At 72.4% G+C, this 114,184-nt stretch carries 99 protein-coding genes and 1 pseudogene (1 of these 100 cut by a window edge); 52 read left to right on the top strand and 48 right to left on the bottom strand.

The window, feature by feature from the left end:
• The 4 genes from AC3EQ1_RS11390 to AC3EQ1_RS11375 form a co-directional block, all read right to left on the bottom strand.
• Positions 1-237, bottom strand: the 5' end (the start) of a protein-coding gene (locus AC3EQ1_RS11390; protein ID WP_432094206.1) for a SpoIIE family protein phosphatase. The gene continues 2,103 nt to the left of window position 1, outside the view; 237 of the gene's 2,340 nt are visible here — the first part of the coding sequence; its start codon is at positions 235-237; its stop codon lies off the left edge, out of view.
• 45 nt (positions 238-282) lie between these two features.
• Positions 283-960, bottom strand: a complete 678-nt coding sequence (locus tag AC3EQ1_RS11385; RefSeq protein WP_432094205.1) for a class I SAM-dependent DNA methyltransferase — start codon at positions 958-960, stop codon at positions 283-285.
• Positions 961-1,123: 163 nt separating this feature from the next.
• On the bottom strand, positions 1,124-1,819 hold the full coding sequence (gene fomD, locus AC3EQ1_RS11380; RefSeq protein ID WP_432094204.1) for a cytidylyl-2-hydroxypropylphosphonate hydrolase: 696 nt from the start codon (positions 1,817-1,819) through the stop codon (positions 1,124-1,126).
• A gap of 178 nt (positions 1,820-1,997) precedes the next feature.
• Positions 1,998-3,431: a class II fumarate hydratase gene (locus AC3EQ1_RS11375; protein WP_432094203.1), complete on the bottom strand. Its 1,434-nt coding sequence runs from the start codon at positions 3,429-3,431 to the stop codon at positions 1,998-2,000.
• Positions 3,432-3,540: 109 nt separating this feature from the next.
• Here AC3EQ1_RS11375 and AC3EQ1_RS11370 point away from each other — a divergent pair, with 109 nt between their 5' ends.
• The gene (locus AC3EQ1_RS11370; protein WP_432094202.1) at positions 3,541-5,064 is read left to right on the top strand and encodes a ricin-type beta-trefoil lectin domain protein; all 1,524 of its coding nucleotides are present in this window, start codon (positions 3,541-3,543) and stop codon (positions 5,062-5,064) included.
• A gap of 225 nt (positions 5,065-5,289) precedes the next feature.
• Here AC3EQ1_RS11370 and AC3EQ1_RS11365 read toward each other — a convergent pair whose 3' ends face one another.
• Together AC3EQ1_RS11365 and AC3EQ1_RS11360 are read right to left on the bottom strand one after the other, a co-directional pair.
• On the bottom strand, positions 5,290-7,518 hold the full coding sequence (locus tag AC3EQ1_RS11365) for a bifunctional polysaccharide deacetylase/glycosyltransferase family 2 protein (RefSeq protein WP_488187153.1): 2,229 nt from the start codon (positions 7,516-7,518) through the stop codon (positions 5,290-5,292).
• Positions 7,515-7,880, bottom strand: coding sequence for a hypothetical protein (locus AC3EQ1_RS11360; protein ID WP_432094201.1), 366 nt, complete (start codon positions 7,878-7,880; stop codon positions 7,515-7,517). The genes AC3EQ1_RS11365 and AC3EQ1_RS11360 overlap by 4 nt, the downstream gene beginning before the upstream one ends.
• Before the next feature lie 220 nt (positions 7,881-8,100).
• Here AC3EQ1_RS11360 and AC3EQ1_RS11355 point away from each other — a divergent pair, with 220 nt between their 5' ends.
• Positions 8,101-9,123: a chitinase gene (locus AC3EQ1_RS11355; protein WP_432094200.1), complete on the top strand. Its 1,023-nt coding sequence runs from the start codon at positions 8,101-8,103 to the stop codon at positions 9,121-9,123.
• A 313-nt stretch (positions 9,124-9,436) separates the two neighbouring features.
• Here AC3EQ1_RS11355 and AC3EQ1_RS11350 read toward each other — a convergent pair whose 3' ends face one another.
• The 4 genes from AC3EQ1_RS11350 to AC3EQ1_RS11335 all read right to left on the bottom strand — a co-directional run bounded on the left by AC3EQ1_RS11350 (position 9,437) and on the right by AC3EQ1_RS11335 (position 14,660).
• Positions 9,437-11,899: an excinuclease ABC subunit UvrA gene (locus tag AC3EQ1_RS11350; RefSeq protein WP_432094199.1), complete on the bottom strand. Its 2,463-nt coding sequence runs from the start codon at positions 11,897-11,899 to the stop codon at positions 9,437-9,439.
• Positions 11,900-12,023: 124 nt separating this feature from the next.
• Positions 12,024-12,440: a VOC family protein gene (locus AC3EQ1_RS11345; RefSeq protein WP_432094198.1), complete on the bottom strand. Its 417-nt coding sequence runs from the start codon at positions 12,438-12,440 to the stop codon at positions 12,024-12,026.
• A 10-nt stretch (positions 12,441-12,450) separates the two neighbouring features.
• Positions 12,451-12,870 (bottom strand): helix-turn-helix transcriptional regulator, encoded by a 420-nt coding sequence (locus AC3EQ1_RS11340; RefSeq protein WP_432094197.1) that lies wholly within the window; start codon positions 12,868-12,870, stop codon positions 12,451-12,453.
• Between the two features lie 116 nt (positions 12,871-12,986).
• Positions 12,987-14,660 (bottom strand): fumarate hydratase, encoded by a 1,674-nt coding sequence (locus tag AC3EQ1_RS11335; RefSeq protein WP_432094196.1) that lies wholly within the window; start codon positions 14,658-14,660, stop codon positions 12,987-12,989.
• Between the two features lie 313 nt (positions 14,661-14,973).
• Here AC3EQ1_RS11335 and AC3EQ1_RS11330 point away from each other — a divergent pair, with 313 nt between their 5' ends.
• The gene (locus tag AC3EQ1_RS11330; RefSeq protein WP_432094257.1) at positions 14,974-15,681 is read left to right on the top strand and encodes a DUF1707 SHOCT-like domain-containing protein; all 708 of its coding nucleotides are present in this window, start codon (positions 14,974-14,976) and stop codon (positions 15,679-15,681) included.
• A gap of 145 nt (positions 15,682-15,826) precedes the next feature.
• Positions 15,827-16,201: a WhiB family transcriptional regulator gene (locus AC3EQ1_RS11325; RefSeq protein WP_351504725.1), complete on the top strand. Its 375-nt coding sequence runs from the start codon at positions 15,827-15,829 to the stop codon at positions 16,199-16,201.
• Between the two features lie 190 nt (positions 16,202-16,391).
• On the opposite strand, the gene glpX is transcribed toward AC3EQ1_RS11325, so the two are convergent.
• Positions 16,392-17,423: a class II fructose-bisphosphatase gene (gene glpX / locus AC3EQ1_RS11320; RefSeq protein ID WP_432094195.1), complete on the bottom strand. Its 1,032-nt coding sequence runs from the start codon at positions 17,421-17,423 to the stop codon at positions 16,392-16,394.
• Between the two features lie 282 nt (positions 17,424-17,705).
• Between glpX and AC3EQ1_RS11315 the strand changes: the two genes are divergently transcribed.
• On the top strand, positions 17,706-18,305 hold the full coding sequence (locus tag AC3EQ1_RS11315; protein WP_432094256.1) for a DUF4245 domain-containing protein: 600 nt from the start codon (positions 17,706-17,708) through the stop codon (positions 18,303-18,305).
• Between the two features lie 295 nt (positions 18,306-18,600).
• Here AC3EQ1_RS11315 and AC3EQ1_RS11310 read toward each other — a convergent pair whose 3' ends face one another.
• The 3 genes from AC3EQ1_RS11310 to xseA form a co-directional block, all read right to left on the bottom strand.
• Positions 18,601-19,194, bottom strand: a complete 594-nt coding sequence (locus AC3EQ1_RS11310; RefSeq protein ID WP_432094194.1) for a malonic semialdehyde reductase — start codon at positions 19,192-19,194, stop codon at positions 18,601-18,603.
• A 298-nt stretch (positions 19,195-19,492) separates the two neighbouring features.
• Positions 19,493-19,801: an exodeoxyribonuclease VII small subunit gene (locus tag AC3EQ1_RS11305; protein ID WP_432094193.1), complete on the bottom strand. Its 309-nt coding sequence runs from the start codon at positions 19,799-19,801 to the stop codon at positions 19,493-19,495.
• 183 nt (positions 19,802-19,984) lie between these two features.
• A complete protein-coding gene (gene xseA / locus AC3EQ1_RS11300; RefSeq protein ID WP_432094192.1) occupies positions 19,985-21,193 on the bottom strand; it encodes an exodeoxyribonuclease VII large subunit in 1,209 nt (402 codons plus the stop codon).
• 216 nt (positions 21,194-21,409) lie between these two features.
• Here xseA and AC3EQ1_RS11295 point away from each other — a divergent pair, with 216 nt between their 5' ends.
• On the top strand, positions 21,410-22,459 hold the full coding sequence (locus AC3EQ1_RS11295; RefSeq protein ID WP_432094191.1) for a 4-hydroxy-3-methylbut-2-enyl diphosphate reductase: 1,050 nt from the start codon (positions 21,410-21,412) through the stop codon (positions 22,457-22,459).
• Positions 22,460-22,589: 130 nt separating this feature from the next.
• A pseudogene (gene ppgK / locus AC3EQ1_RS11290) lies at positions 22,590-23,321 on the top strand (polyphosphate--glucose phosphotransferase); the annotation flags it as partial.
• Positions 23,322-23,811: 490 nt separating this feature from the next.
• Here the strand turns inward: ppgK and AC3EQ1_RS11285 are convergent.
• Positions 23,812-24,390: a DUF6542 domain-containing protein gene (locus tag AC3EQ1_RS11285; protein WP_432094190.1), complete on the bottom strand. Its 579-nt coding sequence runs from the start codon at positions 24,388-24,390 to the stop codon at positions 23,812-23,814.
• Between the two features lie 527 nt (positions 24,391-24,917).
• Between AC3EQ1_RS11285 and ychF the strand changes: the two genes are divergently transcribed.
• Positions 24,918-26,006 (top strand): redox-regulated ATPase YchF, encoded by a 1,089-nt coding sequence (gene ychF, locus AC3EQ1_RS11280; RefSeq protein ID WP_432094189.1) that lies wholly within the window; start codon positions 24,918-24,920, stop codon positions 26,004-26,006.
• Positions 26,007-26,203: 197 nt separating this feature from the next.
• On the top strand, positions 26,204-27,622 hold the full coding sequence (locus AC3EQ1_RS11275; RefSeq protein ID WP_432094188.1) for an ATP-binding protein: 1,419 nt from the start codon (positions 26,204-26,206) through the stop codon (positions 27,620-27,622).
• Positions 27,623-27,989: 367 nt separating this feature from the next.
• Here the strand turns inward: AC3EQ1_RS11275 and AC3EQ1_RS11270 are convergent, their stop codons facing one another.
• The 7 genes from AC3EQ1_RS11270 to AC3EQ1_RS11240 all read right to left on the bottom strand — a co-directional run bounded on the left by AC3EQ1_RS11270 (position 27,990) and on the right by AC3EQ1_RS11240 (position 31,198).
• Positions 27,990-28,253: a type II toxin-antitoxin system RelE family toxin gene (locus AC3EQ1_RS11270; RefSeq protein ID WP_388859071.1), complete on the bottom strand. Its 264-nt coding sequence runs from the start codon at positions 28,251-28,253 to the stop codon at positions 27,990-27,992.
• Positions 28,246-28,515, bottom strand: a complete 270-nt coding sequence (locus tag AC3EQ1_RS11265; RefSeq protein ID WP_432094187.1) for a type II toxin-antitoxin system Phd/YefM family antitoxin — start codon at positions 28,513-28,515, stop codon at positions 28,246-28,248. The genes AC3EQ1_RS11270 and AC3EQ1_RS11265 overlap by 8 nt, the downstream gene beginning before the upstream one ends.
• 191 nt (positions 28,516-28,706) lie before the next feature.
• Positions 28,707-29,459, bottom strand: coding sequence for a carbonic anhydrase (locus AC3EQ1_RS11260; protein ID WP_432094186.1), 753 nt, complete (start codon positions 29,457-29,459; stop codon positions 28,707-28,709).
• A gap of 142 nt (positions 29,460-29,601) precedes the next feature.
• A complete protein-coding gene (locus AC3EQ1_RS11255; protein WP_432094185.1) occupies positions 29,602-29,835 on the bottom strand; it encodes a DUF6177 family protein in 234 nt (77 codons plus the stop codon).
• Positions 29,836-30,034: 199 nt separating this feature from the next.
• On the bottom strand, positions 30,035-30,322 hold the full coding sequence (locus AC3EQ1_RS11250; RefSeq protein WP_432094184.1) for a hypothetical protein: 288 nt from the start codon (positions 30,320-30,322) through the stop codon (positions 30,035-30,037).
• Positions 30,323-30,503: 181 nt separating this feature from the next.
• On the bottom strand, positions 30,504-30,713 hold the full coding sequence (locus AC3EQ1_RS11245) for a hypothetical protein (protein WP_432094183.1): 210 nt from the start codon (positions 30,711-30,713) through the stop codon (positions 30,504-30,506).
• A 77-nt stretch (positions 30,714-30,790) separates the two neighbouring features.
• The gene (locus AC3EQ1_RS11240) at positions 30,791-31,198 is read right to left on the bottom strand and encodes a DUF5997 family protein (RefSeq protein ID WP_432094182.1); all 408 of its coding nucleotides are present in this window, start codon (positions 31,196-31,198) and stop codon (positions 30,791-30,793) included.
• 166 nt (positions 31,199-31,364) lie between these two features.
• On the opposite strand from AC3EQ1_RS11240, the gene AC3EQ1_RS11235 reads away from it, so the two are divergent.
• On the top strand, positions 31,365-32,204 hold the full coding sequence (locus tag AC3EQ1_RS11235) for a LysR substrate-binding domain-containing protein (RefSeq protein ID WP_432094181.1): 840 nt from the start codon (positions 31,365-31,367) through the stop codon (positions 32,202-32,204).
• Positions 32,205-32,593: 389 nt separating this feature from the next.
• Here the strand turns inward: AC3EQ1_RS11235 and AC3EQ1_RS11230 are convergent, their stop codons facing one another.
• A complete protein-coding gene (locus AC3EQ1_RS11230) occupies positions 32,594-33,082 on the bottom strand; it encodes a MarR family winged helix-turn-helix transcriptional regulator (RefSeq protein ID WP_432094180.1) in 489 nt (162 codons plus the stop codon).
• A gap of 59 nt (positions 33,083-33,141) precedes the next feature.
• Here AC3EQ1_RS11230 and AC3EQ1_RS11225 point away from each other — a divergent pair, with 59 nt between their 5' ends.
• The gene (locus tag AC3EQ1_RS11225) at positions 33,142-33,558 is read left to right on the top strand and encodes a cupin domain-containing protein (RefSeq protein ID WP_432094179.1); all 417 of its coding nucleotides are present in this window, start codon (positions 33,142-33,144) and stop codon (positions 33,556-33,558) included.
• A 204-nt stretch (positions 33,559-33,762) separates the two neighbouring features.
• Here AC3EQ1_RS11225 and AC3EQ1_RS11220 read toward each other — a convergent pair whose 3' ends face one another.
• Positions 33,763-35,280 carry an NAD-binding protein gene (locus AC3EQ1_RS11220; protein WP_432094178.1) on the bottom strand — a complete coding sequence of 506 codons (1,518 nt, stop codon included), beginning with the start codon at positions 35,278-35,280 and terminating at the stop codon, positions 33,763-33,765.
• A 483-nt stretch (positions 35,281-35,763) separates the two neighbouring features.
• Entirely contained in the window at positions 35,764-37,278 is a 1,515-nt protein-coding gene (locus tag AC3EQ1_RS11215) for an amino acid permease (RefSeq protein WP_432094177.1), read from the bottom strand.
• A 404-nt stretch (positions 37,279-37,682) separates the two neighbouring features.
• Between AC3EQ1_RS11215 and AC3EQ1_RS11210 the strand changes: the two genes are divergently transcribed.
• Entirely contained in the window at positions 37,683-39,158 is a 1,476-nt protein-coding gene (locus tag AC3EQ1_RS11210) for a PucR family transcriptional regulator (protein WP_432094176.1), read from the top strand.
• 178 nt (positions 39,159-39,336) lie between these two features.
• Here the strand turns inward: AC3EQ1_RS11210 and AC3EQ1_RS11205 are convergent, their stop codons facing one another.
• Positions 39,337-40,710 carry an FAD-binding oxidoreductase gene (locus AC3EQ1_RS11205; RefSeq protein ID WP_432094175.1) on the bottom strand — a complete coding sequence of 458 codons (1,374 nt, stop codon included), beginning with the start codon at positions 40,708-40,710 and terminating at the stop codon, positions 39,337-39,339.
• Positions 40,711-41,119: 409 nt separating this feature from the next.
• Here AC3EQ1_RS11205 and AC3EQ1_RS11200 point away from each other — a divergent pair, with 409 nt between their 5' ends.
• From AC3EQ1_RS11200 to AC3EQ1_RS11165, 8 genes are all read left to right on the top strand, one after another.
• Positions 41,120-43,669, top strand: a complete 2,550-nt coding sequence (locus AC3EQ1_RS11200; protein WP_432094174.1) for a SpoIIE family protein phosphatase — start codon at positions 41,120-41,122, stop codon at positions 43,667-43,669.
• Positions 43,670-43,876: 207 nt separating this feature from the next.
• Positions 43,877-45,055, top strand: coding sequence for an alpha/beta hydrolase fold domain-containing protein (locus AC3EQ1_RS11195; RefSeq protein ID WP_432094173.1), 1,179 nt, complete (start codon positions 43,877-43,879; stop codon positions 45,053-45,055).
• Between the two features lie 100 nt (positions 45,056-45,155).
• Positions 45,156-45,908 (top strand): GntR family transcriptional regulator, encoded by a 753-nt coding sequence (locus AC3EQ1_RS11190; RefSeq protein ID WP_432094172.1) that lies wholly within the window; start codon positions 45,156-45,158, stop codon positions 45,906-45,908.
• A gap of 461 nt (positions 45,909-46,369) precedes the next feature.
• A complete protein-coding gene (locus AC3EQ1_RS11185; RefSeq protein ID WP_432094171.1) occupies positions 46,370-48,025 on the top strand; it encodes an APC family permease in 1,656 nt (551 codons plus the stop codon).
• 132 nt (positions 48,026-48,157) lie between these two features.
• On the top strand, positions 48,158-48,337 hold the full coding sequence (locus AC3EQ1_RS11180; RefSeq protein WP_432094170.1) for an SPOR domain-containing protein: 180 nt from the start codon (positions 48,158-48,160) through the stop codon (positions 48,335-48,337).
• Positions 48,338-48,416: 79 nt separating this feature from the next.
• Positions 48,417-48,845 carry a (deoxy)nucleoside triphosphate pyrophosphohydrolase gene (locus tag AC3EQ1_RS11175; protein ID WP_432094255.1) on the top strand — a complete coding sequence of 143 codons (429 nt, stop codon included), beginning with the start codon at positions 48,417-48,419 and terminating at the stop codon, positions 48,843-48,845.
• Between the two features lie 132 nt (positions 48,846-48,977).
• Positions 48,978-49,448 carry an ATP-binding protein gene (locus AC3EQ1_RS11170; protein WP_432094169.1) on the top strand — a complete coding sequence of 157 codons (471 nt, stop codon included), beginning with the start codon at positions 48,978-48,980 and terminating at the stop codon, positions 49,446-49,448.
• A gap of 201 nt (positions 49,449-49,649) precedes the next feature.
• Positions 49,650-52,280 (top strand): SpoIIE family protein phosphatase, encoded by a 2,631-nt coding sequence (locus AC3EQ1_RS11165; protein WP_432094168.1) that lies wholly within the window; start codon positions 49,650-49,652, stop codon positions 52,278-52,280.
• 86 nt (positions 52,281-52,366) lie between these two features.
• Here AC3EQ1_RS11165 and AC3EQ1_RS11160 read toward each other — a convergent pair whose 3' ends face one another.
• From AC3EQ1_RS11160 to AC3EQ1_RS11145, 4 genes are all read right to left on the bottom strand, one after another.
• A complete protein-coding gene (locus AC3EQ1_RS11160) occupies positions 52,367-53,134 on the bottom strand; it encodes a succinate dehydrogenase/fumarate reductase iron-sulfur subunit (RefSeq protein WP_432094167.1) in 768 nt (255 codons plus the stop codon).
• Entirely contained in the window at positions 53,131-55,077 is a 1,947-nt protein-coding gene (locus tag AC3EQ1_RS11155) for a fumarate reductase/succinate dehydrogenase flavoprotein subunit (protein WP_432094166.1), read from the bottom strand. The genes AC3EQ1_RS11160 and AC3EQ1_RS11155 overlap by 4 nt, the downstream gene beginning before the upstream one ends.
• An 18-nt stretch (positions 55,078-55,095) precedes the next feature.
• Positions 55,096-55,938: a hypothetical protein gene (locus AC3EQ1_RS11150; RefSeq protein WP_432094165.1), complete on the bottom strand. Its 843-nt coding sequence runs from the start codon at positions 55,936-55,938 to the stop codon at positions 55,096-55,098.
• A gap of 147 nt (positions 55,939-56,085) precedes the next feature.
• Positions 56,086-56,382 carry a hypothetical protein gene (locus AC3EQ1_RS11145; protein ID WP_351504815.1) on the bottom strand — a complete coding sequence of 99 codons (297 nt, stop codon included), beginning with the start codon at positions 56,380-56,382 and terminating at the stop codon, positions 56,086-56,088.
• A gap of 314 nt (positions 56,383-56,696) precedes the next feature.
• On the opposite strand from AC3EQ1_RS11145, the gene AC3EQ1_RS11140 reads away from it, so the two are divergent.
• The 13 genes from AC3EQ1_RS11140 (at position 56,697) to AC3EQ1_RS11080 (ending at position 74,392) form a co-directional block, all read left to right on the top strand.
• The gene (locus AC3EQ1_RS11140; protein WP_432094164.1) at positions 56,697-58,997 is read left to right on the top strand and encodes an ABC transporter family substrate-binding protein; all 2,301 of its coding nucleotides are present in this window, start codon (positions 56,697-56,699) and stop codon (positions 58,995-58,997) included.
• Between the two features lie 256 nt (positions 58,998-59,253).
• A complete protein-coding gene (locus AC3EQ1_RS11135) occupies positions 59,254-59,934 on the top strand; it encodes a hypothetical protein (protein WP_432094163.1) in 681 nt (226 codons plus the stop codon).
• 159 nt (positions 59,935-60,093) lie between these two features.
• Positions 60,094-61,998, top strand: a complete 1,905-nt coding sequence (typA, locus tag AC3EQ1_RS11130; RefSeq protein ID WP_432094162.1) for a translational GTPase TypA — start codon at positions 60,094-60,096, stop codon at positions 61,996-61,998.
• A 462-nt stretch (positions 61,999-62,460) separates the two neighbouring features.
• Positions 62,461-64,104, top strand: a complete 1,644-nt coding sequence (locus AC3EQ1_RS11125) for a peptide ABC transporter substrate-binding protein (protein ID WP_432094161.1) — start codon at positions 62,461-62,463, stop codon at positions 64,102-64,104.
• Positions 64,105-64,234: 130 nt separating this feature from the next.
• Positions 64,235-65,161: an ABC transporter permease gene (locus tag AC3EQ1_RS11120; protein WP_432094160.1), complete on the top strand. Its 927-nt coding sequence runs from the start codon at positions 64,235-64,237 to the stop codon at positions 65,159-65,161.
• On the top strand, positions 65,154-66,107 hold the full coding sequence (locus AC3EQ1_RS11115) for an ABC transporter permease (protein WP_432094159.1): 954 nt from the start codon (positions 65,154-65,156) through the stop codon (positions 66,105-66,107). Before AC3EQ1_RS11120 ends, AC3EQ1_RS11115 begins: the two co-directional genes overlap by 8 nt.
• 11 nt (positions 66,108-66,118) lie before the next feature.
• A complete protein-coding gene (locus tag AC3EQ1_RS11110; protein WP_432094158.1) occupies positions 66,119-67,177 on the top strand; it encodes an ABC transporter ATP-binding protein in 1,059 nt (352 codons plus the stop codon).
• Positions 67,170-68,318: an ABC transporter ATP-binding protein gene (locus AC3EQ1_RS11105; RefSeq protein WP_432094157.1), complete on the top strand. Its 1,149-nt coding sequence runs from the start codon at positions 67,170-67,172 to the stop codon at positions 68,316-68,318. The genes AC3EQ1_RS11110 and AC3EQ1_RS11105 overlap by 8 nt, the downstream gene beginning before the upstream one ends.
• Positions 68,319-68,687: 369 nt before the next feature.
• Entirely contained in the window at positions 68,688-70,313 is a 1,626-nt protein-coding gene (locus AC3EQ1_RS11100; protein WP_432094156.1) for a peptide ABC transporter substrate-binding protein, read from the top strand.
• Positions 70,314-70,398: 85 nt separating this feature from the next.
• A complete protein-coding gene (locus AC3EQ1_RS11095; RefSeq protein WP_432094155.1) occupies positions 70,399-71,322 on the top strand; it encodes an ABC transporter permease in 924 nt (307 codons plus the stop codon).
• The gene (locus tag AC3EQ1_RS11090) at positions 71,315-72,298 is read left to right on the top strand and encodes an ABC transporter permease (protein ID WP_432094154.1); all 984 of its coding nucleotides are present in this window, start codon (positions 71,315-71,317) and stop codon (positions 72,296-72,298) included. The genes AC3EQ1_RS11095 and AC3EQ1_RS11090 overlap by 8 nt, the downstream gene beginning before the upstream one ends.
• Before the next feature lie 11 nt (positions 72,299-72,309).
• Complete coding sequence (locus AC3EQ1_RS11085) at positions 72,310-73,362, top strand: ABC transporter ATP-binding protein (RefSeq protein WP_432094153.1); 1,053 nt, start codon at positions 72,310-72,312, stop codon at positions 73,360-73,362.
• Positions 73,355-74,392: an ABC transporter ATP-binding protein gene (locus tag AC3EQ1_RS11080; RefSeq protein ID WP_432094152.1), complete on the top strand. Its 1,038-nt coding sequence runs from the start codon at positions 73,355-73,357 to the stop codon at positions 74,390-74,392. The genes AC3EQ1_RS11085 and AC3EQ1_RS11080 overlap by 8 nt, the downstream gene beginning before the upstream one ends.
• 73 nt (positions 74,393-74,465) lie before the next feature.
• Here the strand turns inward: AC3EQ1_RS11080 and AC3EQ1_RS11075 are convergent, their stop codons facing one another.
• From AC3EQ1_RS11075 to AC3EQ1_RS11050, 6 genes are all read right to left on the bottom strand, one after another.
• A complete protein-coding gene (locus tag AC3EQ1_RS11075) occupies positions 74,466-75,617 on the bottom strand; it encodes an ABC transporter ATP-binding protein (protein ID WP_432094151.1) in 1,152 nt (383 codons plus the stop codon).
• Between the two features lie 73 nt (positions 75,618-75,690).
• Complete coding sequence (locus tag AC3EQ1_RS11070) at positions 75,691-76,797, bottom strand: ABC transporter ATP-binding protein (RefSeq protein ID WP_432094150.1); 1,107 nt, start codon at positions 76,795-76,797, stop codon at positions 75,691-75,693.
• Between the two features lie 13 nt (positions 76,798-76,810).
• On the bottom strand, positions 76,811-77,788 hold the full coding sequence (locus tag AC3EQ1_RS11065; RefSeq protein ID WP_432094149.1) for an ABC transporter permease: 978 nt from the start codon (positions 77,786-77,788) through the stop codon (positions 76,811-76,813).
• A 202-nt stretch (positions 77,789-77,990) separates the two neighbouring features.
• Positions 77,991-79,790, bottom strand: coding sequence for an ABC transporter substrate-binding protein (locus tag AC3EQ1_RS11060; protein WP_432094148.1), 1,800 nt, complete (start codon positions 79,788-79,790; stop codon positions 77,991-77,993).
• Between the two features lie 122 nt (positions 79,791-79,912).
• Positions 79,913-80,938, bottom strand: coding sequence for an ABC transporter permease (locus AC3EQ1_RS11055; RefSeq protein ID WP_432094147.1), 1,026 nt, complete (start codon positions 80,936-80,938; stop codon positions 79,913-79,915).
• 432 nt (positions 80,939-81,370) lie between these two features.
• On the bottom strand, positions 81,371-83,500 hold the full coding sequence (locus AC3EQ1_RS11050) for a S9 family peptidase (RefSeq protein WP_432094146.1): 2,130 nt from the start codon (positions 83,498-83,500) through the stop codon (positions 81,371-81,373).
• Positions 83,501-83,820: 320 nt separating this feature from the next.
• Here AC3EQ1_RS11050 and AC3EQ1_RS11045 point away from each other — a divergent pair, with 320 nt between their 5' ends.
• The 4 genes from AC3EQ1_RS11045 to AC3EQ1_RS11030 all read left to right on the top strand — a co-directional run bounded on the left by AC3EQ1_RS11045 (position 83,821) and on the right by AC3EQ1_RS11030 (position 87,778).
• On the top strand, positions 83,821-84,015 hold the full coding sequence (locus tag AC3EQ1_RS11045) for a hypothetical protein (protein ID WP_351504854.1): 195 nt from the start codon (positions 83,821-83,823) through the stop codon (positions 84,013-84,015).
• A 130-nt stretch (positions 84,016-84,145) separates the two neighbouring features.
• Positions 84,146-85,099 carry an N-acetyl-1-D-myo-inositol-2-amino-2-deoxy-alpha-D-glucopyranoside deacetylase gene (gene mshB, locus AC3EQ1_RS11040; RefSeq protein WP_432094145.1) on the top strand — a complete coding sequence of 318 codons (954 nt, stop codon included), beginning with the start codon at positions 84,146-84,148 and terminating at the stop codon, positions 85,097-85,099.
• Complete coding sequence (locus tag AC3EQ1_RS11035; protein ID WP_432094144.1) at positions 85,096-85,467, top strand: DUF6113 family protein; 372 nt, start codon at positions 85,096-85,098, stop codon at positions 85,465-85,467. The genes mshB and AC3EQ1_RS11035 overlap by 4 nt, the downstream gene beginning before the upstream one ends.
• A 154-nt stretch (positions 85,468-85,621) precedes the next feature.
• Positions 85,622-87,778: a peptidoglycan binding domain-containing protein gene (locus AC3EQ1_RS11030; protein ID WP_432094143.1), complete on the top strand. Its 2,157-nt coding sequence runs from the start codon at positions 85,622-85,624 to the stop codon at positions 87,776-87,778.
• A 259-nt stretch (positions 87,779-88,037) separates the two neighbouring features.
• Here AC3EQ1_RS11030 and AC3EQ1_RS11025 read toward each other — a convergent pair whose 3' ends face one another.
• Both AC3EQ1_RS11025 and AC3EQ1_RS11020 read right to left on the bottom strand, forming a co-directional pair.
• A complete protein-coding gene (locus AC3EQ1_RS11025) occupies positions 88,038-88,889 on the bottom strand; it encodes a transglutaminase family protein (protein WP_432094142.1) in 852 nt (283 codons plus the stop codon).
• Complete coding sequence (locus tag AC3EQ1_RS11020) at positions 88,886-89,950, bottom strand: GNAT family N-acetyltransferase (RefSeq protein ID WP_432094141.1); 1,065 nt, start codon at positions 89,948-89,950, stop codon at positions 88,886-88,888. The genes AC3EQ1_RS11025 and AC3EQ1_RS11020 overlap by 4 nt, the downstream gene beginning before the upstream one ends.
• A 139-nt stretch (positions 89,951-90,089) precedes the next feature.
• On the opposite strand from AC3EQ1_RS11020, the gene fdxA reads away from it, so the two are divergent.
• Positions 90,090-90,410, top strand: coding sequence for a ferredoxin (gene fdxA, locus AC3EQ1_RS11015; RefSeq protein ID WP_187811607.1), 321 nt, complete (start codon positions 90,090-90,092; stop codon positions 90,408-90,410).
• Between the two features lie 125 nt (positions 90,411-90,535).
• Positions 90,536-91,630, top strand: a complete 1,095-nt coding sequence (gene dapC / locus AC3EQ1_RS11010; protein WP_432094140.1) for a succinyldiaminopimelate transaminase — start codon at positions 90,536-90,538, stop codon at positions 91,628-91,630.
• 97 nt (positions 91,631-91,727) lie between these two features.
• Here the strand turns inward: dapC and AC3EQ1_RS11005 are convergent, their stop codons facing one another.
• On the bottom strand, positions 91,728-92,174 hold the full coding sequence (locus AC3EQ1_RS11005; RefSeq protein ID WP_432094139.1) for an ATP-binding protein: 447 nt from the start codon (positions 92,172-92,174) through the stop codon (positions 91,728-91,730).
• A 298-nt stretch (positions 92,175-92,472) separates the two neighbouring features.
• Entirely contained in the window at positions 92,473-93,411 is a 939-nt protein-coding gene (locus AC3EQ1_RS11000; protein ID WP_432094138.1) for a VldE C-terminal domain-containing protein, read from the bottom strand.
• Positions 93,412-93,533: 122 nt separating this feature from the next.
• Between AC3EQ1_RS11000 and dapE the strand changes: the two genes are divergently transcribed.
• A complete protein-coding gene (gene dapE, locus AC3EQ1_RS10995) occupies positions 93,534-94,604 on the top strand; it encodes a succinyl-diaminopimelate desuccinylase (protein WP_432094137.1) in 1,071 nt (356 codons plus the stop codon).
• Positions 94,605-94,696: 92 nt separating this feature from the next.
• Entirely contained in the window at positions 94,697-95,509 is an 813-nt protein-coding gene (locus tag AC3EQ1_RS10990) for an LOG family protein (RefSeq protein WP_351514992.1), read from the top strand.
• 224 nt (positions 95,510-95,733) lie between these two features.
• Here the strand turns inward: AC3EQ1_RS10990 and folP are convergent, their stop codons facing one another.
• Positions 95,734-96,594, bottom strand: coding sequence for a dihydropteroate synthase (gene folP / locus AC3EQ1_RS10985; protein WP_432094254.1), 861 nt, complete (start codon positions 96,592-96,594; stop codon positions 95,734-95,736).
• A gap of 309 nt (positions 96,595-96,903) precedes the next feature.
• On the opposite strand from folP, the gene AC3EQ1_RS10980 reads away from it, so the two are divergent.
• Both AC3EQ1_RS10980 and AC3EQ1_RS10975 read left to right on the top strand, forming a co-directional pair.
• Complete coding sequence (locus tag AC3EQ1_RS10980) at positions 96,904-97,290, top strand: hypothetical protein (RefSeq protein ID WP_432094136.1); 387 nt, start codon at positions 96,904-96,906, stop codon at positions 97,288-97,290.
• The gene (locus AC3EQ1_RS10975; RefSeq protein WP_432094135.1) at positions 97,287-97,883 is read left to right on the top strand and encodes a DNA-3-methyladenine glycosylase I; all 597 of its coding nucleotides are present in this window, start codon (positions 97,287-97,289) and stop codon (positions 97,881-97,883) included. The genes AC3EQ1_RS10980 and AC3EQ1_RS10975 overlap by 4 nt, the downstream gene beginning before the upstream one ends.
• Positions 97,884-98,009: 126 nt before the next feature.
• On the opposite strand, the gene chcB is transcribed toward AC3EQ1_RS10975, so the two are convergent.
• On the bottom strand, positions 98,010-98,810 hold the full coding sequence (gene chcB, locus AC3EQ1_RS10970; protein ID WP_432094134.1) for a 2-cyclohexenylcarbonyl CoA isomerase: 801 nt from the start codon (positions 98,808-98,810) through the stop codon (positions 98,010-98,012).
• A 326-nt stretch (positions 98,811-99,136) separates the two neighbouring features.
• Between chcB and AC3EQ1_RS10965 the strand changes: the two genes are divergently transcribed.
• The gene (locus tag AC3EQ1_RS10965) at positions 99,137-99,304 is read left to right on the top strand and encodes a DUF3117 domain-containing protein (RefSeq protein WP_003966491.1); all 168 of its coding nucleotides are present in this window, start codon (positions 99,137-99,139) and stop codon (positions 99,302-99,304) included.
• 157 nt (positions 99,305-99,461) lie between these two features.
• On the opposite strand, the gene AC3EQ1_RS10960 is transcribed toward AC3EQ1_RS10965, so the two are convergent.
• Positions 99,462-100,124 carry an O-methyltransferase gene (locus tag AC3EQ1_RS10960; protein ID WP_351514988.1) on the bottom strand — a complete coding sequence of 221 codons (663 nt, stop codon included), beginning with the start codon at positions 100,122-100,124 and terminating at the stop codon, positions 99,462-99,464.
• 140 nt (positions 100,125-100,264) lie between these two features.
• Between AC3EQ1_RS10960 and sigE the strand changes: the two genes are divergently transcribed.
• The 5 genes from sigE (at position 100,265) to AC3EQ1_RS10935 (ending at position 105,410) form a co-directional block, all read left to right on the top strand.
• A complete protein-coding gene (sigE, locus tag AC3EQ1_RS10955; protein WP_432094133.1) occupies positions 100,265-101,056 on the top strand; it encodes an RNA polymerase sigma factor SigE in 792 nt (263 codons plus the stop codon).
• Positions 101,053-101,946 carry an anti-sigma factor family protein gene (locus AC3EQ1_RS10950; protein ID WP_432094132.1) on the top strand — a complete coding sequence of 298 codons (894 nt, stop codon included), beginning with the start codon at positions 101,053-101,055 and terminating at the stop codon, positions 101,944-101,946. The genes sigE and AC3EQ1_RS10950 overlap by 4 nt, the downstream gene beginning before the upstream one ends.
• A 135-nt stretch (positions 101,947-102,081) precedes the next feature.
• On the top strand, positions 102,082-104,025 hold the full coding sequence (locus AC3EQ1_RS10945) for a S1C family serine protease (protein WP_432094131.1): 1,944 nt from the start codon (positions 102,082-102,084) through the stop codon (positions 104,023-104,025).
• Between the two features lie 121 nt (positions 104,026-104,146).
• Positions 104,147-104,596: a sec-independent translocase gene (locus AC3EQ1_RS10940; RefSeq protein WP_432094130.1), complete on the top strand. Its 450-nt coding sequence runs from the start codon at positions 104,147-104,149 to the stop codon at positions 104,594-104,596.
• Between the two features lie 118 nt (positions 104,597-104,714).
• The gene (locus AC3EQ1_RS10935) at positions 104,715-105,410 is read left to right on the top strand and encodes a hypothetical protein (RefSeq protein WP_432094129.1); all 696 of its coding nucleotides are present in this window, start codon (positions 104,715-104,717) and stop codon (positions 105,408-105,410) included.
• A 419-nt stretch (positions 105,411-105,829) separates the two neighbouring features.
• On the opposite strand, the gene AC3EQ1_RS10930 is transcribed toward AC3EQ1_RS10935, so the two are convergent.
• The 3 genes from AC3EQ1_RS10930 to AC3EQ1_RS10920 form a co-directional block, all read right to left on the bottom strand.
• Positions 105,830-106,963 (bottom strand): Mrp/NBP35 family ATP-binding protein, encoded by a 1,134-nt coding sequence (locus AC3EQ1_RS10930; protein WP_432094253.1) that lies wholly within the window; start codon positions 106,961-106,963, stop codon positions 105,830-105,832.
• 75 nt (positions 106,964-107,038) lie between these two features.
• Entirely contained in the window at positions 107,039-107,596 is a 558-nt protein-coding gene (locus tag AC3EQ1_RS10925; RefSeq protein WP_432094128.1) for a DUF1003 domain-containing protein, read from the bottom strand.
• Positions 107,586-108,860, bottom strand: coding sequence for a magnesium transporter MgtE N-terminal domain-containing protein (locus tag AC3EQ1_RS10920; RefSeq protein ID WP_432094127.1), 1,275 nt, complete (start codon positions 108,858-108,860; stop codon positions 107,586-107,588). Before AC3EQ1_RS10920 ends, AC3EQ1_RS10925 begins: the two co-directional genes overlap by 11 nt.
• 175 nt (positions 108,861-109,035) lie before the next feature.
• On the opposite strand from AC3EQ1_RS10920, the gene AC3EQ1_RS10915 reads away from it, so the two are divergent.
• Positions 109,036-109,779 (top strand): hypothetical protein, encoded by a 744-nt coding sequence (locus tag AC3EQ1_RS10915; protein WP_432094126.1) that lies wholly within the window; start codon positions 109,036-109,038, stop codon positions 109,777-109,779.
• Positions 109,780-109,950: 171 nt separating this feature from the next.
• On the opposite strand, the gene AC3EQ1_RS10910 is transcribed toward AC3EQ1_RS10915, so the two are convergent.
• Complete coding sequence (locus tag AC3EQ1_RS10910) at positions 109,951-110,511, bottom strand: hypothetical protein (protein ID WP_432094125.1); 561 nt, start codon at positions 110,509-110,511, stop codon at positions 109,951-109,953.
• 211 nt (positions 110,512-110,722) lie between these two features.
• Between AC3EQ1_RS10910 and AC3EQ1_RS10905 the strand changes: the two genes are divergently transcribed.
• On the top strand, positions 110,723-111,646 hold the full coding sequence (locus AC3EQ1_RS10905) for a DMT family transporter (protein WP_432094124.1): 924 nt from the start codon (positions 110,723-110,725) through the stop codon (positions 111,644-111,646).
• Positions 111,647-111,912: 266 nt separating this feature from the next.
• Here AC3EQ1_RS10905 and AC3EQ1_RS10900 read toward each other — a convergent pair whose 3' ends face one another.
• Positions 111,913-113,022 (bottom strand): magnesium and cobalt transport protein CorA, encoded by a 1,110-nt coding sequence (locus AC3EQ1_RS10900; RefSeq protein ID WP_432094123.1) that lies wholly within the window; start codon positions 113,020-113,022, stop codon positions 111,913-111,915.
• Positions 113,023-113,517: 495 nt separating this feature from the next.
• On the opposite strand from AC3EQ1_RS10900, the gene AC3EQ1_RS10895 reads away from it, so the two are divergent.
• Positions 113,518-114,102, top strand: a complete 585-nt coding sequence (locus tag AC3EQ1_RS10895; RefSeq protein WP_432094122.1) for a suppressor of fused domain protein — start codon at positions 113,518-113,520, stop codon at positions 114,100-114,102.
• Positions 114,103-114,184: the final 82 nt, after the last annotated feature.

Here is a 114,184-nt window from a genome sequence, read left to right as displayed (position 1 = left end):
GCCGTGGGCGGCGCCGCCCTGCGGCCGGGTGCGGTGGGCGGCGTCGTGGTCCGCGGACCGCCGGGCCGGCCCGGCGCGTCCCGCCGGGTCCTGGCCGTGCGCCGCGGCCTGCTGGATCGCACGGCGCGGGTCCGCCGAGGCGCCAGGTGTGTCCTCACGGGCCCGCGGCTGTCCGGCCGCGGGCACGGCGGAGGCGGCGGCCTGCCGGCCGTTGTGGGAGGTCGGGTACTCCGTCACGCGTAGGGTTCCATCCGTCCGGGGCTGCGCGTCGGGCGCGCGTGGTCAGGCGCGTCGTCGGCAGTGCAGGAAGAGCTGGATCTCGGGCGGTACGTCCGTACTGGCCGGGGCGTATGCGTAACTGTCCTCCCCGGTGACCTCGAAACCCGCGTCGGACACGACCTGGCGCAGTTCGTCCCTCAGGTAACCCGATACCCGGATCGTGTGGCCCAGGAACGGAATTGCGAAGTCGTCCACGTCGGCTTCGACCATCGACAGCGCGAGCAGCCCCTCGGGCCGCAGCAGCGCGTGCAGCGTCCGCAGCGCGAACGGGATCTCCGCGCGGGGCAGCATCAGGATCGAGAAGAAGGCGGCGACGCCGTCGAAGCGGCCGATCCCTTCCGGTCCGTCAGCGGTCAGACCGGCGATGTCCCGTCGCAGGAACTCCGCCGCCGGGATCTTGTCCCGGGCGAGCTTGAGCATGCCGGGCGACAGGTCGACGCCCACCACTTGGTGCCCCGCCGCGACGAGCTGGGCCGCCGTCGGCATGCCCGTACCGCAGCCGAGGTCCAGCACCCGGGAGCCCGCGGGCAGGGCGCCGGCCAGCCACTGCCCGGCGGCGAGCTGTCCGTCCTTGTGCGGGAACGCCTCGTCGTACCGGTCGCCGATGGCATCGAATGCCTCCGCCTGACCGGTCCGGTCGATCCGTAACGGGTCGTACCCGTCGTAGCCCTCGCCGCTCACGACTCCACCCTTTCAGCTTCCCGATGACGAAAACTTATGGCCAAACGTTGCCTGCGGTCCGGGAGTTGTGCGTACCTGTGCATGGTTGCGGAGGACGATCCTACGTTTGGTGCACAGGGAAACTTCAAGAGCTCCCGGTGGATGATTCCCCGACAGCCGTATTTCAGGAGGCCGGCCGCGCGGGTGCGGTGTCCCAGTCGGACGGCAGTTGCGGCACCGTCCAGGCCGGGTCCGGCCGCCAGTTCTCCCAGCCCGCGTCGAACGGCGTTCCCCAGGCGTGGATCTGTTCGACCGCCGCGCGTCCGGCGGCCCGTACCCGCTCGGCCTGCCCGGCGTCCATCAGCCCGGCCCGCTGGGCCTGAGCGAACTCGTCCTCGTCGCGCCACTCCCAGCTGCGGTCCGGACGGACCTCGATGTCCAGGAAGTGGTCCTCGGAGTCGACTCCGCGGGCCCAGCGGCGGCGCGGCTCCTCAAGGTTGACGTAGTAGTTCTTGAACCGCCAGCCCGGGTCCCAGAACAGCCAGACCGACCAGGGGTCCCCGGGGCGCGCCAGCTTGAGCACGCCGGTGCCGAACCAGGGCGAGCGGGTGAGCGTCCGCGGCTTGGTGTAGCGGGTGGCCAGCGGCTCGCGGTGCACCGGTGTGCCGTCGCTGAGCACCGGCTTCACACAGACGGTGCCCGGCGCCATCCACACCGCCAGCAGCTCGGCGGAGTCCTCGACGACCGTCATCGGACGGCAGATGTGGAAGCGGTCCGTGGCGTTGCCGCGGTAGCGCCACAGGATGTGCTCCCCGGGTGCCCAGGTGCCCGGGGCCGCGCCCGTGCCGCCTGCCTGGGGGCTCGTCGTCTCCGCTGTCATGCACAGATCTTAGTGCCGCGGGAGGCGCTCCGGACCGTTACGTGCGGCACAACCGGGTGGCCGGAGCGCGGCACGCCGGTCCCTGGGGCGCTCACGGCGCCGGCCGCCGCGCCCCGGCGCCGGAGGAACGAACCGGGGCGCGCCGCCGCGGTTCGGCGGGCGCCGGGGGCGCGCCCGCTCACGGGTGCGTCATCCGCAGCACGTCCAGGGCCTCGTCGAGTTGCTCCAGGGTGAGGTCGCCGCGTTCCACATAGCCGCCGGCGAGGACCACCTCACGGATCGTCCGCCGCTCGGCCAGCGCCCGTTTGGCGACCTTCGCCGCCTCCTCGTAGCCGATGTACCGGTTGAGCGGAGTCACCACCGACGGCGAGGACTCGGCGTACTCGCGGGCCCGTTCCACGTCGGCGGTGATGCCGTCGACCGTGCGGTCGGCCAGCAGCCGGGCGGCGTTCGCCAGCAGCCGGACCGACTCCAGCAGGTTCTTGGCGATCACCGGCAGCATCACATTGAGCTCGAAGATGCCCGAGGCCCCGGCCGTGGCCACCGTGGTGTCGTTCCCGGTGACCTGCGCGGCCACCATCAGCACGGCCTCCGGGATCACCGGGTTGACCTTCCCCGGCATGATCGAGGACCCGGGCTGGAGGTCCGGCAGCGCGATCTCGGCCAGCCCGGTGCGCGGGCCGGACGCCATCCAGCGCAGATCGTTGCAGATCTTGGTGAGTCCCACGGCGATGGTGCGGAGCTGGCCGGAGGTCTCCACCAGCCCGTCCCGCGCGCCCTGCGCCTCGAAGTGGTTCCGGGCCTCGGTCAGCGGCAGCCCGGTGCCGCGGACCAGTTCGGCGATGACCGCGGCGGCGAAGCCGGGCGGGGTGTTGATGCCGGTGCCGACCGCGGTGCCGCCCAGCGGCAGCTCGGCGAGCCGGGGCAGCGACGCCCGCAGCCGCTCGACGCCGTAGCGGACCTGGGCGGCGTACCCGCCGAACTCCTGGCCCAGCGTGACCGGGGTGGCGTCCATCAGGTGCGTCCGCCCCGACTTCACGACCTCCGCGAACTCCTCCGCCTTCCGCTCCAGCGCCTCGGCCAGATGGTCCAGAGCCGGGATCAGGTCACGGGTCACGGCCGCCGTCGCCGCGATGTGCACCGAGGACGGGAAGACGTCGTTGGACGACTGGCTGGCGTTCACCTGGTCGTTGGGGTGCACGGGCGCGCCGAGCCGCTCGCCGGCCAGGGTGGCCAGCACCTCGTTGGTGTTCATGTTGGACGACGTGCCGGAGCCGGTCTGGAAGACGTCCACCGGGAAGTGCTCGTCCCACCGCCCCTCGGCCACCTCGGCCGCGGCCTGCCCGATCGCCTCGGCGACGTCCCGGTCGAGCACCCCCAGCTCCGCGTTGACGTGGGCCGCCGCCGCCTTGATCCGGGCCAGCGCCTCGATGTGGGCGCGTTCCAGACGCTGTCCGGAGACGGGGAAGTTCTCCACCGCGCGCTGGGTCTGCGCCCGCCACTTGGCGTGCGCGGGGACCCGCACCTCACCCATGGAGTCGTGTTCGGTCCGGTGTCCGGGGCCCTCGGGGGTGCCGTCCGGGGTGTGCTGTCCGCTGCCGTGGTCGGCCATCGTTCGTTACCTCCTGGGTGCCACAGCGTTTGTCCGGTTCACAGTGTTCCCAATGCGGCTTACCTGACCGTAAATACCGCGGGTAACAACCGAAAACAGGGGAGGTCTCATGCAACGCAGCAGACATGGGGTGCGATGTACGGTCGCGGTCCTCGCCGCGCTCGCCGCCGGATTCGGTGGCATGTCGGCCACCGCCACCGCCGCCGCAGCGGACGTCGGCCGCGGCACGGCATCGGCACCTCTCCCGCCTGAGCTGGAGCGGATCCGCGCGGCGGAGGCGACGAAGCTGTACGGCAGCTCCGCCGAGCGTCCGCTCGCCGACCGGAAGTCCTCCCTGATCTCCCTGGGGGACAGCGAGATCTCCGGTGAGGGCGTCGGCACCTACGAACCGGGCACCAACGGCCCGGACAACTGGTGCCACCGCTCCCCGGACGCCGCCATCCACCGCACCGGCATCCCGGCCGACGTGACGTACAACGTCGCCTGCTCCGGCGCCGGCACCGACAACATCCGCATCGGCGGCTCGCAGCAGTACCCGGACGAGCTGGTGCAGAGCGACGCGCTGGCGGTCAAGGCGCGCACCACCCGGATCAAGATGGTGCTGTTCGTCGCCGGCGCCAACGACGACCTCCAGTTCGGCCCGGTGATGACCGACTGCGTCACCCGCTGGTTCCTCATCCAGGGAACCTGTCAGCCCAAGTACGACCCCGGCTGGCAGGCCCGCGTGGACGGTCTGCGGCCGAAGGTCGAGCGGAGCGTGAGCGACCTGCGGACCGTGATGCGGGACGCCGGGTACGCCGACACCGACTACCGGCTGGTCGTCATGGGCTACCCCAGCCCCATCGGCCCTGATATCCAGGACAACCCCGGCTACCTCGGCAAGCTGCCGGGCGGCTGCACCGGCTACACCTCGGACGCCGCCTGGGGGCGCAACACCGCGGTGCCGGCGTTCGAGCGCGGGATGCGGCAGGCGGCCCGGGACGCGGGCGCGACCTTCCTCGACAACTCCCGGCTCTTCCACGGCCATGAGGTGTGCATGGAGGAGACCTGGGCGCGCGGTCTGTGGGTCGACCTGACCAACCCGTTCCCGCCGGACTCCAACTCCGTCCGGCAGTCCTTCCACCCCAACGCCCGCGGGCACGGCGCGTTCGCGTCCTGCCTGACCCGGCTCTACGACGCCGGCTGGCGCGAGGCGAGCTGCGCCGACCCGGCGAGCACCGGACAGCCGGAGCTGTTCCGCGGCGGCTGGGACGACGCGTTCGAGCCGCTGAAGAGCGCAGCCACCGGCGCCTGCCTGGACGCCCGGGAGGGCAGCAGCCGCAACGGCACCGCGGTGGGCGGCTGGGACTGCCACAACGGCCGCAACCAGGGCTGGTGGTACGACGAGCAGCGGGGCTCCCTGCACGTGGGGCTGACCCACGACCGCTGCCTGGACGTGCCGGGCGGCCGGTACGACGACGGTGTGTCGCCGGCGCTGTGGAACTGCCACGGCGGCACCAACCAGCGGTTCGTCCGGGACGGCGACACGCTCCGGCCGTCGGCGGCACGGGAGCTGTGCCTGACGCTGGCGGGGCCGCGGGAGCTGGTGCGGCTGCGGAAGTGCGACGGCTCGTCGGCGCAGCGCTTCGTCTGACCGTGCCGCGTCCGGCAGCCTGTCACTTGGCCGTGCCGCGTCCGACTGACTGTGCCGCGTCCGACGCGGTGACGGGGACCTCCTCCGTCCTGCCACTGCCCCCGCGGGGCCCCGGGCCCGCGGGGGCAGTGCGCCGTGGCGGCGGGCCGCCTGCCGGCGCCCATCCGCCGCGCCCGTTCCGTACGCCTGCCCACGGGCGCTGAGCCGCCCCGGGAACGCGAACCGTCAGCGCACGGCCTCCGTCGCCAGGGGCGTGCTCACCTCCCCGGTGCGCCGGAGCTTGTGCCAGGGCAGCCGGGCGCCGGTGGCGGCGGTGACGCAGGAGTGGATCAGGACCACGTACATCAGCTGCCGGTACGCGACCTGCTGGAGCGGCAGCATCACCAGGCACCGCAGCGGCTCCCGGTCCAGCCGGAACGCGTACGCGGCGCTGGCCAGTTGGACCAGCAGCAGCGCGCACCACAGCGCCAGGGCGGCGAGCGGGTCCCCGAACAGCGCGCCGTACAGCGTGAAGAGGTCGATCAGCGGAGCGCACGCCGGGGTGAGGATCTGGAAGAGCGCCACCAGCGGCAGCCCGATCCGGCCGAAGCGCCCCGACGGTCCGCGGTCGAGCACCGCCCAGCGGTGCTTCCACAGCGCCTGCATGGTGCCGTAGCTCCAGCGGTAGCGCTGCCGCCAGAGCTGGCCGAGGGAGCCGGGCGCCTCGGTCCAGGCGCGGGCGTGCTCCTGGTAGACGACCCGCCAGCCGGCCCGGTGCAGGGCGATGGTGACGTCCGTGTCCTCGGCGAGGGTGTCCGCGCTCATTCCGCCGATGTCCAGCAGCGCCCGGCGGCGGAACCCGCCGATCGCCCCCGGGATCGTCGGCATGCAGCCCAGCAGGTCGTACATCCGCCGGTCGAGGTTGAACCCCATCACGTACTCGATGTGCTGCCAGGCGCCGATGGCCTTCCGCCGGTTGCCGACCTTGGCGTTGCCCGCGACGGCGCCGACGGCAGGGTCGGCGAAGGGCCGGACGAGTTCCCGCACGGTCTCCGGCTCGAAGACGGTGTCGCCGTCCATCATCACCACGATGTCGGACCGGGCCTCGGAGATGCCGCGGTTGAGCGCGGCGGGCTTGCCCGCGTTCGGCTGCCGCAGCACCCGTACGTTCGGCAGGTCCAGCGCCTCCGCGAGGTCGGCGGTGCCGTCCGTGGAGCCGTCGTCCACCACCAGGATCTCGATCGGAACGGTGCTCGCGGCCAGCGAGTTCAGCGTGTGGGCGATGCACTCCTTCTCGTTGTACGCGGGCACGATCACGGTCACCGGCCCGTCCACCGGCGGCCCCCAGGAGAACCGCTTCCCGTTGCGGATGCGGTGGTGCCGCCGGGCGAACACCGTCATCAGCACGATCCTGCCGACCATGGCCGCGCCGACCACCACCAGCAGGGCGGCCAGGCCCGGCAGCGCGAGCCGGCCGAGCGCCGCCGCGAGGACCAGCGCCCGCCCGTGCCACAGCCGGAGCCCGGACGCCGGCCGGTTGGCGCTCGGGGCGCCCACCGCCCGGGTGACGGTGGTGAAGGTGTAGTGGCGTGCCTTCATCCGCTCGATGTACCGGCCCAGCGCCGCGAGGGTCCGGGACCGGTTGCCGCCCGCGTCGTGGAAGAGGACCACGGCGCCCCGGCCCTCCGGCGGGGTGGCGTTGCGGACGATCTGCGGCACCGCGGGGCCGCGCCGGTCCAGGCTGTTCCGGTCCACGAACGCGCTCGTGTAGCCCTGGGCGCCCAGGTGTTGCTGCACCCGCCAGGCGCGGTCGTCGAGCCCCGAGACGTGCGAGGTGTACGGGGCCCGGAACAGGGAGCTGGAGATGCCCGCGGCGCCCGCGAGGGCCAGCTGGGTCCGGGCCACTTCGCGGTCGACGCCGGCCACGTCCTGGTTCCCCAGGTCGGGGTGGGAGAAGGTGTGCAGCCCGATCTCACTGCCCGCCGCCCGCATCCGCCGGATCAGCCCCGGGTACCGGACCGCCTGCCGGCCGACGACGAAGAAGGTGGCGGGCACCCGGTGTTCCCGCAGGATGTCCAGGACCTCCGGGGTCCACCGGGGGTCGGGGCCGTCGTCGAAGGTGAGCGCGACGGTCCGGGACGGCGGGGTGTGGCTCGTGGCCTCGCCGTCGCGGAAGGTCAGCACCGGGCCGCCGGTGCGCACCTCCTCGGGGACGCTGCCCGCGTAGCCCGGGGTGTGCGCCGGGCAGTGGTCGTCGGGCTTCGCCCGCAGAAAGCCGTCCAGCAGCAGGACGCAGACCACCGAGACCAGGGCCACCAGGGAGAGCACCAGACGGGGCCGGGGCGCGGCCCGGCGGACGGCGGCGATCGTCCGGACCGGCAGGCGCGGACCGCGCGGGGCGGCCGGGGCGTCGGCGCGGGGAGTACGGACGGGGCGGCGTGGCCGCGGCAGCACCAGCGGCTTCCAGCGGTTCACGGCAGCTGCGGTCGGACGCGGCCCTGGGCCGAGAGGGTGGTGCCGATGACCGGGACCGGTCTGCCGCCGGCGCGGGTGGCCGGTCTGCCGGGGAGGCGCTCACCCAGCGGGGCGACGGCCGCGGCCGGTGCGGGCCCCTGGCCGGCGGCCGGCCGCCCGGGGGCGATCGGAGTGCCGCCCGCGAACCCCAGGAGGACCGTCCCCAGATATCCGAGCAGGACGAGATCCGCGACCAGACCCGCGTGCCGGAGTGTGCGCGCCCGGCGGCCGGTGGAGTCCACGAAGACGGGCCTCTCCTCGCCCCGGCACGACAGGAGCGTGCGCGACGGCACACGCTCGACCACGTCAGACTCAAGATCCATGCCCCGAGATTAATGCAGACAATCGTAGTATATCGGTCAAAAGTCTGGTGTGTCATGGTTCATGGCGCAGAGTCAGGTATGGAAGTTTGTCCGGCATGCTGGAATCGCCGCGGAACGCCTCGCCCGGCCGGATCGGGCCCCACCACCGGAACGAGCCCGATCACGGGAACGCGCTCCGGGACCGGAACCGGGTCCCGGACCGGAACGAGGAGCGTGCGGGATGAGCGGACACCGCTCCCGCTTCGGCGGATTCGTCGGCGCGGTGGCGCTGACCATGGGCTGCGCCGCCGCCGCGGTATGGGTGGGCGGCTCCGGCCCGGCGGAGGACCGGTCCGCGTCGGGCCCGTCCGCCGCCCGGCACGCCCGCGTCACGCCCTACCTCAGCGCCTGGGCCGCCCGGACGTACGACATGGCCGCCGCCGTGCCGCGCGGCATCGACGAGTTCACCCTGGCCTTCGTCGTCGCCGGACGCGGCTGCGCCCCGCGGTGGGACGGCGGGACCGCGCTCGACGACAGTGCGCTGAAGCACCGGATCGCCGCGCTGCGCAAGGCCGGAGGGGACGTACGGGTCTCCTTCGGCGGCGCGGAGGGCACCGAACCGGCCCGGGTCTGCCGGAACGCGACCGAACTCGCCGCCGCCTACGGCACGGTGATCGACCGTTACCGGCTCACCCGGATCGACTTCGACGTCGAGGGCGCCACCCTCGCCGACACCGCGGCGTCCACCCGCCGGGCCCGGGCGGCCGCCCTGCTCCAGCGCTCCCGGCCGAGCCTGGAGGTCTCCTTCACCCTGCCCGCAATGCCCTCCGGGCTCACGGCCCCGGGCCTCGCCCTGCTGAAGGAGGCCAGGGCGCGGGGGGTGACCGTATCGGCCGTCAACGTCATGGCGATGAACTACGGCGCGGCCCACACCGGCGACATGGGCACCTACGCCGTCCGGGCCGCCACCGCCGCCCACGGCCAGCTCCGGCAGGCGCTCCGGCTGTCGCCCGCCGGGGCCTGGAAGGCCCTCGCGGTGACGCCGATGATCGGGCTCAACGACGTCCCCGGCGAGGTCTTCACCGTCCGCGACGCCACCGCGCTGGCCCGGTTCGCGGCGGACAAGGGCGTCGGCCGGCTGTCCATGTGGTCCGCGGAGCGGGACCGGCCCTGCGCCGCCGCCACCGACAAGCCGGCCGTGCGCTGCAGCGGTGTCACCCAGAGGCGGGGCGACTTCGCCGCGGCGCTCTCCCGGACGGGCTGAACGGGGCGGCGTCGCGCCGCCCGCCCCGGTGCGCGCCGCGGAGCCGCCCTGTGGCGCGCGGGCCCTCGGCCCCGTGGCGCGCGGGGATCTGACGGAGCGTCCGCGCAGGGCCGCAGACCCACCGCGGGCCGTCCGCCAGGCCTCCGCGGCAGGTCCTGGGTGCCAGTGTTGCGACGACCACTGGAACCCGGGACCGGAGACTTGGTCCCGGCCCTCCACGGGAGACTTGGTCCCACGGCCCTCCACGGGAGACCTGTTCCCGGCTCACCACCAGGGACCTGGTCCCGGCCCACCACCGGAGATCCGGTCCCGGTCAGCCGCCGACGTAGGCCGCCAGGTGCTCGCCGGTGAGGGTGGAGCGGGCCGCGACGAGGTCGGCGGGGGTGCCCTCGAAGACGATCCGGCCGCCGTCGTGGCCGGCGCCGGGGCCGAGGTCGACGATCCAGTCGGCGTGCGCCATGACCGCCTGGTGGTGTTCCACGACGATCACCGTCCGGCCGGAGTCGACGAGCCGGTCGAGCAGCCCGAGGAGCTGCTCGACATCGGCGAGGTGCAGGCCGGCGGTCGGCTCGTCGAGGACGTAGACACCGTCCTTCCCGGCCCGGGAGCTCCCCCCGGCCGAGGGCTGGGGGAGGGTGGCCAGCTTGAGCCGCTGCCGCTCGCCGCCGGACAGCGTGGTGAGCGGCTGGCCGAGCTTGAGATAGCCGAGCCCGACGTCGGCGAGCCGGTCGAGCACCCGGTGGGCGGCCGGGGTGTGCGCCTCGCCGGAGCCGAAGAACTCCTCGGCCTCGGCCACCGACATCTCCAGCACCTCGCTGATGTCCCGGCCGCCGAGGCGGTACTCAAGCACCGGCGCCTGGTACCGCTTGCCCTCGCAGTCCTCGCAGGGGGCGGAGACGCCGGCCATCATCGCCAGGTCGGTGAAGACGACGCCGACGCCGTTGCAGGTGGGGCAGGCGCCCTCGGAGTTGGCGCTGAACAGCGCCGGCTTCACGCCGTTGGCCTTGGCGAACGCCTTGCGGACCGGGTCGAGCAGCCCGCTGTACGTCGCCGGGTTGCTCCGCCGCGAGCCGCGGATCGGGCTCTGGTCGACCGCCACCACCTCGGAACCGGCCGCGCCCGCCTGCCCGGGAAGCGCCCCGTGCACCAGCGAGCTCTTGCCGGAACCGGCGACGCCGGTGACGACCGTGAGCACCCCGAGCGGGATGTCGACGTCGACGCCGCGCAGGTTGTTCGTCGTCGCGCCGCGGACCGCCAGCGTGCCGGTGGGCTTCCGGACCGTCTCCTTGACGGAGGACCGGTCGTCGAAGTGGCGGCCGGTGATGGTGCCGCCCTTCCGCAGCCCCTCGACGGTGCCCTCGAAGCAGACGGTGCCGCCCGCCGAACCGGCGCCGGGCCCGAGGTCGACGACGTGGTCCGCGATCGCGATCACCTCCGGCTCGTGCTCCACGACGAGCACCGTGTTGCCCTTGTCCCGCAGCCGCAGCAGCAGGTCGTTCATCCGCTGGACGTCGTGCGGGTGCAGGCCCGAGGTGGGCTCGTCGAAGACGTAGGTGACGTCGGTGAGCGAGGAGCCGAGGTGGCGGATCATCTTGACGCGCTGTGCCTCGCCGCCGGACAGCGTGCCCGACGCCCGGTCGAGCGCGAGGTAGCCGAGGCCGATCTCCACGAACGAGTCGAGACTCTGCTGCAGCGCGTCGAGCAGCGGCGCCACCGGGGCGTACGCCTTGCTCGCCGCGCCCGACGCGGGCTCGCGCAGGCCGCGCACCCACTCGGCCAGGTCCCTGATCTCCATCGCGCAGGCGTCGGCGATGCCGATCTTCTTGATCTTCGAGGACCGGGCCCCCTCGGTGAGCCGGGTGCCGTCGCACTCGGGGCAGGTGGCGAAGGTGACCGCCCGCTCCACGAACGCCCGGATGTGCGGCTGCATCGCCTCCTTGTCCTTGGACAGGAACGACTTCTGGATCTTGGGGATGAGCCCCTCGTAGGTGAGGTTGACGCCCTCGACCTTCACCTTGGTCGGCTCCCGGTACAGGAAGTCCTGCATCTCCCGCTTGGTGTACCTGCGGATCGGCTTGTCCGGGTCGAGGAAGCCCGACTCCGCGTAGAGCCGCACGGTCCAGAAGCTGTCCGACTTCCAGCCGGGGATGGTGAACGCGCCCTCGGCGAGCGACTTGGAGTCGTCGTAGAGCTGGGTGAGGTCGATGTCGGAGACCGCGCCCCGCCCCTCGCAGCGCGGGCACATGCCGCCGGTGCGGCTGAACGTCGCCTTCACCGTCTTCCGGGCGCCGCGCTCGACGGTGATCGCGCCGCTCGCCCTGACCGAGGGGACGTTGAAGGCGTACGCGCCGGGCGGGCCGATGTGCGGCTTCCCGAGCCGGCTGAAGAGGATGCGCAGCATCGCGTTGGCGTCGGTCGCGGTGCCGACCGTGGAGCGGGGATCGGCGCCCATCCGCTGCTGGTCGACGATGATCGCGGTCGTCAGGCCGTCGAGCACGTCGACCTCGGGCCGCGCCGCCGTGGGCATGAAGCCCTGCACGAAGGCGCTGTAGGTCTCGTTGATCAGCCGCTGCGACTCCGCGGCGATGGTGTCGAACACCAGCGAGCTCTTGCCCGAGCCGGAGACGCCGGTGAACACCGTCAGCCGGCGCTTCGGGATCTCGATGCTGACGTCCTGGAGGTTGTTCTCTCTCGCGCCGTGCACACGGATGATTTCGTGGCGGTCGGCGGCGTGCGCCGCGGCCGGCTGCGCCTTCGCCCTCGGGGCCCTGCTCATGCTGTCTCCATCTCTCGGGCGGGGCCGTCCGGGCCCGCGGTCGCCGCTGCCGACGACGGACAGCCCCGCAGCGGTGACCGGGCGCCGCCGCGGCGGGGCAGCGCCCGGTGCGCGGGGCCGGAGGTCACTGCCCGCGTGCCTGGTTGAAGCGCAGCATGTTGCCCGAGGGGTCGCGGAAGGCGCAGTCGCGGACGCCGTAGGGCTGGTCGACCGGCTCCTGCAGCACCTCGCCGCCCGCGGCGCGGATGCGCTCGAAGGTGGCGTCGACGTCGTCGGTGGTGAAGATGACACCCCGCAGCAGGCCCTTGGCCAGCAGTTCCGCCATGGCCTGCCGGTCGGCGGGCGAGGCGCCCGGGTCCGCGAGCGGCGGTTCGAGGACGATGCTGACACCGGGCTGCGACGGAGCGCCGACGGTCACCCAGCGCATCCCCTCGAAGCCGACGTCGTTGCGCACCTCCAGACCGAGCACGTCCCGGTAGAAGGCGAGCGCCTTGTCGTGGTCGTCGACGGCGATGAAGCACTGCGAGAGCGTGATGTCCATGCGTTTCACGCTACGGGCGGGGGGCCGGTTTCGCTTCTCCGTTCCTGACCGGTCGCGTGTGGATCTTCGCGATGCAGGCCGGGACGGCGGCTCCGTCCTCATGGTTCCGGGCCCGGTACGCGCTCGGGCTCTCGCCGACGAGCTCGGTGAAGCGCGAGCTGAACGACCCCAGCGAGGTGCAGCCGACCGCGAAACAGACCTCCGTCACCGACAGGTCGCCCCGCCGCAGCAGCGCCTTGGCCCGCTCGATCCGGCGCGTCATCAGATAGCCGTACGGCGTCTCCCCGTAGGCGGCGCGGAAGCTGCGGGAGAAGTGGCCCGGCGACATGAGGGCCTCGCGCGCCAGCGCCGGAACGTCGAGCGGCATCGCGTAGTCGCGGTCCATCCGGTCACGGGCCCGCCGCAGCCGGACCAGGTCCTCGAGCGTCACGCGACCACCATCCCACAGGCCGGTGACACCGGGCCGTCCATCCCGGAGCCGTACGCGAAGAAGCCCCGGTCACCCGCCGTGGGGTGCCGGAGCTTCCGCGCGGATCCAGCCCGCCGCTACGCCTGGCGCACCGGGATGCTGGTCACGAACGGCTGGGCGGGCGAGGGGTCCTGGAAGAAGTCGTTGCCCTTGTCGTCGACGACGATGAAGGCCGGGAAGTCCTCGACCTCGATCCGCCAGACCGCCTCCATGCCCAGCTCCTCGTACTCCAGGACCTCCACCTTCTTGATGCAGTCCTGGGCCAGGCGGGCCGCCGGGCCGCCGATCGAGCCGAGGTAGAAGCCGCCGTGCGCCTTGCAGGCGTCGGTGACCTGCTGGGAGCGGTTGCCCTTGGCGAGCATCACCTTCGAGCCGCCGGCCGCCTGGAACTGCTCGACGTAGGCGTCCATCCGGCCCGCCGTCGTCGGGCCGAAGGAGCCGGAGGCGTAGCCCTCGGGGGTCTTGGCCGGGCCCGCGTAGTAGACCGGGTGGTTCCGCAGGTACTCGGGCATCTCCTCACCCGCGTCCAGCCGCTCCTTGATCTTCGCGTGCGCGATGTCCCGGGCGACGACGAGGGTGCCGGTCAGCGACAGCCGGGTCTTGACCGGGTGCCGGGTCAGCTCGGCGAGGACCTCGTCCATCGGCCGGTTCAGATCGACGGCGATCGCGTCCAGGTCCGCGCCCGCGCCCTCGGTCAGCTCCTCGTCGGTGGTCTCCGGCAGGTACCTCGCCGGGTCCTTCTCCAGCTGCTCCAGGAAGACGCCCTCGGCGGTGATCTTCGCGACGGCCTGCCGGTCGGCCGAGCAGGACACGGCGATCGCCACCGGGCAGGACGCGCCGTGCCGCGGCAGCCGCACGACACGGACGTCGTGGCAGAAGTACTTGCCGCCGAACTGCGCGCCGATGCCGATCTTCTGCGTCAGCTCGAAGACCTTCTCCTCCAGCTCCCGGTCACGGAAGCCGTGCCCGGTCGGCGACCCCTCGGCCGGCAGCTCGTCGAGGTAGTGCGCGGAGGCGTACTTCGCGGTCTTCAGGGCGTACTCGGCGGAGGTGCCGCCGACCACGATCGCCAGGTGGTACGGCGGGCAGGCGGAGGTGCCCAGCGAGCGGATCTTCTGCTCCAGGAAGGACATCATCGACGCCTCGTTGAGCACCGCCTTCGTCTCCTGGAAGAGGAAGGACTTGTTGGCCGAGCCGCCGCCCTTGGCCATGAAGAGGAACTTGTACGCGCCGCCGTCGGTCGCGTACAGCTCGATCTGCGCCGGGAGGTTCGAGCCGGTGTTCTTCTCGTCCCACATGGTCAGCGGGGCCATCTGCGAGTAGCGCAGGTTCAGCTCGGTGTACGCGTCGTAGACGCCGCGGGAGAGGGCCTCCTCGTCGCCGCCGGAGGTCAGCACGTTCTGCCCGCGCTTGCCCATGACGATCGCGGTGCCGGTGTCCTGGCACATCGGAAGCACGCCCGCCGCCGCGATGTTCGCGTTCTTCAGCAGGTCCAGCGCCACGAACTTGTCGTTCCCGGACGCCTCGGGGTCGTCCAGGATGCGGCGCAGCTGCGCGAGGTGGGAGGGCCGCAGGTAGTGCGAGATGTCCTTCATCGCCTCGGCCGCCAGGGTGCGCAGGGCCTCCGGCTCGACCTTGAGGAACGTGCGTCCGTCGGCCTCGAAGGTGCTGACGCCCTCGGAGGTCACCAGCCGGTACGGGGTGGTGTCCTCGCCCAGCGGGAGCAGATCGGTATAGGCGAACTCGGGCATCGGGGTCGTTTCCTCACTCGGCAGACGGCTGCGCTGACATCTTCCCTACGGACACCTCCCGGCCGGAGCCGGGCCAGCCGGACAAGGGTAGAACGCGGCGGAGGTGCCGGGGCGGTGAGGTAAGACTCAGTCACCCCGGGGATCCGTCCTCCGCGGAATCCGTCACCACGGGACCGGTCCGCCCGCAGTATGGCGGACCGGACACTAGTCGCGATCTATCGCGTTTCGCTACGCTGACGGGGTGGATGCAGCCTCTTCTCGCCCCGGTGTCACTCCCGGGCCCCCGGACCCGCAGCGGACCGAACCCGCCGGTGTGCGCCCCGAACCGGCTCCCGGGCAGCCGCCGGTACCGCTGAGCAAGCCCGCCGCCGAGGCGGACCGGCCCGCCGCCGGGTCCGGCGCACCGGTCGCGGAGGGCGGCCTGCGCGCGTCGGACGCGGACCGCGACCGGGTCGCCGACATCCTCCGCGAAGCCCTGGCGGAGGGCCGGCTGACCCCGGAGGAACACTCCGAGCGGATCGACGGCGTCTACCGGGCCCGGCGGGTGGCCGAACTGGAGCCGCTGGTACGGGATCTGCCCGCGGCCCCCGCGGCCGCGCGGGCCGCGGCGCCGCCGCACTCACCGACCGACGGCGCCGCCGAGAACCTGGTGGCCGTCTTCGGTGGCGCCTCGCGCCGGGGGCGCTGGCGGGTGGGGCGCCTGACCCGCGCCTTCGCCTGCTTCGGCGGGGTCGAGATCGACCTCACCGAGGCGGTCTTCGAGCAGCAGGAGATCGTCATCCGGGCCGTCGCGCTCTTCGGCGGAGTGGAGGTCCGGGTGCCGGAGAACGTCTCGCTGCGCGGCGCGGGCCCCGGCATCTTCGGCGGATTCGACGTCCGGACCAACGAGGCCCCCGACCCCGACGCCCCCGTGGTCGTCGTCACCGGCTTCGCGGCCTTCGGTGGAGTGGACGCAAGGGCGAAACGGGGCAAACGCCTCAAGAACCTCCGGGAACGCCCCCGTAAAGAACTCGGTGACTAGCAAACTGCCACGGTGTGAATAGGCGTGCGCACAGCGGGTAGGGACTGCTGCATCGTCTCTCGTACGGCATGGGGGTGCCATCGGTCGTGCGCCTGGGAGACGGGCAAGGGTGACTCTTCAGCGAAGCCGTCGTCAGGAGTAGACCGTGCTGCAACCGCCGCATCAGCCCCTGCAGGCCCCCGCCGCCCCGCCGCAGCGCACTCCGGCTCGGGAGCAGGCAGGCCCCTGGCACTCGGAGGCGGTGTGCCGTCGCGACGAAGCGGGATTGTTCTTCGCCCCCTCGAAGGAACCGACAGCGTCGCGGCTGTCCCGGGAGGAGGCCGCGAAGCGGGTCTGCGCCCGGTGCCCCGTCATGGTCGAGTGCCGCGAGCACGCACTCCTCCAGCCGGAGCCGTACGGCGTGTGGGGCGGGCTCACCGCGGCCGAGCGCCGGGTGGTGCTGGCCCGCCGCCGGCGCCGCGACGTGGAGCTGCAGAAGGCGGCCCGCTCGGCCGTCTCGCAGATCGCCGCCGCAGGCTAGAACCGCACACGCCAGGGGCGCCCCCAGTGATGGGGGCGCCCCTGGCGTGTGCGGACCGTGCGCCCGGCGCGCCGCCCGCCGCGGGCGGAGCCGCCGCGTGTGGAACCGGTGCGTGTGGAGCCGGTGCGGCGGAATCGTTGCGGCGGGGGCGGCGCGGCGGTGTGAGTGCGGCGGTGTGGGTGCGGTGGGGTCAGCGCGGCCGGTCGAAGTCCACGGCGCTGTAGGCGCGCAGCTTCGACAGCCGGTGCCGCGAGTCGATCTGGCGGATCGTGCCCGACCGCGAGCGCATCACCAGCGACTGGGTGAGCGCGTTGTCCGAGCGGTAGCGCACTCCCCGCAGCAGCTCGCCGTCCGTGATGCCGGTCGCCACGAAGAAGACGTTCTCGCCCCAGACCAGGTCGTCGTTGGTGAGCACCTTGCCGAGGTCGTGGCCCGCGTCGACGGCGCGCCGGCGCTCCTCCTCGTCCTTGGGCCACAGCCGGCCCTGGATGGTGCCGCCGAGACACTTCATCGCACAGGCGGTGATGATGCCCTCGGGGGTGCCGCCGATGCCCAGCAGCAGATCGACTCCGGTGCCCTCGGTGGCGGCCATGATGGCGCCGGCGACGTCGCCGTCCGAGATGAACTTGATCCGGGCCCCGGCCTCGCGGATCTCCTTGACGATGCCCTCGTGGCGGGGGCGGTCGAGGATGACGACGGTCACGTCCTCCGGGGCGGAGTGCTTGGCCTTGGCGACCCGGCGGATGTTCTCGGCGACGGGCGCGCTGATGTCCACGACCCCGGCGGCCTCCGGGCCGGTGGCCAGCTTCTCCATGTAGAAGACCGCGGACGGGTCGAACATCGTGCCGCGGTCGGCGACCGCCAGCACGGAGAGCGCGTTGGTCATGCCCTTGGCGGCGAGCGTGGTCCCGTCGATGGGGTCCACGGCGACGTCGCACTCCGCACCGGTGCCGTCGCCGATCCGCTCTCCGTTGAAGAGCATCGGTGCCTCGTCCTTCTCGCCCTCTCCGATGACGACGACGCCGTTCATCGAGACGGTCGAGACCAGGGTCCGCATGGCCTTCACTGCGGCGCCGTCGGCGCCGTTCTTGTCACCGCGGCCGACCCACCGGCCCGCCGCCATCGCGGCGGCCTCCGTGACCCGGACGAGCTCCAGGGCGAGGTTGCGGTCGGGGGCCTCCGGGCTCACTTCGAGCGGGGACGGCATATGGTGCTCGGTCATCGGTGCGCACCTTCCTTGTACGACGACGGCCGGATAAGAGGGTGCCTGTGACTTTATCCGTTCATCGCGAATGTGAGCAGAGGGCCCCACGCATGAGCACCGCGGGAGGCCGCGCCGAACAGGCTCGGAACGCTTGACTGTCCGACGGACAACGGGAGTCGGGGCCCTGGCCGGACCCGGGATCCGTGACGGCGGCGATGCCGAGGGCGGGCGCCCCCGGTGCCGGCGGGGGGTGCCGGAAAGATCCGCCCGGCGATGGGGGACGATGGGGGCGTGGCAGGTATGCGCGGAACCCAGACGGTGCGGGACATGGTGCTGTCGATGGCGGTCATCGGTGTCGTCGTCGCGTCCATCTACATCTTCGTGCCGCACGACGAATCCCAGGACCCGGTGAAGCCGATCGGCTACCGGGTGGAGCTCGACACGGCCCGCCGAGCCGCGCCGTACCCGGTCGCCGCGCCCCAGGGGCTGCCGAAGACCTGGCGTGCGACCTCGGTGACCTACAACGGTGCCGGGGACGACGGCGCGGTCTGGCACCTGGGCTTCATGGACCCGACGAACCAGTACGTCGCGGTGGAGCAGAGCAACGGCCGGGCGGCGAAGTTCATCGACTCCGTCAGCCGGCGGGCCACGAAGACCGACCGCACCCAGAAGGTCGGCGACACGACGTGGGAGCGCTACGAGGGGCCGAAGTACGACGCCCTCGTGCGCGAGGGGCGCGGAGTGACGACCGTGGTCACCGGCACCGCCTCGTTCGAGCGGCTGGGGGAGATGGCCGCGGCGCTCGAGACGGCCCCGGCGAAGCCGTCCACCGCGAAGCCGGCCGCTGAGCCGTCCGCCACGAAGCCCTCCGCCACGAAGTCCTCCGCCACGAAGCCGTAGAGGCGAAGCTCCCCTCGTAACCGGACGATCGTCCGCCCGGTTCTCGGGCGGGCCGGATGCCGGGACGTCATGGTCGGGGCGTAGTGGTCGGGACCTCATGGGTGGGCCGCCGCGACCGGGACAGCTCCCGGCGGGCCAGCGACCGCTGGTGCACCTCGTCCGGCCCGTCCGCGAGCCGACCCGCGTCGGGGTGCCGGCCGTCCGCCGCCGGGCCGGGAACCGGTGGCGGCAGCCGGGGCGGGAATCCGGTGCCGGCAGCCGGGGCGGAGGCCGCTCCCGGCTGCCGTCGGCGGGCTCAGACGGTGGTGACGACCTCGTCGTACGCCAGGCGCGGGAGGCGCGGACGGAAGGCGTCCTCGGCGGGACGGCCTATGTTCACCACGGCCAGCACGGAGTGGTCGCCGTCGGGGAAGAACTCCTTGTTGACCGCGGCGGCGTCGTACCCGGTCATCGGGCCCGCGGCGAGACCGGCCGCCCGCACGCCGATGATGAAGTAGCCCGCCTGCAGCGCGGCGTTGAAGGAGCCGGCCTGCTCACGGGCGGGGCGCTCGCTGAAGAAGACGTCCTTGGCCTGCGGGAAGGGCGGGAACAGCCGCGGCAGCTCCTCGTGGAACTCGTGGTCCGTGGCCAGCACCGCCACCAGCGGGGCCGCGGCCGTCTTCGGCCGGTTGCCCTCGGACATGTGCTGCACGAGGCGCTCGCGGGCCTCGGGCGAGCGGACCAGGACGACGCGCAGCGGCGACTGGTTGAAGGCGGTCGGCGCGTACTTCACCAGGTCGTAGATCGCCTGTACCTGCTCGTCGGTCACCGGCTCGTCGGTGAACGCGTTGGCGGTGCGGGCCTCACGGAACAGCAGGTCCTGTGCGGCGGGGTCGAGGGCGAGAGTCATGTCGGAGAGCACCTTCTCTGTCGTGTGTGCGTGGGGGTGGCGGGGTCGGCCGCGGCAGAGCCCACCGTATCAAGATAGATTAACCTTCAACTAAATCGGACGCGGCGTAGGGCACGGCTGTGTAGTGCACATCACGTGCGCACCGGTTCATCCCGGTCCGGGGGATATGCGGGCACGGGGCCGACGGGGGACCGCGTGGTGCCGCGACGGACGTGGCCCTGAAGCGGACTGATTCCGCCACGGACGTGGCCCGGGGGCCGCGCGGGGATAACGGAACGGGTGAGGTCATCGGGGCGGGTCAGTCCTCGTCGCCCGGTCCGGCGCTGCCGGGAGCGCCGTCCTCCGACTCGGCGAGAGCCGCGTCCAGCCGGGCCCGCGCACCGTCCAGCCACCGGCGGCACACCTTCGCCAGCTCCTCGCCCCGCTCCCACAGGGCCAGGGACTCCTCCAGCGTGGATCCGCCCGCCTCCAGTCGGCGTACGACCTCGATCAGCTCGTCGCGCGCCTGCTCGTACGCCGGCGTCGAGCCGGCGCCGGCCGGGTCGCTCCCGGCGCCGCCGGAACCGGGGCCCGCCGAGCCGGTGGACTGCTCGTCCGTAGTGGTCATGGGCTCCAGCCTAGAGGGGGGAGACGACAGGAGAGTTGCGGCGCTGTGGCGGCGGGACCGAGGCGGTGCGGCCGCCGGGGCCGGAGGGAGGGCCGGTGCGGCGGGCGTCCACCCCGGGAGGCCTCGGGGAGAGGCGGGCACACCGGGGGACGGGTCTCACGGGTGCCCCACAGCGAGGTGACCTCATGGGGTGACCCGCACCGAGAACTCGCCCTCCGCGACCCTGGCCCGCAGCTTCTCGTCGGCCGACACCTCGTCCGCGGCGCGGACGACCGCGCCGTCCGCCCGCTGGAGCACCGCGTATCCCCGCTCCAGGGTGGCGGCCGGGGAGAGCGCCACCACCCGCGCCCGGGTGTGGGACAGCTCCGAGTCGGCCCGGTCCAGCAGATGCCCCAGCGTGCGGCGGCTCCGGCCGAGCAGCGCGTCGATCTGTTCCTCCCGCTCCTCCACCATCCGCTGCGGCCGTTCCACGCACGGGCGGTGCCGGGCCGCGGCGAGGCCCCGCTCCTCCCGGTCCAGCAGCCCGGTGACGGTGCGCAGCGCCCGCTCCCGCAGCTGCCGGATCCGGACCAGCTCCTCGCCGACGTCCGGCACCACCTTCTTCGCGGCGTCCGTGGGTGTGGAGGCGCGCAGGTCGGCGACCAGGTCGAGCAGGGGCGTGTCCGGCTCGTGCCCGATCGCCGAGACGACCGGCGTGCGGCACGCGGAGACCGTCCGGATCAGCGCTTCGTCCGAGAACGGCAGCAGGTCCTCGACGCTGCCGCCGCCCCGGGCGACCACGATCACGTCCACGTCCGGGTGCGCGTCCAGCTCCTCGACCGCCCCGATCACCTGGGGCACGGCGCGGACGCCCTGCACGGCCACGTTGCGCACCTCGAAGCGGACGGCGGGCCAGCGGTGCCGGGCGTTCTCCAGGACGTCCCGCTCCGCCGCCGAGGCCCGGCCGCAGACCAGGCCGATGAGCTGCGGCAGGAACGGCAGGGGCCGCTTGCGGTCCAGGGCGAACAGCCCCTCCGCCGCCAGCGACTTCTTCAGCTGCTCCAGCCGGGCCAGCAGCTCGCCCACCCCGACGGGCTTGATCTCCGTGGCGCGCAGCGAGAGCTGGCCGCGGGGGGCGTACCACTCGGGCTTGGCGTGCACGACGACCCGCGCGCCCTCGGAGATGATGTCGGCGACCCGGTCGAAGACGACGCGGTAGCAGGTGACCGACAGCGAGATGTCGTGCGACGGATCGCGCAGCGTCAGGAACACCACCCCGGCCCCGGGCCGCCGGGACAGCTGGGTGATCTGCCCCTCGACCCAGACGGAGCCGAGCCGGTCGATCCACCCGCCGATCAGCCGGGACACCTGCCCCACCGGGATGGGTGCGTCCGCCGAGGTGTTGAGAGCCATACCCGCAGGCTAGCCGCCCGCGCCGACAGAACCCCCGGATCCGCGTGATCCGCTTTCCGCCCTCCTGCCCGCGTACGGACCACCCGCTCGGCCCCTCGTGCGAACCCTTGTGCCGACTCTCCGGAACGCCCTGACCAGGCATGGTCCGCACCGCTCCCGGCCGGTGCCCGCCCCCGGCGGCGGGTGCGATCATCGCGTCCCTCCCACGGCCTTACGATGGGGGGCATGACTGCAACGCCCAGCCCGTCGCCCGCCACCGCCCACAGCGGAGAGGCTGCTCGCAAGACCGGCCGGGTCCTGCTCGCCGCCCCCCGTGGCTACTGCGCCGGCGTGGACCGTGCCGTGATCGCCGTCGAGAAGGCCTTGGAGCAGTACGGCGCACCCATTTATGTGCGCAAGGAGATCGTCCACAACAAGTACGTGGTGCAGACCCTGGAGAAGAAGGGCGCGATCTTCGTCGAGGAGACGGAGGAGGTGCCGGAGGGGTCCATCGTGATCTTCTCGGCGCACGGCGTCGCCCCGGTGGTGCACGACGAGGCCGCCCAGCGGAAGCTCGCCACCATCGACGCCACCTGCCCGCTCGTCACCAAGGTCCACAAGGAAGCCGTCCGCTTCGCCCAGGACGACTACGACATCCTCCTCATCGGCCACGAGGGCCACGAGGAGGTCATCGGCACCAGCGGTGAGGCGCCCGAGCACATCACGCTGGTGGACGGCCCGGACGATGTGAAGAACGTCGAGGTCCGCGACGAGTCCAAGGTCGTCTGGCTCTCCCAGACGACGCTCTCCGTCGACGAGACGATGGAGACCGTGGGCGCCCTCAAGGACCGCTTCCCGCAGCTGATCAGCCCGCCCAGCGACGACATCTGCTACGCCACCCAGAACCGGCAGGTGGCCATCAAGCAGGTCGCGGCCGAGTCCGACCTGGTGATCGTCGTCGGGTCGAAGAACTCCTCCAACTCCGTCCGTCTGGTCGAGGTGGCGCTGGGCGCCGGTGCCAAGGCCGGTCACCTGGTGGACTTCGCCGAGGAGATCGACGAGGCCTGGCTCGAGGGCGTCGGCACGGTCGGTGTCACCTCCGGCGCCTCGGTCCCGGACGTCCTGGTCGAGGGCGTGCTGGAGTGGCTGAAGGAGCGCGGCTACGGCGACGTCGAGGTCGTGCAGCCGATGGAGGAGAGCCTGACCTTCTCGCTGCCGAAGGAGCTGCGGCGCGACCTGCGCGCCGAGGCCGCGGCCTCGGCGGGCACGGAGCCCTCCCAGGACTGACGGCCGGACGGCCCGCGGCCGGCCGTTCCCGGGCACCGATGCCCGTCAATATCCGCGCATGTCCGCGAACGGGCAGCGATCCGCGTCGTCCGAGAAGTGACGCGCGGTCGCTGCCCGTAGCGTTGTTCTCATGCAGCGACACATTTTCGGTGTGGACATCGGCGGATCGGGCATCAAGGGCGCCCCGGTCGACCTCTACCAGGGCGACCTGGCCGAAGCGCGGCACAAGGTGCTCACTCCGCACCCGGCGACGCCGGAGGCGGTGGCCGAGGGCGTCAAGAAGGTCGTGGACCACTTCGGGTGGTCCGGGCCGGTCGGGGTGACGTTCCCCGGCGTGGTGACCGGCGGCATCACCCGCACCGCCGCCAACGTCGACGCGGGCTGGGTGGACCGGGACGCCGAGGGCCTGCTCGCCGACCGGCTCGGCCTGCCGGTGACCGTCCTGAACGACGCCGACGCGGCCGGCACCGCCGAGCTGGCCTTCGGGGCGGGCCGGGGACGCTCGGGGACGGTGATCCTGCTGACGTTCGGCACCGGCATCGGCAGCGCGGTGTTCACCGACGGCCGGCTCGTGCCCAACACCGAGCTCGGCCACCTGGAGCTGAGCGGCCACGAGGCGGAGAAGCGCGCCTCCACCAAGGCCAAGGAGGACGAGGACCTCAGCTGGTCCCACTGGGCGCGGCGGGTCCGGAAGTACCTGGCCCACCTGGAGATGCTGTTCTCGCCCGGGCTGTTCATCATCGGCGGCGGCGTGAGCCGCAAGGCCGACAAGTTCCTCCCGCTGATCGACGGCATCCGCGCCGAGATCGTCCCCGCGGAGCTCCAGAACAACGCGGGCATCGTCGGCGCCGCCATGGCGGCCTTCGAGCGGCGGGGGAGCGAGGGGCCGACGGTGGGGCCGGCGGGGGGAGCGACGGGGGCGCGGCCGGGTGCGGGGCCGGGCGTCAGTGGGGGCGCGGGGCCGGGTGCGGGCTCGGGCGCCGGTGGGGGCGCGGGGCCGATCCCGGGCGCCGGGGCGGGCTCCGCGGCGGAGGCTTCGGCTTCCACGGACGGCGGCGCGGCCTCGGGCTCGGGTCCGTCGTAGGGCACGCCATGGCCTGGTCCCTGGGAGTCACATGGGCCTGGGCCCTGTGAGTCATCGGAGGAGGGCGAGGGCCGGCGGGGCTCCGGCGCCGGACTGGCGGGACAGCCGGCTCGACCGGGGGTCATGCCCGGCTCGGGAGCTCATGCCCCTCGGGAGGTCACGCCCCAGGAGCTCCGGGCCCGGCTCAGGAGCTCCAGCCGGGCGGGGAGAAAAGGGTTGGGGCCGGGGTCGGGGTCGGGGAGTGCGGCGCGGCCCGGAATGAGGCTGGTCAGGCGCTCTCGGGCTGCGGGCGCTCGGCCGTCGGCTGGCCGCCCCCCGGCGTGCGCGGCGTACTCCCCGTGCGACGGGCGCGGCTGCCGAGCAGAAGCACCTTGCGCACCACCACGACGAGCACCGCGGTCAGCGTCCCGCCGTAGAGCCAGCCCGCCTGGAGCGCGAGCTGGGTGAACACCGCCATCACCTGGCTGCCGAACCCGCCCGAGCCGCCGCTGACCGGCACGAGTCCGGCCGCGAACGAGATCGGCGCGCTGATCGGCGCCGCGACCAGGTCGGACGGCCTTACCCAGAGGGCACAGAGCGCGCTGGTGAGCAGGAACAGCAGTCCGTAGGGCAGCGCGGCGGCGTCCAGCAGCAGCCCGTCGAGCATCCCGCCGACGATCATCACGACGAGCGAGGCCAGCCCGCAGCCGAGACCGGTGAGCCGGGGACCGGGAAGCCGCTTCCCGAACCGCCGCAGCCCGGCGGGCGCCGGGGCGCCGGGGGACCGCTGCCCGGCGCGGTGAACGGTGGCCGGCTCCTGCTGGGCGCCTCTACGCGGCCGGGGCGTGCGCATGCTGGGTTGCTCCACCCGACCAACGTAGGTCGCGGGGGGCGCGGAACCCGGGGTGGGACACGCGGTTTGAGCCACCTTGGCGGTATGTTCGGCCGATAGTCCGAGCGGCCGATAGTCCGTGCGGTCGACAGCCGGGGTGATCGACAGCCGGGGTGATCGACGGTCCGTGGGTCGATGGTCCGTGCTCGACGATCCGTGCGGCGCCGGCCCGAGCTGCGGGTGGGCCGTGCGGTGGGGCGGCCCGGACGCGGAGCGGGGCAGGGCGTGGGCGCGGAACCTGGGAGCGGGATCTGTGAGCAGGACCTGGGAATGGCGGCTCACGGCAGACGTCGCCTGGGATCGGCAGCGGTGGCCCACGGCAGACGTTGCCCGGGGTCGGCAGCGGGGTCGGCAGCGGGGTCGCCGGAAGATGGCCGGGGCGCGTCCGGAACACCGGGCCCGTCGGCGGTCCGCGGGCAGGGAAACCGGCCCCGTAGACTGGATGACCGGCCCCGGCCCGGGGCCCGTCCTCCACCATCGTTCTCGCTACGGGAAGTCGCCACGTGTCGCTCACGATCGGAATCGTCGGCCTGCCGAATGTCGGCAAGTCGACCCTTTTCAACGCCCTGACCAAGAACGACGTGCTGGCGGCCAACTACCCGTTCGCCACCATCGAGCCGAACGTCGGCGTCGTCGGTGTCCCGGACCCGCGCCTCGACAAGCTGGCCGAGATCTTCAGCTCGCAGCGCAAGCTCCCGGCGACCGTCGACTTCGTCGACATCGCGGGCATCGTGCGCGGCGCCTCCGAGGGCGAGGGCCTGGGCAACAAGTTCCTGGCGAACATCCGCGAGTCGGATGCGATCTGCCAGGTCATCCGGGCGTTCCACGACGAGAACGTCGTCCACGTGGACGGCAAGGTCTCGCCCAAGGACGACATCGAGACGATCAACACCGAGCTGATCCTCGCCGACCTCCAGTCCGTCGAGAAGGCGATCCCGCGCCTGACGAAGGAGTCCCGCCTCCAGAAGGACAAGGTCGCGGTCCTCGGGGCGGTCGAGGCGGCCAAGAAGATCCTTGAGGAAGGCCGGACCCTCTTCTCCGCCGGCATCACCAAGGGCACCGAGCAGGGCGCGCTCCTCCACGAGCTGCACCTGCTCACCACCAAGCCCTTCCTCTACGTCTTCAATGTCGACGAGGACGAGCTGGTCGACGAGGCGTTCAAGGACGAGCAGCGCAAGCTGGTCGCGCCCGCCGAGGCGATCTTCCTCAACGCGAAAATCGAGTCCGAGCTGATCGAGCTCGACGACGAGGAGTCGCTGGAGCTCCTCCAGTCGATGGGCCAGGACGAGCCGGGCCTCGCGACGCTGGGCCGCGTCGGCTTCGAGACCCTCGGCCTGCAGACGTACCTCACGGCCGGCCCCAAGGAAGCCCGCGCCTGGACGATCAAGAAGGGCGCCACCGCCCCGGAGGCGGCCGGTGTGATCCACACCGACTTCCAGAAGGGCTTCATCAAGGCCGAGATCGTCTCCTACGAGGACCTCCTCGACTGCGGCTCCATCCCGGAGGCCCGCGCCAAGGGCAAGGCCCGCATGGAGGGCAAGGACTACGTGATGCAGGACGGGGACGTGGTGGAGTTCCGCTTCAACGTCTAGGCGCATTTCCACCACGCCGCGTTTGCCGAACGCGCAGGTCATAAGGGGGCCGACCCAGATTGGGTCGGCCCCCTTATGACGCTTTCCCGTGCTGGGGTATCCGACGACTGTCGTCTCTCCTCGCGCACGACAGCGCATGATGCTAACTTTTGGGTTACTAACCTTGTTGTTAGTTTCATGCGTGGAGGTCGGCAGGCATGGTGGACTTCGTAGGCCGTCGGCAGGAGCTGGCGACGCTGGAGTGCGAGCTGCAGAGGGTGGCGGCAGGCGTCGGGAGTGAGCGGCCGGGACGTTGCGTGATGCTGCGCGGGCGGCGCCGAGTGGGCAAATCGCGGCTCGTCGAGCGGTTTGCGGAGCGATCCGGGGCCCCATTCCTGTTCTACGCCGCCACTGGTGCGTCCTCCGAGACCGATCTGGCACGGCTGGCCCGGGACGCCCAGGCATCCACGCTGCCCCTGGCGCAGCTGGTGGCCGCCGCGCGACCGGAGAGCTGGGACGCCGCGTTCGACGTGCTGGCCGCAGCGCTGCCTGCCGACCGGGCGAGCGTGCTGGTCATCGACGAGGTGCCGTACCTGATGGATACCGGCGGCGCCTTCGAGGGGATGCTGCAGCGAGCCTGGGATCGCGTTCTGGAAACCAAGCCGGTGCTGCTGATCCTCATCGGCTCGGATCTGTCGATGATGGAGGCGCTGAACAGCTACGGGCGCCCCTTTCACCAGCGCGGCCGGGAGATGGTGCTCGGGCCGCTGAACCCCGCCGAAGTCGGGCGGATGCTGGGACTGGACCCGGCGGAAGCCTTCGACGCCGCGCTGGTCACCGGCGGGCTGCCGTTGGTCTGCGCGGAGTGGCCGTACGGTGCGGGGCTCTGGGATTTTCTCGGCGAGGCGCTGCAAGATCCGGTCTCGGCGCTGCTGGTTTCTGCCGAGCGCTCACTGGCAGCGGAGTTTCCGCCGCAGGCTCAGGCGCGCAGGGTGCTCGCGGCGATCGGCAGCGGCGAACGGACCTTCACCAACATCGCCCGCGCGGCCGGCGGGATCGGTGCCACGCCGTTGCAGCGAGCGCTGGAACTGCTCACGGAGAAGAGGATCGTCGCCGCGGAACTCCCCGTATCCCTGCGCCCCTCGAAGGACCGACGCTACCGGGTGACGGATCCCTACCTGCGTTTTTGGCTGCACCTTCTCGGCCCCTCCATGGAGGAGATCGAGCGGGGAAGGGGCGATCTGACCTTGGCGCGGATCCGGGAGAACTGGAACAGCTGGCGTGGCCGGGCCGTCGAGCCGCTCATCCGCGAGGCGCTCGCCCGGATACTGCCTGACGACCAGCTGCCCGCGGCCCCCGCGGTGGGCGGCTACTGGACCCGCACCAACGACGTCGAGATCGACCTCGTCGGGGCGGACCGCGCGCCCATCGCCAAGGAGCTGCTGTTCGTCGGCTCCATCAAGTGGCTGGAGCAGTCACCCTTCGACCGGCACGACCTGGCGGCTCTCCACCGCCACCGCGCCGCGCTCACCCCCGACCCCGTCCCGGTCGTGGCGGCCTCGCGCAGCGGAATCGACTGTCCGGGGCTCGATGCCGCGTACGGCCCCGGCGATCTGCTGGCGGCATGGCCGCTGTGAGCGGCGGATGGCAGGCGCGGCGTGGGAGTTGGGGAGCGCCATCAGGCTGAACGGACGTCGTGGAGAAGTCTCTCGAACCTCGGCCCCTCACTGACCGCTGTTGTGTAGCGTTGGCGGTCCTGAGCCTCCTCATGCTTTGTCGTGCATCCCGTGCCGGGACGGTGCTGGGATGCGCCCGCATTCCAGCAGGTCAGAGGATCGTGGTGGAGTTCCGCTTCAACGTCTGAGCGGGTGACGTCAACGCCAGGTCGCCGATCTCGCGTACATGCTGGTGCGGGGTCGGTTCCTTCGGGGGTCGGCCCCTTCCGCTGTCCCTGGCCGGGACGGTGTCGGGCCTTCTGCCGCGGACGTCGTTGGAGGGCGTGGTTCAGGTGTCGTAGATCGTGGAGCGATGGCCGACGTGCACGACCCACACCACTAGTTCCCCGTTGTCGATCGTGTAGACGACGCGGTAGTCGCCGACTCGCAAGCGGCGGCGGTCGGGTTGAGACACAAGTGCGGTGGTGTTGAAGCCGAGCGGGTCGCTCTCCAGCTCCGTCAGCTTGGCCAGGATGCGGAGCGCCATGGCCCGGGGAATCTTCCGCAGCTCGGCCTGGGCTTCCGGTCGAAACGTGGTGCGGTACTCACTCACTGCGCGCCAGCGTCTCCCTCATGATGTCCTCGATGGGGATACCGGCCGACGGGTTCGCCATGCGCTCGTCGATGATCCGGTTGATCTCGCGCTCTTCCCATTCCTGGTACCTGCGGAGTACCTCGATGGACACCACGGCGGCGACCTCTTTGCCGCGGCGGGTAATCACTGTGGGCAGATCATCACGGTCGGCCCGCTCCACGACCTCGGCCAAGTGGGCGCGTACATCGCGGATGGACTCTATGGGCAGTGGCTGTGTCATGACGCAAGTGTACTGAATGGTCCATGTGTACACCACTGGCCTATGTGTACACCATGCTCATCTTCGTTCGCCGGATGTGCTTCCGTTTGGCAGAACCTGCTCTGGGTTGAGTCCTCATGCTTGCGTTTTCGCAGGTGGGAGCCGTGTGGTCGGCGATTCGCATCAAGGCGTGTGCCGATAGTGCGCCGACACTAGGACGGTGCGCCGCCCAGGACCTCCACCCTGCCGGTGTCGAGCGAGTAGTAGGCGCCGACTACGGCCAGGTCGCCCTTGCGGACGAGTGGTGCCAGGTCCCGGTTGTCGCGGAGGTCGGCCGAGACCAGCTCGACCTGGTTGCGGGCCATGGTGTCCACCGGGTCGGCGCCGCCGCCCTTCCGGACCGTCTCGTCGTACGCCGGGCGCAGGGCCTTCACGATCGCCTCCAGGTTGCCGGGCAGCGGTTCGTTGTCCCGGAAGGACTGGTAGGCCGCTTCGACGGCGCCGCAGCGCTGGTGCCCGAGGACCACGATGAGCGGGGTGCCGCTCGTCATCGGCCCGTATTCCACCGAGCCGGTGACCACCGGGTCGATCGCCTCCCCGCCCGTGCGCATGACGTAGAGGTCGCCCAGCCCGGTGTCGAAGAGGAGCTCCGGCGGCACCCGGGAGTCGATGCAGGCGAGCACCGAACCGAAGGGCTTCTGTTGCTGGGCCACGAACTCCCGCCGGTTCGGATCCCGGTCGGGGTGCCGGAGGTCTCCGCTCACCCAGCGCTCGTTGCCGTCCATCAGGCGCGTGAACGCGGCGGCGGGCGTGGTCGGCCGCTTGTCCGGCGAGGTGCTGGGCGAGGACGGGGCGGTGTTCAGCGACGAGCATCCGCCGAGCGCCGCCGTGGCGAGCCCCAGTCCGCCGGCCAGCAGCCCGCCGGTGAGCAGAGCTCTGCGATCCGGGAGTCCCGCTCTCTGCATCGGCCGTTTCCCCTTAGTCCGCTGCAGGCACGTCCGCGTGCCGTGACCGGGGCGATTGTTCAGCGTGCCGGGGATTTCCGGCGGCAGGCGCAAGCGGGCGGGGGCGGCTTTTGGTACTGACGGCCCACGGCGGGCCACGGGCTCAGCTGCCGGCTCGCAGATGCTGGGTGAGACCGCGCAGCGCGGTCCACGTCTGTGGGCCGGTTCCGTCGCCGAGGGGGTAGTGGAGCGCGGGGCGTCCTGGACGACCCAGCGGTGGGGGTGACGCCCAGTGCGGCGCGGGCGGGGAGGGTGAGGCGCGCCGTGCCGGGGTGATCTGCAGAGCGCGGTCGCTGGTGATCTCTGTGCGCAAGGCGTCCGAGAGTCGGCTGATCATGGCGACCACGGGGCGTCCAGGCAACCAGCTGACGACGAGGGGCGGCATCGAGGGGACAGGGCCGCCTTGCTCGACGGCCGACGAGAAACGGTACGTACCGGCCCAGGAGGTCACTGTGGGCAGATGTGCATGTGTGGCAGCGATGGACCGAGCCGGGATCGTCGGTGGGTCCAAGCATTCTGCGAGGCGGGGCCCGGGCCTACTCCGGAGGCAAGGGCTGCTTGCTCTCGTCTCCGAACAGGTATCCGTACATCGCCGCCAAGTAGCCGTACAGGACATGCTCGTCGGGAAACTCGATGTCCGTCAGGGACTCGTAGTCGCCCACGGTGAGGTCCCGGGTCTTCACGCTGTGCTCCAGCCCCTGCCGGACAGCTTCTACGTATTCGCGCTTGAATGCGTGCAGGGCTGGGCGAAGGTAGTCGCTTGTGTCGTAGGCCTCTTCAAGGCTGAGATAGGTGCGGATGAAGGTCCGCAGTTCCCGGTTCATTGCGTCCCCACTCCAGGTATGCCGTCCAGGAGGCGAATTCACGTGCGGGGGTACCGAAGACTCCCGCTCGCTGTGCTCACGTTCTCGGCCGCTCGTCGATGACGCCGTACGCCACTGGCGCTGGCGGAGCGTCCTCGGAACGGTCCAGCCGCAGCATTGCCGACCCCGACGGTGGTTGAGGTCAGCTGACGCTCGCGCCGCGGAGCGGCCAGGAGCCCCTTTCGCCTTGAACGCTGCTGATTTTTCGCGAGGCCTTCAGGAACTCGTAGTTGATGTTTCCGTCATCAGGCAGAGATCGGCGCGTTCGTTTGTCGAAGGTGAGCGTGCGGTGCATGGCATCGGCGTCGAAGCCGAAGAGGTACCGAATGCCCTCTTCCCCTTCTTCCAGCATGCGGAAATACGCTATCGAGGCCAAAGTCATTACCGCCTGGCATTCGGAGGTGTCAGAGGCGTCGGAGGGGAGAGGGGTCAGGAGCGCGGCTTGCCGGACTGGTCGTCCTGCTCCGCCTTCTTCTTCTCCTTGATGCGCACGACTTCCTTGCGGACCTCGGCCTGCGTGGCGCGCTCCTGCTGCAGCCACTCGGGGTCTTCCTGCTTCAGCGTCTCGATCTGCTCCGTGGTGAGGGGCTCGGTGACGCCGCCGCGTGCGAGGCCGGAGATGGAGACGCCCAGCTTCGAGGCGACGACCGGTCGCGGGTGCGGGCCGTTGCGGCGCAGCTCCTGCAGCCACTCGGGCGGGTCGGTCTGCAGCGCGTTCAGCTCGCTGCGTGAGACGACACCCTCCCGGAATTCCGCGGGGGTGGCCTCGAGGTACACACCCAGCTTCTTCGCCGCGGTTGCGGGCTTCATCGTCTGGGAGGTCTTGTGCGACGTCATGCCGTCCAGGGTATCGAGCGTGTGCGTGGCCGCCGACCACGGCCGTCACTCGGGACCGGGGGACGTAGCGCCTGGGCCCCCAGTCCCGAGTGGGGCCGCAGGGCCTGGGGCCGTCACCCCCCGGCCCACGGCCGCTGTCCCGGGCCGTGGCCGGTAACCTGGCGGGGTGACTGGCTCCGAGACGTCCCCCTTGTTCCGGCTCGCGTATGTCCCGGGTGTGACGCCGGCCAAGTGGGTGCGGATCTGGAACGAGCGGCTGCCCGACATTCCTCTGGATCTTGTCGCGGCAACCGCCGCGGAAGCCCCCGAGCTGCTGCTCAGCGGTGGCGCCGACGCGGGCTTCGTGCGGTTGCCGGTCGACCGGACGGCGCTGAGCGCGATCCCCCTCTACACCGAGACCACGGTGGTCGTGGTGCCGAAGGACCACGTCGTGACGGCGGCCGAGGAGGTGTCCGTCGAGGACCTGGCCGACGACATCGTGCTGCACCCCCTCGACGACACCCTCGACTGGGAGCGCCTGCCGGGGCAGCCGGCGATCGAGCGCCCGGCCACGACCGGGGACGCCATCGAGCTGGTGGCGGCGGGAGTGGGAGTGCTGGTCGTTCCGCAGTCCCTCGCCCGGCTGCACCACCGTCGGGACCTCACCTACCGTCCGCTGTCGGACGCTCCCCAGTCGCGCGTCGCACTGTCCTGGCCGGAGGGGGAGACTCCCGACCTGGTGGACGACTTCATCGGGATCGTCCGCGGCCGGACCGTCAACAGCACGCGCGGGCGGGCCGGGGCCGCGGCGCAGTCGCAGGACAAGCGGTCCGACGCCGGCGGTGCGGGCGGCTCCGGCCGGAAGTCCGCGGGCGGCGGAACCGGCAGGTCGGGGGGCAAACCGACGGGGCGGACCGCCGGGAGGGCGGCCGGGAAGCCGACCGGCAGGACGGCGGGCAAGGGTCGGGGCAGTGGTTCCGGTGGCGCCAAGGGCGGCAAGCGAGGAAAGCCCCGCGGCAGGTCGTAGCCCGTATTCCCGCCGCGAGCCCTCATCTCCGAGCCGCGAGATCCCGTCTCCCGGCCCCGAGCCCACATCTCACATCCCCGAGGTCCCCGGCCCCGAGCCCACATCCCCCAGCCCTGAACCCGGAGCGCCGACCTCCCGGCCCTGAGCCTGGAGCCCACATCCGCCAGCCCTGAACCCGGAACTCCCGGCCCCGAGCCTGGAGCCTCCGGCCCCGAGCCCGGAGGCCCGAACGCCCAGCCCCCGGCCCCGCCCGGAGCACCGAACTCCCAGCCCCGAGCCTGGAGCCCGCGCAGCCCCCGAGCCCGGAGCCCCGAACGCTTAGCCCCTGGCCCCGCCCGGAGCGCCGACCTCCCAGCCCCGAGGCCCGAGCCCTCAGCCCCGCCCCGGCGTCACGCCCCGCCGAACCAGCCCGGGACGTCCAGGCGGAACAGGTCCTGCGGGGTCACCGTGCGCAGGTCGTTCTCCAGGGCGTGCAGGCGTTCCTCGCCCAGCGTCGCTGCCCACCGCGCCCGTAGATCGTCGAAGATCCGGGCCGAGCGGGTGAGGCAGTCGACGCCCCGTTCGGTCAGCTGGACCGTTTTGCGGCGGGCGTCGTGGGGATCGGTCGCCCGCTGGACGTAGCCGAGGCGTTCGAGGGAGTCGATCGTCTTGCCCGCGGCCTGTTTGGAGACGCCGAGGGTGCGGCCCAGCTCGGCGGCCGTGGTGCCGTACGGGCCGATGGCCTGGAAGACGAATCCGTGCAGGGGACGCACGTCGGGATGCCCCTGGCGGGCGAGTTCGGCGTGCAGATCGTCGATGAGGACCCGGAATCCGAGGAACAGGCGCAGGGGCAGTTCGAAGCCGGGGGTGGCGGCGGGATCACTTGACACGATCGACAACCAGGTTCACTGTTACGGCGAGAAGGACAACCATGTTGTCGAGTGTAGGAGGCTCCACGATGCCTGTCATCCGTCATGCCGAAGCCCGCCGGACCGAGACGCCGAACGCTGTCATGACCACCCTCGCCTCGCCCACTCAGGGACCTGCCGACGGGCTCGCCGTCTGGCGGGTCGCGATGCGGCCCGGGCAGGCCGGGCCCGAGCACACCTTCGACACGGAACAGGTCTGGACCGTGCTCGAGGGCGGCGCCCGGATCGACCTCGGCGGGGAGGTGGTGACCGTGACGTCCGGGGACACCGTGGTGATGCCCGCGGGCGTCCCCCGGCGGGTGTTCTGCGACGGGCCCGAGGGGCTCACCGCCGTGGTCGCCTCCCGGGCCGGCGGGCAGGCGCAGGTGCGGGAGGCCGTCGGACCGGACGCCGACGGATGCGCCGTACGGGACGGTGAACGCCTGGTCCCGGCCTGGATCGCGTAATCGGTCCGATGGCCGCAGCCGGGCACGTGCTCGGCTGGATGACGACCAGGACCGGGCCACGATCCGGCATGAAGCCGAGGTCGAGGCCGAGGCCGAACGGGGAGCGCGAACCCACGGAGCGCGAACACAGGGGGCGCGCATGCAGGGAGCGCGCATGCAGGACGTACGAACGGGGCGCGTGGCCAGCGGTGTTCATTGCTGTGTTCATTGCTGACGGGGTCTCGGGCCCGGGACGGTCCGGCCCGCCGTCGGCCTTCCGTCCGCGGGTTCGTCCTGGGCGTGGTCGCAGCGTTCCGCGTCCGGCCAGGGGAGGAGCGTGCCGTCCGCGTCCTCGACCAGGAGCCGGCCGTCCTGGACCAGTACCCCGCGCGGCGGCTGCGCCCCGTACAGGCTCGCCGTCGTGTACGCGGCGCTGAGGCCGCCCAGGTCGTGGACCAGTCCGATCCTGAAGAGTGACCGGGTCTCCTCGATGGCCTCGTGGTCACCGGCCCGGATGACGATCCGCAGGTCGGGCGCGACCGCCAGGGCCGCCACGGACACCGCGATGTTGTCGAGGTCGTCCGAGGCGACGGCGGCCAGCGCCTGCGCCCGGTGCAGGCCGAGTTCCCGCAGGACGAAACGGTCCTGGGCGTCGGCCACGACGACCGGGACGCCGAGTGCCCTGGCCAGCCGGAGGTTGGGGGCCTGCGGGTCGCGTTCCACGGCGATCACGCCGATGCCCAGGTCCTGCAGTTCGGTGCAGAGCCGCAGGCCCACCTGCCCCAGACCGACGACCACCACATGCCCGGCCCGCGGCAGTGCCCGGGGGCCCACGATGCCGACGGAACGCGGCGCGAGCATCCGGTCCACCATCCCGGCGGTGAAGACCGCCGTGAAGGCCATGGTGATCAGCATCGCGACGATGCCGAACACCAGGTACGGGGTGTCCGGACCGTGCGGGGACGCCGGGCCGACGGTGGAGACCGTGCGCGTCGCCTCGAACAGCGCCTCCACCGGCGGCCGGTGGTGCAGGAACACCAGCCAGGCCCAGTCCGAGAGGAGGACGGCGAGCAGCCCGCCCAGCCCGGCCAGCATGATCCGCGAACTGCCGTCGTGCGGCCGCAGTTGCCCCCGGAGCCGCCCTGCCCGGGCCCGGTACCGCAGCGCCCGGGGCGCGCGGTAGGGCGTGCGCCGCAGGGAACCGTTCTCCCAGTGGGCGGCGGCATGGCCGGATTCCGTACGGCTCAGGGACACCAGAGAGGGCTCGATGCAGGCGGCCAGGAAGGTGGGGGCGACGACGTCGGCGGGGGAGGTGACCCGGCAGTTCGGGACCACGCGCACCAGTTGCTCGGCCACGGTCCGGTCGAAGATGGTCACCACCAGGCGGACATGCGGGCGGATGTGCTCCACGGCGAGGGCGTAGCGGAGGGACTCCACGTCATCGAGGAGGATCGCCACGCCGGCCACGCCGCCCGAGTCCGCCACGCCTGCTACGCCGCCCGTGGCCCCGCCCGGGGCCGTTCCGTCGGGGGCGAGGGCCGCGCGCAGTTCCTCGTCCGTGGGCTGGGTGAGGTGGCACACGGTGTGTCCCGCGGCCTGCAGGGTGCCGCAGACCTTGCGGGCCACATCGCCGCCGATCACCACGTAGTACCGGCCGGGTGGTGCCCCGTTCCCCTCGGGCGGGGCACCGGCGGTCCCGGCGGCCCGCCCGAGGGGAGACGGGTCCCCGGCGCGCGGGGGCACCGAGGACCCGGGCGCCCGGAGCGTCGACGCACCGGATGCCCCGGCGGTCGCCGGACCGGATGACGCTCCGACCGTCGACGCACCGGACGCCCCGGCGGTCGCCGCACCGGACGACGCTCCGTCCGCCGACGCACCGACTCCCGAGGGGCCGCATCCCCCGGGCGCCCGGAGCGCGGAGGCCTCGGGCGCCCCGGACGTCCCGAGCACGGAGGCCGCCCGCGCCCCCGGCGCCCGGGGCGCCGAGGCCTCCGCCCCGGGCGCCTCAGACACCGAACGCGCAGTCATCGGACCGGTAGGGATCGCAGGCCGCGCACCGCGGTTCCCCGCAGCCGGCGCAGGTGGTCAGCGGCTCCCCGCAGTGGCACCGCATAGCGCCGGGCCGATTGGCCCCGGCGGCCCGGCCGGGCCCGCGGGACCGGGCAGCCGGCGCGGCCGGAGCGGAATCGACGGACGGGGCAGGCGACGCGTATCGCGAGGGCACGGTCATCGTTCCCCTCCCTGCTCCCCGGCCTCCGCGGCCCGGTCCGCTTCGGCCCGGCCCGCCCCCGGCCCATCCGCCTCCACCGGCACCGCCCCCGTCTCAGCCGTCCGCCCCAGCAGCGAGTGCCGGTACCCGTACAGCCCGTAGACCGCGAGGCCGAGCAGGAACCAGACCACGAAGCGCAGCCAGGTCGTCGGCTGGAGCTGGAAAACCAGCCAGAGCGAGAAGGCGATACCGATCAGCGGCAGCACCGGCATGCCCGGGCAGCGGAACGACCGCGGCAGCTGCGGCGACCGGTAGCGGAGGACGATCACCGCGGCGGAGACCACCACGAAGGCGAGCAGGATGCCGATGTTGGTGAGCTCCGCGGCCTCCGCGATCGGCATGAACCCGGCCATGACCGCGGACACCGCGCCCACGATCCACGTCGGGCGGTGCGGCACCTCGGTGCGCGGGTGCACCTTCGCGAACCAGCCCGGGAGCAGTCCGTCCCGGCTGATCGCGAACCAGACGCGGGAGGCGCCCAGCATGAACGAGAACAGCACGGTGAGGATGCCCACGATCGCCCCGACCGCGATGACGTCCGCGAAGCCGGGCAGCCCCACGGCCGCGAAGGCCGAGGAGAACGCGCTCTCCGGGTCGATCCGGTCGAACGGCTGCATGCCCGTCAGCACCCCGCAGGCGAGCAGGTACAGCACCATGGCGATGGCCAGCGAGAGCAGGATCGCCCGCGGCAGATTGCGCTGCGCGTCCTTCGACTCCTCCGCCGCGGTGCTCATCGCGTCGTAGCCGAAGACGGCGAAGAAGACGGTGGCCGCGCCGGTCACCACACCGCCGAAGCCGTACGGCAGGAACGGGCTGAGGTTGCCGGAGTTCACATGGAACGCGCCGACCACGATGACCGCCAGCACGATCGCGATCTTCACGAAGACCAGGATCGTCTCGATCCGCGCACTGGTCTTCATGCCCCGGTTGAGCAGCCAGGCGATGAGCAGGCAGAGCAGCGCGGCGAAGAGGTCGACCCGGTGGCCGGAGCCGGTGCCCGGGGCGCCGAGCATCCACGCCGGGAGGTCGATCCCCAGCCCTTGGAGGAGGAACGAGAAGTAGCCGGAGATGCCGATCGCCACCACCGCGACGATCGCCGTGTACTCCAGCAGCAGATCCCAGCCGATCAGCCAGGCGACGACCTCGCCGAGCACGGCGTAGCTGTAGGTGTACGCGGACCCGGCGCGCGGGATCATCCCGGCGAACTCGGCGTAGGCCAGCGCCGCCGTTGCACTGGCGACCCCGGCGATGATGAACGACAGACTGACGGCGGGCCCGGCGGTGCCCTTGGCGACCGTCCCGGCCAGCGAGAAGATCCCGGCGCCGATGATCGCGCCGAGGCCGATCGCGGTGAGCTGCCAGAGCCCCAGGGTGCGCTTCAGGCCGGACCGCTTGCTGTCGTCGGGGCCGCCGGTGATCGGTTGGCGGCGGAAGATGCCGGTGGACGGACCGGCTCTGCCTGCTGTGGTCATGGGTCACTCCCATCGGAAGGGGTGGCGCGTCCCGGTTCACGGCCGCGCGCCCGGGGATGCCGGGCGGGGAACAGCGGCCGTTCGCACCCCGGGGTGGGGGTTTCCGCAGGCCGGAAGGGGGACGACAGTCCGGTCGGCCGGGGAGGCGGGCCCCGCGGAGCAGGTCGTGCGTCACACCGGGCCTGCCGGGAAGGTAGGGGCGCACCGGGAGCCGGACCCATCGACAAGTGCCACATCTTCCGGTCCCGGATTGCTCCATCTGCTCAAAGGCCGCGGGGCGGGGCGGTGGGTATCGTTCGCCGTGGGTTCCCACCGGCTTTCCGGTGAGTTTCCGCCGAGTGCCCCGACCGGAGGCGCCCGGGCCGGGCAGGCAGCCGGGCCGCGGACGCCGGGAGCGAACGGATATGAGGCCCGAGTACCAGGACATCGTCGACGAGGTTTCACGGCTGCTGGAAGCACCCGCGATCCTCGAGGAGCGCAGTCTCGCCCTGATCGCCTTCTGCGCTCACGACGGCGCGATCGACACCGTGCGGGAGCGGTCCATCCTGCAGCGGCAGTCCTCTGCCGAGATCCGCGAGCACTTCGAGGGCTACGGCATCAGCACCGCCACCGGGCCGGTCCGCATCCCCGCGGATCCCCGCTCGCGGGTGATGGCCCGGCTGTGCCTCCCGGTCCGCTGGCAGGGCATCACGTACGGGTACCTGTGGCTGCTCGACGAGGGCCGGGAGATCGAGGAGACCCTGCTGCCCCGCGCGATGGCGCTGGCGTCACGGGCGGGGGCGCTGATGGCTACCGAGCTGCACCTGCGCGAGGACCTGGGCTACCGGCTGCGCGACCTGATCTCCGTCTCGCCCGAGGTCCGGGAGCAGGCGGCGGTGGAGATCGGCGACCTGGGACACGTGCCCCGCGGCACCCCGGTCGCCGCGATCGCGCTGCGGTTCCACGGGACGGGCCGGGGCGGCTGTGACGCACGGTACGCACGAGGCAGTGGGGACGCACCGTACGCACGAGGCAGTGGGGACGTGCGGCACGCGCAAGGCAGTGGGGACGCACCGTACGCACGGGGCAATGGTGACGCACGGTACGCACCGGGCAGTGGGGATGCGCGGTACGCACCGGGCAGCCGTGGCGCACAGTACGTACCGGGCACAGGTGACGCCCGGTACGTCCGGGACCGGGGAGGCATCCCGTCCATGCGGGAGCAGCCGGACGCGGCCGCCGCGAAGGTCCCGGAGCAGTGGGATCCCCGGGACGCCCTGGCGACCCTGCTGTGGGGACTGCCGCGGCAGGTGCTCGCCCATGTCGCCGCCGATCACGCCGTTCTGCTGGTGCCCCTGGAGTCCGTGACGGACCTCGGTCCCGCCCGCGCGGCGGCGGCCCGGATCGCGGACGGGGCGGGCGTCCCGCACGGCACGGTCCGCGACCGCCCGCCGCTGCTCATCGGCGTGGGGGCACCCCGGCCCGACCTGGGCGAGGCGCACGCGAGCTGGCAGGAGGCCCGGCTCGCCACCCGGATCGGGGCGTTCCTGCCGCACGCCGGTCCGGTCGTGGAGTGGGAACGGCTCGGCGTCTACCGGCTGCTGGCGCGGATCCCGCAGAGCGAACTGCGGGACTCCTCCCTCGATCCGGCGGTGCACCGGCTGTTCGCCTGCGGCGACCCCGAACTCATCCGCACGCTGGAGGTCTACCTCGACGAGGCGGGCAACGCCCAGCGGTCCGCCGCCGAACTCGCGGTGCACCGGCAGACCCTCTACTACCGGCTGCACAAGGTCGAGCAGATCACCGGTCTGAGCCTGGCCGCCGGCGACGACCGGCTGGTGCTCCATCTCGGGCTGAAGATGGGCCACTTGCTGGGCCTGCTGCCTGCTCCCAGGCTCTGAGACCACCGGCCGGCCCGGCTCCGCGCCCTGCCGCCGTGAGCGCGGCCGTCCCGGGCCCGCGGTCCGCGTCGCCACCCGCCGGCCCCCGTCATGCCTCACCGCCGACCCGCGTCACCACCCGCGCCGGCCCCCGTCACGCCTCACCGTCGGCCTGCGCCACGCCCCGCCCCCGGCCCCGTCAAGGCTTGATGTTCTGGTTCAGATGGAAGAGGTTGTCCGGGTCGTAACTCTGCTTGATCCGGGCCAGCCGTTCGTAGTTCTCCCGGTAGTTGTCCCGGATCCGGCCCTGGTCGTCGTCGGCCATGAAGTTGATGTAGCCGCCGCCCTCCGAGTGCGGGGCGGTCGCCCGGTAGTAGTCGCGGACCCAGGCGACCGACGCCTCGTTGTCCGCCGCGTCCGGCCACATGCCGGCTATGACGGTGGCGAAGCTGGCGTCCCGGTACGCGAAGGCCGTGGCGTCCGGCGCCACGTCGTGGCAGGCGCCGTTGATCGGGTAGATGTGCACGGTCGAGTTGACGGCGGGCAGCCCCGGGCCGTGCTCGACATGCGCCGCGATCGCCGCGTCGGTGAGCTCGGTGACGAAGTTGGCCTTCCAGTAGTGCTGCAGGCCCGGCGGCACCAGATCGTCGAAGGCGCTGTTGAGCATCGGGTACGGCATCGGACCGAGGTGTTCGGCGACGACGCGTCCCGCGTCCCGGAACGGCCGCACCGCCTGCTCGCCCTCCTCCATCGGACCGGTCCAGCAGGTCACCACGATCGCGTGAACCAGGCCCTGGCGCTCCTCCGGGATGAACGGCAGCGGCGGCGCGATCTGCAGCCCCGGGAAGGCGCCGAGTTCGCGCGGTGCGGTGGCGATGAAGTCGCGGTAGAAGCGCAGCACGGAGGCCGTGTCCTCGAACTCGTAGAGGAGCGGGCCGCCGTAGATGTCCTTGACGGGGCCGAGCCGGAACTCGAACGACGTCACCACGCCGAAGTTGCCGCCGCCCCCGCGTACCGCCCAGAACAGGTCCTCGTTCTCCTGCTCGCTCGCGACGAGGATCCGGCCGTCGGCGGTGACCACCTCGGCGGAGATCAGGTTGTCGCAGGACAGCCCCATCGACCGGGACAGATAGCCGATGCCGCCGCCCAGGGTGAGCCCGCCGACGCCGGTGGTGGAGATGATGCCGCCGGTGGTGGCGAGCCCGTACGCGTAGCCCGCGTCGTTGAAGTCGCCCCAGGTCGCGCCGCCTTCGACGCGCGCGGTCCGGGTGGCGGGGTCGACCCGGACCTCCCGCATGCCGGACAAATCCGCCACCAGACCGTTGTCGCAGGTGCCGAAGCCCGGCACGCTGTGGCCACCGCCCCGGACGGCGAGTTCGAGCCCGCTCTCCCGGGCCGCGTCGACCACCGCCCGGACGTCACCGGCGCCGGTACATCGGACGACGGCGGCCGGTGTCCGGTCGATCATTGCGTTGTGGACGCTCCGCGCCTCGTCGTAACGGGCGTCCCCGGGACCGGTCACCGGTCCCTCCACACGCCCGCGGAGCTGCTGAATCACTGCGCTCGCAGCCATCACGACCACCTCTGATGGACTGATCCCTCTTCCACGCTACGTCGCCCCGGCCGTGCCTGCCCGTCCGTCGCGGCCCGGCCCGGCCTGGCTCGGCCCGCCCGGCCCGGCCCGGAGTCGAGCCCGGCCGCCCCTGCCGTCCGTCGCGGGGCGGCCCGGAGCCTCCGCCGTCCCGAGACGAGCCCGGCCGCCTGCCGCCCGCCGCCGTGCCCCGCCCCCTCCGCCGTCCCGACCCCCAACCGTGCCCGGCCGTCCCCCGCGCCCAACCGTCCTCCAACCGCGCCCGGCCGTCCCCCAAGGGCGTCCGGCCGCGCCCCACGCCCGCCCCACGCCCGCCCCGCGCGCCGATCACCCGGCCGTGTCACATGCTGGTGATACGACGTGCGGGCGTCCGTACCCGGGAGGACGCGACATGGCTGAGGAAGCCCCGTGGCCGGGGCGCGGCTCCGGCCCGGGCAGCGACGACGACGGCTGCGAGATACAGGTCGAGAACACCCTGACCTCCGCCCTGGCCCCGGCCCTGGTCGAAGCCGTCCGCGCCGGAGGCGCCTACGGAGGCGGCATCTACCTGCGCTCCCGGGACCGCCGCTCCCTCGTGCTCGCCATGATCGCCGGGATCCCCCGCTCCCTGCTGAAGCCCTGGTGGCGGGTGCCGGTCGGCGGCGCAGTCCCCGCTGCGGAGGCCTACCGCAACGCCGAGGGCATCCACCTCTCCGACGAGGGCGAGACCATGCGCCGCTTCCCGCAGATGTCCGTCGGCCTGCCCTACCCGTTCGCCTCCGCCTACCTGCCCGTGCTGGTGTACGGCGAGGTGGTGGGCGTGCTCATCGTGATGAGGTCCAGCACCCGCGGCGGCGGCCCCGCCGCGGGCGAGGACCGGCTGCGCACCGCCGCCGACGCCATGGGCGAGGACCTGGCGCAGCTTCAGGACCAGGACTGTCCGATCGAGTACGACGAGGAGCCGTTCAGCGTCCGGCTGCCCGCCGCCGCGGTCGCCGGGGTCCGCGTCGGACTCATCGACTGGGACCTCGGGTCCGGGACGATGGCCGCCGACGACGAGGCCTGCGCGGTGCTGGGTGCGGACCCGGCGGCCTTCGACGGCACCCTCGACGAGCTGGAGGCCCTCGTCAGCCCCGACGACCTCCACGAGCTGCGGGCGAGCCGGCGGGAGGCCACCGAGCAAGGCTGGGTCCGCGCCCGCAGGTTCCGGGTGCTGGACCGGAGCGCCGGCGAGCCGCGCTACCGGCAGGTGGAGCTGTGGGGCCGGGTGGTCGGCGGCCGCGAACGGCCCGGCTCCGCCCGCCACCTGGTGGGCGTCGTCGTCGACGCGGGCACCGGGACCACCGCGGCCGAGGCCGCCGAACGGCTGCCCGACGGCGTCTTCTCCATGGACCAGGACGGCCGGGTCACCTACACCAACCACCGCTGCGAACAACTGCTCCGCCGCTCCCGGGAGGAACTGCTCGGGCGGCACCCCTGGGAGGTGCTGCACTGGCTGTCGGACCCGGCGTACGAGGACCGCTACCGGGCGGCGATGCTCTCCCAGGAGCCCGCGTCGTTCCTGGCCCGCCATCCCGACGGCGGCTGGCTGGGGTTCATCCTCTACCCGGACGCCAGCGGGCTGACCGGCCGGGTCTTCCCCACCGCCCCGCCCCTCGACGAGGCCCCCGACGACCGGTTCCCGGAGCCCGACGCGCAGGTCGCCGCGCCCGTCGCCCTGCGCCGCCCCGGCGCGCTCTACCACGTGGTGCACATGGCCAGCGTGCTCACCGAGGCGGTGACCGTGCGCGAGGTCTGCATCGCGGTCGCCGACCAGCTGCTCCCGGCCTTCGGCGGACAGGAACTCGCGCTCTACGTCATCCGGGACGGGCGGATGCACCTGGCCTGGGAGTCGGGCTACCCGGACGGCTTCCTGGAGGAGTTCGAGGGCGTACCGCTCGACGCCCACCTGCCCGGTGTGGAGACCCTCACCTCCGGCGTCCCGATCTTCTTCGAGTCGCCCCGCCGGCTCTCCGCCGCCTATCCGGGCATTTCGCTGGACCGGATGCACGCCTGGGCGTTCCTGCCGCTCATCGCCTCCGGGCACCCGGTCGGCTCCTGCATCCTCGGCTACGACGCACCCCACACCTTCACCGCCGACGAACGGGCCGCCCTGACCGCCCTCGGCGGCCTCGTCGCCCAGGCGATGGAGCGCGCCCGCCTCTACGACGCCGAATTCACCCTGGCCCGCGGGCTGCAGGACGCCCTGCTGCCGCACCGGCTGCCCCCGGTCGAGGGACTGCGCACGGCCGGCCGGTACCTCCCCGGCACCCAGGGCATGGAGATCGGCGGCGACTGGTACGACGTGATCGTCACCAGCCGCGGGGTCGCCCTGGTGATCGGCGACGTCGAGGGCCACAACGTGGCCGCCGCCGCGGTCATGGGGCAGCTGCGCAGCGCCGTGAACGCCTTCGCCACCAGCGACAGCACACCCGTCGAGGTGCTCTCCCGGACCAACCGGCTGCTCGCCGACCTCGACGCGGGGGTCTACGCCACCTGCTGCTACATCGAACTCGACCCCGCCACCGGCCGGGCCCGCGCGGTCCGGGCGGGCCACCCCCCGCCACTGCTGCGCCATCCGGACGGGCGCACCGAGCAGCTGCAACTGGCGGGCGGCACCCTGCTGGGCGTCGACCCGGACGCCACCTATCCGGTGAACGAGCTGGAACTGCCCCGCGGTTCCGTCCTCGCGCTCTACACCGACGGGCTGGTCGAACAGCCGGGCGTCGACATCGACCACGGTGTGGAGGCGGTGCTGTCCTGCCTCGCCCGCACCCCGCCCGACTCCCTGGAACACCTGGCCGACCTGCTGGTGCGGCAGGCCCGCCGGGCACCGGACCGGCCGGACGACGTGGCGCTGCTGCTCACGGCGTACACCGGCACGGACACCCCGGCCGCCGGAACCGGAACCGCCTCCGGCTGACCGGTCGGTCTCCGCCGTGCACCATCTGCCCATCAGCCCGGCAGCCCGTCGGCCGCCGCCGCGCCCATCCCCCCGGCAGACGGGCACTGCGCCGATCGGACCAGTCCGCGTGGGCGCTCCGCCCCGGCCCGGGACAGTCTGGGCCCGGCGGTTCCCGCGGTCCCGGCGCGAGGGCGGGGCGAGGAGGGCGGTGCCGAGGAGGCGGTCATGGGGCTGTGGCGAGGCATCGTGCGGTGGCTGCTCGCCACGGCGCTGCTGCTGCTCGCCGGTGTGCAGATCCTGCTGCTCGTCCTGGTCCTGGTGCCGCTGCCCCGGCAGCCGCTGCTGGCCACCGCGTCGGTGCTGGCCACCTCGTGGTGCACCCCGGTGCTCGCGCTCCCGGCCGTGCTGGGGCTCCTCGGGGTCCTGGCCGGGCGGCGGGTCCGGGTGCGCTGGACGTCCTGGATCGCGCTCACCACCTCCGGCGCGGCGCTGTTCTGTGCCCTCGCGCCGTACGCCCTGGCCTGGCGCACCGCACGCGCCCACGGCGAAGGGCTGTCCCTGGCCGGGCAGTTCGACGGGCTCAACTACGCCCTCACCCCGGACCGGGAGCGCACCCTCGGCTACGCGCGGGTGGGCCGGCACCGGCTGAAGATGGACGTCTGGCTGCCAAACCGGCCCGCGCACCGGCCCCGCCCGGCCGTCGTCTGGGTGCACGGCGGCGGCTGGGAGTCCGGCCACCGGAGCCAGACCCCGCGCTGGAACCAGTGGCTCAACGACCGCGGCTACGCCGTCTTCGACGTCGAGTACCGGCTCGCGCCCGGGGCGACCCAGCTGCAGCAGATCGGGGACGTGAAGTGCGCGATCGGCTGGGTGCGCCGGCACGCGGACCGCTACGGCGTCGACCCGTCCCGGATCGTCCTCGCGGGCACCTCCGCCGGCGGCAACCTGGCGCTCTCCGCCGCCTACACCGCCCGCGACGTCCGGCCGCGCCCCTCCTGCCGCACGGCCCGGGACACCTCGGTGCGGGCGGTGGTGTCGTTCTACGGGCCCACCGACATGGCGGGCCTGATCGCGAGCGGCGCCGATCCGGCGGACCCGGCGGTGCGCCGCTTCATGGGCGGCTCGTTCCGGTCGGCGCCGGACAGCTTCCGGCTGGGGTCCCCGGTCCAGCTGGTCCGGGCCGACGTGCCGCCGACCCTGCTGCTGCACGGCAGCCACGACCGGCTCGTCCCCGTGGCACAGGCACGCGAGCTGAACGCCCGGCTGGCCGCGATCGGCGCGCGGCACCGGTACGTGGAGATCCCCTGGGCCGACCATGCGTTCGACTACAACTGGGGCGGCTGGGGAACCCAGATCGCCCGGCCCGTCCTGGCGCGCTTCCTTGCGGCTCATGCGGGACCTTGACCAAGATCACCACTTCGAGTGAAACTCTGGCCTGCGCTTGCCGTCAACAACCCAGGGTTGCCACGCTGTTGCAGAATGTCAACCTGATGGGGAGGGGCTTGTGCCTTTCGGTGAGCAGCCTGCTTACTTGCGGGTCGCCGGTGACCTGCGACAGAAGATCGCGGACGGCTCGCTGCCGCCGCACACCAGGCTCCCGTCCCAGGCGCGCATCCGCGAGGAGTACGGCGTCTCCGACACGGTCGCGCTGGAGGCGCGCAAGGTGCTCATGGCCGAGGGGCTCGTCGAGGGGCGCTCCGGGTCCGGCACCTATGTCCGGGAGCAGCCCGTCCCGCGGCGGATCGCCCGCACCGGCTACCGCGCGGCGGGGGAGTCCACCCCGTTCCGCCAGGAGCACGCGGACGACCGGGTCACCGGCACCTGGGAGTCCAGCAGCGAGCAGGACGAGGCGAGCGCGGAGATCGCGGCCCGGCTGGACATCGCGCCGGGGGAGCGGGTGATGCGCACGCGCTACGTCTACCGCGCGGAGGGCGAGCCGACGATGCTCTCCACCTCGTGGGAGCCGCTGGCCGTCACCGGCCGCACCCCCGTGATGCTGCCCGAGGAGGGGCCGCTGGCCGGCCGCGGGGTCGTCGAGCGGATGGCCGCGATCGACGTGATCGTCGACAACGTGCTGGAGGAGATCGGCGCCCGGCCCGGACTCGCGGAGGAGACCCTGGCGCTCGGCGGCGTCCCCGGACACGCGGTCATCGTGGTGGCCCGGACGTTCTACGCCTCGGGGCGGCCGGTCGAGACGGCCGACGTCGTGGTGCCGGCCGACCGCTTCCGCGTCTCGTACCACCTGCCGGTGAAATAGCGGCCGGGGGCCCCCGGTCCGCCGTGGGCTGCCTTCCGCCCCGGGGGCCGGGCCTTCCCGGCTCCCGGTGATCCGCCTGTCCCGCGGGGGCCGCGAAGTCCCCGCCCCGCGGCCCCGTCCCGCTCCGCGGCCCCGCCCCGGTCTGCTCCGTCGGCCCCCCGCCGCCCGCGCCGCCACCCCCTCGCGCCGCCACCACGCCACCGCCGCTGCCGCCCGTCCCGGCTCCCGCGACCACCGCGACACACCCCCCGGCCCCTGTCGCGACTCCCGCGGCCATCGCACAGCACCCCATGGCCGCCCTTATGGCCGCTTTGCCCCGCTTGGGTAGGGCGGTCTTTCTGTGTCAAAACTCACAGAGTCCCAGGTGGGGGGCCTGCCTGGATGATGATCTTCCGTTTGATCTTTACGATGTGTCGGTTTGTGTGTCCTGTCCATGGGGGGCGAAGGGAGAACCAGGAGCGTTGAGTACGGAGCAGGGATCTCAGTCCCACTACCGACGATCCCTCGGCACGGTGGCCCTCACCGCCGTCGGGCTGGGGTCGATCATCGGTTCCGGGTGGCTTTTCGGTGCTGAACGGGCCGCCGCGCTCGCCGGTCCCGCCGCCATCCTCGCGTGGGTCATCGGCGCCGTGGTCGCCCTGACCATCGCCCTCACCTACACCGAGCTCGGCTCGATGTTCCCGAAGGCCGGCGGCATGGTCCGCTACGGCCAGTATTCGCACGGCTCGCTCGCCGGCTACCTCGCCGCCTGGGCCAACTGGATCGCGATCGTCTCGGTCATACCCGGCGAGGCGACCGCCTCGATCCAGTACATGAGTTCCTGGGACTTCGCCTGGGCGCAGGGGCTGTACGACGGCAAGGAGCTCACCGGGACCGGCGTCGCCGCGTCCAGCGTGCTGCTGCTCGTCTACTTCTTCCTGAACTGGTTCGCGATCACCCTCTTCGCGAAGACCAACACCGCCATCACCGTCTTCAAGGTCGTGGTGCCGGTCCTGACGGCGGGCGCGCTGATGTTCGCCCACTTCGACACGAGCAACGTCACCAGCCACGGTGGCTTCACGCCGAACGGCTGGAGCGCGGTCTTCAGCGCCGTCGCCGTCTCCGGCATCGTCTGGGCCTTCAACGGCTTCCAGTCGCCGCTGAACATGGCCGCCGAGGCCCGCAACCCCGGCAAGTCGCTGCCCAAGGCCGTGATCGGCTCGATCCTGATCGCCCTGGTCATCTACCTGGCCCTGCAGGTCGCGTTCCTGATGGCCGTCCCGGCCGAGAAGCTCGCCGCCGGCAACGGCTGGAGCGGACTCGCCTTCAACTCCCCGCTCGCCGACCTCGCCATCGCCTGGGGCATGAACTGGCTGGCGCTGCTGCTCTACGCGGACGCGTTCGTCTCCCCGTCCGGCACCGGCATGATCTACGCGGCCACCACCTCGCGCATGATCCACGGCGTTCAGGAGAACGGCCACCTGCCGGGTGTCTTCGGCAAGGTCGACCCGAAGACCGGTGTGCCGAAGCCGGCACTGCTGCTCAACCTGGTCGTGGCCTTCGTCTTCCTCGCCGTCTTCCGCGGCTGGGGCTCGATCGCCGAGATCGTCGGTGTCGCCACCGTGATCTCCTACATCACCGGCCCGGTCGCCGTGATGGCGCTGCGCCGGCTCGCCCCCGAGCTGCCGCGGCCGGTGAAGCTGCGTGCCATGCCGGTCATCGCCCCCATCGCGATGATCTTCGGCTCGCTGGTCATGTACTGGGCCCGCTGGCCGCTCACCGGCAAGGTCATCTTCATCATGGCGATCGGTCTGCCGATCTGGGCCTGGTACGAGCTGCGCAAGCCGTGGGCCGAGCTGAAGCCGCACTTGAAGGCCGGCGCCTGGATGGTCACGTACCTGCTGGTCATGGCCTTCGTCTCGTGGGCCGGCGGCAAGGAGTTCGGCGGCCAGGGCTACCTGCCGGAGGGCTGGGACATCCTGGTCGTGGCCCTGATCGGGCTCGCCTTCTACGCCTGGGGCGTCCGCAGCGCCTGGCCGAACCCGTCCCTGGCCGACGTCCGGGCGGAGATGGCCGTGGCGGACGGCGAGAGCGCCGACGGCCGCGAGAGGTCCGACCTCGAACGCGTGGCCGGATGATTACCTCTTTGTGAAAACCCGTATCCGGTGCGTAAGGGTCGGGCGTACGCTCGGGCATATGCGGACTGGGGTTTCCACAGAGGTCGTGGCGCTGTGCACGGGTGCGCGGGGCCCGGCGCGGGAGGCGCGGCGATGACCGACAACGGTGCCGTACTGCCGTGGATCGTCATACGTCAGGACGACAACGGCCAGCAGTACCGTGTCGGTCGCTACGCCACGCGCGCCGAGGCCCAGCGGGTCGCCGACCGGCTGGAGGCGGGCGGCCACAAGCAGCTGTACCTGGTCGAGCGGGCCGGCCGCCGGGCGTCGTAAGGAGGCCGGGCATCATGCGGGGCCCGCTAAGTCGCGTCCGCGCCGTAGGGTTTGGCGCGTGACGGACGACGGGACGACGATCGTGGTCGCCGGAGCGGTGCTGCACGGCGGGCGGCTGCTGGCTGCCCGCCGCAGCGCGCCGCCCGCGCTGGCCGGCCGCTGGGAGCTGCCCGGCGGCAAGGTGGAGCCCGGAGAGGCTCCCCGGGCCGCGCTCGTCCGCGAACTGCGGGAGGAGCTCGGCATCGAGACCGAGCCGCTCGCCCGGATCCCCGGGGAGTGGCCGCTGACGCCGGGTTATGTGCTCCGGGTGTGGACCGTCCGGCTGGTCGCCGGCGAGCCCCGCCCGCTCCAGGACCACGACGCGGTCCGCTGGCTCACCCCCGACCGGGCCGACGAGGTCGACTGGCTCGACCAGGACCGTCCGGCCGTCGGGGAGGCCGTCCGCCTGCTGGCCGGCCGTGCGCCGGGGGAGTCCCGGACGCCGGAGCGTCCGGTGGGCGGGGCGTAGCACCCGAATCTTGTGCCTTTCGTGGCACAGTGCGCCGAATGTCGCGATAGCCGGGCTCCGATAGCGGGTATGTGCCTTCTAGTGTCCGAACATCCCCCCGATATTCGGACAGATCGAACAGCGTGGTCTGCCATGGGATCTGCCAGCGGTCTGGAAGTGGTCGGCGTGAGCGACAGCGCAGGGGCCTTCGACCCGGCTCCGCCTGCCGTACGCCCCCTGTCGGAGGACCGGGCGGCCGAGTGGAGCTTCCCGGCCGAACCGGGCTCCGTGCGCAAGGCGCGGTCCCTGGTGCGCTCGACGCTGAACGAGTGGGGCCTGAACGCGGTGAGCGACGTGACCGTACTGCTCGTCAGTGAACTCGTCACCAATGCCATGCGCTACGCGAGCGGTCCCATCGGGGTGCGCATCCAGCGCATCCGCAGCGACGCGCTGCTCGTCGAGGTGTCCGATCCGCTGCCCGATCCGCCGCTGGCGCGGAGCGCCGAACCCGACGACGAAGGCGGGCGCGGCCTGCAGCTCGTCGCCCATGCCTCCAAGCGCTGGGGCACGCGTCACGGCAACCGGGGCAAGGCGGTGTGGTTCGAGCTCGGTCTCCCTGGTTAGGAGAAGGGAGATAGTGCTGATCACGGCAGCGGTCCCGCTGAACGATCTTCGATGCGATAGTGGGCGGCAGCATTTCGGGGGTGGCGCACCCACCCTCGAATGAGACGGTGCTGTGATCGTGAAGGCCGTGTTCCGGACAGCCGGGGTGCTGGATACTGGCCCAGGCCGGTCCGGGCAAGGTGAGCTGGAGGGGACGGGCGCGTGAGCGACATACCAGCGGGGGCGGGGACGCCTGACGAGGCAGCGGCTGCCCCCACGTGGCAGAGCAATCCGCCCGGATCGATCTACGACTACATCCGGGTGGCCTCCTTCTCGCTCGGGCCCGACGGCCGCATCGAGCAGTGGAGCGACCGGGCGGCCGAACTCCTGGGCATCCCCGCCCACGCCGCCGTCGGCAAGGACCCCATCGACGCCTTCGTCCCCAGCGAGCTGCGCGACCTCGGACACCGCAAGATCGCGGAGATCATGGACGGCCGCGAATGGGTCGGGCTGGTCCCGTTCCGGGCCATCGAGGGCGCCGGGCCGCACGGGCTCGCCGAGGTCTATGTGATGCCGGCCCGCGCGGAGGACGGCGGCCGCGGGGCGGTCTGTATCGTCGTGGACGTCCGCGCCCTGCGCAGCATCGAGACCGACCTCGCCGCCTCGCAGGCGGTTTTCGGTCAATCCCCGATGGGTTTCATCCTCTTCGGCGCGGACCTCCGGATCCTGCGGGCCAACGCCCGCTTCGCCTCCGTCTTCGGCGGCACCATCGACTCCCACCGCGGCCGCAGCCCCGCCGACTACCTGCCGCGCGGCGAGGCCGAGCGGCTGACCGGGGCCCTCCGCCAGGTCATGGAGAGCGGCAACCCGGTCACGGAGCTTCAGCTGATGGGGGCGGTCCCCGGCGACCAGGAGCGGCACCGGTGGTCCGTCAACCTCTTCCGGCTGCACAGCGCGAGCGGCCGCCCCATCGGGGTGGCCGGGCTCGCCACCGATGTCACCAGGCGCCGCAACGCCGAACGCGAGGCCGCCAGCGCCCGGCGCAACCTGGCGCTGCTGAACGCGGCCGGCGCCCGGATCGGCAACTCCCTGGACCTGGAGACCACCGCCCGCGAACTCCTCGACGTCGCCGTGCCGCAGTTCTGCGACCTGGCCTCCGTCGACCTCTACCAGGGCCTGCTGGTGGGGGACGAGGCGCCGCCGGGGCTCGCCGACGGCAGCGCGGAACTGCGCCGGGTCGCGTTCGCCAGCGCCGTCTCCGACGCCCCCGTGGTCATCTCCGCCTGCACCGTCCCCGACGACGGGGAGCCGCGGCCCGTCGAGGTCGGAGCCGTCCACCGCTACCCCTTCAACTCGCCCTGTGCCAGTGCCCTGCGCACCGGCCAGGTCCGCGTCATCCCCGGGCAGGACAGCGACGACGGCCCGGAGCTCGGCGCCGTCGTGCAGTCCACCCTCGCGGTGCCGATGGTCGCCCACGACACCGTCGTCGGCCTCGCCCAGTTCTCCCGCACCAAGGGCAGCGAGCCGTTCGGCGAGCGGGACACCGCGCTCGCCGTCGAACTCGCCTCCCGGGCCGCCGTATGCATCGACAACGCCCGCCTCTACCGCCGGGAGCACGAGCGCGCGCTGATCCTCCAGCGCAGCCTGCTGCCGCCCGGTGACCCGGAGGCGGCCGGACTCGACATCGCCTGCCGCTATCTGCCGGGCACCACCGCCACCGAGGTCGGCGGCGACTGGTTCGACGTCATCGAACTGCCCGGCCACCGCACCGCCCTGGTCGTCGGCGACGTGATGGGCCGCGGACTGCGGGCCGCCGTCGCGATGGGCGAACTGCGCACCGCCGTCCGGACGCTGGCGCTGCTCGACCTGGAGCCCGCCGAGGTCCTCTCCGCCCTCGACGAGATCGCCCGCGGCCTCGGGGCCCCGGGCGGCTCCTACGGCGGCGCGGCCGCCTCGCGGGCCGCCTCCCGGAACGGCGGCTCCGGGGAGGCCGCCTCCGACCTCTCCGAGGTCTATCTGGCCACCTGCGTGTACGCGGTCTACGACCCGGTCACCCGGCGGTGCACCTTCGCCAACGCCGGCCATCTCCCGCCCGCGCTGGTCGAGCCCGGGGAGCCCGCCCTGATGCTGGAGGTGCCCACCGGCATGCCGCTCGGCGTGGGCGGCGAGCCCTTCGAGGAGGTCGAGGTCGAACTCCCCGACGGGGCCGTGCTCGCGCTCTACACCGACGGCCTCGTGGAGTCCCGCGACCATCCGCTGGACGAGGGGCTGCGGGACTTCCGCACCGCCCTCACCAACCCGCCGCCGTCCTCGGCGGAGGGCGCCCCCGACCCGCTCGAGGACCTCTGCGACCACGTCCTGGGCACCCTGGACACCCACCACGGCGAGGACGACATCGCCCTGCTGATGGCCCGGGTGCAGGGCCTGCCCGCGGACTCGGTCGGCGACTGGAAGCTGGCGCCGGAGCCGCAGTCGGTCTCCCGGGCCCGCGAGCAGGCGCGCGAACAGCTCGTCGCCTGGGGCCTGGAGAGCCTGGTGGACACCACCGAACTGCTGGTCAGCGAGCTGGTCACCAACGCCCTGCGGTACGGCGAGGGCGAGATCCGGCTCCGGCTGCTGCTCGACCGGACCCTGGTCTGCGAGGTCTGGGACGGCGGTCTGGTCCAGCCGCGCCGCCGCCGGGCCCGGGACACCGACGAGGGCGGCCGCGGGCTCCAGCTCGTCGGCCTGCTCTCCGCGGGCTGGGGCAGCCGCCGCACCCCGCACGGGAAGACGGTCTGGTTCGAACTCGCCCTGCCCAGCGGCGAGTCGGCGGCCGTGGACCCGGTGGAAGCCCTGCTCAGCCTGTACTGAGGCGACGGACACGCCGAGGGGGAGGGCCGCCGGCCCTCCCCCTCCGCGCGTCCGGCCGCCGTCACGCGCGGCGGCCGGTCACCGGCTCAGCTGCGCCGCCGGATCTTGTCGCCCAGCCAGACCAGCGGGTCGTACTTGCGGTCCGCGGCCCGCTCCTTCAGCGGGATCAGCGCGTTGTCGGTGATCCTGATCCCCTCCGGGCAGACCTCCGTGCAGCACTTGGTGATGTTGCAGTAGCCCAGCCCGTGGTCGTCCTGCGCGGTCCGCTTGCGGTCCAGGCCCGACTCCTCGGCGGCGTCCAGCGGATGCATGTCCAGCTCCGCGACCCGCATGAGGAAGCGCGGCCCGGCGAAGGCCGGCTTGTTCTCCTCGTGGTCGCGCACCACATGGCAGGTGTCCTGGCACAGGAAGCACTCGATGCACTTGCGGAACTCCTGCGAGCGCCCCACGTCCTCCTGCATCATCCGGTAATCGCCCGGCGCGACCCCCGGCGGCGGGACGAAGGAGGGCACCTCCCGCGCCTTGGTGTAGTTGAACGACACGTCCGTCACCAGGTCCCGGAGCACCGGGAAGGCCCGCAGCGGGGTGACCGTGATGGTCTCCGACCGCTCGAAGACCGACATCCGCGTCATGCACAGCAGCCGCGGCCGCCCGTTGATCTCCGCACTGCACGAACCGCACTTGCCCGCCTTGCAGTTCCACCGCACGGCCAGATCGGGCGCCTGGGTGGCCTGGAGCCGGTGGATGATGTCGAGCACCACCTCGCCCTCGTGGACCTCCACCCGGAAGTCCTCCAGGCCGCCGCCGTCCGTGTCGCCCCGCCACACCTTGAAGCGGGCCTCGTAGCCACTCACTGGGTCAGCTCCTCGTCCGTCAGGTACTTCACCAGCTCTTCCTTCTCGAACAGCCCGAGCAGGTCGTCCCGGATGGGCTCGCTCTCCCGCCGCTCCAGCCGGATCTGGCCGCGCTCGGTGTCGGTCGCGGCCAGGCCGCCCGTCGGGTCGGAGAGCCGGCAGACCAGGTTGATCCGCCGCCAGTCCCGGTCCATCCGCGGATGGTCGTCCCGGGTGTGGCCGCCGCGGCTCTCCGTGCGTTCCAGCCCGGCCCGCGCCACGCACTCGCTGACCAGCAGCATGTTCCGCAGGTCGATCGCCAGGTGCCAGCCCGGGTTGAACTGCCGGTGCCCCTCGACGCCCGCGCGCCGCGCCCGCAGCCGCAGCGCGGCCAGCCGGTGCAGCGCCTCCGTCATCTCGCTCTCCCGGCGGATGATGCCGACGAGGTCGTTCATCGTCTGCTGGAGCTCCTGGTGGAGCGTGTACGGGTTCTCCGCGGGGCGGCTGTCCGGGTGCTCCGGATCGGGGCCCTCGGCACTGAACGGACGCAGCGCCTCCGCCTCCGCCATGGCGATCTCCGTGTCCTGGGGCAGCGGACGGGCGCCCCCGGCCGGCGCGGCGGCGTACTCCGCCGCGTGCAGCCCGGCCCGCCGTCCGAAGACCAGCAGGTCCGACAGGGAGTTGCCGCCCAGCCGGTTGGAGCCGTGCATGCCGCCCGCGACCTCGCCCGCCGCGAAGAGCCCGGGCACCCCGGTGGCGGCCGTGGTGTCGGGGTCCACGTCCACCCCGCCCATCACGTAGTGGCAGGTCGGCCCGACCTCCATCGGCTCGGCGGTGATGTCGACGTCCGCCAGCTCCTTGAACTGGTGGTGCATGGACGGCAGCCGCCGTTTGATCGCCTCGGCGGGCATCCGGGTGGACACGTCCAGGAACACCCCGCCGTGCGGCGAGCCCCGGCCCGCCTTCACCTCGGAGTTGATGGCGCGGGCCACCTCGTCGCGGGGCAGCAGCTCGGGCGGGCGGCGGTTGTGGTCCGGGTCCTCGTACCAGCGGTCGCCCTCGTCCTCGCTCTGCGCGTACTTCTCCTTGAAGACGTCCGGGATGTAGTCGAACATGAAGCGCTTGCCCTCGCTGTTGCGGAGCACGCCGCCGTCGCCGCGCACGGACTCGGTGACGAGGATCCCCTTCACCGACGGCGGCCAGACCATCCCCGTGGGATGGAACTGCACGAACTCCATGTTGATCAGCGGGGCCCCGGCGAGCAGCGCGAGGGCGTGCCCGTCGCCGGTGTACTCCCAGGAGTTGGAGGTCACCTTGAAGGACTTGCCGATGCCGCCGGTGGCGAGCACCACGGCCGGGGCCTCGATGACGAAGAACCGCCCGGACTCGCGCTCGTAGCCGAAGACGCCCGCGACCCTCCCGTCGGACTTCAGCACCCGGGTGACGGTGCACTCCTGGAAGATCTTCAGCCGCGCCTCATGGTCACCGTGCTCGCGCTCGTCCTCCTGCTGGAGCGAGACGATCTTCTGCTGGAGGGTGCGGATCAGCTCCAGACCGGTGCGGTCGCCGACGTGGGCGAGCCGCGGGTACTCGTGGCCGCCGAAGTTCCGCTGGGAGATCCGCCCGTCCTTCGTGCGGTCGAAGAGCGCCCCCCAGGTCTCCAGCTCCCACACCCGGTCGGGGGCCTCGCGCGCGTGCAGCTCCGCCATCCGCCACTGGTTGAGGAACTTGCCGCCGCGCATCGTGTCGCGGAAGTGGACCTGCCAGTTGTCGCCCGCGTTCACATTGCCCATGCTGGCGGCGATGCCGCCCTCGGCCATGACCGTATGGGCCTTCCCGAACAGCGACTTGCAGATCACCGCGGTCCGCATGCCCTGTTCCCGGGCCTCGATGGCGGCGCGCAGGCCGGCGCCTCCCGCACCGACCACGACCACGTCCCACGCCTGCCGGTCGACTTGGGTCATAGATGTTCCATCTCCATCTCAGAAGAGCCGCGGGTCGTCGAAGGCGCCGGTGGCGAGCAGATAGACGTAGAAGTCGGCGAGCGCGACGCTGATCAGTGACGACCAGGCGAGAAGCATGTGCCGCTCGTTGAGCTTTCCCACCCAGCCCCACATCCGGTAGCGCACCGGGTGCTTGGAGAAGTGCCGCAGCCGGCCGCCGATGATGTGCCGGCAGGAGTGGCAGGACAGGGTGTACGCCCAGATCAGCACGATGTTGACGAGGAAGACCAGGGTGCCCAGACCCATGTGGCCCCACTCGTACTCGCTGTTCCGGAAGCCGAGCACGGTGTCGTACGTCAGGATCCCGGCCACCGGCAGCGCGGCGTAGAAGAAGTACCGGTGGATGTTCTGCAGGATCAGCGGGAAGCGGGTCTCGCCGGTGTACGTGCGGTGCGGCTCCGCGACCGCGCACGCCGGGGGCGAGGCCCAGAAGCCCCGGTAGTAGGCCTTGCGGTAGTAGTAGCAGGTGAGCCGGAAGCCCAGCGGGAAGATGAGGATCAGCAGGGCGGGGGAGAGGCCCCACCAGCTGCCGAAGATCTCCCAGTTGGGACCGCCCCGCATGGTCTCGCAGTTCTCCGCGAGACAGGGGGAGTAGAACGGCGAGACGTACGGCGCCGCGTAGTAGTCGGAATTGGCGAAGGCCCGCCAGGTCGAGTAGACGATGAAGGCGAGCAGGCCCGCGGCGGTGACGGCCGGCGCGAGCCACCAGCGGTCGGTCCGCAGATGTCGCGCCGGAATGGCGGCACGCGGGGCGGAGAGCACTCCGCCCCGTGCGTCGCCGGGGTCGTCGGTGCCCGGTCGGGGTTCGGTGCCAGTGGCCAAGAGTGACTCCGTGCTGGAGTGGGATCGGCGGTGGATGCGGAGCGGAGGGGCTCGTCGTCGGCCGGTGCCGTGACCGCAACGGTGTGCCGGAAGGCTCGCGGTGCCGTGCCGGGCGCCGCGAGCCGGCGCACCGCTGCGGTCACGGCGCTAGGGCGCGCGCCGGTCGCGCGCGCCGAGACCCTCGTCCTCGGCGTCCGCCCACAGGGCGCTGTTGTAGGGGGCGTCGGGGATGGTGACGAGGTCGGTGCGGCGGGGCGTGGTCCCGGCCCGCTCGGGCGGGGCGGTCTCGCGCAGCAGGGCGAGACTCTCGCGCAGATGGTCCGCGTCGGCGCGCACCCGGCGGATCTCCAGGCCGGTCCCGATCTGCTGCTCCAGTCGGCCGACGGTGCGGAACAGCTCCTCCACCGTGCGCTGTGCGGCTGTCAGATCGTCCTGAAGGGACATGAAACGCCCTCGCTTCCCATGGGCCCCTCCTGTCGAAGGGAGCAGGAGGGAGGCTGACAACGCTGATGCGCATGAGAGTGTCGCGCGTCACATATTGCCTTGGCTAGGGCGCCACCGCGATTACCCATTTCGTGTCGCCCGGATACGCCCTGTCAGCGTGCGGGGGTGCCTTCGGGCTTGCTCCCTCCGGGTGGCAAAACCCCCGTATCCGCCGTGTCTGCGCCCCGGAACGGGGGGCGTCGCGTTCAGTGGTGCAGCAATAGATGCGATGAAAGACATAAGCCGCCAAACGTGTGCAGCCCGGAGGTTCAGACATGTCGATCGACGGCATCCGAGTCGGGGCGGCCTCCCGTCAGCGCCGCTGCACCGCGCTCCTCGCGGCGGGCGTGCTCCTTCCGCTGCCGGTCCTGGCCGGCTGCAGCTCCTCGTCCTCCGAGGAGGCCACTCCCCGGCAGGCCGTCGTGCCGCAGGACGTCGCCTCCGCGGCCCGCGGACAGCTGCGCGGCGGCGGCACGGTGCGCTGGGCGATCGACGCCGTGCCGGTGACCCTCAACACCTTCCAGTCCGACGCCGACGCGGCCAGCGACCGGATCGCCGGGGCGGTCCTGCCCGCGCTGTTCACCCTCGACGAGCGCGGCCGGCCCAAGCGGAACCCCGACTACCTCGACTCCGCGGACGTGACCGAGCGCGAGCCCCAGCAGGTCGTGGTCTACAAGCTGAAGCGCGCGGCCAAGTGGAGCGACGGCCGGGCCCTCGGCGCGGAGGACTTCGCGGCCCAGTGGAAGGCGCTCAGCGGCCGGAACCGTGCCTACTGGACCGCGCGCAACGCCGGGTACGAGCGGATCCGGAAGATCGAGCAGGGCCACAGCCCGCAGGAGGTCCGGGTCACCTTCGGCAAGCCGTACACCGACTGGCGGTCGCTGTTCACCCCGCTCTACCCCAAGGCCGTCATGGGCACCCCCGGCGCCTTCAACGACGGCGCGCGCAAGACCCTCAAGGCCACGGCCGGGCCCTTCGCGCTGAAGGATGTCGACGGTACGAAGGGGCGGGGGAAGGTCACCCTGGTCCGGAATACGCGCTGGTGGGGCGAGCGCCCGAAGCTGGACTCGGTGGTGTTCAAGGCCGTGGCGCGGGACCGGCGGGCGGCCGCCCTGAGCGACGGTGAGCTGGACGTCGCCGACATCGACCGGTCGACGGTGGAGAAGATCCAGGCCGCGGCGCGGCCGAAGAGCGGGGGCCGGAGCGAGAAGGGCGGCGACGCCCGGCAGGCGGCCCACCACGGCGAGTCGCTCGCCGGAGCGCTCCGCTCCGCCCACGCCGGTCCGACGGAGGCGCTCCGGGCCTGGGCCCGGGCCCACGGGACGCCGCAGGAGCGCGCCGCCGAACGGGCGCGCCGCGCGGCGGCCTCCCGGGCGGAGAACCTGCGCGGCTACACCGTGCGCAAGTCCCTGGAGCCCGCCTACACCCAGCTCGCGCTGAACGGCGCCTCCGGGCCGCTGGCCGACGAGCGGGTGCGCCGGGCCGTCGCCCGGGCGATCAACCGGCAGGCCATCGCCGACGCCGTGCTGAAGCCGCTCGCCCTGCCCGCCCAGCCGCTCGGCAGCCATCTGCTGATGGCCGGGCAGCAGGGCTACCAGGACAACAGCGCCGCACTCGGCAGCCAGGACACCGAGGCCGCCCAGGCGCTGCTCAGCTCCGCGGGCTGGCGGCGGGAGGGCGGCGCGGACCTGCCCAAGGCGGGCGGGAAGGCGGAGGACCGGCGCAACGGCGACGACACGGGCCAGGACGGGGACGAGAAGAAGAAGCAGGCCCGGGAGGAGCGCGGCGAGAAGAAGGACGAGAAGAAGAAGGACGAGAAGAAGAACGAGAAGCAGCGGGACGAGGAGAAGCAGGCCCGGGAGAAGCGGGACGAGGAGAAGCCGGCGAAGAAGGACGGGGAGAAGCAGGAGAGCGCGCGGAAGGACGACGGGGAGAAGCGGGACGGCGAAAAGCAGGACGGGGAGAAGAAGGACCGGGAGAAGAAGGGCTCGGCGAAGGAGGCCGGGCCGGGCGGCAGCAGGGCCGGGTCGGCCGACGTCCACGCGGTCCGCAAGGACGGCAAGCCGCTGGTCCTCCGCTTCGTCCTGCCGACCGGAACCGGTGCCGAACCGCTGCGCACCGTCGGCGACCGGATCTCCGCGATGCTGGAGGACATCGGCGTCAGGACCGAGATCGTCAAGGTCAAGGACGACAGCTACTTCAAGGACCACATCGCCGCCGGTGACTACGACCTCGCCCTGTGGTCCTGGCCCGCGAGCGCCTACCCGGCCACCGACGCCCGTCCGATCTTCGCCAAGCCGCAGCCCGCGGCGGACGGCTCGCTGATCGTCGAGCAGAACTACACCCGGGTCGGCACGGACCACATCGACCAGCTCTTCGACCAGGCGGTCTCCGAGCTGGACGGCGCGGCCTCGCGCAGCCTGGTGCGCCGGGCGGACGCCCGGATCTGGGCGGTGGCCGGTTCGCTCCCGCTCTACCAGCGGCCGCAGCTCGTCGCGGCGCGGTCGAACCTCGCGAACGTCGGGGCCTACGGCTTCGCCACCCCGCGCTACCAGGACATCGGCTTCCGGAAGTAGCGCTTCAGCAGGAAAGCGGCCTCCGCAGGAAGCGGCCACGGCAGGAGACGGCCGCACCGCAGGAAACAGCCACCGCAGGAGACGGCCTCCGCAGAAGACGCCTTCCGCGGAGAGCCGGACGGGCCGGGGGCGGGCGGGTCGCCACCGGCCCGCCCGCCCCGGCCACGAGGGCCCTCACCGGCCCGCCCCGGGGCCCCGTCCCCCGGGAACCGAGACCATGACCGTGATCAGACCCGGGAACGGGGGAGTCGAGAGCATGCAGCGTGTGTGGATCGCAGCAGCGGTGGCCGTCCTGGTGACAGCGGGAACGGCGGGCTGCTCGGCGGAGAGCGACGACAAGCCGGCCAGGACCGAGGCCGCCGCGAAGCGGCCCGCCCCCGCGCCGCCCGCCCGCCGTGCGGTGGAGCGGGCGTGCGAGGACGGTACCTACCGCTGGTTCAACGCCGCCCAGCGCTCGGTCGTCACCGATCTCTCCCCGACCCGGCAGTACCGCAAGGGCCGGGAGATCAGCAGTGAGCGCAACGTGGAACTCGTGCGCTTCACGCCCGCGGTGGCGGCCCGGGGCCCGGCGCTCCCCGCCGGTCTGGTGATCCAGGCCCTCGCCCAGCGGCTGAAGGCCGACGGCCTGGCGGGAGACGGCATGGAGGGCTCCCCGGCCAGCTCGCGGGACGACGGCAGCTCCGCCGGCACCTGGTCCGCGAGCCGGTCCGGCCGGTACCTCACGGCCCGCTCGGTCCGGCTGGTCGAAGCCGACTTCACCTACACCTGCCGCGGCACGGGCCGGAGCGCCACCACCTCCGGCCATGTGCTCACCTGGCGGTCGGGGGCCGATCTGGACGTGGTGAGCTGCGCCGCCAAGCCGGAGAAGAAGCGGCCGGCGTGGCTGCGCGAGGCGGCCCGGCTCGGCTGCCGCAAGGGCGATCCGGCGCGCTCCTGACCGGCGCGGGAACGGGCGGTACGGGCGGTAGGCATCGCCGGGGAGTCCGGAGTTTGCCGGTCCACGTACCATGGGAGGCAGCCGAGGCGGGCCAGCCCGGCGGGGCGTACGAGGAATGAGACGCCGCATCCCACGATCCGAGAGAAGCGCTAGTCACCCATGCCCACGCGCCACGACATTCGTAACGTCGCCATCGTCGCCCACGTCGACCACGGCAAGACGACCCTCGTCGACGCCATGCTGAAGCAGGCCGGTGCCTTCGCCGCGCACGCCGCTGAGAACCTCGACGAGCGCATGATGGACTCGAACGACCTCGAGCGCGAGAAGGGCATCACCATTCTCGCGAAGAACACCGCGGTCAAGTACCACCCGAAGGACGGTGGCGACCCGGTCACCATCAACATCATCGACACCCCCGGCCACGCCGACTTCGGCGGTGAGGTCGAGCGCGGTCTGTCGATGGTCGACGCGGTCGTCCTGCTGGTCGACGCCTCCGAGGGCCCGCTCCCGCAGACCCGCTTCGTGCTCCGCAAGGCCCTCGCGGCCCGGATGCCGGTCATCCTGTGCATCAACAAGACCGACCGCCCGGACTCCCGGATCGACGAGGTCGTCAACGAGACCTACGACCTGTTCCTGGACCTGGACGCGGACGAGGACCAGATCGAGTTCCCGATCGTCTACGCCTGCGCCCGTGACGGCGTCGCCTCGCTGACCAAGCCGGAGGACGGCACCGTCCCCGCCGACAGCGAGAACCTGGAGCCGTTCTTCACCACGCTGCTGGACACGGTCCCGGCCCCGCAGTTCGACGAGACCGCCCCGCTCCAGGCGCACGTCACCAACCTCGACGCCGACAACTTCCTCGGCCGTATCGCGCTGCTCCGGGTCGAGCAGGGCGAGCTGAAGAAGGGGCAGACCGTCGCCTGGATCAAGCGCGACGGCTCGATCTCCAACGTCCGCATCACCGAGCTGATGATGACCGAGGCGCTCACCCGCAAGCCCGCCGAGAAGGCCGGCCCGGGCGACATCTGCGCCGTCGCCGGTATCCCGGACATCATGATCGGCGAGACGCTGGCCGACCCGGAGAACCCGGTCGCGCTGCCGCTGATCACGGTCGACGAGCCCGCGATCTCGATGACCATCGGCACCAACACCTCGCCGCTGGTCGGCAAGGGCGGCACCGGCAAGGGCGCGGACGCCAAGAACGCGGTCAAGGACCGCAAGGTCACCGCCCGCCAGGTCAAGGACCGCCTGGAGCGCGAGCTGATCGGTAACGTCTCGCTGCGCGTGCTGGAGACCGAGCGTCCCGACGCCTGGGAGGTGCAGGGCCGCGGCGAGCTGGCGCTGGCCATCCTGGTCGAGCAGATGCGCCGCGAGGGCTTCGAGATGACCATCGGCAAGCCGCAGGTGGTCACCAAGGAGGTCGACGGCAAGACCTACGAGCCCGTCGAGCGGATGACCATCGACGTGCCCGAGGAGCACATGGGCGCCGTCACCCAGCTGATGGGTGTCCGCAAGGGCCGCATGGACAACATGTCCAACCATGGCTCCGGCTGGGTCCGCATGGAGTTCGTCGTCCCCTCCCGCGGTCTGATCGGCTTCCGTACCGAGTTCCTGACCAACACCCGCGGCACCGGTATCGCGCACTCCATCCACGAGGGCCACGAGCCGTGGTTCGGCCAGCTCTCCACCCGTAACAACGGCTCCCTGGTCGCCGACCGTTCCGGTGCGGTCACCGCCTTCGCGATGACCAACCTCCAGGAGCGCGGTGTGCTCTTCACCGACCCGGGCACCGAGGTGTACGAGGGCATGATCGTCGGTGAGAACTCCCGCTCCGACGACATGGACGTCAACATCACCAAGGAGAAGAAGCTCACCAACATGCGCTCCTCCTCGGCCGACTCCTTCGAGGCGATCGTGCCGCCGCGCAAGCTGTCGCTGGAGCAGTCCCTGGAGTTCTGCCGCGACGACGAGTGCGTCGAGGTGACCCCGGAGGCCGTGCGCATCCGCAAGGTCGTCCTGGACCAGAAGGAGCGCGGCCGCACGGCGTCGCGCGCCAAGCGGTGACCCGCCGCCTTTTCCGGTGACTCTCCCGCGTGAGCCGATGAGCTGACAGCTCTTCAGCCGCAGGGATACGCTCGGCCCGGCACCCCTTTCGACGAGGGTGCCGGGCCGTCGTGCGTGCCCCCGCGTGTCAACGGGGTTTCTCCCGCACCGCGTTCGGATATCGGGCACCGATCACCGGAAGAAGCGTTAACAGTCCGTTTCATGCCTGTCTGTATGGGCTCCCTTTGTCCGGATTTCGGGCATCTCGATGAACTTGATGTGACCAAAACGAGATCCCTTACGTGTGGTTTACGGCGCGAACCTACTCGATAGTTGGGTCCATTGAGCTCGGGTCAATGGGTCAAGCGCTGTGGGGAGCGCCGACTCACGAGCAGGGGGTGCCGACTGCAGCTGTCAGGGGTGTCAGCGCGCGGCCGGCGTCCTTCCATGTAATGGACAGTGGACTCCTGAGGAGGCATACCCATGCGCGGTGCCAAGAGCGCCAAGTGGGTCGCGGGCGCGATCGTCGTGGCGATGGCCGCGACCGCCTGCGGTGGCGGCAACGACTCCGGTGCCGGCGGCGGCATCAACGACGGCAAGCCGGACCCCAAGGGGATCCTGGTCGCCCAGCTGAGTGAGCCGCAGCACCCGCTCCAGCCGGCGAACGCCAAGGAGAGCCAGGGGAGTCGCGTGCTGCGCACCATCTTCTCCGGCCTCGTGGACTACCAGCCCGGCACCGGCAAGCTCGAGTACATCAACGCCGAGTCGGTCACGCCGAACAAGGACTCCTCCGTCTGGACCGTCAAGCTCAAGCCGGGATGGAAGTTCCACAACGGCGAGCCGGTCACCGCCAAGTCCTACGTGGACTCCTGGAACTGGTCGGCCAACGTCGAGAACGGCCAGACCAACTCCAGCTGGTTCCAGGACATCAAGGGCTACGAGGACGTCCACCCCGAGAAGGGCAAGCCCTCCTCGAAGAAGATGTCCGGCCTGAAGGTCGTGAACGACAACGAGTTCACGATCAGCCTCAAGGACTCGATCTCGTACTTCGCCTACAAGCTGGGCTACGACGTCTGGGCCCCGCTCCCCAGCGGCTTCTTCAAGGACCCCAAGGGCTACGGCGAGAAGCCGGTCGGCAACGGCCCCTACAAGTTCGTCTCCTGGGACCACAAGAAGCTGATCAAGGTCCGGAAGTACGACGACTACAAGGGGTCGAACAAGGCCAAGAACGGCGGCATCGACTTCAAGAACTACACCACCGCCGAGGCCGCCTACTCGGACCTGCGCTCCGACCAGCTCGACTGGATCGAGCAGATCCCGACGACCTCCCTCGCCAACTACAAGCAGGACCTGGGCGAGCGGGCGATCAACACCGACCAGTCGTCGATCCAGACCATCGCCTTCGCCTTCTACACCAAGCAGTGGAAGAACATCGACCCCAAGGTCAAGCAGGGCCTGTCGATGGCGATCGACCGTGACACCATCACCAAGAAGACGCTGAACGGCAGCCGCGTCCCGGCGACCAGCTTCGTCGCCAAGGACGTCCTCGGCTACCAGGACGGCGCCTGTGGCGAGGCGTGCACCTACAACCCGAAGAAGGCCAAGGCCCTCATCAAGGAGGGTGGCGGCGTCCCGACCAACAAGATCTCGATCCAGTTCAACGCGGACCAGCCGCACAAGATCTGGGTCGACGCGGTCTGCAACAGCATCCGCAACGCCACCGGCGTCGAGTGCGTCGGCGACTCCAAGCCGGACTTCCAGGCCGACCTGAACGCCCGGGACAACAAGCAGGTCAAGTCGATGCACCGGTCCGGCTGGACGCTGGACTACCCGGTCAACGCCAACTTCATGCGTGACCTGTACGGCACCACGGCCGCGGGCAACACCGACGCCTACTCGAACAAGAAGTTCGACGAGCTGTCGGCCGAGGCGGACAAGGCCCCGACCCTCGACGAGACGGTCAAGAAGTACCAGGAGGCCGAGAAGCTGCTCGCAGCCGACATGCCGGCGATCCCGCTCTGGTACTACAAGGTCGACTCCGGTCAGTCCAAGAACGTGTTCGGGAAGATCCCGTTCGCCCAGGACGGCGACCCCATCTTCACCGACGTCCAGGTGAAGCAGAAGTAGCAAACCGGGAACGCCGGCCGGTGCCGCCGCTCGTACGAAGCGGCGGCACCGGCCTGCAGGCGTAGGCCCCGCACCCCCACCGCAGGGCGGTGCCGAGGTCTGCCGCCACCCCTCACGGCTTGGAGGCATGATGGGGCGCTACGTCGCGCGGCGACTGCTCCAGATGATCCCGGTGTTCATCGGGACGACTCTGTTGATTTTCCTGATGGTGCACTCACTCCCCGGCGACCCCGTCCGGGCGATGTGGGGCGACAAGGCGGCGGACCCCGCCCAGGTCGCGCAACTGCGCCATGAATTCGGTCTGGACCTGCCGATGTGGCAGCAGTATCTGAACTACATGGCCGACCTGTTCAAGGGCGACTTCGGTACCACGTTCGGCGGCCGGCCGGTCCTGGACGAGATGTCGATGGCCTTCCCGGTCACGGTCCGGCTCACCCTGGTGGCCCTCACCATCGAGATCGTGCTGGGTATCGCGCTCGGTGTGTGGGCGGGGCTGAAGGCGGGCCGGGCGGTGGACACCGGGGTGCTCGCGTTCACCCTGATCGTCATCTCGATCCCGGTCTTCGTCCTCGGCTATCTGGCGCAGACGCTGTTCGCCGACACCCTCGGCTGGGTCACGCCCAGCGTCCAGGACTCCATGGACATCGGACAGTTGATGCTGCCCGGCTTCGTCCTGGCGATGCTCTCGCTGGCGTATGTCGCGCGGCTCACCCGGACCACCGTCGCCGAGAACCGCCGGGCGGACTACATGCGCACCGCGATGGCCAAGGGCCTTCCCCGGGGCCGCATCGTCGGTGTCCATCTGCTGCGCAACTCGCTGATCCCCGTCATCACCTTCCTCGGGTCCGACATCGGTGCCCTGATGGGCGGCGCGGTGGTCACCGAGGGCATCTTCAACGTCCAGGGTGTCGGGAACGTGCTCTTCCACGCGCTCGGTCAGCGCGAGGGCTCGACGATCGTCGGTATCGTCACGGTCTTCGTCCTCATCTTCCTGGTGCTCAACCTGATCGTCGACCTGCTCTACGCGGTCCTGGACCCGAGGATCCGGTATGCCTGACGTGACCAAGACGAAGACGGAGCAGGTCGTCGACGCCGTCGCGGCACCTGCTGCCGAGCCCGCGGCGAGCGTGGCCACCGAGAAGGCGCGGAGCCTGTGGGGCGACGCCTGGCACGACCTGCGCCGCCGCCCGGTCTTCGTGATCTCGGTGGTGCTGCTGCTCGTGCTGTTCACCATGGCCGCGTTCCCGTCGCTCTTCACCAGCGCCAACCCGCGGGCCGGACAGCTCACCGACCACTTCCTGACCAAGCCCCAGCTGACGCACTTCTTCCAGCCCGACTGGTTCGGCTATGACAACCAGGGCAACAGTGTCTACGCGCGTACCGTTTACGGAACCCGCGCCTCCATCCTGGTCGGTGTCGGCGTCACCTTCGTGGTGACGCTGGTCGGTGGTGTCCTCGGCATGCTCGCCGGCTACTTCGGCGGCTGGCTGGACGGGATCATCTCCCGGCTCACCGATGTCTTCTTCGGCCTGCCGTTCCTGCTCGGCGCCATGGTCGTGCTCAACGCGTTCACCAAGCGCGACGTCCTCGTGGTCATCGGTGCGCTGGCCTTCCTGGGCTGGACACAGATCACCCGGGTGATGCGCAGCGCGGTGATCACCAACAAGCACGCGGACTACGTCATGGCGGCCCGGGCCCTCGGCGCGAGCACCACCCGGATCATGTTCCGGCACGTGCTGCCGAACTCGGTCGCTCCGGCCATCGTCGTCGCCACCATCTCGCTCGGCGGCTTCATCTCGGCCGAGGCCACCCTCTCGTACCTGGGCATGGGACTCGCCGACCCGGCGATCTCCTGGGGCACCGATGTCTCCATGGCCAAGGACGTACTGCGCGACAACCCGCACGTCATGCTCTTCCCCGCACTCGCGGTCAGCATCACCGTGTACGCGTTCATCATGCTCGGCGACGCGGTGCGCGACGCCCTCGACCCCAAGCTGCGCTGAGGAGGGCGTACGTGACCATCATCGAAGAATCAGCTGATGTCCCGGCGCCCCGTGCCGGTGGCGACGACAGCACCCCGCTGCTCGAAGTCCGTGACCTGCACGTGGAGTTCCACACCCGGGACGGCGTCGCCAAGGCGGTGAACGGGGTCAACTACAGCGTGGCCCCCGGCGAGACGCTGGCGGTGCTCGGCGAGTCCGGCTCCGGCAAGTCCGTCACCGCGCAGGCCATCATGGGCATCCTCGACATGCCCCCCGGCCGGATCCCGCAGGGCGAAATCCTGTTCCAGGGCCGGGACATGCTCACCATGAGCAACGAGGAACGGCGGAAGATCCGCGGCGCCAAGATGGCGATGATCTTCCAGGACGCCCTCTCCTCGCTGAATCCGGTGCTCTCCGTCGGCTATCAGCTCGGTGAGATGTTCCGGGTGCACCAAGGCCTCTCCCGCAAGGAGGCCAAGGCCAAGGCGATCGAGCTGATGGACCGGGTGCGGATCCCGGCGGCGAAGCAGCGGGTGGGCGACTATCCGCATCAGTTCTCGGGCGGTATGCGGCAGCGGATCATGATCGCGATGGCGCTGGCGCTGGAGCCGGATCTGATCATTGCGGACGAGCCGACGACGGCGCTGGACGTGACGGTCCAGGCACAGGTCATGGACCTGCTGGCGGAGCTCCAGCGCGAGTTCAACATGGGTCTGATCCTGATCACCCATGACCTCGGTGTCGTCGCCGACGTCGCCGACAAGATCGCGGTGATGTACGCGGGGCGGATCGTGGAGACGGCTCCGGTGCACGAGCTGTACAAGCGTCCGGCCCACCCCTACACCCGCGGTCTGCTGGACTCGATCCCGCGGCTGGACCAGAAGGGGCAGGACCTCTACGCGATCAAGGGCCTGCCGCCCAACCTGCTGAAGATCCCGTCCGGCTGCGCCTTCAACCCGCGCTGCCCGAAGGCCGAGGACAGCTGCCGCACCGAGGTGCCGGTGCTGCACCAGGTCACCGAGCGGGACGGCGGCGAGCTGGCCGGCCGCGGGAGCGCCTGCCACTTCTGGAAGGAGACGATCCATGGCTGAGATCAAGAAGACCGACGAGGCCGTGGACGCGACCCCGAACGTCACCGAGGTGGTGACGAGCGACGCCTCCACCACCACCGAGGTGGAGGCCGCGATCGCGGCCCCGGTGGAGCGGGGCGAGCCGATCCTCCAGGTGCGCAACCTGGTCAAGCACTTCCCGCTGACCCAGGGCATCCTCTTCAAGCGGCAGGTCGGCGCGGTCAAGGCCGTGGACGGTGTCTCCTTCGACCTCTACCAGGGCGAGACGCTGGGCATCGTCGGCGAGTCCGGCTGCGGCAAGTCCACCGTCGCCAAGCTGCTGATGACCCTGGAGACCGCCACCTCCGGCGAGGTCTTCTACAAGGGCCAGGACATCACCAAGCTGTCGGGGCGGGCGCTGAAGGCGGTGCGGCGGAACATCCAGATGGTGTTCCAGGACCCGTACACCTCGCTCAACCCGCGGATGACCGTCGGTGACATCATCGGCGAGCCCTTCGACATCCACCCGGAGGTGGCTCCGAAGGGTGACCGGCGGCGCAAGGTGCAGGAGCTGCTGGACGTCGTCGGGCTGAACCCGGAGTACATCAACCGGTATCCGCACCAGTTCTCCGGCGGTCAGCGGCAGCGCATCGGCATCGCCCGCGGCCTGGCGCTCAACCCGGAGATCATCATCTGCGACGAGCCGGTCTCGGCGCTGGACGTCTCGGTGCAGGCGCAGGTCATCAACCTGATGGACCGGCTCCAGGAGGAGTTCAACCTCTCCTACCTGTTCATCGCGCACGACCTGTCGATCGTCCGGCACATCTCCGACCGCGTCGGTGTGATGTACCTGGGCCGGATGGCGGAGATCGGGACCGACACCGAGATCTACGACCACCCGACCCACCCGTACACCCAGGCGCTGCTCTCCGCCGTGCCCGTCCCCGATCCGGAGGCGCGCGAGGGCCGGGAGCGGATCATCCTGGCCGGTGACGTGCCGTCCCCGGCCAACCCGCCGTCCGGCTGCCGCTTCCGCACCCGCTGCTGGAAGGCCGAGGAGAAGTGCTCCACGGAGGTGCCGCTGCTCGCGATCCCGGAGCGGTTCGCGGACAGCGACTCCCCGGCCGCCCATGAGTCGGCGTGCCACTTCGCGGAGGAGAAGGACGTGGTGCACGCGGCCTGAGGCCGTCCGCTGCGGATCGTGCGCCCCACGGGACTGCCCGTGGGGCGCACGTCTGTTCCCGGGCCGAAGGGTGCCTCGGGCAGGGCCGTCGCGGATCACCGCAGGCCGCAGCACCGGAACGGCAGTCGCACCGGAACGGCCGCAGCACCGGAACGGCCCGCCCCACCGGACGGCCGCCGCACCGAACCACCGCGGCGCCCCGCCTCGCCCCGGGCCGCTTCCGGAGTCCCCGCCGGCCCCCGCCCACTGACGGGCATTCGGGGGGATCTGGCGCATGATCCGCGTGTAGGGAGTTAGCATAAGTGCACTTTGGGGCAATTTGGGGTGTTATTTGGTCTACGTGAGACCTGGCACTCCAAGGAGGCACCCATGCGCGGAGCCATGTACGCCAAGTGGGCCGCAGGTGCCGTGACCGTCGCCCTCGCCGCGACGGCGTGCGGCAGCGGCGGTGGGGGCAGCGGCACCGACGGTTCCGGAATCGTCAGCTCTTCCTGGGGCGACCCGCAGAACCCGCTCGAGCCGGCCAATACCAACGAGGTCCAGGGCGGCAAGGTCATGGACATGATCTTCCGTGGTCTGAAGAAGTACGACCCCCGGACCGGCGCGGCCCAGAACATGGTGGCCGAGAAGATCGAGACGACCGACTCGCAGAACTTCACCATCACCCTCAACGCCGGCTGGACCTTCAGCAACGGGGAGAAGGTGACCTCGAACTCCTTCGTGGACGCCTGGAACTACGGGGCCCTCATCACGAACAAGCAGAAGAACGCCCCCTTCTTCGGCACCATCGAGGGCTACGACCAGGTCCACCCGGAGTCCGGCGGCCCCACCGCCAAGACGCTCTCCGGGCTGAAGGTGAAGGACGACCGGACGTTCACGGTGAAGCTGAGCCAGAAGTTCTCCACCTGGCCCGACACCCTCGGATACGCGGCGTTCTCCCCACTGCCGAAGACCTTCTTCAGCGACCACTCCGCCTGGCTCAGCCAGCCGGTGGGCAACGGCCCGTACACCATCGACTCGTACACCAAGGGCTCGCAGATGCAGCTGCGCACCTGGAACGAGTACCCCGGCAACGACAAGGCGCGCAACGGCGGTGTGGACCTCAAGGTCTACACCGACAACAACACCGCCTACACCGATCTGCTGGCCGGCAATCTCGACCTGGCCGACGACATCCCGGCCTCGCAGCTCAAGAACGCCCCCAGCGACCTCGGCAGCCGCTATATCAACCAGCCCGCGGGCATCATCCAGACCCTCACCTTCCCCTACTACGACAAGGACTGGGGACCGGGGAAGGAGAAGCTCCGGCTCGGCATCTCCCGGGCCATCAACCGCCCGCAGATCACCGAGCAGATCTTCCAGAAGACCCGCACCCCCGCCACCGACTGGACCTCACCGGTCCTCGGGAAGGACGGCGGCTACCGGGCCGGGCTCTGCGGCGACGCCTGCACGTACGACCCCGCCGCGGCCAAGAAGCTCATTCAGGAGGGCGGCGGCCTCCCCGGCGGCCGGATGACCATCACCACCAACGTCGACACCGGCTCCCACCGGCTGTGGACGGACGCCGTCTGCAACAGCATCAACAACGTGCTGGGCGACGACCAGGCCTGCACGGTCAAGCCCGTCGGCACCTTCGCCGACTACCGCAACCAGGTCACCAGCGGCAAGATGACCGGCCCGTTCCGCGCCGGCTGGCAGATGGACTACCCGCTGATCCAGAACTTCCTCCAGCCGCTCTACTACACCGGCGCCTCCTCCAACGACGGCAAGTTCACCAACAAGGACTTCGACGACCTCGTCGACCAGGCGAACGGCGAGAGCGACACCGCACAGGCCGTCGGCACCTTCCAGGACGCCGAGAAGATCCTCGCCCAGCAGATGCCGGCCATCCCGCTCTGGTACCAGAACGGCAACGGCGGCTACTCGGAGCGCATCAGCAACGTGACGCTCAACCCGTTCAGCGTCCCCGTCTACAACGAGATCCAGGTCACGTGAGGCCCGGCCGCCACCGGGACCGGTGCCCCCGACGGCACCGGTCCCGCGGACCCGCCTCCGCCGGCCCACCACCTGCGGAGCTGCCATGGGCCGCTATGTGATCCGACGGCTGCTCCAGATGATCCCGGTGTTCATCGGCAGCACGTTCCTGATCTTCATCATGGTGTACGCCCTCGGGGACCCGGTCGCGGCCCTCTTCGGCGACAAGGCCCCGGACGCCGCCACCGCCGCGCAGATCCGCAAGGACCTCTACCTCGATCAGCCGCTGTGGAAGCAGTACCTCCACTACATGGGGCAGATCTTCCAGGGCGACTTCGGAACGGCGTTCAACGGACAGCCCGTCACCGAGCTGATGGCCACCGCCCTGCCCGTGACGCTCCGGCTGACCCTGGTCGCGGTGGTCATCGAAATGCTCGTCGGCATCACCCTCGGGGTGCTGAGCGGACTGCGCCGCGGCCGGAGCGTCGACACCACGGTGCTCTTCCTGACCCTGATCGTCATCTCGGTGCCCACCTTCGTCACCGGCTATGTGCTGCAGTTCCTGCTCGGCGTCAAATGGGAGGTCGTCAGCCCGTCGGTGTCGCCCGAGGCGCCGTTCGACGAGCTGATCCTGCCCGGCACCGTCCTCGCCCTGGTCTCGCTGGCCTACGTCACCCGGCTGAGCCGCACCTCGATCGCGGAGAACGTCCGCGCCGACTACGTCCGGACCGCGATCGCCAAGGGACTCCCGCGCCGCCGGGTCATCACCCGGCACCTGCTGCGCAACTCGCTGATCCCGGTCGTCACCTTCATCGGCACGGACATCGGCTTCCTGATGGGCGGGGCGATCGTCACCGAGCGGATCTTCAACATCCACGGGGTCGGCTTCCAGCTCTACCAGGGGATCCTGCGGAACAACTCGCCCACGGTGGTCGGCTTCGTGACCGTACTGGTCATCGTCTTCCTGCTGGCCAACCTGGTCGTCGACGTCCTCTACGGCGTGCTCGACCCGAGGATCCGCTATGCCTGAGCAGCCGTACGACCCGGAGGAAGCCATCGCCCCGACCGGCGTCGGCGGCACGATGGACCTCGCCGTCAGCGAGGCGGAGACCCTGGAAGGCGGCCCCGCGGGCGGACCGGCACCCGTCGGGCCCACCGGCCGGCCCCGCAGCCTCTGGTCCGACGCCTGGCACGAACTGCGTCGCAACCCGGTCTTCATCATCTCCGGCCTGATGATCGTCTTCCTGGTGCTGATCTCCGTGTGGCCGCAGCTCATCGCCGACGGCAACCCGCTCCAGTGCGACCTCGCCAAGTCCCAGCAGGGCTCGGCGCCCGGCCACCCCTTCGGCTTCGACACCCAGGGCTGCGACGTCTACACCCGCACCGTCTACGGAGCCCGCGCCTCCGTCACCGTCGGCGTCTGCGCCACCCTCGGCGCGGCCCTCCTCGGCAGCCTCCTCGGCGGCCTCGGAGGCTACTACGGACGGTGGGGGGACGCCCTGCTCTCCCGCACCGCCGACATCTTCTTCGGCATCCCGGTCGTCCTCGGCGGACTGGTCTTCCTGTCCGTCGTCACCAGCAGCACCGTGTGGCCGGTCGTCGGGTTCATCGTGCTGCTCGGCTGGCCGCAGATCTCCCGGATCGCCCGCGGCGCGGTGCTCACCGCCATCCAGAACGACTACGTCCAGGCGGCCCGGGCCCTCGGCGCGGGCAACGGCCGGATCCTGCTGCGGCACGTCGGGCCGAACGCGGTGGCCCCGGTCATCGTGGTCGCCACCATCGCGCTCGGCACCTACATCTCGCTGGAGGCCACGCTGTCCTTCCTCGGCGTGGGGCTGCGCCCGCCCACCGTCTCCTGGGGCATCGACATCTCCAACGCCGCCCCGCAGATCCGCAACGCACCGCACATGCTGCTCTGGCCGGCCGGCGCCCTGAGCATCACCGTCCTCGCGTTCATCATGCTCGGCGACGCGGTGCGCGACGCCCTCGACCCCAAGCTGCGCTGAGGAGGAGGCCCATGTCCACGCTGCTGGAGGTGCGCGACCTGCGCGTCGAGTTCCGGACCCGGGACGGCGTCGCCCGTGCCGTGAACGGGGTGTCCTGCGAGGTCGACGCCGGGGAGACGCTGGCCGTGCTGGGCGAGTCCGGCTCGGGGAAGTCCGTCACGGCCCAGGCCGTCATGGGCATCCTGGACAGCCCGCCCGGCTTCGTCACCGGTGGCCAGGTGCTCTTCCAGGGGCGGGACCTGCTCACCATGGACCGGGAGGAGCGCCGGAGGATCCGCGGCGCCAGGATGGCGATGATCTTCCAGGACGCGCTCTCCTCGCTGAATCCGGTGCTGTCGGTGGGCTATCAGCTCGGTGAGATGTTCCGGGTGCATCAGGGTCTCTCCCGCAAGGAGGCCAGGGCCAGAGCCGTGGAGTTGATGGACCGGGTGCGGATTCCGGCGGCGAAGCAGCGGGTGGGCGACTATCCGCATCAGTTCTCGGGCGGTATGCGGCAGCGGATCATGATCGCGATGGCGCTGGCGCTGGAGCCGGATCTGATCATTGCGGACGAGCCGACGACGGCGCTGGACGTGACGGTCCAGGCGCAGGTGATGGACCTGCTGGCGGAGCTCCAGCGGGAGTTCACCATGGGTCTGATCCTGATCACCCACGATCTGGGGGTGGTGGCGGATGTCGCCGACAAGATCGCGGTGATGTACGCGGGGCGGATCGTGGAGACGGCTCCGGTGCACGAGCTGTACAAGCGTCCGGCCCACCCGTACACCCGCGGCCTGCTGAACTCGATCCCGCGGCTGGACCAGAAGGGCCAGGACCTCTCCGCGATCAAGGGCCTGCCGCCCAACCTCACCGCCGTTCCGCCCGGCTGCGCCTTCCACCCGCGCTGCCCGCGGGCCCGGGACCTCTGCCGGACCGAGCGGCCCCCGCTGCTGCCGGTCACCGAGCCGGTGGTGCCGATGCCGCAGGCCCGGGCGGGGACCCCGCTGTCGGAGGCCATGGGCGAGGCCGAGGTCCCCGGCCGCACCAGTGCCTGTCACTTCTGGAAGGACGAGCTGCATGCCTGAGCCGATCCTCGAAGTGCGCGACCTCGCCAAGCTCTACCCCCTCACCCGGGGCATCGTCGTCAAGAGGCAGGTGGGCGCGATCCGCGCGGTCGACACCGTCTCCTTCGACCTGATGCGCGGTGAGACCCTCGGCGTCGTGGGGGAGTCGGGCTGCGGCAAGTCGACCCTCGCGAAGCTGCTGGTCAACCTGGAACGGCCGACGTCCGGCCGGATCCGCTTCAAGGGCCAGGACATCACCGAGCTGTCGGGGCGGGCGCTGAAGGCGGTGCGGCGGAACATCCAGATGGTGTTCCAGGACCCGTACACCTCGCTCAACCCGCGGATGACCGTCGGCGACATCATCGGCGAGCCGTACGACATCCACCCGGAGGTGGCTCCGAAGGGTGACCGGCGGCGCAAGGTGCAGGAGCTGCTGGACGTCGTCGGGCTGAACCCGGAGTACATCAACCGGTACCCGCACCAGTTCTCCGGCGGTCAGCGCCAGCGCATCGGCATCGCCCGCGGCCTGGCGCTCAACCCGGAGATCATCATCTGCGACGAACCGGTCTCGGCGCTGGACGTCTCCGTCCAGGCGCAGGTGGTCAACCTGCTGGACCGGCTCCAGGACGAGTTCCGGCTGTCGTACGTGTTCATCGCGCACGACCTCTCCGTGGTCCGGCACATCTCCGACCGGGTGGCCGTGATGTATCTGGGGCGGTTCGCGGAGACCGGCACCGAGGAGCAGATCTACGCGTACCCGACCCACCCGTACACCCAGGCGCTGCTCTCCGCCGTGCCCGTCCCCGATCCGGAGCTGCGGGAGCTGCGGGAGCGCATCCTGCTCTCCGGCGATGTGCCGTCCCCGGCCGACCCGCCGTCCGGCTGCCGCTTCCGCACCCGCTGCTGGAAGGCCCAGGAGATCTGCGCGCTGGAGACGCCGCCGCTGGCGGTGCCGGAGCGGATGGCGGCCGCCGGCGGCCCGGTCGCCCACCCGTCGGCCTGCCACTTCGCGGAGGAGAAACCGGCGGTGGTGCCGACGGGGGCGGGGTAGGAGCCGGGCCTGCGGCTCCGGCAGCCGGCGGGCCGGCCCGGACCCCCGGACCCTCCGGCGCCCGGTGGCCTGATCAGCCCCGTTCCATCCCCTCCTCCATCGCGGCCAGTGCGGGGTCGAGGATGACATCCGCGCCCCGGGCCGCCGTCGTCGGCTCCTCGGGGAAGTGGCACGCCGTCAGGTGTCCCGGGGCGTTCCCCTCGATCCGGACCAGCGGCGGCTGTTCGGCCGCGCACCGCTCCCGGGCCTTCCAGCAGCGGGTGCGGAAGCGGCAGCCGGACGGCGGGCTGATCGGGGAGGGGACGTCGCCCGCCAGCCGGATACGCTCCCGGCCGGTGCGCTCCTCCTCGTCGCCGATCACCGCCTCCGGCACCGCCGACAGCAGGGCGTGGGTGTACGGGTGGCGGGGCCGGGTGTAGAGGGAGTCGCGGTCCCCGGTCTCCACCACCGTCCCCAGGTACATCACGGCCACCCGCTGCGAGACGTGCCGGACCACCGCCAGGTCGTGGGCGATGAAGACGAACGCGATGCCCAGGTCCCGCTGGAGCCGCTGGAGCAGATTGACCACCTGCGCCTGGATGGAGACGTCCAGCGCGGACACCGGCTCGTCGGCCACGATCAGCCTCGGCTCCAGTGCCAGCGCCCGGGCGACGCCGATCCGCTGCCGCTGGCCGCCGGAGAACTCGTGCGGGAAGCGGTTGTAGTGCTCCGGGTTGAGCCCCACCGTCTCCAGGAGCTCGCGCACCCGCCGCTCCCGGCCGCCCGGCGGACGGATGCCGTTGATCTCCATGGGGCCGCGGATGATGGTGCCGACGGTCTGCCGCGGGTTCAGCGACGCGTACGGGTCCTGGAAGATCATCTGGATCTCGGAGCGCACCGGCGCCAGTCCGGCACGGCCGGCGTGGCTGATGTCCCGGCCCCGGTAGATGATCCGGCCCGCGGTCGGCTCCAGCAGCCGGGTCAGCAGCCGCCCGGTGGTGGACTTCCCGCAGCCGGACTCGCCGACCAGGCCGAAGCTCTCGCCCGCGTGGACGGTGAGATCGATGCCGTCCACGGCCTGGACCGCGCCGACCCTCCGGCGGAACGGGAAGCCGCCCTTGACGGGGAAGTGCTTGACCAGGTTCTCCGCGACGAGCAGTGGCTCCCCCGGCGCGGGGGCGGGTGTGGCAGCGGGCGCGGGTGCGCGTGAGGGAGCGGGGACGGGGACGGCCTGTGCGCCCGCCACTTCGCCACCGCGGGTCTCCGCACTCCGCGCACCCCCGCTCCCGCCCCCCTCACGCGGACCGGGAACGTTCGCTTCACTGCTCATGACGGCTCGCCCCCAGCCCGGGCCGGATCTGCCCGGTGAAGATGGTCTGTCGCCGGCCGGCCCCGAGGTGGCAGGCGGCTCCGCGCCCGTCCGGCATGACCGGCCGGTCCTCGGCGCACCGCGGACCACCCGCGCCCGGCGCCCCCCGTGCCGCGTCCACTTCGGAGACGAAGCCGCAGCGCGGGTGGAACGGGCACCCCGCCGGAGGCGCCAGCAGGCTCGGCGGGGCGCCCGGTATCGGCGTCAGCGCCTCCTCCACCGGGGACTCCAGCCGGGGCATGGAGCTCAGCAGCCCCCAGGTGTACGGGTGCTGGGGCGAGCGCAGCACCTCCCGGACGGTGCCGCGCTCCACCGCCCGGCCCGCGTACATCACCAGCAGGTCGTCGGCGGTGTGGGCGACCACGCCCAGATCGTGGGTGATCAGCACGATCGCCGAGCCGAACTCCTGCTGCAGATCCCGCAGCAGGTCCAGGATCTGGGCCTGCACGGTGACGTCCAGTGCGGTCGTCGGCTCGTCCGCGATCAGCAGCTCGGGGTCGCAGACCAGCGCCATCGCGATCATCGCGCGCTGCCGCATGCCCCCGGAGAACTGGTGCGGGTAGTCGTGCACCCGGAGCCGGGCATGCGGAATGCCCACCTTCTCCAGCATCTCGGCCGCGCGCAGCAGCGCCTCCCGCCGGGAGGCCCCGGTGTGCTTGCGGTACGGCTCGGCGATCTGCCGCCCGACGGTGTAGTACGGCGACAGCGCGGTCAGCGAGTCCTGGAAGATCATGGCGACCTTGTTGCCGCGCAGCCGCTCCAGGGTCCGCTCGGTCGCGCCGGTCATCTCCTGGCCGTCCAGCAGGATCTCGCCGCGGATCTCGGTGTGCCGGGGGTCGTGCAGCCCCATCACGGCGAGGTTGGTGACGGACTTCCCCGAGCCGGACTCGCCGACGATGCCCAGGGTGCGGCCCCGTTCCAGGCCGAAGGAGAGCCCGTCGACGGCCTTGACGGTGCCGTCCTCGGTGCCGAAGTGCACATACAGGTCGCGGACGGAGAGGAACGGGCCGGCCGCCGGGGCCGGCGGGGTGGTCTCTGGCGTGGTCGGAAGGGTCACCGTTCTCCCCGGTCTAGGCGAGCCGCACACGCGGGTCGATGTACGCGTAGAGGGCGTCCACGATGATGTTGGCCACCACGATGGCGGTGCAGCTGAACAGCATCACGCCCATGAGCATGGGCAGGTCCTTCTCGGTCACCGAGTTCACCGCGAGCCGGCCGAGGCCGTGCAGCCCGAAGGTGAACTCCGTGATCATCGCGCCGCCGAACAGCGACCCCAGGTCGATGCCGACGATGGTCACGATGGGGGCGAGCGCCCCGCGCCAGGCGTAGCGGAAGAAGACCGTCCGGCGGGACATCCCCTTGGCCCGCGCGGTGCGCACATGCTCCTCGTCCAGCTGCTCGATCATCTGCGAACGGGTCATCCGGCTGTAGTTGGCGACGAAGATGATGGACAGGATCAGCCAGGGCAGCAGCAGCCCGGTGAACCACCGGGCCGGGTCCTCGGTGAGCGGGGTGTACTCGGGGTTGTCGAGCACTCCCCAGGTGTCGACCAGCAGCCACAGCGCGATCACGCCGACGAAGTAGATCTGCAGCGAATTGCCGATCAGCGAGAGCGAGCTGAAGAACTTGTCGGTGACCGTGCCGCGCCGGGCGGCCGCGACCATGCCGATCCCCACCCCCACGACGAGGAAGACGACGGTCCCGCCGACGGTCAGCGACAGGGTGGTGGGGTAGCGGTCGAGGATGGTCTCCCAGACCGGCTGGGAGTCGTTGAACGAGTAGCCCAGACAGGGCGCGTGGCACCGGCCGACCGCGAAGTCGCGGCCCGCGAAGATCCCCGCCAGGTAGTGCCAGAACTGCAGCGGTACCGGCTCGTCGAGACCGAGGTTCCGCTTGATCAGGGCGACCGCCTCGGGGCTGCAGTTCTTGCCGCAGGCCAGCAGGGCCGGCTCGGAGGGCAGGGCGAAGAAGAGAAAGAACGTGATCGCGCTGATCAGGAAGATGATCACCAGGGCGCCGAGGGAACGGCGGACGAGGAATCGCAGCATGGCATCGCGGTCTTCCGGTAGCGCCGCGGCCCCGGCGGAGGCCGGCCGGCGGACGGGGGACGGGGGCCCGGCCGTCCCGCCGCCGGGTGACGGGGGACGGCCGCGGTGCGCCCGGGCGCCGGGACCTGCCGGGTGGACCGGGCAGGCCCCCGCGGGACCGGGCGGGCGGGCCTGCTTCACCAACAGGACCCGGCGAGCACGCCTACTTCACGAAGACGCCGGTCGGATCGGCGGTCCCGTACACGGAGTGGTACTTCACCCCGCCCAGGCCCGAACCCCACAGCGACCACTGCCGGTTGTAGAAGATCGGCACCGCCGGGACCTCGTCCTTCAGGATCCGCTCGGCGAGCTTCACCCACTGCCCGGACGCCGCCTCCACATCGGTCATCCCGTTGATCCGGTCGATCTCGGCGTCCACCGTCGCGCTCTTGAGGTGCCAGTAGTTCTGCGACCCGTCGGCCACCCCGTCCCCGTGGAACAGCGGCGGGATCACGGTCGAGCCGACCGGCCAGTCCGCGCCCCACGACGCCCGGTAGATGTCGAACCTGTTGTCGACCTTGGAGATCTCGGTGGAGTAGTTGTTGGAGTCGATCTCCTTCTTCTCCACCCGGAACCCGGCCTTCTCCAGCGCCTGCGCGACCACCACCGCGACCTTCTGGTACTCGGTGGTGTTGGGGTAGGCGTAGACGATCTCCTGCCCCTCCTTGCCCGCCTCCTTCAGCAGGGCCTTGGCCTTGACGGGGTCACCGGCCGGACGGGTCTTCTTGCCGTACGGGTCGACGTCCTTCCAGCCCGCCAGCGACGGGGAGAGCAGGTTCCCCGCGACCTGCCCGGCCCGCGGCCCGCCGAACTGGCCGAGGATCTGCCCGTTGGGCAGCGCGTAGGCCAGGGCCTGCCGGACCCTCTTGTCCTTCTGCCGCGTCATGTTGATCGCCATGTAGTCGACGTACGGCTGCACCTCGTTGAAGGAGCGGGCGGCGGTGCCCCGGTCCTTGAGGACCGCGGGGCCGTTCTCGATCGTCACGGCGTTGGTGAAGGACATCGCGGTCCGGTCGCTGCCCCGGTCGGCCAGCAGCCGGCGGCCGGAGTCGGGCTCCTGGATGCCGAAGCGGATGTCGAACCGGTCCGGGTACTGGTGCCGCACCGCGTCGGTCCGCGGATCCCAGTGCTCGTTGCGCACCAGCGTCAGCGACTTGCCCGCCTTGAGGGTGCCGACCTTGTACGGCCCGGAGGAGACCGGGTGGCTGGTGTACTTCTCCCCGGTGTCCCTGCCGCCCCGGTGCGGCACGGCGCCGACGTTCGGCATGGCGACCGCGTACGGCGTGTCCGCGTGCGGCTGCTGGAAGTGGAAGACGACGGTCTTCTCGTCCGGGGTGTCCAGCACGCTGCCGGGCAGGTGCTTCCCCTTGTACGGGCCGTCCGGCAGCGCCTTCCGGAAGGACTGGCCACCGCCCGACAGCCACTGCGGGATGTAGAGCGGCCCGTCCGTGGCCCACTTCGCGTAGAGCCGTTCGACGCTCTGCCGCACATCGGCGGAGGTGATCGGCGTGCCGTCCTCGAACTTCAGCCCGTCCTTGAGCCGGTACGTCCAGGTGCGGCCGCCGTCGGAGGGCTTGCCGGTGTCCGTGGCGAGGTCGCCGACCAGCGTGACCGTGCCGTTCGCGGCCACCTTGTACGTGGTCAGCGACCGGTTGAAGAGCATCTGCACGGTGAGCTGGTCGCCGTAGTAGATCTGCGCCGGGTCCAGGTAGGTGAAGGCGTCACGCTGCAGGACGTGGACGGTGCCGCCCTTCTTCGCGCCCGGCACCCCGGCGGCCGGACCGGTGGAGTCGGCCCGGGTGCCGACCGAGTAGTTCTCGGCCCGGTTCTTGTCCTTGCCCTGCGGCGCGCCCCGGTCCTCGTCCTTCCGGCCGTCTCCGCCGCTGCATCCGGAGAGGACGAGCACCCCGGCCGCCAGAGCCGCGGTGGCCCACCGCGCCCTGCTCGTCACTGGCATTCTCATGAAGTCCTGCACCTGCCTGTCCGTGGTCGCCTGGTGCTGCCTGGCTGGGAAGTGCCGGGGCGGATTCCGCCCCGTGGTGCGTCCGTCGGTGCGTCAGTGCCGTTCAGGCCCCGCCGCCGGGGTCAGCGCTTCGTCCTGGGGTCGAACGCGTCCCTGACCGAGTCCCCGAGCAGGTTGAAGGCGACGACGAAGATCACCATCGCGATGCCGGGAAAGAACATGTAGGTGATGTCGTTCTGGTAGTGCCGGGCCCCCGCGGCGAACATCCGGCCCCAGTCGGGGGTGGGCTCGACGACGCCCACGCCGAGGAAGGACAGCCCGGCCTCGACGGTGACGAAGGCGGGCAGCATCAGCGTCGTCTGGACCAGGATCGGGGTCCACAGGTTCGGCAGCAGTTCCTTGCGGATGATCCGCCACGGCGAGGCCCCGGTGACCTTGGCCGCCTCCACGAACTCCCGCTCCCGCAGGCTCAGCACCTGGCCGCGGAGCAGCCGCGCCAGTCCCATCCAGCCCAGGGCCCACTGCACGATGATCAGGGTCATGACACGCAGATAGGTGGGCGTCTCCTTCTCCGGGCTGACGAACAGGGCGTACACCACGGGGGTGAAGGCCACGAACGACAGCTGGGCGGGGAAGGCCAGCAGCAGGTCGATGAACCGGCCGAGGAAGTAGTCGGTCCTGCCCCCCAGATATCCGGCGGTGACGCCGATGACGATGCCGGTCAGCGTGCACAGCACGGTCACCGCGGTGGCGATCAGCAGCGAGGTGCGGATGCCGTACAGCAGCTGGGTGAACACGTCCCGGCCGAGCTGGGGTTCCAGGCCGAACCAGAACTCCCCGTCGATGCCGCCGCCCGGCTTCACCGGGTAGAAGAACTCGTCGAGCAGGCCCGGCCGGTCGAGCCCGTACGTCGTGTAGGGGTCCTTGCCGTAGAGCCAGGAGACGACCGGGGCCAGCAGCGCGATGACGAAGAAGAACAGCACGACGAAGGCGGAGACGACGCCCGTCCGGTCCCGGGTGAACCGGCGCCACATCAGCTGCCCCGGGGAGCGGCCCGCCACCTCCGCGGCACCCGCCCCGGCCGGCTCCGGCGCCGCGGGGAGGGGCGCACCGACCTGTGTCGCACCGGCCCGGTCTGGACTCGTCATCGTGTAACGCCCCCGCACTGTAGGTCCGTTGCACTGGGTCGCGGCGTCGCCGAACGCCGTGAGATGAGCGGACTGTCGCAACGGGGGTCACTGCCAGTCAAGGGGCAGGCACAGGAAGTCGGGCCGGGCGGGCGCTTCTTGAGCGAAGGTTGAGCAGATCGACGTGGCTGCGTGCTTGACAGCGCCCGCGCCGCCCGCCGCCCCGCAGATCGGCGAAGAACCGGGCAACGCCGTTAACAAACAAGCAACTTGGCGGAATCGGCGCCGATATGTGAGCGCGTCATCCTGGAGGGCGTACGGCCGTGCGGGTGCCGTGGACCGGCCGGGGGCGGCACGCCGCCCCCGGCCGGTCGTGCTCCGGGCCTTTGCACTCGGGCCGGCCCTCCCGCCCGGCGCTCCCGGGCCGGCCGCGGCACCGTCCGGGCGCCCCGCTCAGGCCAGGCCGAGCGAGCGCTTGAGGAAGTCCACCTGGAGCAGCAGCAGATTCTCCGCCACCTGCTCCTGCGGCGTCATGTGGGTCACCCCGGAGAGCGGCAGCACCTCGTGCGGGCGGCCCGCGGCCAGCAGCGCCGAGGAGAGCCGCAGGGTGTGCGCCGCCACCACGTTGTCGTCGGCCAGGCCGTGAATGACCATCAGCGGCCGGGCCGGGTCCGCGGCACCCGACAGCCCCTCGTCGGTGACGAGCGAGTTGGCCGCGTAGACCGCCGCCTGTTCCTCCGGCAGACCGAGGTACCGCTCGGTGTAGTGGGTGTCGTACAGCCGCCAGTCGGTGACCGGGGCGCCCGCCACCCCCGCGTGGAACACGTCCGGGCGGCGCAGCACCGCGAGCGCCGCGAGATAACCGCCGTAGGACCAGCCGCGGATGGCGACCCGGGTGAGGTCCAGGGGGTGGTTTCCGGCCAGCGCCTGCAGGGCCTCGACCTGGTCGTCCAGGGTCGCGCCCGCGAAGTCGTGCGCCACCGCCTTCTCCCACCCGGGGGAGCGGCCGGGGGTGCCGCGGCCGTCGGCGACGATCACGGCGAAGCCCTGGTCGGCGAACCACTGGGAGGTCAGATACGCGTTGTGGGCGGCGACCACGCGCTGGCCGTGCGGTCCGCCGTAGGGGTCCATGAGGACCGGCAGCGGGCCGTCCCCCTCCCGGTGGCCGGAAGGCAGCAGTACGGCGCACGGGATCCTGCGCGCGCCCGCCTCGCACAGTTGGGCCCGCGCGGTCAGGACGGGCCGGTCCGCGACGGAGGCGACGACTCCGGCGGGCTTGCCGTCCCGGTGGATCCGCACCGTCGCCCCCGGATCGGTCGGCGAGGTGGAGGAAAGCACCACGACCCCGCCGGAGCGGACCGCGGAGTGCACCCCGCGGCCCTCGGAGAGCCGTTCCATCCCGCGGCCGTTCACCCGGTGGACGTGGATCTCCCCGATCGCCGGCTCCGGCGCCTCGGGCCCGGCCGACGCGGAGATCAGCACATCGTCGTCGGTGACGTCCAGCACGGCCCGGACGTGCAGTTCGGGGCCGGTCAGCGGGCGGTCGCCCACCATCAGCACCCGCTTCCCGGCCTCGTCCGCGATCCGCACCAGCCGGCCGTCCGGCGTCCAGGCGGGCACCCCGGGGAACAGTTCCAGCCAGACCGGGTCCTCGTCCGCGTGCACCATCCGGGTGGCACCGCTCGCGGTGTCCACCGCCAGGCAGAGCTGGCTGCGCTGGTCCCGGGCCTGGACGAGCAGCAGCGGCGGCCCCGCCGCGGACCAGTGCACCCGCGCCAGGTACGGATACCGCTCGCGGTCCCACGCGACCTCGGTGCGGGCCCCGTCCAGACCGGTGAGGAAGAGCCGGACCTCGGCGTTGGCCGTCCCGGCGGCCGGGTAGCCGACCTCGGCTGGCTCCCGGTCCGGATGCGCCGGGTCGGCGATCCACCAGCGCCGCACCGGGGAGGTGTCGACGCGGGCGACGAGCAGCCGGTCGCTCTCCGGCGACCACCAGAAGCCGCGGGAGCGCTGCATCTCCTCGGCGGCGATGAACTCGGCGAGCCCGTGGCTGACGCCCTCCGGGTCCCCGGGCTCCGGCGCCGCGACGGCCCGGTCCCCGTCGCCGTCGGCGCCGACGACGCGCAAGGCGCCGCCCATGGCGTACGCGATGTGCCGCCCGTCGGGGGACGGGCGCGGGTCCACGACACCGCTGGGGACGTGGAGTTCCCGCGCCGTGCCGGCCCGCAGTTCGGCGGCGAACAGGCGGCCGGAGAGCGCGAACGCGGCCAGTTCGACGGCGTCGTCCACCGCGTAGCCGACGATGCCCGCCGAGCCCTCACGGCTCCGCTCGCGCCGGGCCCGCTCCTCGGCGGACAGCTCCTCCGCCGCGCCGCCGAGCAGCGCGGCCGGGTCGGCGGCGATGCGCTCCCGGCCGGTGTCCAGGTCGTGCACCCAGAGCAGATGTGCGCGGTCGGTGCCGCTGCGGGTGCGCAGGAAGGCCAGCCGCGCGCCGTCCGGCGACACGGTGAAGGCGCGCGGCGCGCCGAGGGTGAACCGCTGGGTTCGGGCGTGCTGGCGCGGGAAGGTGAGCTGTCCGGTCATGCGGCGACCCTAATCGGGATGGCGGGGGTCCGGAGGGCGCCCGAGAGACCGGACGGGCCGGTTCCGCCCTTCCCGGCCGGAACCGGACCGGACGGATGCGCCGTACCGGCCCTGTACGGCGCGGCGCGGCCGGAAATCCCCGTAGTGGTACGGCCGTTGCCGGACGATGGGCGGCGCCCCCTGCGCCCCTCGTGCTCCTGTGCACCGATCCATGACCTCGCACAGAAAGTTATGATCAGTTGCGCATCGTGGGTATGAAGAGCGTGGCATCGGTATGTTGTCCGTCCGTTGGCCCGACCGCATTTTGGAGGTGAACCGCCGTGGCACTCTCGATTTCGGCGGTGGTGCTGCTGGCGATCATCGTCTTCCTGCTGGTCCGGAAATCCGGACTGAAGGCCGGACACGCGGTGGTCTGCATGCTGTTGGGGTTCTATCTGGCGAGCTCGTCGATCGCCCCGACGATCAGTGAGCTGACCACGAACGTGGCCGGCATGATCGGGGACATCAAGTTCTGACCCGGCCGGGCTTCCGGCGCCCCTCCCGGGGCGCCCGCTCCCGTCGGCTCCCGCGGTACGGCCTCCCGCTTCCCCGCGCGGGCGGGCTCCGGCTGCCGGGGCACCGGCCCACGGCTCGTACGCTGTAGCCATGACCGACCAGCCCACCCGTGCCGCGTCGCCCGCCCCGCCGGGGAGCGCCGAGCGCACGGCCCCGTCCCGCCGTCTGCTGCTGGTGCACGCGCACCCGGACGACGAGACGATCAACAACGGCGCGACCATGGCCAAGTACGCGGCCGAGGGTGCCCGGGTCACCCTGGTGACCTGCACGCTCGGCGAGGAGGGCGAGGTCATCCCGCCGGAGCTGGCCCGTCTCGCCGCGGACCGCGAGGACACCCTCGGCGCGTACCGCGCGGGTGAACTGGCCGCCGCCATGAAGGAACTCGGCGTCGAGGACCACCGCTTCCTCGGCGGCGCGGGGCGCTACCGCGACTCCGGGATGATGGGGGTCGCCTCCAACGACCGCCCCGGATCCTTCTGGAGCGCCGACGTCGACACGGCGGCCGGAGAGCTCGTCGCCGTGGTGCGGGAGGTCAGGCCCCAGGTCCTGGTCACCTATGACGACAACGGCGGATACGGCCATCCCGACCACATCCGGGCACACCACGTCGCGATGCGCGCCGCCGATCTCGCCGCGGATCCCGCCTACCGGTCGGAGCTCGGTGCCGCGCACACCGTGGCGAAGATCTACTGGAACTGTCTGCCGCGGTCGGTCGTCGAGGCCGGCTTCGCACGGCTGCGGGAGTCCGGGGCGGCCTTCCCCGGGATCGCCGAGCCGGCGGACCTGCCGGGCGTGGTCGACGACGTGGAGGTGACGGCCCGGATCGACGGCCGGGCCCACGCGGCGGCCAAGTCGGCCGCCCTGCGGGCCCATGCCACCCAGATCGCCGTCGACGGCCCCTTCTTCGCGCTCTCCAACGACCTCGGGCAGCCGCTGTTCGCGGAGGAGTTCTACCGGCTGGTACGCGGCACCCCGGGCGGGGAGCTCCCGGAGAGCGACCTGTTCGCGGGTGTGGCCGGCGCCGAGGGCCGGGAGGAGGCATGATGACGGTCGGGCGGCTCGCGGCCTTTGCCGGACTTCTGCTGCTGGGGGCGCTGACCGGGGTCACCGGCACGCTCGTCCAAGCGGCCTGGTTCCCGGGCGGGTTGCTGCTCGCCCTGCTGGCGGTCGCCGGCCTCTGCTACGGCGGGCTCCGGGCGACCGGGGCCCGTGCCGGGGCGGTGGTGTCCGCCGCCGGCTGGCTGCTGGCGGTCATCCTGCTGACGCCCGCCCGGCCGGAGGGGGACTTCCTCTTCGGCGCGGGCGTGGGATCCTACATCTTCCTGCTGGGCGGAACGATGGTCGCTGTGATGTGTGCCACCCTGCCGCATCCGCCCCCACCGGGCGTACGGCCCGCCCGACTTGACAAGTGACGTGACAGAACGCGCCATCCTGCGAGGCCGTGGCCGGGGCGGGTGATCCGGTGGTCCGGGGAGGGCTACCGGAACCGCCCCAGTATGGTGGTGCGCGCCGCCGAGCCGCCCGCGCGAGGTATGACGGGCGGCGGAGCTAACCGGGAGAACCGCCTTGAGTCGTGAATCTGACAGTTCGTCCTCCGGGTCCACCGGCCGCGGGGGAGCCGCCTACCCCTCGGGAACCCCGCCGTACGGGGCGCGTACCTATCCGTCGCTGCACCCGACGCAGGACGACGGCGCGCACGACGGCTCCGAGACGGCCGAGTCCACCCCGCTCCCCAAGTCCGAGGAGCAGCCGAGGACCGAGACAACGCTGACCACCCGGATCAAGATCAACATCCCGGGCTCCCGGCCGATCCCGCCGGTCGTCATGCGAAAGCCGGTCGAGGAGGGCGACACCGAGGCCGCGGCCGCCGCGGGCGCCGCCGAGGCGCCCGCCGAGCCGGTCACCAAGCCGGCCGATGCCGCCCCTGCCCCCAAGGACGAGCCCCGCGCCTCCTCCGAGAGCACGGAGGAGACCCGGACGAGCGACTGGTTCGCGCCGCGCAAGCCGCAGCCGACGCCGCCGTCCGCGACACCGCCGCCGTCCGCGCCCGCGACGCCGCCGACGGGCTCCGACGCGCCGTCCGGCCCCGCGAAGGGCGGGCAGCAGCGCTCCGACCTGCCGTACTTCACCGAGGGCGGCACGGGCGGGAACCGCCCCACCCCCGCCGCCGGCTCCCCCTTCGGCAGCGGCCCGGGAGCCGGCCCCGCCCAGGGGCCCGGCTCCGGCCCGGGGTCGACCCCGCCGCTGGGCACGCCCCGCCCCGGCTCCGGTCCCGCGGGCCCGACCGCGTCCGGCGACGGCGACATGGCGGTGCCGCCCGCCGGTCCGCGGTCCGGCGCCCCCGCCCGCGGGGACGTCCCCCCGCAGCGCAACCAGCCTCCCGGCCCCGGCGGCGACCGCCGCCCGCCCGCCCCGGGCATAGGGGCGGTCGGCGCGGGTGCGCCGGCTCCCGCCGGGCCGACGGGGCCCGGACGGTCCGGCCCGCCCGTTCCCGGCCACCCCGGCGCCGGTGACCTCGGTATCCCCGTGGACTCCGGCCCCCGCGCCCCCGGCGGCGCGGAGGGCCCCGGCGCGCCCAAGGGCCCCGACCACGTCTCCGGCGACACCCTGGTCAGCGGCTTCCCCGCGGTCCCGCCGGCCGAGGGCTCCCCGTTCCCGGGCTCGCCCTTCCCCGGCTCGGCGTTCCCGGGCACCCCCTTCCCCGGCTCGCCGGACGCGGACGACGACGCCGGCTCCGCTCCGGCGCCCGCCGCGGCCCCCGCCCGGCTGGCCAAGAAGGGCCGCTCCAAGCTCGTCCTGGCGGGCGCCGGCGTGGTCGGCCTGGTCTGCGTCGCGTATGGCGCGGGTCTGCTGCTCGACCACGCGGACGTGCCGAACGGCACCAGCGTCCTCGGCGTGGACATCGGCGGCATGTCCAAGGAAGCGGCGGTGCAGAAGCTCGACGGCGAGCTGGAGGGCCGTACCAAGGCGCCGCTGGTCGTCACCGTCGACGGCAAGGAGCGCCCGCTCAAGCCCGCCACGGCCGGGCTCACCCTCGACACCGAGGCGACCGTCGGCAGCGCCGCCGGACGGGACTACAACCCCGTCTCGGTGATCGGTTCGCTCTTCGGCGGGGCCCGGGAGGCCGAGCCGAAGATCGTGGTCGACGAGGAGAAGCTCACGGCAGCCCTGCGGCAGGTCTCCGGCGAGACCGCGGGCCTCCAGGACGGCGGCATCAAGTTCTCCGGGGGCAAGGCCGTCGCCGTGCCGGGCCGGACGCACCGGGCGCTGGACGTCGACAAGTCCGTGCGGGCCGTCGAGGACGCCTTCCGGCAGCGGGCCGCGACGGGCCGCAGCGGCGCCGTCGAACTCCCGGTCGGCATGCGGAAGCCGAGCATCGACCGGGCCGAGATCGCCCGCGCGAAGAAGGACTTCGCCGATCCCGCGATGTCCGGCCTGGTCACCGTCCAGACCGACGCCGCGCACAAGATCGCCTTCAGCCCGGAGAACTCCCTGCCGAAGTTCGTGAAGATGCAGCCGATCAACGGCCGGCTCGTCGACACCTACGACCTCAAGGCGCTCCAGAAGCTGTACGGGGGCACCTTCGAGGGCGTGCTCGTCCAGCGCGGCAACGGCCAGAAGACCCCCGTCACCCCGCAGGACGTGATCGGGGCGCTGCGGCAGGCGCTGCGCGAGACCAGCCCCGCGAAGCGCGTTGCCGTAATCGAGACGAACGCGCGGTAGCCGCAGGTCCGCCTCGGGCGGACCCGGCCGCGGCCCGGGCCCCCGCGCGTCCCACGGGCGGCCGGGCAGCCGGCCGGGCCGCCCCGGTCGGCGCCGCGGCCGCCCCGGTCGGCGCCGCGGCCGCCCCGGTCGGCGCCGCGGCCGCCCGGGTGGCCGGCGCCGCGCCCCGGTCCGAAAAGCCCGGCGGATCAGCCGACGAAGCCCCCTGTCCGGTCTCCGGACAGGGGGCTTCATCGCGTCCGTACGCGGCGCGGGGCGGTCAGTTCAGCTTGGCCCGGGCCGCCAGCGCCTCGTGCCGGGCCGACTCCGCCGCGTCCGGATCGACCGGCGCGACGATCTCCGCCCAGTCCTCCAGCTCCGCCGCGCCCACCCGGAAGTCGCCGCGCTCCACCAGCAGCCGGGCGCGCTCGTAGCGCAGCCGCGCCGGGTGGCTGGGCAGCAGCAGCGACAGCTCCACCGCCCACAGCTGCACGGCCGACTGCTCCGGCCGCGCCGCCGCCCAGGCGCGGATGTTGTTGAGGATCCGCAGCACGATCTCCAGCGGCTCGGCGGGGGTGAGCATCGAGGGCGCCAGGGGCTCACCGGTCACGCCGGTCACCAGCAGCTCCGCGTCCTCGCCGGTCAGCACCCGGCCCCCGGCGAACGGATCCACCAGAACCCGGGCGTCCCGCTCCCCGAAGCCGACCACGAAGTGGCCCGGCAGCCCGACGCCGTAGACCGGTGCGCCCGCCCGGCGGGCCACCTCGATCCACACCACCGACAGCAGGATCGGCAGACCGCGCCGCCGCCGCAGGACGTGCGTCAGCAGGGAGGAATCCAGCCGCCGGTAGTCCGCGGGGGTGCCGTGGAAGCCGTGGCGCTCGCCCAGCAGGTCGGCGACCGCCTGTGCCCAGCCCCGCGCGCCGCCGACCGGCCGGTAGGGCAGCAGCCCGGCCAGCCGGTCCAGCTCGATCTGTGCCGCGTCGATCCCCGCCTCGCCCAGCTCCGGCTCCGCCTCGGCGGCCACCAGCAGGCACAGCAGAGCGAGATCGGGCCGCTCGGAGCGGGCGGCCTCCGCGAACCGCCGCCGCCGGGCCGTGGTGTCGTGCCGGTCCGCCTCGTGCCCGCTCACCGGGGGCTGCCCTCGGGCGCCCGCCAGTGCTCGTAGGTGTGGTGCGTGCGGAAGCCCAGACCGTCGTAGAGCGCCCGGGCCTCGTCGTTCTCCGCCTCCACCTGGAGATACGCCGCGGACGCCCCGTCGTCCAGCGCCCGGCGGGCGAGCGCGGTCATCACCGCCGAGGCCAGCCCCTGCCGCCGCAGCTCCGGGTCCACCTCCACGGCGGCGAACCCGGCCCAGCGCCCGTCGACCGCGCACCGCCCGATCGCGGCCGGCGGCGCGCCCTCCGCCCCGGGAACGGTCGCGAAGTGGACGGACGGCCCGCCCTGCAGCACCGCCAGAGCCTCCGGCGTCGGCCGGGCGGACCGCTGGTAGCGGCCGAGCCAGGCGTCGTCGACGCTGCGGGAGAGCCGCACCGGGGTCGACGGCTCGGCGTCGGCGAGCCGGGCGAGCGGCGCCGTACGGATCAGCGCGGACACCTCCCGGACCCAGCCCCGGGCCGCCAGCTCCGCGGCCAGCTCCTCCTGCGCCCCCGGCACCCCGGTGCTCAGCTGCACGTACGCGGTCCCGCCGCGGGCGGCGTACCAGTCGGTGACCCGGCGCAGCGCCGCGTCCAGCGGCATCCCGGGGTCGCCGAGCGCCAGCACCGAGTTGGCCCGCCGGGTGAACCCCGCGGCCCGGCGCAGCTCCCACTCCCCGAGCCGCTCGCTCTCCACCGGCGGCCAGGCGCGGGCGGCGGTCCGGGTGAGCTCCTGCCAGGTCGCGGCCGGGCCCCGGTGGCGGGCCGGTCCGGCCTCGCCCGCCCGTACGGCTCCGCGCCGCGCGGCGGGTGCGGCGGGCACGACCTTCCCCGCGACGAGGCCGGACTCCGCGATCCGCACCGTCTCCCCGGTGCGGCGTGTGACGCAGAGCACACCATCTTCCCAGGAATCGAGCACGCCGACGGTGTCCGTAAACCTCCCGCCGCCGATCCCGGAACCGGTTCCGGGATCCGCAAGGCGTCGTACGGATACGCGTTTGCCCACGTCAGCGGCGGTGATGGAGACTGCCGGTCGTCCGCCAGTGGTGAATTCCACAGCTAGGTCCGCCCCTCCTGTTCGTCTCGTGCCCGGGAACGGAGATACTAGGTGGCGGGCATCGACGACGCCGCGCTCCCGCGCGCCACGCGGCGGAGCCGCATCCGGTACGCCGCCCCTATCGAGGAGGAACGACAGCGTGACCTACGTCATCGCGCAGCCTTGTGTCGACGTCAAGGACAAGGCGTGTATCGAGGAGTGCCCGGTCGACTGCATTTACGAGGGCTCCCGGTCCTTGTACATCCACCCGGACGAGTGCGTCGACTGTGGTGCCTGTGAGCCGGTCTGCCCGGTCGAGGCGATCTTCTACGAGGACGACACTCCGGAGGAGTGGAAGGACTACTACAAGGCGAACGTCGAGTTCTTCGACGAGCTCGGCTCGCCCGGCGGGGCGTCGAAGCTCGGCCTGATCGAGCGCGACCACCCCTTCATCGCAGGGCTGCCGCCGCAGAACCAGTAGGTCCGACGGCGGTCACTCCCGTCGCCCCGGTCCCGTACGGAAGATCTTTCCGTGCGGGACCGAGGCACGTGGTGACACAGCACGCGTGGCCGAAGGCCCCACGCGCGACGAGGAAAGAGAGCACCGTGTCCGCAGTCTCCGCCCGGCTCCCCGTCTTCCCCTGGGACCGGCTCGAGCCGTTCAAGGCGACCGCCGCCGCTCACCCGGACGGCATCGTGGACCTCTCCGTGGGCACGCCGGTCGACCCGGTGCCGGAGCTGATCCGCGGCGCGCTGCGGGATGCCGCGGACAGCCCGGGCTATCCGACGGTGTGGGGCACCCCGGCGCTGCGGGACGCGCTCACCGGCTGGTGCGCGCGGCGGCTCGGCGCGACGGGCCTGGAGCACACCAACGTGCTGCCGGTCGTCGGCTCGAAGGAGCTCGTCGCCTGGCTCCCGACGCAGCTCGGCCTCGGCGACGGCGACCGCGTCGCCTTCCCGCGCCTGGCCTACCCCACCTACGAGGTCGGCGCCCGGCTCGCCGGAGCCGAGCCGGTCGTCTACGACCGTCCGGACGATCTCGACCCGCGCGGCCTGCGGCTGCTCTGGCTGAACTCGCCGTCGAACCCCACCGGCCGGGTGCTGGACCGGGACGAACTCCGCGCCACTGTGGCCTGGGCCCGGGAGCACGGCGTGCTGATCTTCAGCGACGAGTGCTACCTGGAGCTGGGCTGGGAGGCCGACCCGGTCTCGGTGCTGCACCCGGACATCTGCGGCGGCTCGTACGAGGGCATCGTCGCGGTGCACTCGCTCTCCAAGCGCTCCAATCTGGCGGGCTACCGCGCGGCGTTCCTCGCCGGGGACCCGGCGGTGCTCGGCGAGCTGCTCACCGTCCGCAAGCACGGCGGCATGATCGTCCCGGCGCCGGTGCAGGCCGCCACGGTCGCGGCACTCGGCGACGACGCGCATGTGGCGGAGCAGCGGGACCGGTACGCGGCGCGGCGGTCGGCGCTGCGCGGCGCGCTGGAGGCGAGCGGCTTCCGGATCGAGCACAGCGAGGCCAGCCTCTACCTGTGGGCGACGCGGGACGAGCCCTGCTGGGACACCGTGGGGGATCTCTCCCGGCGCGGCATCCTCGTCGCGCCGGGCGACTTCTACGGCCCGGCGGGGGAGCGGTTCGTGCGGGTCGCCTTCACGGCGACCGACGAGCGGGTCGCGGAGGCCGTGCGCCGGCTCGGCTGACCTGCGGGCGGTGCCGCCCTCGGCGGCCCGCGGACACGACGCCGAGGGGCCCGGGGAGTGATCTCCCCGGGCCCCTCGCTGCTTCAGCGGCCGGACGTCAGCCGACCGACTTGTACGACGGCAGCTTGTGGCCGTTCGGCAGCGCGTGCGCGCTCCCGGTGCCCTTCGCCGCGGACCGGGCGGTGTCACCGATCAGGCGGCCGGTGGTGCTCGCGGTCTCGCCGGCGGCCTTCCGCGCGGCCGGGTTGGCGGCCTTGCCGACCTTGCTCACGGTGCCGGCGGCCTTCGGCACGGCCTGCTTCACGGTCTTGCTGCCGGTGTCACCGGCCTGCTTGCCGACGGCCTTGGACGTCTTGCCGACGGTCTTCTCGAGGTTGGCGGTCTTTCCGAGGTTGGCGCCGTCGAGCGAGCCCACCCCGCCGAGGTTGGACGTGCTCGGCAGGTCCGCAGCGCTCGCCGTACCGGCCGCGCCGACGAGGGGAGCGGCGCCCGCTGCGACCAGCAGCGCGGCTCGGGCGATCCGACGCGTGAGGGGGAGGGACATTGTGCTCCTTCGACGGGAAGTGCTTCAGCTTCTGACGATGTGCCTGTCCGCCGGGCGGACGCAGTGACTACCGCGTGAAGCCCGCGAAGGTTGCGGCGAACACGGGTAAAGAATTGGCAATGCGTCGCATTATCCGCCCCGTCGGAATATGGGCGAAAAGGGGCTTCCGGCGGCGCCTGCCGAACCGTCACTTCGCTTGATGCGCAGGGAATTCGAAGGAGTCGGAACCGGTGTCGCCGAGGTGTCGGCGCCGAGCCGGAAAGGGCGGCGGTCTACCGCTATGGAGTGCCCGCTCGTACTAACGCGCGACGGTGATGAGTACCGTGTCGGAGCGCCCGGAGGAGCCCGGCACGGACCGTCCGTCGCTCTTCCGCCACCCCTGCCCGGAATTCCCGGAGCTCCACACCCGGCCCGCGTAGGAGACCTGCGCGATGCGCAGCTCGGTGGAGTGGGCCACCGCCCAGTGCGCCACCTCCCAGCCCCGCCGGCCGGTACCGTCCCCCACCGCCGCCGTGACCGGGACCGCGACCACCGAGCGGGCACCGCCCGCGGCCCGCTGCTTCCGGCCCGCCTCCTGGCCGGGCAGGACCTCCGGGCCGAACTCGCGGACCAGCTGCGCCCGGACCCCGGCCGGATCCCCCGGCCGGCCGTCGGCGGGGGGCGTCCTGCAGCTGAACGCGCCCGGCATACGGCCGGTCAGCGCGGCGGCCAGCAGCGACGCGTTCGGCTCGTGTTTCGCGTACGCCTGCGGGAAACCGCTGCGCTGCACCTTCTGCGCCGCCACGGTCAGCGGAAGGCGTGAATAGCCGGGGACTTTCACCAGATGTTCATAGAACCTTCCGGCCGAGTAGACCGGATCCCGGATCTGCCGCCCATTGCCCCAGCCCTGGGACGGCCGTTGCTGGAACAGCCCGACGGAATCCCGGTCGCCGTAGTCGATGTTCCGCAGGCCCGATTCCTGCATCGCGGTGGCGAGCGCGATGGTGATGGCGCGCTCCGGCAGCCCGCGGGCCGATCCCACGGCCTCGATGGTGGCGGCGTTCACCGCCTGTTCGGGCTCCAGCTCGTACCCGTCGTCGCCGTCCCGCCCGGGGACCCGCACGGTGCACTGCGGTGCCCCCGGCCCGGTCGCCGAGAAGTGCACGGCCAGGTAGCCGGCCAGCGCCAGCAGCACGGCGCAGGCCGCTCCGATCCGCAGAAGGCGGCCACGGCGGGCGGGGGAGGTCGGCTGGGACACGGGGCCCACGGTACCGGCCGGAAAGGTGGGGCGCTGTGACGGACCGGACGGGCCCGGGCGCCCCGGGCCGGACGGCGGACAGGCCGCCTGCCGCTCCGGAGCCATGGCCTAGGGTCGGCTGCATGGATCACCCGAGACTCGATCTGTCCCTGGACGCGGCCGCCCTCACGGCCCGCCTCGTCGACTTCCGTTCCGAGAGCGGTGACGAGACGGCGCTGGCCGACGCCGTCGAGGAGGCGCTGCGCGCGCTGCCGCACCTCACCGTCGACCGGGACGGGGACGCGGTCGTGGCCCGGACGGACCTGGGCCGCTCCCAGCGGGTGGTCCTCGCCGGTCACATCGACACCGTGCCGATCGCCGACAACGTCCCCTCGCGGCTCGACGCGGACGGCGTGCTGTGGGGCTGCGGCACCTCGGACATGAAGTCCGGCGTCGCCGTCCAGCTGCGCATCGCCGCCACCGTGCCCGAGCCCGACTGCGACCTCACGTTCGTCTTCTACGACCACGAGGAGGTCGCCGCCGAGCTCAACGGGCTCAAGCGGCTCGCCGAGAAGCACCCCGAGTGGCTGGCGGGAGACTTCGCCGTGCTGCTGGAGCCCACCGACGCCAAGGTCGAGGGCGGCTGCCAGGGCACCCTCCGGGTGCGGGTCGCGACCACCGGGCGGCGCGCCCACTCCGCGCGCAGCTGGCTCGGTGAGAACGCCATCCACAAGGCCGCCCCCGTCCTCGCCCGCCTCGCCTCCTACGAGCCGCGGCAGGTCGACATCGACGGCCTCGTCTACCGCGAGGGCCTCAACGCCGTGCGGATCGAGGGCGGGCACGCGGGCAACGTCATCCCCGACGCCTGCGCGGTGACGGTGAACTTCCGCTTCGCCCCGGACCGCAGCGAGGCGGAGGCCCTGGCCCACGTCCGCGGGGTCTTCGAGGGCTTCGACGTGGAGCTCACCGACTCCGCCCCCGGGGCGCTGCCCGGGCTCTCCCACCCGGCCGCGACGGCGTTCGTCGAGGCCATCGGCACCGAGCCCGCCCCGAAGGACGCCTGGACCGATGTGGCCCGCTTCTCGGTGCTCGGGGTCCCCGCGGTGAACTACGGGCCGGGCGACCCCAAGCTCGCGCACACCCGTGAGGAGCACGTCGCGGTCGCCGCCGTCCTGGAGGCGGAGGAGAAGCTCAGGGCCTGGCTGTCGGCCTGAGTTCCCCGGTCCGTAACCCCCGGGGGCCTACGCTGAACTGCAACGATTCCTCCCCGGTGCACAGTGGGGAGGACAGGCGGAGGGAGCACACGGTGGACAACGCCGAACCAGAGGGCACTCCGGGTACTCCGGGCGCCCCGGGGGAGAAGCGGCTCGGACCGGTTCTGCGCCGCCGTCACCAGGTGCAGCCGAGCACCACCGACCAGCGGCTGCTGGACTCGCCGCAGGGCGAGACGGACTGGGTCCACATGGACCCGTGGCGGGTCCTGCGCATCCAGTCCGAGTTCGTGGAGGGCTTCGGAACCCTCGCCGAACTCGGGCCCGCGGTCAGCGTCTTCGGCTCGGCCCGCACACCTCCCGGCACCCCCGAGTACGAGACCGGGGTGCGCATCGGACGGGCGCTCGCGGACGCCGGGTTCGCGGTGATCACCGGTGGCGGACCGGGCGCGATGGAGGCGGCCAACCGGGGCGCCTGCGAGGCCGGCGGGGTCTCCGTCGGGCTGGGCATCGAGCTGCCCTTCGAGCAGGGGCTGAACCAGTACGTCGACATCGGCGTGAACTTCCGCTACTTCTTCGTCCGCAAGACGATGTTCGTGAAGTACGCGCGGGGGTTCGTGGTGCTGCCCGGCGGCCTGGGCACCCTGGACGAGCTGTTCGAGGCGCTCACCCTGGTCCAGACCCGCAAGGTGACCCGCTTCCCGATCGTGCTGTTCGGCAGCGACTACTGGCAGGGCCTGGTCGACTGGCTGCGGAACACCCTGATCGCCCAGGGCAAGGCGGCCCTGCGGGACCTGGAGCTGTTCCACATCACCGACGACGTGGACGAGGCCGTCGCCCTGGTGAGCAAGGAGATCTCCACCGGCGCGGCCGGTGAGTGGCCCGTGGAGGCGCGGCCTCCGGAGTAGCGGACCGGGGCGTGGCGGTCCGGGAGCAGTGGGGCGGGAGCCGGCGCCGTCCCGGCCCCGGGCCCCGGCCCCGGCGCGGCACCCGGCGGCAGCGGTCCCGCGATCCGGTGCGCCCTTCCGTCGACGGCGGCCCGGGCGCGGACCGGGCCGCCGGTACCGGGCGCGGCGGCCTCACCGGCGGGAACCCGGGAACCCCGGGAACCCCGGGAGCCCCTGGAGTGCCGCTACGCCAGGCCGCGGCGGGCCACCGCCGGGGGCCGGTGCCCCGCGATCGAGGCCACCATGTCCAGCACCTGCTTCGTCTCGGCGACCTCGTGCACCCGGTACACCTGCGCGCCCAGCCAGGCGGAGACCGCGGTCGTCGCCAGGGTGCCGATCAGCCGCTCCTTGACCGGGCGGTCCAGCGTCTCGCCGACGAAGTCCTTGTTGGACAGCGAGACCAGGACCGGCCAGCCGGTGTCCGTCATCTCGCCGAGCCGCCGGGTCGCCTCCAGTGAGTGCCGGGTGCTCTTCCCGAAGTCGTGGCCCGGGTCGATCAGCACCGCGTCCCGCCGGACGCCGAGGGCGGCGGCACGCTCCGCCAGGCCGACGGTGACGCGGAGGATGTCCGCCATCACGTCGTCGTAGCTGGTCCGGTGCGGGCGGGTGCGCGGTTCGGCGCCGCCCGCGTGGGTGCAGACCAGCCCGGCGCCGTGGCGGGCCGCGACCTCGGCGAGCCGGGGGTCGACCCCGCCCCAGGCGTCGTTCAGCAGATCCGCGCCCGCCGCGCAGACCGCCTCGCCGACCTCGTGCCGCCAGGTGTCCACGCTGATCACCACGTCCGGGTGGCGGCGGCGCACCTCGGCCACGAAGCCCACCGTGCGCCGCACTTCCTCCTCCGCGGTGACCTCCGCGCCGGGGCCGGCCTTGACGCCGCCGATGTCGATGATCGCGGCGCCTTCGGAGACGGCCTGTTCGACCCGGGCGAGCGCGGGCTCGTCGTGGAACGTCGAACCCTGGTCGTAGAAGGAGTCCGGCGTCCGGTTCACGATCGCCATGATCACCGGCTCGTGCTCCCCGAACTCGCGCGTCCCCAGACGCAGCACCACGCGTAACCTCCTCGGGCCGCCCCGGCGGACGGCAGGGCCGCCCCGCGGCCGCGGGGCATCGACCTGGGGCGCCTGTACGACACACGGCGCCGTCGGGGCCCACCGGTCCGGCGGCGGGCCCGCAGCGACCCTAACGCCTGCCGAGCGGTCGGGCCGCCGGGCCGGACGGGGCCGCGCGGGCCGGGGCGGAGGGGACGGTTCCCCGCATGGGGGCATCGGACAGCGGCGCGCCCGGCGCGCGGGCGGGCGTGGCACGATCGTGGTCTACAGATCGGCACAGGTTCGTACGGCCCCCGGGAGATCGTCGTGTTCTGGTTCCTGCTCGTCGCGCTGGTCGTGGTGGTCGCCGCGGTCACGCTCGTCGTCGTCGGCGGTGACGACGGCGTCGCGCTGCCCGAGGCGCAGCCGGACCGGCTCCACGACCCGCTGCCCGCGGACCGCCCGGTCGCCCGCGCCGACGTCGACCGGCTGCGCCTGCCGGTGCAGGTGCGCGGGTACCGGATGACGGACGTCGACGACGTGCTCGGCCGGCTCGGCGCGGAGATCGCCGAGCGCGACGCCCGGATCGCCGAGCTGGAAGCGGCCCTCGCGGGTGCGCAGGCCACGGCGATGGGGCGGCCGTCCGAAGCGGAGGAGCCCGGCACGGACGCTCCGCGGGACGAGCAGCCCGGCGACTCCGGGCCGCGTTCATGAGCGCCGCGGCGGGCGCCGTCGCGGGGCCGGACGGCCGGCTGCGCTGCCCCTGGGGCCTGTCCGCCGAGGACTACGTCGCCTATCACGACACCGAGTGGGGCCGCCCGCTCCACGGTGATCAGGCGCTGTTCGAGCGGCTGTGCCTGGAGGCCTTCCAGTCGGGCCTGTCCTGGCTGACGATCCTGCGCCGCCGGGAGGGCTTCCGGTCCGCGTTCCGCGACTTCTCGGTACCGGCCGTGGCCGCCTTCACCGCGGCGGACGTGGAACGGCTGCTCACCGACACCGGGATCATCCGCAACCGCGCCAAGATCGAGGCCGCGGTGAACAACGCCCGGGTCATCGCCGGGCTGGCCGGCGGCGAGCTGGACGCCCTGATCTGGTCCTACGCGCCGGACCCCGCGGGCCGCCCGGTGCCCCGCACCCTGGCCGACGTCCCGGCGGTCACCCCGGAGTCGACCGCGCTGGCCAAGGACCTCAAGAAGCGGGGATTCCGCTTCGTCGGCCCCACCACGGCCTACGCGCTGATGCAGGCCTGCGGGCTGGTCGACGACCATCTGGCGGACTGCTTCGCGCGGGGCGGCGGCACGGCCTGAACACTGAGGGCCCGCCGGCCACCGGCGGCCTTGCGGGCGGGTCCCGCCGCCCGGTGGGTCCCGACGCCCGGCGGGTCCCCACGCCTGGCGGGTCCCGACGCCCGGTGGGACCCGCCGCCCGGTGGTCTACCGGCCGAGGAACCTCGGCTTCTCCTTCTTCACGAAGGCCTCCACCGCGATGGTGTGGTCCTCGGACGCGCCCGCGCGGACCTGGAGTTCGTCCTCCTTGGCGAGGGTGCTCTCCAGATCGTGCGCCGCACCGTGCGCGAGGGACGCCTTGATCGCCGCGTAGGCGGCGGTCGGGCCCTCGGCGAGCCGTCGCGCGACGGCCTCCGCCTCGGCGGCGAGGTCGGCGGCGGGGACGACCTTGTTGGCGATGCCCAGCTCCTGCGCCTCCTGCGCGCTGACGTTCCGGGGGAAGAACAGCAGGTCGGCGGCGCGCCCGTGGCCGATCAGCCGGGGCAGCGTCCAGGAGACCCCCGAGTCGGCGGTCAGCGCGACCCCGGCGAAGGAGGTGTTGAAGGCCGCGGTGTCCGCGACCACCCGGTAGTCCGCGGCGAAGGCGAAGCCCGCGCCCGCTCCCGCCGCCACTCCGTTGACCCCCGCCACCACGGGCTTCGGCATATCGGCGATCGCCGTGACGATGGGGTTGTAGTGCTCCCGGACGGTGGTCATCGTGCTGCCGCTGCCCCGCTCGCGGTCCTCGGCCAGCAGCCCGATGTGCTCCTTGAGGTCCTGGCCGACGCAGAACGCGCGGCCGCTTCCGATGAGCAGGACGGCCCGCACCGCGGGGTCGTCCGCGGCCCGGCGCAGGCTGTCCCGCAGCGCGACCTTGGTCTCGGTGTTGAGCGCGTTCATGGCATCGGGACGATTCAGAGTGATCGTCGCGAGGCCGTCGGTCACCTCGTGCAGCACGGCGTCCGCCATTGCAGGGTCCCCTCCGTCGGGTGGCTCGGTGGTCGGTCGGGAACAGCATGGCGGAGATCGTCCGCCCCGGCACCGGCGCCCGGTGTGTGACCTGCGTCCAACTCTTCGGTGTCCCGCTCGGCAGGGGATCGCGCAGTATCGCAGGCCGATCGCCGAATTGGGTGGTTTTGCGGGAGCGCGTTGCAGAAGGTATGCCGACCGATGTTGGTCATCGGGTCCTGCCATGCGGGATAATGGCCTGGAAGCAATGTGTTCGATGCCGGTGACCCTGCCATGTCATGGTGCCGTCGGCTGACGATGAGCTGGTTTCAGGAAGGGGAACGAGCATGGCGGCCATGAAGCCGCGGACGGGCGATGGCCCGCTCGAGGTGACCAAGGAGGGGCGGGGCATCGTCATGCGCGTTCCGCTCGAAGGCGGCGGTCGTCTCGTCGTCGAGCTGACACCGGACGAGGCCGACGCGCTCGGCGACGCGCTGAAGAAGGTCGTCGGCTGAGGCGCGGGCCACAGCTCTTTTCGCACTGCCCCGGCGAGGGCCGCGCACACCGCGGCCCGCACGCCGGGGCAGTGCCGTGTGCGGGCACGGGGGAGCGGCGGTGCTTCGGGTTCCCGTAGGGGCGTCCCCGGCCGGGCGGTCCGGTGGGGGAGCGGGGTCAGCGCTTGACGGCGCAGAGCAGCCCGTCGCCCACCGGCAGCAGCGAGGGCAGCAGGACGGTGCTCTCCCGGACGGCGCGCAGGAGCTCCCGCAGCCGCTGGACCTCGGTGGGCGGGGTGGAGGAGTCCACGGTCCGGCCGTCCGCGAAGACGCCTTCGAAGATCACCAGCCCGCCCGGTCTGAGCAGGCGCAACGATTCGGCGAGGTAGTCCAGGCACTCCGTCCGGTCGCCGTCGCAGAACACCAGGTCGTATCCGCCGTCGGCCAGGCGGGGCAGGACGTCGAGCGCGCGGCCGGGGATGAAGCGGGCACGGTTCCCGGCGAAGCCGGCGGCGCGGAAGGCCTGACGCGCGAACTGCTGCCGCTCCGGTTCGAGGTCGACGGTGGTCAGCACGCCGTCGGGGCGCATGCCGTGCAGCAGGTGGATCCCGGAGACGCCGGTCCCGGTGCCGATCTCGGCGACGGCCTTGGCATCCGCCGCGGCGGCGAGCAGGCGCAGTGCCGCACCGGTGCCGGACGACACCGAGCGGAGCCCTGCTTCCTCGGCCCGGTCGCGGGCCCAGTGCAGCGCCTCGTCCTCGGCGACGAACGCATCGGCGAACGCCCAGCTCGTCTGGCGGTTGCCGGTAATGGCCCTCTCCTGTCCCCGTAGTCGACGCAACGGTGACTGTATCCGTTGCCCCGGGAACCCGCTGATGGGACCGGGCGTTACGGGGAAGGGGAACGGGGAAGGGAAGCGGCGCCACGATGCCTAAAATGCGGGTCAAAGATCCTTATCCGGAGCTAACGGGCGAGGTGGATATGGTAGGGGCTCTACTGGACACCACCAGAGCCGACAGGGGAGGTGCGGCTGCGGCCGGTGACCGGGGAGTGCTCAGGCGCTTTCGCAGGTCGGCCGGCGAGCCGAAATCCGTGACCGACACCGCTGACCGTTCCCGCGCCACCGCCGCCTCCGCGCCGACCGCGACCTTCTCCAGCACTGCGTCCTTCGGCGACGAGGCGGACGCCACGGCGTGGACTCCCCCCACCTGGGAGGAGATCGTCAGCACCCACAGCGCACGGGTCTACCGTCTCGCCTACCGTCTGACGGGCAACCAGCACGACGCCGAGGACCTCACCCAGGAGGTCTTCGTCCGGGTCTTCCGCTCGCTGTCCACCTACACGCCGGGCACCTTCGAGGGCTGGCTGCACCGGATCACCACCAACCTCTTCCTGGACATGGTCCGCCGCCGGCAGCGCATCCGGTTCGACGCCCTGGGTGACGACGCCGCCGAGCGGCTGCCCAGCCGGGAGCCATCTCCCCAACAGCACTTCCACGACAGCCACTTCGACGCCGATGTGCAGCAGGCGCTGGACACCCTCGCGCCGGAGTTCCGCGCGGCGGTGGTGCTCTGTGACATCGAGGGGCTGTCGTACGAGGAGATCGCGGCCACGCTGGGCGTCAAGCTCGGCACGGTCCGCAGCCGGATCCACCGCGGCCGGTCCCATCTGCGCAAGGCGCTCAAGCACCGGGCGCCCGCGCCCCGCGGCGAGCGGTCGGTACGGCTGGCCGCCGCTGTCCCGGCCATCGCAGGAGAGGGCGGGAGGGCGTGACCGGATCCGGTGGTGCGAGCCATGCAGAGCAGCACCTGGGCGACCGTCTCGCCGCGCTGGTCGACGGCGAGCTGGGACACGACGCGCGTGAGCGGGTGCTGGCGCATCTGGCGACCTGCTGCACCTGCAAGGCCGAGGCCGACGCCCAGCGGAAGCTGAAGAGCTTCTTCGCCGAGACGGCGGAGCCGACCCCTTCGGAGGGGCTGCTCGCGCGGCTCCAGGGGCTGCCCGGAGGCGATCCGGGCCGGGAGGGCGCGCCCTTCGGCTCCGGGAACGGCTTCGGGGACGGCGTGTTCGGCATGTCCCCGGAGCAGTTCGCCTATGGCCCGGCGGGCGCCCATCGCGGGCCGGACCGGTCCGGCTTCCGCATCCATGACGTCGAGCGGTCCGCCTCGCGGGGCCGCCGGTTCGCGTTCGCCGCTGCCGGGGCGGTGTCCCTGGCCGCCTTCGCGCTCGGTGGCGCGCTGCCGTTCGAGGGGCCGGGCGAGACTCCGTCGGCGCGCGGCGACGGCGCGGTGAAGCCGGTGCGCACGGCTCCGTCGCGGAGCGGGTCCGCGGGCGGCGGCGAGGGGCTGCTGGTCGCGTCGGCCCCGGGCGGCCAGCGTATTCCGCTGACCGTGCCCAGCTGGGCCCGTCGGCCCTCCTCCCCCCTGCCGTCCGCCGAGCCGTCGGGCCCGCTGTTCCCGTACGCCTCGCCGGTGCTGACGGCGCCCACGGTGCTCAGCCCCCTGATACGTCCGGCGGCCCCGGTGCGGCAGGACATCGCGCACGGCGGGAAGCTGCTCAGCGGCGCTCCGGCCGCGTCGCCGTCCCCCTCCTCGTCCTCGGACCGGTCGGCGCCGGTCGTCGCCGCCACCGCCCCCGAGGCGCGGGCCTCCACAGGCCGCTGACGCTCCCCGGCGCACGGTCGTGCTGCCCGGTCCCCCTGCGCACCACCGCGCGTACCTGGTTGAATCGCTGGCGCGGGGGGAGCGGACCGGGCGGCGCAACGGCCCGAGCCGTGCCGGGCGAGTACTGGGGAGAACATGGACGAGGGGAAGGCCGCCGGGCCCGAGCCGAAGTGGTGGAGCCGGCCCCGGCGGAGCGCCATCGGCCGGCAGGCCGCGGAGGTGGATCACGGCAGCGGGGGCGTTCCCGGGGCGGACCACGGCAGCGGAGGCGTTCTCGGCGCGGATCCCGGGACCGGGGCGAGCGCGGCACCGGCACACCAGGACTCCGCGGCCCGGCCATCGGATCCGGCACTCGCTGCTCCGGAGCCCGGATCCGTGCCGGCCGGTTCCGCGTCCGCCTCTGAGGATCGCGGGCCCGCACCCGCGGACTCCGTGCCCCCGCAGCCGGAGCCGTCCCTGCAGCCGGAGCCGTCCCCGAAGCCAAAGCCATCCCCGAAGCCGGAGCCGTCCCCGCAGCCTGGGCCGTCCCCGCAGCCGGACCCCGGCCCGGCCGCCGGCGGCGCGATCGGCGGGCCGCAGCCCCGGCACGCCCCCGACCCCTACAGCACTCCGCCCTACGGGCGGCCCGGCCCCTGGGCCCCGGCCCCGCCCGTGCAGCGGCCCGGGACCACTCCGCCGCACGGAACTCCGGCGGCGACCCCCGCCCTGGGGACCCAGCTCCCGGCCACTGCGGTCGGCGCCCCCGCCGTCGCGCCCCCGGTGCCCAGCCGGCCGGCCCCCGTACACCAGCCGGGCCCCGCACACCGGCAAGGCCCCGCACACGAGCCGGCCCCCGCACACCGGCAAGGCCCCGTACACCGGCCGGAACCGCAGCAGACGCCCGCTCCGTCGCCGGGAAGCCAGTGGGACCGCTACGACCCGTGGTACGCCGCGCCGGCCACGCCCGGGCCCGTGACCGCCCGGGACGATGCTCCCCGGCGGTCCTCCCGGCGCGGCGGCATGCTCGTCGGCGCGCTGCTGCTCGCGCTGGTCGCGGGCGGCATCGGCGGCGGCATCGGGGCGTACGTCGAGCGCAACGGCGGCCTCACGGAGGTGGAGCTGCCGCAGGCGCCGGCCGAGGCCGGCGGCCGCGATCCGCACAGCGTCGCCGGGATCGCCACCACCGCGCTGCCGGGCGTCGTCACCCTGCACGTCGAGGGTGCCGGAGCACAGGGCACCGGCACCGGCTTCGTGCTCGACGGGCGGGGCCACATCCTGACCAACAACCACGTCGTGGAACCCGCGGGCAAGGACGGCGGGATCTCCGTGACGTTCAGCGGCGGGGAGACGGCCGAGGCCGAACTCGTCGGCCGGGACAGCGGCTACGACCTCGCCGTGGTCCGGGTCAAGGGCGTCTCCGGGCTGAAGCCGCTGAGCCTGGGGAACTCCGACTCGGTGCGGGTGGGCGACCCGGTGGTGGCGATCGGCGCCCCGTTCGACCTGGCGGGCACCGTCACCACCGGCATCATCAGCGCCAAGGAGCGCCCCATCACCGCGGGCGGTGAGAAGGGCGACGGCAGCGACATCAGCTATGTCGACGCGCTCCAGACCGACGCCCCGATCAACCCCGGCAACTCCGGCGGACCGCTGGTGGATTCCCGCGGCCGGGTCATCGGCATCAACAGCGCCATTCGCGCCGCCGACGGCGGATCGGGTGTGGACGGCGCCCAGGGCGGCAGCATCGGCCTGGGCTTCGCCATACCGGTCAACCAGGGCAAGCGGGTCGCCGAGGAGCTGATCAACAAGGGCGAGGCGACACACCCGGTGATCGGCGTCACCTTGGACCTGGAGTACCGCGGTGACGGTGCCCGCGTCGGGAAGGGGGCCGCGTCGGTGAAGCGCGGCGGTCCCGGCGACCGGGCCGGTATCGAGCCCGGCGACGTGATCGCCGAGGTGGACGGCGCCCGGGTGCACAGCGGGGAGGAGCTGATCGTGAAGATCCGCAGCCACCGCCCCGGCGACCGGCTCCGCCTCGGTCTGGAGCGCGACGGCAGCGAGCGCACCCTCCGGCTCACCCTCGGCAGCGCGAGCGGCCGGTGATGCGGTACCGCCCGGGCCGCGGGGCCGGGTACCGTGGACCGGGCCCCGGCCCGCGCACCCATCCCGGCGGGGACGACCTCATCCGACCTGCCGGGCCGTGGACATCTCAAGGAGTTGCAAGGTGTTCAATGACATAGGCCCACTGGAGCTGGTCGCTCTGGTGATCCTTGCCGTGCTCATCTTCGGCCCGGACAAACTGCCCAAGCTCATCCAGGACATCTCGCGCTTCATTCGCAAGATCCGGGACTTCTCCGATGGGGCCAAGGCCGACATCCGGTCCGAGCTGGGACCCGAGTTCAAGGACTTCGACTTCGAGGACCTCAACCCCCGGACCTTCGTCCGCAAGCAGTTCATGGACGACGACCTGGGGCTGAAGGACATCCGCAACGGCTTCGACCTCCGCAAGGAGGTCACCGAGGTCTCCGACGCCGTGCGCGGCCGGGAGAGCGGTGCCTCCATCGGCGGGGCGGCCGCGTCCTCCTTCGGCACGTCCGGCGGTTCCGACCTGCTGCGCAAGCGTGATCCCCAGGCCCCCGACGAGCGTCCGCCGTTCGACTCCGACGCCACGTGATCCCCCCGTATGTCCGACCGGGCGGACCGGGGTGGCTATCCTCCCTGTGTCCGGGGTGAGGCCGCCCGCGGGGGCGGATCGCACTGAGACAACGGGGCAACAAGGAGGCACCACGCAGATGGAGACGACCAGTCGGCCCGGGGCACAGGGGGCGCCCGACGAGCCCAGCACGTCCACCGATGCGGAGGCCGGAAGAGCGGCCCAGGACGTGCCGGAGGGCCGCGGTCTCGACGGCTATCTGCTGGCAGGCTTCCCCTGGTACGGGCTGGATGAGGCCTTCACCGGCCCGCGCTGGCTGATGCAGGTCGGCTCCGCCGCCGACGGCACGGTCGAACACGGGTCGACCGGACACGGCGAGGTGCCCTCGGTACGGGTCGAGACCGAGCACGCCAAGCAGCGCTTCACGGTCGTCGTCACGGTCGCCGACCGTCCGGTGCGGCGCAGCGCGGACGGCACCGGCACGCTGGAGGCCACCTCGGTCTCCTCGGCGGCCTGGCTGGCCGGTTCGGGCCTGCTCTCCTGCACCTGGCCGAGCCAGATGGAGCGGGCGCTGCGCGACGACTGGCTGAACCAGCAGACCGCGATCGCCTGGGAGCTGGCCGAGGACCCGTCCGCGCCCGACTGGACGTCGCTGTCGCTGCCGGTGGACGGCGTGCCCACCCCGTTCCACTACCGGGAGTCCGAGTACGGCTGGGTGCTGGCCGGTTCGTCACCGGCCCAGGAGGGCGTGCACATCGGCGCCTACGGGCGCGGGATGAGCGCCTACGGCCTCGGCTTCTCCGTGATCAAGGACATCGCCGGATACACCGGCTGACGGCTCGCGCCCCGGCCCGGGACGGCCGGCGGTGATCCCGGGTCCGCACCGCGGCCGGGGGCCGTCCGGCGTCCCGCAGCTTCCCCCCCGTGGCCCGGGCCGCCGGAATCCCACCGGAATGCCACCGGAATCCCACCGGACCGGCATCCCGCCCGAGGCCATCGGGTGCCTCCCCGAGCCCCACGCCTGAGCGTCCCGCCCGACGAGCGCGCTCTCCGGCGCTCCTCCCGGCCGTTCGCCGGCCCTCCCGAGGCGCCCGGCCGTTCACCGGCCCCCGCCTCGCTCTCGGCGCCCGTCCCCGCTGCGGAACACGCCCCGGGACGCGACGACGTGCGGACACGTCCCCGGACGCGACGACGGCGGGGCGTTCCGGAACCCGTGCCCCGGAACACCCCGCCGTCGGACGGGTGTTGTGCGGTTCAGAACTTGTTGCGCGGGGTGAGCCCCAGCGTCATGCCCGCCAGGCCGCGCTGACGGCCACCGAGCTTGCCCGCGATGTCCCGCAGCGCGCTGCCCGCGGGGGAGTCCGGGTCGGTGAGCACGACCGGCTTGCCCTCGTCGCCGCCCTCCCGCAGCCGGACGTCGATCGGGATGGCGCCGAGCACCGGGACCTCGGCGCCGGTGGTCCGGGTCAGCCCCTCGGCGACCCGCTGCCCGCCGCCGGTGCCGAACACGTCGACCATCTCGTCGCAGTGCGGGCAGGGCAGCCCCGACATGTTCTCGACGACGCCCACGATCTTCTGGTGGGTCTGCACCGCGATGGAGCCGGCCCGCTCCGCCACCTCGGCGGCGGCCTGCTGAGGCGTCGTCACGACCAGGATCTCCGCGTTCGGCACCAGCTGCGCCACCGAGATGGCGATGTCACCGGTGCCCGGCGGCAGGTCGAGGAGGAGCACGTCCAGGTCGCCCCAGTAGACGTCCGCCAGGAACTGCTGGAGGGCGCGGTGCAGCATCGGGCCGCGCCAGACCACCGGGGTGTTGCCCGGGGTGAACATCCCGATCGAGATGACCTTCACGCCGTTCGCCGACGGCGGCATGATCATGTTCTCGACCTGGGTGGGGCGGCCGTCCGTGCCCAGCATGCGCGGCACCGAGTGGCCGTAGATGTCGGCGTCGACGACGCCGACCTTCAGGCCGTCCGCCGCCATGGCCGCGGCCAGGTTGACCGTGACCGAGGACTTGCCGACGCCGCCCTTGCCGGAGGCCACCGCGTACACCCTGGTCAGCGAGCCCGGCTTGGCGAACGGCACCTCGCGCTCCGCCGTGCCGCCGCGCAGCGACGCGGCCAGCTCCTTGCGCTGCTCGTCGCTCATCACGTCGAGCTCGACACCGACCCGGGTGACGCCCGGCACCCGGGAGACCGCCTCGGTGACCTCGCGGGTGATGGTGTCGCGCAGGGGGCAGCCGGAGACCGTCAGATAGACGCCGACCGCGACCGACCCGTCCGCCGCGATGTCCACCGATTTGACCATCCCGAGTTCGGTGATGGGGCGGTGGATCTCGGGGTCGTTCACCGTCGCGAGCGCGTCGCGCACCGCCTCTTCGGCGGGCACTGCGTCGGGGGTGTCGGTCGTGTCGGTAGCCATGCCCCGATGGTACGGCGCCGGACCGACGGCGAGGAAAGGACGTCAGCGGTCGCGTTGGTCACTTTCCGCAGGTCGCTGCTGATCCAGGTCCTTGAGCAGCTCCTCCAGCTCGGAGCGGATCCAGTCGCGGGTGGCGACCTCGCCGAGCCCCATCCGCAGCGCCGCCACCTCCCGGGTCAGGTACTCGGTGTCGGCGATGCTGCGCTCGTGCCGGGCGCGGTCCTGTTCGAGGCTGACGCGGTCCCGGTCCGACTGCCGGTTCTGGGCGAGGAGGATCAGCGGGGCGGCGTACGAGGCCTGCAGCGACAGCACCAGCGTCAGGAAGATGAACGGGTACTCGTCCCAGCGCAGACCCGACGGCGCGGCGATGTTCCACACCACCCAGAGCAGGATGACGACCGTCATCCAGACGATGAAGCGGCCGGTGCCCAGGAAGCGGGCGATCCGCTCCGAGAGCCGTCCGAAGGCGTCCGGGTCGTACTCCGGCAGCGGCCTGCGCCGCCGGATCTGCGGCAGGTCGAGACGGCGCACCCGCTCCGCGCGCTCCACCCGCTCCGGGCGCGGGCGGTCGGTGCGCCCGTCGCGGCGGTCAGCCTGCATGGGCGGCTCCCCACACCCGGGGGACCTCGGACTCGCGCCAGTCCTCGGGCAGCATGTGGTCCAGGACGTCGTCCACCGTGACCGCCCCCAGCAGGTGTCCCGCCTCGTCGACGACGGGCGCCGCGACCAGGTTGTACGTCGCGAGATAGCCGGCCAGCACCGGCAGCGGGGCGTCCGGCGGCAGCGGCTGCAGATCGCTGTCCACGATGGCCCCGACCAGGGTGAAGGGCGGGTCGCGGAGCAGCCGCTGGAAGTGCACCACGCCCAGGTAGGTGCCGGTGGGCGTCTGGTCGGGCGGGCGGCACACGTACACCTGCGCGGCGTGGGCGGGGGTCAGGTCCGGGTCGCGGACCCGGGCGAGGGCCACGGCGACCGTCGCGTCCGGCCGGAGCACGATCGGTTCGGTGGTCATGATGCCGCCCGCGGTGCTCTCCTCGTACGACATCAGCCGCCGCACGGAGGCGGCGTCGTGCGGGCGCATCAGGCCGAGGAGGCGCTCCTTGTCCGTCTCGGGCAGCTCGGAGAGGAGGTCGGCGGCGTCGTCCGGGTCCATGGCCTCCAGGACGTCGGCGGCCCGCTCCTCCTGGAGCTTGCCGAGGATCTCCACCCGGTCGTCGTCGGGCAGTTCCTCCAGGACGTCGGCGAGCCGGTCGTCGTCGAGCGCCGCCGCGACCTCGGCGCGGCGCTTGGCGGAGAGATGGTGCAGGACGTTCGCGAGGTCCGCGGGCCGCAGCTGTTCGAAGGTGGCCAGCAGATTGGCCGCGCCCTGCCCCTCCTCCTCGACGGAGAAGCCGGTGACGGCCGACCACTCGACGGTCAGGGTCTCGCCGCGCCGCCGCAGCGCGCCGCCCCGGCCGCGCCGGACGAAGACCTTGTCGATCTCCCAGTCCCGGCGGCCGGGCAGCTGGGTCACCGAGACGTCGAGGACCGTGACCTCCTCACCGGTCTCCACCTGCCGCACCCGCCGGTCCAGCAGCTCGCCGATCACCAGGGTCTCCGTCGGACGCTGTTCGAAGCGGCGCATGTTCATCACCCCGGTCGTGATGACCTGGCCGGACTCCACACCGGTGACCCGGGTCATCGGGACGAAGATCCGGTGCCTGCTGACGACCTCCACGACCAGCCCCAGCACGTGCGGCGGCCGGCCCCCCACCCGCAGCATCACCACCAGATCGCGCACCCGGCCGACCTGGTCGCCGTGGGGGTCGAACACCGCGACGCCCGCGAGGTGGGAGATGAAGACCCGGGGGGCGCCACCCGCCATGTCGCGCGCCTCCTTAAATCCGGGCAAAAGCCTCGATATCGGATTCAGGCTAACGTGCCCCGGTCGGGGCCGCCGGAACAGAAGAGCCGGACGGCTGCCTGTCGAGCCCCGGGTACCGCCCAGGTACGCTGCCGTCTGCTGTCGAGGTCACCCGCATCCAGGAGGCACAGCCGACGTGACTGCATTCCCCCGCACACGGAACGCGGTACTCGTGGGGGCCGTGTGCACGGGACTCGCCGCGGTGCTCGCCGGCTGCGGCAGCGGTGAGGACCCCGACGCCGGGACGAACGGCGTCGGCAAGCTCTCCGCGACGAAGATCGAGAGCAAGGCCCGCAAGGCCGTCGGCGGCGCCGAGGCGGTACGGCTGGCCGGCAGCCTCGTCACCAAGGGGCGGACCTACCGGCTCGACATGCGGCTGAAGAAGGACGGCGGGATCGGCGAAGTCTCCACCAAGGGCAGGCGCTTCGAGCTGCTGCGGGTGGGGGACGAGCTCTATCTGAAGGCCGACACCGCCTTCTGGAGCGGCCAGCAGGGCGGCTCCACACCCTCCGACAGCGCCGCGGCCAGCAAGCTCGACGACAAGTACGTCAAGGTGCCCAGGGCCGACCCCGCGTACAAGCAGCTCAGCGGCTTCACCGAGATGGACCTGATGCTCGACGGCCTGCTCGGCCTGCACGGCAAGCGGGCCGCCGGCGACCGCGGGAGCGTCGGAGGGGTGCGCACGGTCCGGGTCACCGCGGGGGACGGCGCCGGCGGCGCCTTCGACGTCTCGCTGGAGGGCACGCCCTACCCGCTGCGTCTGCAGCGCGCGGGTGGCGCGGGCGTGGTGCAACTCTCCGACTGGAACCAGGACTTCGGCCTGAAGGCGCCGGACAAGGAACACATCGTCGACTACGGCCGGCAGATCTCGACCAACTGAGGCGCCGCGCGGAGTCGCTCCCGGCCGCCGGAAGGCCCGCGGAACTCCCGCGGAACCGGCCTTGGCAGCCGGCCCCGGCAGGCTGCGGAACTCCCGCGGAACCGGCCTTGGCAAACGGCCCCAGCAGGCCGCGTAACTCCCACGGCACCAGCCTTGGCAGCAGGCTGCGCCCTACTCCGAAGCCCCGCCCCGGCGGCGCTTGCGGCCCAGGAGCCCCCGGCCCAGCAGCTTCGGCAGCGCGGCGGGAATCGGACGCCGCGTGGTGGCGGGGGACTGCGGGGGCGCGGCGGCCAGTGAGCCGTCCGGCAGCCCGGCGGGGGCACCCGCGGGCTCCAGCCGCAGCACCCGGCACTCCCGGGCCCAGCGGTCGGTGATCTGCTCGGCGTCCGGGGCGTTGAGCCGCTTCCCCTTCAGCTCGTCGACGGCGGCCTGCCAGCCCTCGCTGCCGGGGGCCAGCTCGGTCACCCGGGCCGGCCAGCTCACGAGGCGGCCGCCCTTGTCCTTGCTGCGCACGGTCACCTCGGCGGTTCCGCCGTCGGTGAGTCCGAGCCCGGTGAACGGCTGCTCGCCCGGACCGTCCCCGATGAGACAGGCGGCGCCGTCGAGCCACAGGTGCCACAACGAGCGGGGCGGCGCGACCGCTCCGTCGCTGCCCCGGACCCAGATCAGGCCGGACTTCTTGGTGGCCTCCTCGATGAGGGCGCGGTCCATCAGGGCGGGCGTCTGCGTCATGACCTCACCTTAAGCCTCTCCGCCCGTCCGCCTCCGGGCCGGTGCACGACTGCGCCACCGCAGCCCTGCCGATACGGAGCCCTGCCGATACGGAGCCCTGCCGATACGGAGCCTGCCGATACGGCGCCCGCCCACAGGGACCGCGCCCGCCCCGCGGCCTACGCTGAACGGGTCCGCTCCGTCCCGCCGCCTCCGCACCCGTGAGGACCCCGTGCCCGCAGCCCCGACCCGTACCGGCCGGACCGCCGCCCCCGGCGCGGTGGCCGCCCACCGGATCGACCTGCTGCTCCTCGCGGTCGCCGTCTCCGGGATCTCCTTCTCCGCGCCGCTCATCGCCGCGACCGCCGCACCGGCCCTGGCCATCGCGTTCTGGCGGAACGCCATGGGGGCCGGCGCGCTCGCCCCGCTCGCGCTGCTCCGGCACCGGTCCGAGCTGCGCGGCATGGGCCGCCGGGAGCTGCTGCTGTCCGCCGCGGCCGGTGCCCTGCTCGCGCTGCACTTCGGGCTCTGGCTGCCCAGCCTCCGGCTGACCTCCGTGGCCTCCTCGACCGCGCTGGTCACCACCACGCCCATCTGGACGACCCTGGTGCTCCGGCTGCGCGGGCACCGGCCGCCCGCCCTGGTCTGGGCGGGCACCGCCGTGGCGTTCCTCGGGGTGCTGGTGCTCACCGGGGTGGACCTGTCGCTGTCCCCGTCCGCCCTGGCCGGTGACGCCCTCGCGCTGGGCGGCGGCATGGCGGCCGCCGGGTACGTGCTCATCGGGTCCGCGGTGCGCCGCACCGTGACCACGACCGCCTACTCCTCCGTGTGCTACACCACGACCGCCGCGCTCCTGCTGGTCGTCTGCCTGGTCTCCGGCTCCGCGCTCGCCGGGTACAGCGGGGAGACCTGGCTGAAGCTCGCCCTGCTCACCGTCTGCGCCCAGCTGCTCGGCCACACCCTGATCAACCGCGTGGTGCGCGGCCTCGGCCCGTCCGTGACCTCGACGGCGATCCTGCTGGAGACCCCGGGCGCGGCGCTGATCGCCGCGGTGTGGCTGGGCCAGACCCCGCCCCTGGCGGGCTGCGCGGCCCTGCTGGTGATCCTCGCCGGCCTCGCCCTGGTGATCAGGGGCGACCGCGACCGGGTGCCCTGACCGCCGCCTCGGCCCCGGCCGTCACGCGCCCTGACCCCGGCCGTCGACAGGCGCCCCGGCCCGGCCGACGGGCGAACACTGGGAGCCGGCCGCTGCCCGAGACCCCGTTCGGAGCCGGCCGCTGCGCCTGCGGCCCCGCTCGGGACCGACTGCTGCGCCCGGGACCCCTCGGAGCCGGCCGCTGCGCGCTCGAAGCCCCGCTTCGGGACCGGCCGCCGCGCTTCAGGCCCCGCTCCGCCCCGGCCGGTGCGCCGGCAGCGGCCCGCTCAGAGCCAGCCGTTGCGCTTGAAGCCCCGGTGGATCGCGAAGCAGATCCCGACGATCAGCGCCATGACCGACGGGTAGCCGTACTTCCAGTGCAGCTCCGGCATGTAGGTGAAGTTCATGCCGTAGACGCCGCAGATCATCGTGGGCACGGCGATGATCGCCGCCCAAGCCGTGATCTTCCGCATGTCCTCGTTCTGGGCGACGGTCGCCTGCGCGAGGTTGGCCTGCAGGATGGAGTTCAGCAGGTCGTCGAAGGACACCACCTGCTCGTTGACCCGGGCCAGGTGGTCGGCGACGTCCCGGAAGTACTTCTGGATGTCCGGGTCGACCAGTCGCATCGGCCGCTCCGACAGCAGCTGCATCGGCCGCAGCAGCGGTGAGACGGCCCGCTTGAACTCCAGCACCTCCCGCTTGAGCTGGTAGATCCGGCTTGCGTCGCCGCCGCGGGCGCTGCCGCCGCCGGGCGCCGAGCTGAAGACCTCGATCTCCACCTCGTCGATGTCGTCCTGCACCGCGTCGGCCACCGCGATGTAGCCGTCCACGACCTGGTCGGCGATGGCGTGCAGCACGGCCGAGGGGCCCTTGGCGAGGAGCTCCGGGTCGTCCTGGAGGCGGTGCCGCAGGGCTCGCAGCGAGCCCTGGCCGCCGTGCCGGACGGTGATGATGAAGTCCCGGCCGGTGAAGCACATCACCTCGCCGGTCTCCACCACCTCACTGGTCGCGGTGAGCTCGGCGTGCTCGACGTAGTGGATGGTCTTGAAGACGGTGAACAGGGTGTCGTCGTACCGCTCCAGCTTGGGCCGCTGGTGCGCGTGGATCGCGTCCTCCACGGCAAGCGGGTGCAGCCCGAACTCCTGCGCGATACCGGCGAATTCCTGCTCGGTCGGCTCGTGCAGTCCGATCCAGGCGAAGCCGCCCTCGGAGCGCACCCGGCGCATGGCCTCCCCGGGCGTCAGCTGTTCCCGGACGCGGTTGCCGTCCCGGTACACGGCGCAGTCGACCACGGAGGTCGGCGCACCGGGCTGTTCCGTTCCGGTACCGCCGTAGCCGGCGAGCCCCTTCCGCAGGGCGGGGCGCACGGCGGCACGCAGGTCACGGATCATCGACATGGCAGGCTCCTTTACGGGCCGGCCGTCGGCGGCTGGGTTCCGCGGGGGGAGGGGTTCCCCGGGGGAACAGCGCTGCCCGTAATACCGACGTACGCCTTCTGCACGCCGGCAAAGCGGGCGGCACCGCTGTCGCCGCGGTGACGGCAAATCAAGGCACGGACGAGTCACAACGAGGTCGCTCTTCCGGATTGCCGTGAACCTCAGTGGTTTCGCCGCTCGGCGGCTGGGTACGGAGGCTTCAGATCGCGAAGAAGTGGCAGCGCACGGAAGAACTGTTGGTACTGCACGGTCGACTAGGATCCACCGCAGCCCCACCTCCTCCGGCCGGTTCCCCGTAGGGAAAACACGGATCGCGACATGCGCCGCGAGACTGTTCATCAGGGCTCGGACATACGGTGCTGCTCCGTGCTGCCCTGATCAGCGGCCAAGACTATCAGTCGACCGGCGTGTCAAGTTCCGACTTTGCCTGCTGCATACGCGTTCTATGCTCACGGTATGTCAGACGTTCTTGAGCTGGTCGAGGCCCGGTTGCGGTCCGCGCTGGGCGCGCCGGAGGCGCGTGCGGCGGTCACCTTCCTCGGCACCGACCGCATCGAGGTCCTGCGCTTCGCCGACGGCGATGTGGTGCGCTACGCCACGCTCGGCATGTCAGCGCAGCCGATGACCGACCCCACCGCCGCCCTCGCCGACCCGCTGCGCGGTCCGCGCGCGGAGCTGCTGATCTCCGTCCGCACCGGACAGGCCGACACCGACAAGGTGCTCCGTCCGCTGGCCGTGCTGGCCGCCTCGCCGCAGGTCGAGGGGGTCGTTGTCGCGCCGGGGGCCTCGCTCGACGTGGGCGAGCCGCTCTGGCCGGAGGCGCCGTTCTCCTCCGTGCTCGTCGCGGAGTCCGGCGGACTGGTGGAGAACCTGGAGCTGGACGCCCCTCTGGAGCCGGTGCGCTTCCTGCCGCTGCTGCCGATGACGGCCAACGAGGCGGCCTGGAAGCGGGTGCACGGCGCGGGCGCCCTGGAGAAGCGCTGGCTGACGCACGGTACGGACCTGCGCGATCCGCAGCGCAGGTCCGTACCGCTGGACTGAGGGGGCGGGGCCGCCGGCCCCGGGGCGTCAGGCGGGCTGGGCCGCGGGCACCGGGGCGTCAGGCGGGCTGGGCCGCGGGCAC

The organism is Streptomyces sp. bgisy100 (assembly GCF_057709105.1).
The sequence above is the reverse complement of the archived record's forward strand: the minus strand, read 5'-3'. Positions and strand labels throughout refer to the sequence as shown.

Excerpts from the sequence above, each read along its gene's own strand:
- fomD (WP_432094204.1), bottom strand. The coding sequence starts at position 1,819 with ATGACAGCGGAGACGACGAGCCCCCAGGCAGGCGGCACGGGCGCGGCC.
- AC3EQ1_RS11375 (WP_432094203.1), bottom strand. The coding sequence starts at position 3,431 with ATGGCCGACCACGGCAGCGGACAGCACACCCCGGACGGCACCCCCGAG.
- AC3EQ1_RS11370 (WP_432094202.1), top strand. The coding sequence starts at position 3,541 with ATGCAACGCAGCAGACATGGGGTGCGATGTACGGTCGCGGTCCTCGCC.
- AC3EQ1_RS11360 (WP_432094201.1), bottom strand. The coding sequence starts at position 7,880 with ATGGATCTTGAGTCTGACGTGGTCGAGCGTGTGCCGTCGCGCACGCTC.
- AC3EQ1_RS11355 (WP_432094200.1), top strand. The coding sequence starts at position 8,101 with ATGAGCGGACACCGCTCCCGCTTCGGCGGATTCGTCGGCGCGGTGGCG.
- AC3EQ1_RS11350 (WP_432094199.1), bottom strand. The coding sequence starts at position 11,899 with ATGAGCAGGGCCCCGAGGGCGAAGGCGCAGCCGGCCGCGGCGCACGCC.
- AC3EQ1_RS11345 (WP_432094198.1), bottom strand. The coding sequence starts at position 12,440 with ATGGACATCACGCTCTCGCAGTGCTTCATCGCCGTCGACGACCACGAC.
- AC3EQ1_RS11335 (WP_432094196.1), bottom strand. The coding sequence starts at position 14,660 with ATGCCCGAGTTCGCCTATACCGATCTGCTCCCGCTGGGCGAGGACACC.
- glpX (WP_432094195.1), bottom strand. The coding sequence starts at position 17,423 with ATGACCGAGCACCATATGCCGTCCCCGCTCGAAGTGAGCCCGGAGGCC.
- AC3EQ1_RS11315 (WP_432094256.1), top strand. The coding sequence starts at position 17,706 with ATGCGCGGAACCCAGACGGTGCGGGACATGGTGCTGTCGATGGCGGTC.
- AC3EQ1_RS11310 (WP_432094194.1), bottom strand. The coding sequence starts at position 19,194 with ATGACTCTCGCCCTCGACCCCGCCGCACAGGACCTGCTGTTCCGTGAG.
- AC3EQ1_RS11305 (WP_432094193.1), bottom strand. The coding sequence starts at position 19,801 with ATGACCACTACGGACGAGCAGTCCACCGGCTCGGCGGGCCCCGGTTCC.
- xseA (WP_432094192.1), bottom strand. The coding sequence starts at position 21,193 with ATGGCTCTCAACACCTCGGCGGACGCACCCATCCCGGTGGGGCAGGTG.
- AC3EQ1_RS11295 (WP_432094191.1), top strand. The coding sequence starts at position 21,410 with ATGGGGGGCATGACTGCAACGCCCAGCCCGTCGCCCGCCACCGCCCAC.
- AC3EQ1_RS11275 (WP_432094188.1), top strand. The coding sequence starts at position 26,204 with ATGGTGGACTTCGTAGGCCGTCGGCAGGAGCTGGCGACGCTGGAGTGC.
- AC3EQ1_RS11265 (WP_432094187.1), bottom strand. The coding sequence starts at position 28,515 with ATGACACAGCCACTGCCCATAGAGTCCATCCGCGATGTACGCGCCCAC.
- AC3EQ1_RS11260 (WP_432094186.1), bottom strand. The coding sequence starts at position 29,459 with ATGCAGAGAGCGGGACTCCCGGATCGCAGAGCTCTGCTCACCGGCGGG.
- AC3EQ1_RS11255 (WP_432094185.1), bottom strand. The coding sequence starts at position 29,835 with ATGATCAGCCGACTCTCGGACGCCTTGCGCACAGAGATCACCAGCGAC.
- AC3EQ1_RS11250 (WP_432094184.1), bottom strand. The coding sequence starts at position 30,322 with ATGAACCGGGAACTGCGGACCTTCATCCGCACCTATCTCAGCCTTGAA.
- AC3EQ1_RS11245 (WP_432094183.1), bottom strand. The coding sequence starts at position 30,713 with ATGCTGGAAGAAGGGGAAGAGGGCATTCGGTACCTCTTCGGCTTCGAC.
- AC3EQ1_RS11240 (WP_432094182.1), bottom strand. The coding sequence starts at position 31,198 with ATGACGTCGCACAAGACCTCCCAGACGATGAAGCCCGCAACCGCGGCG.
- AC3EQ1_RS11225 (WP_432094179.1), top strand. The coding sequence starts at position 33,142 with ATGCCTGTCATCCGTCATGCCGAAGCCCGCCGGACCGAGACGCCGAAC.
- AC3EQ1_RS11215 (WP_432094177.1), bottom strand. The coding sequence starts at position 37,278 with ATGACCACAGCAGGCAGAGCCGGTCCGTCCACCGGCATCTTCCGCCGC.
- AC3EQ1_RS11210 (WP_432094176.1), top strand. The coding sequence starts at position 37,683 with ATGAGGCCCGAGTACCAGGACATCGTCGACGAGGTTTCACGGCTGCTG.
- AC3EQ1_RS11205 (WP_432094175.1), bottom strand. The coding sequence starts at position 40,710 with ATGGCTGCGAGCGCAGTGATTCAGCAGCTCCGCGGGCGTGTGGAGGGA.
- AC3EQ1_RS11200 (WP_432094174.1), top strand. The coding sequence starts at position 41,120 with ATGGCTGAGGAAGCCCCGTGGCCGGGGCGCGGCTCCGGCCCGGGCAGC.
- AC3EQ1_RS11195 (WP_432094173.1), top strand. The coding sequence starts at position 43,877 with ATGGGGCTGTGGCGAGGCATCGTGCGGTGGCTGCTCGCCACGGCGCTG.
- AC3EQ1_RS11180 (WP_432094170.1), top strand. The coding sequence starts at position 48,158 with ATGACCGACAACGGTGCCGTACTGCCGTGGATCGTCATACGTCAGGAC.
- AC3EQ1_RS11170 (WP_432094169.1), top strand. The coding sequence starts at position 48,978 with ATGGGATCTGCCAGCGGTCTGGAAGTGGTCGGCGTGAGCGACAGCGCA.
- AC3EQ1_RS11155 (WP_432094166.1), bottom strand. The coding sequence starts at position 55,077 with ATGACCCAAGTCGACCGGCAGGCGTGGGACGTGGTCGTGGTCGGTGCG.
- AC3EQ1_RS11145 (WP_351504815.1), bottom strand. The coding sequence starts at position 56,382 with ATGTCCCTTCAGGACGATCTGACAGCCGCACAGCGCACGGTGGAGGAG.
- AC3EQ1_RS11140 (WP_432094164.1), top strand. The coding sequence starts at position 56,697 with ATGTCGATCGACGGCATCCGAGTCGGGGCGGCCTCCCGTCAGCGCCGC.
- AC3EQ1_RS11135 (WP_432094163.1), top strand. The coding sequence starts at position 59,254 with ATGCAGCGTGTGTGGATCGCAGCAGCGGTGGCCGTCCTGGTGACAGCG.
- typA (WP_432094162.1), top strand. The coding sequence starts at position 60,094 with ATGCCCACGCGCCACGACATTCGTAACGTCGCCATCGTCGCCCACGTC.
- AC3EQ1_RS11125 (WP_432094161.1), top strand. The coding sequence starts at position 62,461 with ATGCGCGGTGCCAAGAGCGCCAAGTGGGTCGCGGGCGCGATCGTCGTG.
- AC3EQ1_RS11120 (WP_432094160.1), top strand. The coding sequence starts at position 64,235 with ATGGGGCGCTACGTCGCGCGGCGACTGCTCCAGATGATCCCGGTGTTC.
- AC3EQ1_RS11115 (WP_432094159.1), top strand. The coding sequence starts at position 65,154 with ATGCCTGACGTGACCAAGACGAAGACGGAGCAGGTCGTCGACGCCGTC.
- AC3EQ1_RS11105 (WP_432094157.1), top strand. The coding sequence starts at position 67,170 with ATGGCTGAGATCAAGAAGACCGACGAGGCCGTGGACGCGACCCCGAAC.
- AC3EQ1_RS11100 (WP_432094156.1), top strand. The coding sequence starts at position 68,688 with ATGCGCGGAGCCATGTACGCCAAGTGGGCCGCAGGTGCCGTGACCGTC.
- AC3EQ1_RS11095 (WP_432094155.1), top strand. The coding sequence starts at position 70,399 with ATGGGCCGCTATGTGATCCGACGGCTGCTCCAGATGATCCCGGTGTTC.
- AC3EQ1_RS11090 (WP_432094154.1), top strand. The coding sequence starts at position 71,315 with ATGCCTGAGCAGCCGTACGACCCGGAGGAAGCCATCGCCCCGACCGGC.
- AC3EQ1_RS11085 (WP_432094153.1), top strand. The coding sequence starts at position 72,310 with ATGTCCACGCTGCTGGAGGTGCGCGACCTGCGCGTCGAGTTCCGGACC.
- AC3EQ1_RS11080 (WP_432094152.1), top strand. The coding sequence starts at position 73,355 with ATGCCTGAGCCGATCCTCGAAGTGCGCGACCTCGCCAAGCTCTACCCC.
- AC3EQ1_RS11065 (WP_432094149.1), bottom strand. The coding sequence starts at position 77,788 with ATGCTGCGATTCCTCGTCCGCCGTTCCCTCGGCGCCCTGGTGATCATC.
- AC3EQ1_RS11060 (WP_432094148.1), bottom strand. The coding sequence starts at position 79,790 with ATGAGAATGCCAGTGACGAGCAGGGCGCGGTGGGCCACCGCGGCTCTG.
- AC3EQ1_RS11055 (WP_432094147.1), bottom strand. The coding sequence starts at position 80,938 with ATGACGAGTCCAGACCGGGCCGGTGCGACACAGGTCGGTGCGCCCCTC.
- AC3EQ1_RS11050 (WP_432094146.1), bottom strand. The coding sequence starts at position 83,500 with ATGACCGGACAGCTCACCTTCCCGCGCCAGCACGCCCGAACCCAGCGG.
- mshB (WP_432094145.1), top strand. The coding sequence starts at position 84,146 with ATGACCGACCAGCCCACCCGTGCCGCGTCGCCCGCCCCGCCGGGGAGC.
- AC3EQ1_RS11035 (WP_432094144.1), top strand. The coding sequence starts at position 85,096 with ATGATGACGGTCGGGCGGCTCGCGGCCTTTGCCGGACTTCTGCTGCTG.
- AC3EQ1_RS11005 (WP_432094139.1), bottom strand. The coding sequence starts at position 92,174 with ATGTCCCTCCCCCTCACGCGTCGGATCGCCCGAGCCGCGCTGCTGGTC.
- dapE (WP_432094137.1), top strand. The coding sequence starts at position 93,534 with ATGGATCACCCGAGACTCGATCTGTCCCTGGACGCGGCCGCCCTCACG.
- AC3EQ1_RS10975 (WP_432094135.1), top strand. The coding sequence starts at position 97,287 with ATGAGCGCCGCGGCGGGCGCCGTCGCGGGGCCGGACGGCCGGCTGCGC.
- chcB (WP_432094134.1), bottom strand. The coding sequence starts at position 98,810 with ATGGCGGACGCCGTGCTGCACGAGGTGACCGACGGCCTCGCGACGATC.
- AC3EQ1_RS10965 (WP_003966491.1), top strand. The coding sequence starts at position 99,137 with ATGGCGGCCATGAAGCCGCGGACGGGCGATGGCCCGCTCGAGGTGACC.
- sigE (WP_432094133.1), top strand. The coding sequence starts at position 100,265 with ATGGTAGGGGCTCTACTGGACACCACCAGAGCCGACAGGGGAGGTGCG.
- AC3EQ1_RS10945 (WP_432094131.1), top strand. The coding sequence starts at position 102,082 with ATGGACGAGGGGAAGGCCGCCGGGCCCGAGCCGAAGTGGTGGAGCCGG.
- AC3EQ1_RS10935 (WP_432094129.1), top strand. The coding sequence starts at position 104,715 with ATGGAGACGACCAGTCGGCCCGGGGCACAGGGGGCGCCCGACGAGCCC.
- AC3EQ1_RS10925 (WP_432094128.1), bottom strand. The coding sequence starts at position 107,596 with ATGCAGGCTGACCGCCGCGACGGGCGCACCGACCGCCCGCGCCCGGAG.
- AC3EQ1_RS10920 (WP_432094127.1), bottom strand. The coding sequence starts at position 108,860 with ATGGCGGGTGGCGCCCCCCGGGTCTTCATCTCCCACCTCGCGGGCGTC.
- AC3EQ1_RS10910 (WP_432094125.1), bottom strand. The coding sequence starts at position 110,511 with ATGACGCAGACGCCCGCCCTGATGGACCGCGCCCTCATCGAGGAGGCC.
- AC3EQ1_RS10900 (WP_432094123.1), bottom strand. The coding sequence starts at position 113,022 with ATGTCGATGATCCGTGACCTGCGTGCCGCCGTGCGCCCCGCCCTGCGG.
- AC3EQ1_RS10895 (WP_432094122.1), top strand. The coding sequence starts at position 113,518 with ATGTCAGACGTTCTTGAGCTGGTCGAGGCCCGGTTGCGGTCCGCGCTG.